The following is a 111,803-nucleotide window of genomic DNA, read 5'->3' as shown; positions in this document are numbered from 1 at the left end:
GCTGGTTCGCGATCCGCCACCGCGAGGACGGCTTCAGCTGGTGGCGCCACGTACTGATCCCGGTCCTGGGAGCGGCGATCGTCGTGGCGGTCATCTGGGAGGCGGCAACCTCCGCCCAGGTGGTGGGCGCGATCTGGCTGGCGGCGGGCCTGGTGGTACTGGCGGTGCAGAGCCGGGGCAGGACCCGACCGGACGTCTAAGGGGAGCCGAGCGGGCGTTCAGGGGAGCCGAGCAGGCGTCCAGCGGAGCCGAGCAGGCGTCCAGGGGCGCGAGGAACGGCGCGCCCAGCCACAGAGGCCCCGCAGCCGAACGCCGGCCGACGAACGGAAACAGCACCCCGGCACCGGGGAAGGCCACAGCCAAGGCGCGGGGCACCACGGCAACGTCCAGGGCCGCGCGGCCAGACTACGCTCGGCACATGGCTCTCAATACCTCCCCCGACGCCCCCCTCCCCGTAGGCGAGGTGTCGCGACTCATCGGCGGGTGGATCGACCGGCTCGGTGCGGTGTGGGTCGAGGGACAGATCACGCAGCTGTCCCGCCGGCCGGGCGCCGGCGTGGTCTTCATGACGCTGCGCGACCCGTCGCACGACATCTCCGTGAGCGTCACCTGCTACCGCCAGGTGTTCGACGCCGTGGCGGACGTCGTGGCCGAGGGCGCCCGGGTCGTCGTGCACGCCAAGCCCGAGTGGTACGCGCCCCGGGGGCAGCTGTCGCTGCGGGCCGCCGAGATAAAGCCGGTCGGCGTCGGCGAGCTGCTCGCGCGGATCGAACAGCTGAAGAAGAGCCTCGCCGGGGAGGGCCTCTTCGCGGCCGAGCGCAAGCGGACACTGCCCTTCCTGCCGCAGCTCATCGGCCTGGTGACGGGCCGCGCGTCGGCCGCCGAGCGCGACGTCCTGGAGAACGCGCGGCACCGCTGGCCCGCCGTCCGCTTCGAGGTGCGCAACGTCCCCGTGCAGGGCGTGCACGCCGTCCCGCAGGTCGTGCAGGCCGTGCAGGACCTGGACGCGATCGACGAGGTCGACGTGATCATCGTGGCGCGGGGCGGCGGCAGCGTGGAGGACCTGCTGCCGTTCTCGGACGAGCAGTTGGTGCGGGCGGTCGCCGCCTGTCGTACGCCGGTCGTCTCCGCGATCGGCCACGAGCCGGACAATCCGCTCCTGGATTACGTGGCGGACCTGCGCGCCTCCACGCCCACCGACGCCGCCAAGAAGGTCGTGCCGGACGTCGGCGAGGAGTACGAGCGCGTGCAGTGGCTCCGCGACCGCGCCCGGCGCAGCATGGACGCCTTCCTCGACCGCGAGACCCGCGGCCTCGGGCACGCGCTGGCCCGCCCCTGCATGGAGCATCCGCACCGCATGGTGGAGGAGCGCGAGGAGCAGGTGGCGGCGCTCGTCGACCGCAGCCGCCGCACGCTCGGGCACCTCCTCGACCGGGCCGGCTCGGAGCTGACGCACACCCACGCGCGCGTGGTGGCCCTCTCGCCCGCCGCGACCCTCCAGCGGGGGTACGCGGTGCTGCAGAAGCCGGACGGCGCGGTCGTCCGCGCATCCGAAGAGGTGACCGAGGGCGAAGAGCTGAGGGCGCGCGTCGCCGAGGGCAGCTTCACGGTACGAGCGGTCGGACCCGCACAGGACACCTAGGCCACACAGGACACGTAGACCGCACAGGACACGTAGACCACACGTGCCGTACAGGCCGTACAAGCCGCACAGGCCATACGAGCCGCACAGGGCCATGCCCGGCGCACAGGCCACACAAGCCGCACTAGCCGCACTAGCCGCACAAAATGACGACAATGCCGAGAATTAGGGTGGGCGCATGACCAGCAAGACGGACGAGGCCACGGGCTCCACGGACGCGCTCGGCTACGAGCAGGCACGGGACGAGCTGATCGAGGTCGTACGCCGCCTGGAGACGGGCGGCACGACCCTGGAGGAGTCGCTCGCGCTGTGGGAGCGCGGCGAGGAGCTGGCGAAGATCTGCCGCCGTTGGCTGGACGGCGCCCGGGCGCGGCTCGACGCGGCCCTGGCGGGCCCGGAGCTGGGCGAGGACGAGGACGACTCCTGAGGCGGTGCCGCGCAGCGCTCGCACGCGGCACCGCCCCTCCCCGACAAAACAGCGCTGACCTGCGGTTTGTGAACCGGATCACGCAGCTCCAGTTTTGATTGAAAGTTGTACATCATCGGCGTACTGTCGTTCTGGCGGGCTCGGAGACGGGCCCGGCAGACACCCCCGTACGCTCAAGAAGGTTGATCCATGTCTCTCGCACTTGACCCCGCCGCCCAGGACCTGCTCTTCCGCGAGGCCCGCACCGCGAACACCTTCACCGACGAGCCGGTCACCGACGAGCAGGTCCAGGCGATCTACGACCTGGTCAAGTACGGCCCGACCGCCTTCAACCAGTCGCCGCTGCGCGTCACCCTGGTCCGCTCCCCCGAGGCCCGCGAGCGCCTGGTCCAGCACATGGCCGAGGGCAACCGCCCGAAGACGGCGACCGCGCCGCTCGTCGCGATCCTCTCCGCCGACAACGAGTTCCACGAGGAGCTCCCGGCGCTGTTCCCGCACTTCCCGCAGGCCAAGGACGCCTTCTTCACCGAGCGCCCGGTCCGCGAGCAGGCCGCCCAGCTGAACGCCTCGCTGCAGGCCGCGTACTTCATCGTCGGCGTGCGCGCCGCCGGTCTCTCCGCGGGCCCGATGACGGGTTACGACCCGGCCGGCCTCCAGAAGGAGTTCCTGGACGACGACCACACCCCGCTGATGGTCGTCAACATCGGCAAGCCGGGCGACGACGCCTGGTTCCCGCGCTCCCCGCGCCTGTCCTACGAGGACGTCGTCACCACGGTCTGACCCGGCCCGCGGTCCGGCCCGGCCGGCCGCGCGGTGCGCGAACGGCGCCCGCGACAGCAACGTGAAAGGGCCCCGGCACTGTCTGTGCCGGGGCCCTTTCACGCGTTGCGAACCGTGGGACCAGAGGATGTCCGCGGGGTCGAAGGACGTCCACGGGGTCGAAGGACGTCCGAGGGGGTCCAAGGACGTCCGAGGGATCACGCCATCTTCAGCGACTCCGCCATCTTCGCCAGCTGCCCGAAGGACGCCGTGCCCGTGACCACCGTCGTCGCACCCTCGCCGCTGATCACCAGGGCGTCGTACTTCGGGCCCTTGTAGCGCTGCCAGGTGCGGCCGTTGATCTCCTCGGCGGCCTCGGTCTTCTTGGCGTCCTGGGTGACCTTCTTGATGAAGGCGCCCGGCTTCGCGGCGGACTGCTCGATCGCGACGTACTGCTCGTCGGGGTCGAGGAAGCCCAGGTGCCAGGTGTCGTCGTCGGCGCCGTTGAACCGCACCGACGTCGGCGTCCACTTCTTGGAGAGGCCCTCGGGTGCCGCCACCGGGTAGGCCGCGGCCCGCCGGGCCGTCAGGAGCTCCACGCGGTAGTCGACCCTCTTGGAGGGGGTCTTGGACTCGTCATGGGGGACGAAGATGTAGATCACGCCCGCGACGAGGGCGATCACCACCAACGACCACAGCATGTTCTTGACGGTCTGAGTGCCTTGTCTTCCTGCCACGCCCCCATGGTCTCAGGCGCCGCGAACGCGCCTTCCCCCGGTCCGGTCCCGGCCGTCCGGGGCGCTCATGCGTGGGGCCCTCTGCTCATTTTGTCGGCCTGCGGATAGAGTCGTTCACAATCCCTCATCCGGCCGCCCTCCCGTGTCCCACCACCGCCCTTCCAAGGACGCCCTACGGGCGCGCCACTTTTTTGTATCAGCAGAAAGGTGCTCTCCGATGACCGAGCATCATCTCCCCTCCGAGCTCGAGGTCTCCCCCGAGGCTCCCGACCGCAACCTCGCCCTGGAGCTCGTCCGGGTCACCGAGGCCGCCGCCATGGCCGCGGGCCGCTGGGTCGGCCGCGGCGACAAGAACGGCGCGGACGGTGCCGCCGTCAGGGCCATGCGGACCCTCGTCTCCACCGTCTCGATGAACGGCGTCGTCGTCATCGGCGAGGGCGAGAAGGACGAAGCCCCGATGCTCTTCAACGGTGAGCGCATCGGCGACAGCACCGGCGCCGAGGTCGACATCGCCGTCGACCCGATCGACGGCACGACCCTCTGTGCGAAGGGCATGCCGAACGCCATCGCCGTACTGGCCGCCGCCGACCGCGGCGCCATGTTCGACCCGTCCGCCGTGTTCTACATGGACAAGCTGGTCACCGGCCCCGAGGCCGCGGACTACGTGGACATCAACGCGCCCGCATCGGTCAACATCCGCCGTGTCGCCAAGGCCAAGAACTCCACGCCCGAGGACGTCACGGTCATGATCCTGGACCGCCCCCGCCACGAGGGCATCGTCAAGGAGATCCGCGAGACCGGCGCCCGCATCAAGTTCATCTCGGACGGCGATGTCGCGGGCTCGGTCATGGCCGTCCGCGAGGGCACCGGCGTCGACCTGCTGATGGGCATCGGCGGCACCCCCGAGGGCATCATCTCGGCCTGCGCGATCAAGTGTCTGGGCGGCGTGATCCAGGGCAAGCTGTGGCCCCAGGACGACGCCGAGCGCCAGCGCGCCATCGACGCGGGCCACGACCTGGACCGCACGCTGTCGACGGACGACCTGGTCAAGGGCGACAACGTGTTCTTCGTCGCGACCGGCATCACCGACGGCGAACTGCTTCAGGGAGTGCGCTACCGCGCGGCCAACGCCTCGACGTCGTCGCTGGTCATGCGCTCCAAGTCGGGCACGATCCGCAAGATCGACTCCGACCACCGGCTCTCGAAGCTGCGCGCGTACAGCGCGGTCGACTTCGACCGCGCCAAGTAGGCACCGGCACCCGGCCACCGGGTCCCGGTCCGCAGGTCCAAGGGGGCGCCCCGTGCGGGGGACGCCCCCTTCGGCGTACTCGATCCCGCATCCGGCCGTGACGTGCCGACGTACCCGGCCTGACCGCTATCCCGCCGCGGCTATCCCCGCCGCGTGGGACGCCTTCTGCAGCTCCAGGTCCCGCCTGCGGCGGCGGGCCAGGACGACGCGGCGCTCGGCTGCGGTGAGGCCGCCCCACACGCCGTACGGCTCGGGCTGCAGGAGCGCGTGCTCGCGGCACTCGACCATGACGGGACAGCGGGCGCAGACGCGCTTGGCCGCCTCCTCGCGGGACAGCCGGGCCGCGGTCGGTTCTTTGGACGGGGCGAAGAACAGGCCGGCCTCGTCGCGACGGCACACGGCTTCGGTGTGCCACGGGGCGTCATCGTCCCGATCTCGCACTGGCACCGGAACTGCGGCGACCTGCAGAGACTGATGCGACGGTTGCAGCACTGGTCTACTCCTGACGACGGCTTCGCGAGCGAGAGACGATGCAGCAGTCTCTACCCGCTGTGTGCACGCCTATGCACTGAGTTCCGATGTACGGAAGTTCATGCTCCCCGCGGGGGCGTGCCCCGGCCTTCGCGCCGCCGTCGCGCGCCGTCAGTGCCCCAGGTGTTTGCGCAGCTGCCGGTGCAGGTCACGGACGATCTTGCCGCGCTGGGGCCGCGCCTCGATGCTGCCCATGACGGCCATGCCGTCCACGTAGACGACGGGGGCGTCCTGGTCCGGGGAGTCGAGCGTGTCCACCTCAAAGCTGCCGAGGACACCGCCGCCGCGGCCGCGCAGCGACACGTTCTCCGGGACGCGGATCTCGACCGAGCCGAAGACCGCGACCGCCTTGATGACCACCTGGCGCTGCTCGAAGATCGCCTCGCTCAGGTCGATCTCGACGCTGCCGAAGACCGCGTACGCGTGGGTGCGGCGGGCCACCCGCCAGCGGCCCCGGCGCGCGGAACTGCTGAGCACCGCCACGAGGTTCTCGTCGGCGACCGGCGGGACGACGCCGGGGGACGGCCGGGAGGGGGCGGGCTCGGGGGCGCCGGCCCTGCCCGGCGCCTGCGTGTGCGCCGCGGGCAAGTCCCGGACCAGCGGCTCCAGTTCGGCCATGGTCTTGGCCCGGTACACCCCGTCGATCCGCTCCGAGTGCTCCTCGGCGGTGAGGCGGCCCTCGGCCAGGGCCTCACGGAGGATGTCCGCGGTGCGGTCCCGGTCGGCGTCGGAGGCACGGAGCGCTGAGGGCTGCTTTTCGAGGTCCACGACAGCAGCGTACCCAGACGCGATAGATCGCGACTACCCCCGCATCGCGACTATCGCGCTTCCCGCCCGCGTGTGATCACGTCTACTGAGCCTTACCTCACAGGATCGGCCCACCGTGCGCGTTCTACGCTGGTTGGCGCGTCGCCAACGGAGGCCGCGCCGCTGTCTGCGAGTGAGGAATGGCCGTAATGCCAGAGTTTGAGTACTCCGATCTGCTCCCGCTGGGAGAGGACACCACCCCGTACCGGCTGGTGACCTCCGAGGGTGTCGCCACCTTCGAGGCCGACGGGCGGACGTTCCTCAAGGTCGACCCGGCGGCGCTGCGCACGCTCGCCGCCGAGGCGATCCACGACATCCAGCACTACCTGCGGCCGGCGCACCTGGCCCAGCTGCGGCGCATCGTCGACGACCCGGAGGCGTCGGGCAACGACAAGTTCGTGGCCCTCGACCTGCTGAAGAACGCGAACATCGCGGCCGCGGGCGTGCTCCCCATGTGCCAGGACACCGGCACCGCCATCGTCATGGGCAAGCGCGGCCAGAACGTCCTCACCGAAGGTGAGGACGAGAAGGCGCTCTCCAAGGGCATCTTCGACGCGTACACGAAGCTGAACCTGCGCTACTCGCAGATGGCCCCGCTGACCATGTGGGAGGAGAAGAACACCGGCTCCAACCTCCCGGCCCAGATCGAGCTGTACGCGACCGACGGCGGCGCCTACAAGTTCCTCTTCATGGCCAAGGGCGGCGGCTCGGCCAACAAGTCGTTCCTCTACCAGGAGACGAAGGCCGTCCTGAACGAGGCCTCCATGATGAAGTTCCTGGAGGAGAAGATCCGCTCGCTGGGCACGGCCGCGTGCCCGCCGTACCACCTGGCGATCGTCGTCGGCGGCACCAGCGCCGAGTTCGCCCTGAAGACCGCGAAGTACGCCTCCGCGCACTACCTGGACGAGCTGCCCGCCGAGGGCTCCCCGACCGGCCACGGCTTCCGGGACAAGGAGCTGGAGGAGAAGGTCTTCGAGCTCACCCAGAAGATCGGGATCGGCGCGCAGTTCGGCGGCAAGTACTTCTGCCACGACGTGCGCGTGGTGCGCCTGCCCCGGCACGGCGCCTCGCTGCCCGTCGCGATCGCTGTCTCCTGCTCGGCCGACCGCCAGGCCACCGCGAAGATCACCGCGGAGGGCGTCTTCCTGGAGCAGCTGGAGACGGACCCGGCGCGCTTCCTGCCGGAGACCGAGGACTCCCACCTGGACGAGTCCGCCGACGTCGTCGAGATCGACCTCAACCAGCCGATGGACGACATCCTCGCCGAGCTCACCAAGCACCCGGTGAAGACCCGTCTCTCGCTGACCGGCCCGCTGGTCGTGGCCCGCGACATCGCGCACGCCAAGATCAAGGAGCGGCTCGACGCGGGCGAGGAGATGCCGCAGTACCTGAAGGATCACCCGGTCTACTACGCGGGCCCGGCGAAGACCCCCGAGGGCTACGCGTCCGGCTCCTTCGGTCCGACCACGGCCGGCCGGATGGACTCCTACGTGGAGCAGTTCCAGGCGGCGGGCGGCTCCAAGGTGATGCTCGCCAAGGGCAACCGCTCCAAGCAGGTCACCGACGCGTGCGACACGCACGGCGGCTTCTACCTCGGCTCGATCGGCGGCCCGGCCGCGCGCCTGGCCCAGGACTGCATCAAGAAGGTCGAGGTCGTCGAGTACGAGGAGCTCGGCATGGAGGCGGTCTGGAAGATCGAGGTCGAGGACTTCCCCGCCTTCATCGTCGTCGACGACAAGGGCAACGACTTCTTCCAGAACCCCGCCCCGGAGCCGACGTTCACGTCCATTCCGGTGCGCGGCCCGGGTCTGGCGTGACGAGCTGCCCGTAACGCGTCATCCGTAGCGCATAACCCGTAGTACGCGAAAGAGCCCTCTCCACGGAGAGGGCTCTTTCCCGTCCGGGGCCACAGGCCCGCCCTTCAGACAGCGGATGCCTCAGGCGAACCGCTGGTTCGCCGCCCCCGCACACTTCTGCAGCCGCACCGGCTCCTTGCCCCCGGCGAGGGTGAGACAGAGCCCGCTGTCCGCGGCGGGGCGCACCGTCCCGGACTGGCGCACGAACTTCTGGTTGGCGCCGCCGTGGCAGTCCCAGAGGATGACGGCGGTGCCTTCCTTGTACGAGCCGTCGGGCACGTCCAGGCAGCGGTCCTGGGTCAGCCCGGTGTGGAGCGACCGCTGTCCCCCGGCCGTGCCGTCGTACCACCAGGTCTGGTTGCGGTTGCCCGTGCAGTCCCAGCCCTGCACCTTGGTGCCGTTGCGGCTCTTGGACGCGTCGACGTCCAGGCAGGTGCCGGTGCCCTCGTTCTTCAGGGGCCGGTACATGTCGTCCCAGCCGCCCGGGTACAGCTTGGGGCTGCCCGTGCTCGCCGGGTCGGCGCAACTGCCCTCACGCTGTCCGGAGTCGTAGATCTGCGTGAGGCAGGACGCGAAGGCGGCGTGGCCGCGGGCGTTGGGGTGGAAGGACTGGCGCACCGAGTTGGAGTCCGGCGGGAACGGGTTGGACAGGTCCACGTAGAGGCCGCGTGCCCAGGTGTTCTCCGTGCAGACCTCGTGGCCGTGGAAGAGGCGGGAGTTGTCGAGGTAGGTCGCGCCCGCGTTCCGCGCGGCCTTGCGCATGCCCGTCTCGAAGGCGGGCACCGCGATGTTGCGGCCCCACTCGGTGTCGGAGTCGTAGCCGAGTCCGCCGCAGGCCAGCTTGCCGGGGAACGTGGGGTTGTCGCGGAAGTCCGGGCCGATCGGGCTCGGGTACCCCATGGCGACGAGCTTGTAGTCGCCCTCCTGGTAGCCCGCGTCCTTCATGACGGTCTTCAGGTCGCGGATGGACTGCTCGACCTTGGGCACGAGCGCGTCGACGCGCGCCTGCCAGCCGTCGTTGTACTTGCCGGCGCACGCGCCCTGGCTGAGCAGGAAGCGGGTCACGCAGTCCGTCATCACCGGGGCGAACTGCAGGTCGTCGTTGGCCCCGATGACGAGCAGGATCGACTTGATCCTGGTGTTGCGCGCCTTGACGGCGAGGTTGTCGCTCTGGACCAGCTCGTCGGCGTACTGCTTCTGACCGCCGATCTTGATGTTGACGGTCTGCGCGCCCGAGCAGGCGACGTTGTACGTCACGTCGGCCGGGATGCCGGTGCGGTGGATCGCGGCGTCCGGCGAGCGGTGGCACCAGTTGTCGGGGCCGTCGGTGCCGGCTTCGTACGTCCCGACGCCCTCGCCGGAGATCTCGCTGTCGCCGAGCGAGATCAGGCCGGTCTTGCGGTCGGCCATCGGGCGCTCGGCGGGGCTGCCGTAGAGCTTGGTGGCCTCGGCGGCCCGGATCTTCTCCAGCTCGGGCGAGAGCGGTGCCGCCTGCGGCGCCGCCCCCTGCCCGTCGTCCGGCGCGGCCTGGGCCGGCGCGGCGGCCGCCGCGCCGAGCACGGCCGTCATCGCGACGGCGGCCGCGAACGAACATCGCAGCCGGCCCCGGCGACTGCTTCTGATGCGCTTCATTGCGCCTCCCCGGTGTGGTGTTACCCAGGGTTTTTACTGGTGGGTAGCACGCTTGGGAATACCTGGAACAAGACAAGTGCTCAACTTTTTACGGGGTTTGGACGGAGAGGTAGGTTCAGGAGCATGACCAGCGACGCCAGCGACGCCAGCGACGACCGCACCGGCGAGTACCGGACCGAGCACGACTCCATGGGCGAGGTACGGGTCCCCGCGCACGCCAAGTGGCGTGCGCAGACCCAGCGCGCGGTGGAGAACTTCCCCGTCTCGGGGCAGGTCCTGGAGCGCGCCCACATCGCCGCCCTCGCCCGGATCAAGGCGGCCGCCGCCAAGGTCAACGCGGAGCTCGGGGTGCTCGACGAGGACGTCGCCGGGGCCATCGCCGACGCCGCCGCCGAGGTCGCCGAGGGACGCTGGGACGAGCACTTCCCCGTCGACGTCTTCCAGACCGGCTCCGGCACCTCGTCCAACATGAACACCAACGAGGTCCTCGCCACCCTCGCCACGGAGCGGCTCGGCCGCGACGTCCACCCCAACGACCACGTGAACGCCTCGCAGTCGTCCAACGACGTCTTCCCCTCCTCGATCCACATCGCCGCGACGGGCGCCGTCACCGGCGACCTGATCCCCGCCCTGGAGCACCTCGCCGCCGCGCTGGAGCGCAAGGCGGAGGAGTTCTCGGACGTCGTGAAGTCCGGGCGCACCCACCTCATGGACGCGACGCCGGTGACCCTCGGCCAGGAGTTCGGCGGGTACGCGGCGCAGGTGCGGTACGGCGTCGAGCGGCTGCGGGCCTCGCTCCCCCGGCTGGCCGAACTGCCGCTCGGCGGCACCGCCGTGGGCACCGGCATCAACACCCCGCCCGGCTTCTCCGCGGCCGTCATCGCCGAGGTCGCGCGGGCTACGGGCCTGCCGCTGACCGAGGCGCGCGACCACTTCGAGGCGCAGGGCGCACGGGACGGCATCGTCGAGACCAGCGGGCAGCTGCGGACGATCGGCGTGGGCCTGACGAAGATCGCGAACGACCTGCGGTGGATGGCGTCGGGGCCGCGCACCGGCCTCTCCGAGATCAGCCTGCCGGACCTGCAGCCCGGCTCCTCGATCATGCCCGGCAAGGTGAACCCGGTCATCCCGGAGGCCGTGCTGATGGTCGCGGCGCAGGTCACGGGGAACGACGCGACGGTCGCAGCGGCGGGCGCGGCCGGCAACTTCGAGCTCAACGTCATGCTGCCGGTCATCGCCAAGAACGTCCTGGAGTCGATCCGGCTGCTGGCCAACGTGTCGCGACTGCTCGCCGACCGGACCATCGACGGGATCACCGCCCACCGCGAGCGGGCCAGGGAGTACGCCGAGTCGTCGCCGTCCGTCGTGACGCCGCTGAACAAGTACATCGGGTACGAGGAGGCGGCGAAGGTCGCGAAGCGGTCGCTGGCGGAACGCAAGACGATCCGCGAGGTCGTCCTCGCGTCCGGCTACGTCGACCGCGGCGACCTCACCCTCGAACAGCTGGACGAGGCACTGGATGTGCTGCGCATGACGCGTCCCTGACGGACTCCGGCCGGGTCGGTGTGAGGGCCGGAGTCGGCGTCTAGTATCTGTCCATGACAGACCTCGACGGGAAGACGACGGCCGGTGGCGGGGCGGTGCGGTGGGCACCCGGGGACCACGTTCTGTGGCGGTACCGGCAGAACTCACGTCAGCGCGTCCACATCTGCCGCCCCGTCACCGTCGTACGGGACGACGACGACCTGCTCGCCGTGTGGCTGGCCCCCGGCACCGAGTGCGTGAAGCCGGTGCTGGCCGACGGCACGTCCGTGCACGACGAGCCGCTCGCCACCCGCTACACCAAACCGCGCACCGTCCGCAGGGACCGCTGGTTCGGCACCGGCGTCCTCAAGCTCGCGGTGCCGGACCAGCCGTGGTCGGTCTGGCTGTTCTGGGAACCGGGCTGGCAGTTCCGGAGCTGGTACGTGAACCTGGAGGAACCGCGCACCCGGTGGGCGGGCGGAGTCGACTCCGAGGATCACTTTCTGGACATCTCCGTGCGCCCGGACCACAGCTGGCGCTGGCACGACGAGGATGAGTTCGCCGAGGCCCTGCGGGCGGGCCTGATGGACGCGGAGAAGGCCGCAGGGGTACGGGCGGCCGGGCGCGCCGCGCTTGACGTGATCGAGGCCTGGGGGGCGCCGTTTTCGGACGGGTGGCAGCACTGGCGTCCCGATCCGTCCTGGGTCGTACCGGCCCTGCCGGATGACTGGGACCGTACGCCCGCGCATGTGTCCTCATGAGACCCTTGATGCGCCCCCGTGGTTCAAACGTAGGATCGTCCTCCGCAAGGGCGCACAGCAGCAACTCCGTGGGCCTGCGCGGTGCCTGACAGGAAGTCATCGAGGGGCGGCAGAACGTGAGCGAGGACCGGACAGGTCAGGCCGAGGCCTTTGACGCCATCGGGCAGCACTACGACGACGCCTTCCCGCACAAGGAGGGCCAGCTCGCCGCGGGCCGCGATCTCATCGCGGCCCTGCCTGCGGGATCCCGCGTCCTGGACGTGGGCTGCGGCACCGGCTTGCCGACCGCACGCCAACTGACCGGATCCGGCCACTCGGTCCTCGGCACGGACCTCTCGACGGGCATGCTGGAGCTGGCGGGAAAGAACGTCCCGGCAGCCGAGTTCCGGCAACTCGACATCGCGGACCTGCGGGCCGAAGGCCCGGGCGGAGTCGGCCGGTTCGACGCCGTCGTGTGCTTCTTCGCCCTCCTGATGCTGCCCAGGGCCGAGATCCCCGAGGCGCTGCGGCGGCTGCACGGGCTGCTGCGTCCCGGCGGCCTGATGGAGCTGTCCATGGTCGAGGCCGATCTGGACGACGCGGCAATTCCGTTCCTGGGGCACACAATCCGGGTATCGGGTTACCTGCGGGACGAACTGCGGCAGGTCGTGCGTGACGCGGGCTTCGAGATCACCGGCGAGGACACGTACTCGTACGCCCCCGCGAGCACCGACGCACCACCCGAGCACCAGATCTTTCTGCACTGCCGACGCGGCTGAGCAACGTGCAACGCTGGACGGCGCGCACGGCGCGCAGCCCCGGACGGACGGATTCGAAACGCGTGACGGAGCACCTCACCCCCCACGAGGGTCGCAAGGCACCCGCTGCCCGGCCGACCGCCCCCGCGGATCCCCGCGGGGCGCTGCTGCGTTCCCCCGAACCCCGGGAGGGGACCGGCGCCGGCTCAAGGGCAGAGACAGCCACGGGCGAAGCACGCCCAAACGCCCCGGTACCGCCGTCGGGCGAGCACTCGCAGCCGTCGGCCGCCGAGCCGGACCCGCACCGGCCGCGCCCGGCGCCCGAGTCCGGCGTGCCGTCGCAGTCCGGGCCCTCGCCGGCGGCCGGTGGACCGGGTTCGCCGGACGGTGAGGAGCGGCGCTCCGGGCAGCCGAGGCCGCCGGGCACGGGTCCGGTGGCGATGCGGCGCGACGGCGACCGGCTGCGCTTCGTGGGCGCGGCGACCCGGCGCATCGCCCGCGGCATCGACCTCGACGAGATCGTGATGGGCCTGTGCCGGGCGACGGTCCCGACGTTCTCCGACGCGATCCTGGTGTACCTGCGCGATCCGCTGCCCGTCGGTGACGAGCGGCCCACCGGTCCGCTGGTGCTGCGGCTGCGCCGCACCGACCGGCTGCGCTCCATCGAGGAGGGCGCGGAGGAGCCGGACACCGAGAGCGGCACGCTGCCCACGCTGCAGGTGGTGCAGCCCGACATCACGGATGTGATGGGCAGTGCCGAGCTGTGCGAGGTGCGGCCCGGCGGCGCGCTCGCCGAAGTCCTGCGCGGGGTGCGTCCGGTCTTCGCGGACTCGGCGGCGGCGCGGGCCGCGCTGCCCGAACTGCTCGGCGAGGGACGCACCCTGCCGGCCGGACAGCGGGCGATCCTCGCGCCGCTGCGGGGCCGCCGCCGGGTGATCGGCGCGGCCGTGTTCCTGCGCCGCCCCGACCGCCACGCGTTCGAGTCCGACGATCTGCTGGTCGCCGCCCAGCTGGCCACGCACAGCGCGCTCGGCATCGACAAGGCCGTCCTGTACGGCCGTGAGGCGTACATCGCCGACGAGCTGCAGCGCACCATGCTGCCCGAGACGCTGCCGCGCCCGACCGGCGTGCGGCTCGCCTCGCGCTACCTCCCGGCGGCCGAGACCGCCCGGGTCGGCGGCGACTGGTACGACGCGATCCCGCTGCCCGGCAGCCGCGTCGCCCTGGTCGTGGGCGACGTCATGGGGCACTCCATGACCTCGGCCGCGATCATGGGCCAGCTGCGGACGACCGCACAGACCCTGGCCGGGCTCGACCTGCCGCCCCAGGAGGTCCTGCACCACCTGGACGAGCAGGCCCAGCGGCTCGGCTCCGACCGCATGGCGACCTGCCTGTACGCGGTGTACGACCCGGTCTCGCACCGCATCACCATCGCCAACGCGGGCCATCCCCCGCCCGTGCTGCTGCACCTGGGCGGCCGGGCGGAGGTCCTGCGGGTGCCGCCGGGCGCGCCCATCGGCGTCGGCGGCGTCGACTTCGAGGCCGTGGAGCTCGACGCTCCCGCGGGCGCGACCCTGCTCCTCTACACGGACGGGCTCGTCGAGTCCCGGCTGCGCGACGTGTGGACCGGCATAGAACAGCTGCGCGAGCGGCTCGCCGCGACCGCCCAGCTGACGGGCCCCGACCACCCGCCGCCCCTGGAGGCGCTCTGCGACGAGGTGCTCGACATGCTCGGGCCCGGCGACCGGGACGACGACATCGCGCTGCTCGCCGCCCGCTTCGACGGAATCGCGCCGAGCGACGTCGCGTACTGGTTCCTCGAACCGGAGAACGCGACGCCGTCACGCGCCCGACGGCTGGCCCGCAGCGCGCTGGTGCGCTGGGGCATGGAGGACCTGACGGATTCGGTGGAGCTCCTCGTCAGCGAGGTCGTGACGAACGCCGTGCGGTACGCGTCGCGGCCGATCACGCTGCGGCTGCTCCGCACCGACGTACTGCGCTGCGAGGTCGGCGACGACGTGCCGCAGCTGCCCCGACTCCGGCAGGCGCGCGCCACCGACGAGGGCGGCCGCGGCCTGTACCTGGTCAACAAGATGGCGCGGCGCTGGGGCGCGACACGGCTGAGCACCGGGAAGGTCGTCTGGTTCGAGCTGAACCGGAACTGAGCGCCCCTTCCCTCGGGCATGCGAAGGCGCCCCGGACCTGTGCGGTCCGGGGCGCCTTCGCATGCGGATCAGTCGGATCAGTTCAGACGGGTCGGACCGGTCCGCGGGCGGGGATCAGTCCCGGCCCAGCAGTCCTTCGTCGGGTTCTTCCGGGAAGCCGGTCGAGTCCGTCGGGTCGGGCCCGGTCGTCGGGGTGTTCGTCGGCGTCTGGGTCGGGGTCTGCGTGGGAGTCTGGCTCGGAGTCTGCGTGGGAGTCTTCGTCGGCGTCTTCGACGGCTCCTTCGTCGGCTCCTTCGTCGGCTCCTTGGTCGGCTCCTTGGTCGGGGTCCGCGTCGGCTCCGCGGGCGGCGCCACGGCCGCGCCCATGTCCGTGTCGAGGTCGAACGAGCTCGGCGAGCCCATGGCGTCGAACGTGTAGCCCGCCCAGATCTCGGCGGGGAAGCCCGAGCCGTTGACGCGCGGGAAGCCGCCCGCCCCCTTCATCGACACCTGCTTGTGCTGCTCGTCGGTGCCCTGGGCGCCCTCGCCGAAGAGGCCGACGGAAGTGACCATCTTCGGGGTGTAGCCGGTGAACCAGGCCGACTTGTTGTCGTCGGACGTACCGGTCTTGCCCGCGACGTCCTGCGCGGGGTTGCGCACCGCGCGGCCGGTGCCGTCGTCGACCACGCCGGTCAGGACCGAGGTGATCGAGTCGGCGGTGCCGCGCTGGACGACCTGGTCGCCGATCGGGTCCGGCAGGTCGACCGTGCGGTCCTTGTGGTCGACGGAGCCGACCAGGGCGGGGGTGACCTTCTTGCCGTGGTTGTCGAGGGTGGCGTAGACGCCGGCCATCTCCAGCGGGCTCGCGCCCATGGAGCCCAGGGTCTGGGCGGGCACGGCGGGCAGACCCTTGACGTCCATGCCGAGCTTGCCGGCGGTCTCCATGACCTTGGGCATGCCCACGTCCACGCCCATCTGCGCGAAGACGGAGTTGACGGACTTGTTCATCGCCTTCTGGACGGTGACGGGTCCATAGCTGACGTCGTCCTCGTTGGGCGGCGCGAAGGCGACGTCGCCGCCCTTGACCGGCCGTTCGCTGGTGCCGTCGTAGACGGTGCCCGCGGTGATCGGCTTGCCCTCCTGCGTCGTGGAGCCGTTCTCCAGGGCCGCGGCGAGGATCAGCGGCTTGAAGGTGGAGGCCGACTGGTAGTCGCGGCGGGTGGCGTTGTTCGTGTAGTGCTTCACGTAGTCCTCGCCGCCGTACATGGCGAGGACCTTGCCGCTCTTGGGGTCGACGGAGGCCGCGCCCGCCTGGACCCGGGCGTCCGCCTTGTTCTTCTTGCGGTCGAGCTTGTCGTTCAGCTTCTTGTCGACGGCCCTCTCGAGCTGCTTCTGCTTCTTGGGGTCGATGTTCAGCGTGACCGTGTAGCCGCCGGCCTCGAACTCGGCCTCGCTGAGGTCGCTGTTGCGCAGGACCTCCCGCTTGGCCTCCTCGACGAGGTAGCCGATCTGGCCCTCGCGGCCGGGCGGCGGCTTGGGGGGTCCCGGCTTGGGGAACTTCATCGCCTCGCGCTTGCCGGAGTCCAGCCAGCCCTCCTCGACCATGTTGTCGAGGACGTAGTTCCAGCGCTGCTTGACGAGCTTCCTGCCGGTCGGCGTCGCGGAGGTCCAGTCGTACTGGCTGGGGGCCTGCAGCAGGGCGGCGAGATAGGCGCCCTGGTCCACGTCCAGCTCCTGGGCGTCGACTCCGTAGTAGGCCTGGGCGGCGGCCTGGATGCCGTAGGCGCCGCGGCCGTAGTAGCTGGTGTTGATGTAGCCCGCGAGGATGTCGTCCTTGCTCTTCTCGCGGTCCACCTTCAGCGAGACGACCAGTTCCTTCAGCTTGCGGCTGACGGTCTGGTCCTGGCTGAGGTAGTAGTTCTTCACGTACTGCTGGGTGATCGTCGAGCCGCCCTGCTTGCCCTTGCCGGTCACCGTGTTGATGAGGCCGCGGGCGGTGCCCTTGAAGTCGATGCCCTCGTCCTTGTAGAAGGACTTGTTCTCGGCGGCGACGAAGGTCTTCTGGACGCCCTTGGGGACCTTGTCCAGGTCGACGATCTCGCGGTTCACGTCACCGGTGCGCGCGATGACGTCGCCGTTGCTGTACTTGTAAACGTTGCTCTGCATCTTCGCGGCGGCGTTGCCCTTGGGGATGTCCACCACGAGGTACAGCACCACGAAGCCGAGCATGCCGAGCAGGCAGAACCCGAAGAACGTCCCGAGGATCTTCTTCCAGGTGAAGAAGCGGCGTATGCCGGTGCGCTTGCCGCCGGACGGGCGCCCACGCGCTGCCCGGCGGGCACCGCGCTTACGCGCTTGTCGTGCTTCGGCTCGGCCCATGACTGAGAGTGCTCCGCTTCCGTCTAGTCCACATGCGTACGTCGAGTCAGCTCATGAAGCTAACACCGCACCCTGGGACAAACTCCTGCCCTTCCGGTCTTTTCCGGACGTGACAATCAGCACCTGCCCCCTAGGAACCGACGATCCCGGGGCCCGGATGGTTGCCCGGCCGCCGCACAAAGGGGCTCCGCCCCCTGCCCCGCACACCGCTCTACACCCTGCGTATACACGGCACGTATACACAGCATGTAGAGTGCTCCGCATGTCCATTGGCCACACCCTTCTGGGTCTTCTGGAGTCCGGCCCCCGGCACGGCTACGACCTCAAGCGCGCCTTCGACGAGAAGTTCGGGCACGACAAGCCCCTGCACTACGGGCAGGTCTACTCGACCATGTCCCGGCTGCTGAAGAACGGGCTCGTCGAGGTCGACGGCATAGAGGCGGGCGGCGGCCCCGAGCGCAAGCGGTACGCGATCACGGATGCCGGCATCACGGACGTGCACCGCTGGCTCGCGACCCCGGAGAAGCCGGAGCCCTACCTCCAGTCGACCCTCTACACCAAGGTCGTCCTCGCGCTGCTCACCGGCCGCGACGCCGCCGAACTCCTCGACGTCCAGCGCGCCGAGCACCTGCGCCTGATGCGCATACTGACCGACCGCAAGCGCAAGGGCGATCTCGCCGACCAGCTCATCTGCGACCACGCGCTCTTCCACCTCGAAGCCGATCTGCGCTGGCTGGAGCTGGCCGCCGCACGTCTCGGCAAGCTCGCCCAGGAGGTGCGCTCCGCATGACCCCCGCTGGTTCCCTTCTCACGGCCGAAGGACTGCGCAAGACCTACGGTCCGACCACCGCGCTCGACGGCGCGGCGTTCTCCATCCACCCCGGCGAGGTCGTCGCCGTCATGGGTCCTTCCGGTTCCGGGAAGTCGACCCTGCTGCACTGCCTCGCCGGGATCGTCAGGCCCGACGAGGGCTCGATCACGTACCAGGGCCGCTCGCTGACCGGCATGTCCGACGCGGAGCTCAGCGCGCTGCGCCGCAGCGAGTTCGGCTTCGTCTTCCAGTTCGGACAGCTCGTCCCCGAGCTCACCTGTGTCGAGAACGTCGCCCTTCCGCTGCGCCTGAACGGCGTCAAGCGCAAGGACGCCGAGGCCACGGCCCGCTCCTGGATGGCCCGCCTGGAGGTCGACGACGTCGCCGGCAAGCGCCCGGGCGAGGTCTCCGGCGGCCAGGGCCAGCGCGTCGCCGTGGCCCGCGCGCTCGCCACGGGACCGCGGGTGATCTTCGCCGACGAGCCGACCGGCGCCCTCGACTCCCTCAACGGCGAGCGCGTCATGGAGCTCCTGACCGACGCGGCCCGCTCGACCAACGCGGCCGTCGTCCTGGTCACCCACGAGACCCGGGTCGCCGCCTACTCCGACCGCGAGATCGTCGTGCGCGACGGCAAGTCCCGCGACATGGAGCGGACCGCATGAGCGATACCCAGGTGCGTCCCGAGCGTCCCGTCGCGGCGCCGCCCGCCACTCCCCCGTCCGCGGCCACCGCCTGGATGCGTGACCTGGGCATGGGCATACGCTTCGCGGCCGGCGGCGGCCGCGAGGGCTGGATCCGCACGATCCTGACCGCCCTCGGCGTCGGCCTCGGCGTCGCGCTGCTGCTCGGCGCCGCCTCGGTGCCGAACCTGCTGCAGAACCGCGACGACCGTCAGTTCGCCCGCACGCCGCACTCCGCGATGGACGGGAAGTCGGTCAAGGAGACCGACACGACGGTGCTGATGCGCAACACCGGCACCACCTTCCGCGGCAAGACCGTGACCGGCGTCTTCATGCGCGCCGACGGCGACCACCCCGTGCTGCCGCCGGGGCTCGACCAGATGCCGGCGGCCGGCGAGATGGTCGTCTCGCCCGCGCTGCGCGACATGCTGGACGACCCGGCGAACAAGCTGCTCAAGGAGCGCTTCCGCGACTTCCGCGTGACCGGCACCATCGGCGAGGCGGGCCTGGTCTCGCCGCTGGAGCTCCAGTACTACCTGGGCAGCGACAAGCTCAGCACGTCGGGCGACAGCTACCGCGTCGAGAGCTTCGGGCAGGACAACTCGCTGCCCCTCGACCCGTTCCTGATGGCGCTCGTCGTCCTGATCTGCGTCGTGCTCCTCACCCCGGTGGCGATCTTCATCGGGACGGCCGTGCGGTTCGGCGGCGACCGCCGCGACCGGCGGCTCGCGGCCCTGCGCCTGGTCGGTGCGGACGCCCGCGCGGTACGCAGGATCGCGGCGGGCGAGGCGCTGTTCGGCGCGCTCCTCGGGCTCGTCGCGGGCGCCGCGTTCTTCCTGCTCCTACGGGAGTTGGTGGGCGTGGTCGACCTGACGAACGTCAGCGCCTTCCCGTCCGACATGGTCCCCTCGCCCGGCCTGGTCGCCCTGGTCGCGGTGGCCGTGCCGCTGTCGGCGGTCCTGGTGACGCTGATCTCGCTGCGCGCGGTCGCCATCGAACCGCTCGGCGTCTTCCGGGGCGCCAAGCAGCGGGCGCGCCGCCTGTGGTGGCGGCTCGTCGTGCCGGTCCTCGGCATCGGCATCCTGCTGTACTCGGGCCGCATCGACCGCTCCGCGGCGAACAGCGCCGTCAACGTGCCCGCGATCGCGGTGGGTTCGGCGCTCTCCCTGATCGGCCTCAGCGCACTGCTGCCCTGGCTGGTGGAGGCCGTCGTGGGACGGCTGCGCGGCGGCCCCGTGCCCTGGCAGCTCGCCGTGCGCAGGCTGCAGCTGACGACGGGCACGGCGTCCCGCGCGGTCAGCGGCATCACCGTGGCGGTGGCCGGCGCGGTGGCGCTGCAGATGATGTTCGCGTCCATGCACGACGACTTCAACCAGATGACCGGGCAGGACACCTCGCGCGCCCAGCTCACGGTCCGCAGCGGGTCCGCCAACGGTGCCCTCGCCCAGCGGATGATCGACGACTTCGCGGCGACCGAGGGCGTCACGAAGGTCATCGGGACCGTGCAGGCGTACGTCACCCGGCCCGGCGGCAAGAAGGTCGACGACATCACGCCGACCACGGAGCTGACCATCGGCACCTGCGCGACCCTGCGCGAGCTCGCGCACCTCGACTCGTGCAAGGACGGCGACACCTTCGTCGCGCACACGGGCAGCCGGCAGATGAACAAGTGGGTGGACACCACCGCGCGCCCCGGCAAGCCGGTGAACATCGGGCCCGACCCCGACTTCGACAAGGGCGCCGAGCCGGTCCTGTGGACACTGCCCAAGAGCACCTCCGTCGTCGATGCCCGGCCCAACCCGTCCGGCAGGAAGATCGACGGCATCTTCGCCACGCCGAGCGCCGTCGACACCAGGAAGCTGGACGACGCGTCGACGATCTCCTGGGTCAAGACCGACCCGAAGGTGGCGGACGCCGAGGAGCACGTGCGCAACACGGCGGCCCGCATCAGTCCGTTCCTCGGGCTGGACACGCTGCAGTCGGTCGACCGCGACAAGCAGTACGCGTCCATCGCGCGCGGCCTGCAGATCGGGGCGAGCGCCACGATGGCACTGATCGCGGCGTCCATGCTGGTCTCGATGATCGAGCAACTGCGGGAGCGCAAGCGGCTGCTGGCCGTCCTCACCGCGTTCGGCACGCGCCGCTCGTCGATGGCGTGGTCACTCCTGTGGCAGACGGCCGTCCCGGTCGCCCTCGGCCTCGCGCTGGCGATCGTCGGCGGTCTCGGCCTCGGCGTGGTCATGACCCGCATGATCGACAAGTCGGTCACCGACTGGTGGTCGTTCCTGCCGCTGACGGCCGCGGGCGCGGCGATGGTCGCGATCGTGACCCTGCTGAGCCTGCCGCCCCTGCGCAGGATGATGCGCCCGGAGGGCCTGCGCACGGAGTGAGCGCCGGGCCGCGAAGGACGGCGGCCGTTGCCGGTGCGGGGTCACACGACCCGCACCGGCAGCGGCCGTACCGCTTCCTTCAGGGCCCCCGCCAGTTCCTCGTACTCGGCTGCCCGCGCGGCGCCGGTGCGCATCACCAGGGCGATCCGCCGGGTCGGCGCCGGGTCGGCGAAGTACCCGGTCAGCAGTTGATTGCTGCGGCTGGTCTCGACGCGTACGGCGGTGCGCGGCAGGAGCGTCACGCCGAGCCCGCCGGCCACCAGCTGCACGAGCGTGGAGAGCCCGGCCGCGGTCGTGGTCACCGGGGCGTCCGCGCGGCCCGCCTCCCGGCAGATGTCCAGGGCCTGGTCGCGCAGGCAGTGGCCCTCGTCCAGGAGCAGCAGGTTCAGCTCCTTGAGCGCCTCGCGCGGGATGCCCTCGCGGCCGCCGAGCCAGTGGTCGAGCGGGGTGACGAGCACGAAGTCCTCGTCGAACAGGGGCAGTTCGCTCATCCCGGGCACGCCGAGCGGCACCGCGAGCAGCAGCAGGTCGAGCCGCCCGGCCGCGAGCCCCTCGAGCAGCGAGGTGGTCTGCTCCTCGTGCACCTGGAGGTCCAGGTCCGGGTACTTCTCGTGGACGAGCGCGATCACCGTCGGCAGCAGGTACGGGGCGACGGTGGGGATGACGCCGAGCCGCAGCGCCCCGGTGAAGGGCGCCTTGACGGCGTCGGCCTCCTCCATGAGCGCCTCGACCTCGCCGAGGACCGCGTTGACCCGCAGGGCGAGGCGTTCGCCGGCGGGTGAGAGCAGCACCTTCCGGGTGGTCCGCTCCAGGAGCTTGACACCCAGTGCCTCCTCGAGCGCGGCCACGGCCCCGGAGAGGGCGGGCTGGCTCATGCCGATCGCCGAGGCGGCGTCCCGGAAGTGCAGGTGGTCGGCCACGGCGGCGAACGCCCGCAGCTGCGCCAGGCTCGGCTGCTTGCCGCTGGGCTGCTTGCCCCTATTTATGGCTCGCACTGATAACCACCTCCGATCAACATGACCCACTCTAGCTATTTCCCTAATCAATGCACCCTGTGCCACCATCGACATCAGTCCAACCCCACAGGAAACTCCCCAAAAGGGATTTTCTTTGCTGCAAGGAGTACGTGTGCTCACTGTCGGTGACAAGTTCCCCGAGTTCGACCTGACCGCCTGCGTCTCGATGGAGAAGGGCAGCGAGTTCGAGCAGATCAACCACAAGACCTACGAGGGCAAGTGGAAGATCGTCTTCGCGTGGCCCAAGGACTTCACCTTCGTGTGCCCCACCGAGATCGCGGCCTTCGGCAAGCTGAACGACGAGTTCGCCGACCGTGACGCCCAGATCCTCGGCTTCTCCGGCGACTCCGAGTTCGTGCACCACGCCTGGCGCAAGGACCACCCGGACCTGACGGACCTGCCCTTCCCGATGCTGGCCGACTCGAAGCACGAGCTCATGCGTGACCTCGGCATCGAGGGCGAGGACGGCTTCGCGCAGCGCGCCGTCTTCATCGTCGACCAGAACAACGAGATCCAGTTCACGATGGTGACCGCCGGTTCCGTGGGCCGTAACCCCAAGGAGGTCCTCCGGGTCCTCGACGCCCTGCAGACCGACGAGCTGTGCCCGTGCAACTGGAGCAAGGGCGACGAGACCCTCGACCCGGTCGCGCTGCTCTCCGGCGAGTGAACGGAGCCTTCTGACATGGCACTCGAAGAACTGAAGTCCGCCGTACCGGACTACGCCAAGGACCTCCGCCTGAACCTGGGCTCGGTCATCGGCAACAGCGACCTGCCGCAGCAGCAGCTGTGGGGCACCGTGCTGGCCTGCGCCATCGCGTCCCGCTCCCCGAAGGTGCTGCGCGAGCTGGAGCCCGAGGCGAAGGCGAACCTCTCCCCCGAGGCGTACACCGCCGCCAAGTCGGCCGCCGCCATCATGGCGATGAACAACGTCTTCTACCGCACGCGCCACCTGCTCTCCGACTCGGAGTACGGGACGATGCGCGCCGGTCTGCGGATGAACGTCATCGGCAACCCGGGCGTCGAGAAGGTCGACTTCGAGCTGTGGTCCCTCGCGGTCTCCGCGATCAACGGCTGCGGCCAGTGCCTGGACTCGCACGAGCAGGTCCTGCGCAAGGCCGGTGTCGACCGCGAGACGATCCAGGAGGCCTTCAAGGTCGCCTCGGTCATCCAGGCGGTCGGCGTCACGCTGGACTCCGAGGCGCATCTCGCGGAGTAGTCCACACCCCCGCACGAAGAAGCGCCGGACGAGCTGGAGAGATCCAGAGCGTCCGGCGCTTTTCGGTGTACGACGACTGCTTCTGCTACTTCTGCGCCGGCTCGCCCGGTTCGGCCGGTTCGGCCCGCTCCACCGGCGCGACGTCCGAGGCCGTGGCGCCCCGCGGCTGCGGCGACTGCTTGAGCGCCGCCTCGCGCGAGTACGCCCGCAGATAGCCGACGACCGTGTTCGTGACGGCGACCAGCGGCACCGCGACGACCGCTCCGCCGATCCCGGCGACGAGACCGCCCGCGGCGACGGAGAGCACCACCGCGAGCGGGTGGACGCGCACCGCGCGCCCGAGGATGAAGGGCTGCAGGATGTGGCCCTCGATCTGCTGCACGGCGAGGACGACCACCAGCGCCATCACCGCGGTGAACACGCCCTGGGTGACCAGCGCGACGACGACCGCCAGCGCGCCCGAGACCACGGCGCCCACCAGCGGGATGAACGCGAACAGGAAGATGAACACGGCGAGCGGCACCGCCATCGGCACGCCGAGGAAGTAGATGCCGAGCCCGATGAAGATGGCGTCGATCAGAGCCACTATCACCGTGCCGCGCACGTACGCGGTGAGCGTGCGCCAGGCCCTGGGGCCCGCGCCCGCGATGCCGGGCCGCGCCTGGGCGGGCACCAGCTTCAGCGTCCACTGCCAGATGCGCTTGCCGTCGTAGAGCAGGAAGAGCGTCGAGAACATCGCGAGCAGGATGCCGGTCATCGTCTCGACGATGACCGTGACGCCTTCGAGGCCCGCGGAGGTGATTTCCTCCGTGTTGGCGCCGACCGCGTCGCGCAGGCTCTTGGCGATCTCGTTGATCTGGTCCTCGGTCACGTGGAAGGGGCTGTTCAGCAGCCACTTGCGCAGGTCCTCGATGCCGTCCTGGACCTGCCGCGACAGTTCGTTGGCGTTGTCCATGACCTGCCACACCACGAACCAGCCGACCAGGCCCATGATGACGAAGCCGAGGATCGCGGTGACGGCGGTCGCCAGCCCTCTCGGCAGACCGAGCTTCTTGAGCCGGGCCACCGTGGGCTGCAGCATCGCGGTGATCAGCAGGGCGGCCACGAAGGCGAGCACCACGAGCTGTACCGCGCTGATGACCTTCATGACGACCCAGAGGGTGCCCGCGAGGACGAGCAGCCGCCAGCCGGCCTCGGCGGCGACCCGCATGCCCCAGGGCACGGCCGCCACGGGGTCGGGCCGTGCCGACACGGCCGGTGCGTACGCGGGCGGCGGCGGTACGTGCTCCGCGGCGCCCGCGTCGTCGTCCGCGGTGCTGTCGGGGGTGTCGCGCGCGGCGTCGTCCCGCGCCCGGTCCCGCAGCGCGTCACGCGACTCGTCGGCGTCCGCCTCGGCTTCCTTGTCGCGGCGCTGCTCGTTCAACCGCTCGCTCATCCCGCTCAGCCCGGCACCGAGCCGACCGAACCACCCTGGCACTCGCGACATGATCCGTCCTCTTCCCCCGCCTTTTCGCACTACTCCCCCCTGGGGCTGTCCGGACCGACCGTACAGGGGAGAGGCCCCTCACCGAAGGACGGTGAGGGGCCTCTCAAGGTTGAGCGCGGTACGGCCTGGCTACGGGCCTAGTACCAGCTGTTCGCCTGCCAGAAGCTCCAGGCTCCGCACGGGCTTCCGTAGCGGTCGTTCATGTAGTTGAGGCCCCACTTTATCTGCGTAGCCGGATTCGTCTGCCAGTCGGCGCCCGCCGAGGCCATCTTGGAACCGGGCAGCGCCTGGACGAGGCCGTAGGCACCCGAAGAGGCGTTGGTCGCCTTGTAGTTCCACGTGGACTCGTGGTTGACGATGTTGCTGAAGCACTGGAACTGATCCCCGGGGATCATCTGTCGTGCCATCGCCTGGACCTGGGAGACCGAGTACGAGCTCTGCGGCGCGAAGCTGGCGGCGTCGCGGCTGGAGGAGCGGCTGGCCTTTGTCTCGGCCTTCTCCTCGCGCTCCTTCTTGGCGGCGGCCTTCTTGGCCGCCTCCGCCTTCTCCGCGGCCTGCTGCTTCTCGATCGCCGAGGCGGCGGCCTGCTTGCGGGCCTCCTCCGCGGCGGTCTTCTTGGCGGCGGTGTCGGCGGCCATGGCCTGCGCGTCGGCCTGCTGCGACAGGGACGCGGTCTGGACCTGGGCCTGCTGTCCCGCGGGGATCTCTGCGAGGAGTGTCGCGTCGCTTGCCGCAGCCTCGAGGTCGTTCGTGTTCGAGGGCTGGGTGTCACCCGAGGCGACACCCACGACAGCGCCGACGGTGGTGACCGCGGTGGCTGACGCCACGGCGAATCCCCGGACCGAAATCCGGCTCACACGGTTTCCTTCCAGCATCGCCCGCATGGGTGACCTCGCGGACGCAATCGTGCCCCTGGCGCTGGCCTCCGCTATCGATCGGTCACGGGAGGCACGGACCCGGTGGACAACTCCCGTGACGGGAGCGTCGCGTGGTGCTCGGGCGGCATGCGACGGTCACTATGAAGTTCTGTGGTGCTCGAGTTGTCGTACCGCTGGGGGTACACGTGTGTCGCATGCGGGGCCTGACAGGACCCAGACTCTGCCCCAGCCGGACACCGCAAGGCAATTCTCCGTTGCGTGGGATAGCTCACACCCCGTTTGCCCCAGGAGTTTTACGGAAAGCGACACGCGCGAAGACGCCGCCCGGCTAGGCTCGCTCGCTTCGCCGGACGGCGCCAACTACCGCTCAACCGCCGCGAACCGACCCCAAGGGGTCAGAACGGCCGGATCCCTCAGAGGTGTCCGTCCTCCAGCATTTCGGTCACCAGTGCCGCAATCTGCGAACGCTCCGAACGGGTGAGCGTGATGTGCGCGAAGAGCGGATGGCCCTTCAGTTTCTCGACCACGGCGACCACTCCGTCGTACCGCCCCACCCGGAGGTTGTCGCGCTGGGCCACGTCGTGGGTCAGTACGACACGGGAGTTCGCCCCGATTCGGGACAGAACGGTCAACAGGACATTCCGCTCCAGCGATTGCGCCTCGTCCACGATCACGAACGCGTCGTGCAGCGAGCGCCCGCGGATGTGGGTGAGCGGAAGCACTTCGAGCATTCCGCGCGCCGTGACCTCCTCGATGACCTCTTTCCCCGCCACCGAGCCGAGCGTGTCGAAGACCGCCTGCGCCCACGGGCCCATCTTCTCGGCCTCGGTGCCGGGCAGATAGCCGAGCTCCTGCCCGCCCACCGCGTACAGCGGCCGGAAGACCATCACCTTCTGGTGCTGACGGCGCTCCAGGACGGCCTCCAGGCCCGCGCAGAGCGCGAGCGCGGACTTGCCGGTGCCCGCGCGGCCACCCATCGAGACGATCCCCACGTCCGGGTCGAGGAGCAGGTCGAGCGCGACCCGCTGCTCGGCGCTGCGGCCCTTGAGGCCGAAGGCCTCCCGGTCGCCGCGCACGAGACGGACGTTGCCCTCGGGCGTGACGCGGCCCAGGGCCTTGCCCTTCTCCGACTGGATGGTGAGGCCCGTGTGCACGGGCAGGTCCGCCGCCTCGGGGACGTACAGGGTGTCCTCCTCAAAGAGGAGGTCCACCTGCTCTCCGGAGAGCGTCAGTTCGGACATGCCGGTCCAGCCGGAGTCCGTGATGGCCAGTTCGGCGCGGTACTCCTCGGCGAGGAGCCCCACCGACGAGGCCTTGATCCTGAGCGGGAGGTCCTTGGACACGACGGTGACGTCGTACCCCTCCGCCTGGAGATTGCGTGCTACGGCGAGAATCCGTGAGTCGTTGTCCCCCAACCGGTAGCCGGCGGGAAGCACGCCGGGATCGGAGTGGTTGAGCTCGACGCGCAGCACACCGCCCAGGTCCCCGATGGGGATCGGGGCGTCCAGGCGGCCGTGCCGGATGCGGAAGTCGTCCAGCAGGCGCAGGGCCTGCCGGGCGAAGTATCCGAGCTCCGGATGGTGCCTCTTGGCCTCCAGTTCCGTCACCACGACGACGGGCAGCACGACTTCGTGCTCGTCGAAGCGGGTCAGGGCATTCGGGTCGGCCAGCAGGACGCTGGTGTCGAGAACATAGGTGCGCCTGTCGGGCATGCGGCGCTTTGTGCTGGTCACCACGGAAGGACGTACCCCCTCGGATGAGGTCGGGGAGCGACGGGAGGGATACCGGGGGCGATCCGGCGGGTGTGAGCCGGACCGGTCACGGGCCGCGATGCGCGGGCCGAGCGCCGGCCCTCCATGTCGCCCGTGCTGCTCACACGGTCGTCCTGGTGCAAAGGGCCTCCCGGGCGGACGGCCCATGCCGTCCGCTGAGATACGACGTCCCTGTCGGACACTGCTCGGACGTCGACCTGGAAGGGGTATTCCCTCGAACATGCGCAGCCATGCCAGGGCATATGACGACGCGTTGGTTAACTCTGGGTTACCCCGACCTCAGGGGCAGGCGGGAGTCATCCGCCGTAACGCCGGTGACGTGCCGCGTAATCACGCAGCGCACGCAGGAAATCGACCTTCCGGAAGGCCGGCCAGAAGACCTCGCAGAAGTAGTACTCGGAGTGAGCGGACTGCCAGAGCATGAACCCGGACAGCCGCTGTTCACCACTCGTACGGATCACCAGATCGGGGTCCGGCTGGCCGCTGGTGTAGAGGTGCTTGGAGATCTGGTCGACGTCGACGCTCTCGGCGACCTGCTCCAGGCCCATGCCGTTCGCCGCCTGCTCCAGGATCAGCGAGCGGACCGCGTCGGCGATCTCCTGGCGGCCGCCGTAGCCGACCGCGACGTTGACCAGTATTCCCGTGTTGTGGCGGGTCGCCTCTTCGGCTTCCTTCATCACCATCTGAGTGTGGCCGGGCAGCAGGTCGAGCGCGCCGACGTGGTGCACGCGCCAGCGGCCGTCGGCGACGAGCGAGCGGACGGTGGCCTCGATGATGCCGAGGAGCGGGTTCAGCTCGTCCTCGGGCCGGTCGAAGTTGTCGGTCGAGAGCATCCACAGCGTGACGACCTCGACGTCCGTCTCGGCGCACCAGCCGAGGAACTCCTCGATCTTGTGTGCGCCCGCCTGGTGGCCCTCTGCGGTGGTCCCGCCCGCGGCCTTCGCCCAGCGCCGGTTGCCGTCGAGGATGACCCCGATGTGCTTGGGCACCTGGTCGTGGTCGAGGCGGCCTTCCACCCGGCGTGCGTAAAGTCCGTACACCAGGTCGCGCAGGTTCACGTGTGTCAGCCTCCAGCAGATGAGGGTCCTCAAGGGGTGCGCCCAGAGCAACCCCGAGGGCGACACCCTACCGCCGCTCCAGTGTCCCTCCACAGTCGGGTGCGAGGGCCCTGAAGTAGCTTCGTACCCATGAACGACACGTCTCTGTATCGCGCGGCACAGGACCGTTACGACTCCATGGAGTACCGGCGCACGGGCCGGAGCGGCCTGAAACTGCCCGCCGTCTCCCTAGGCCTCTGGCACAACTTCGGCGACGACAAGGCCCTCGAAACGCAGCGCGGGATCCTCCGGCGCGCCTTCGACCTGGGCGTCACCCACTTCGACCTGGCGAACAACTACGGGCCCCCGCCCGGTTCGGCGGAGCTCAACTTCGGCAAGATCTTCGCGCAGGACTTCTCCTCGTACCGCGACGAACTCGTCATCTCGACCAAGGCCGGCTACCTGATGAACCCCGGCCCGTACGGCGAGTGGGGCAGCCGCAAGTACCTGCTGTCGTCGCTGGACGCGTCACTCGACCGGATGGGTCTCGACTACGTCGACATCTTCTACTCCCACCGCTTCGACCCGGACACCCCGCTGGAAGAGACCATGGGTGCCCTCGCCTCGGCCGTCCAGCAGGGCAAGGCGCTCTACGTCGGCGTCTCCTCGTACAACAGCGAGCAGACCGCCGAAGCGGCGCGCCTGCTGCGGGAGATGGGCGTGCCCGCGCTCATCCACCAGCCGTCGTACTCGATGATCAACCGCTGGACCGAGGAGGACGGGCTGCTCGACACGCTGGAGCAGGCCGGCATGGGCTGCATCTCCTTCGTGCCGCTCGCCCAGGGTCTGCTCACGAACAAATACCTGAAGGGCATCCCGGAGGGCTCGCGCGCGACGCAGGGCAAGTCGCTCGACCCCGACCTGCTGAGCGACGAGGTCGTCCGCCGCCTCAACGGCCTGAACGACATCGCGACGTCCCGCGGCCAGTCCCTCGCCCAGCTCGCCCTGAACTGGGTACTGCGGGACGAGCGGATGACCTCCGCCCTGATCGGCGCCTCCAGCGTCAAGCAGCTGGAGGAGAACGTGGCGGCGCTGGCGGGCCCGAAGCTGACGGACGCCGAGCTGTCGGCGATCGACACGTTCGCCGTGTCGACGCCGGGCACCAACATCTGGGCCGGCCGGGGCTGACCCGACGGCTGACGCGAAGAGCCCCGGGCGGAACGACGCCGCCGGGGGCTCTTTGCTGTGTGCGGTGCTCGCCACCGTGTGCGGTGCTTCGGAAGGGGTGCGCGGTGCTCCGGACTGTGTGCGGCGCTCCCCACCGTGTGCGGTACTCCGGACTGTGCGCGGTGCACCAATCCGTGTGCGGTGCCTCGGAAGGGGTGCGGTGCTCCGGACTGTGTGCGGTGCTCCAGCCCGTGTGCGGCGCTCCCCACCGTGTGCGGTGCTTCGGAATGGGTGCGGTGCTCCGGACTGTAGGCGGTGCTTCAGTCCGCGTGCGGTGCTCCGCTCCCGTCAGGCGCGGGGCCGTTTGAACCAGGCGCCGGCCGCGCCCTGGGAGAGCAGGATGACCACGGCGATCGCGCCGAGCAGCGGCAGCAGGCCGCCCGGGTTGCCGCCGGCGGCGCCGCCGAGGCCGAACAGGATCTGCACGCTCATCAGGACGATGCAGGTGATCTTGATGCCGTTGCCCACGCTGTTGAAGCGGAAGGCCATGCCGGCCGCGACCAGCAGGCAGATGTTGACGCCGAGGGCCGCTCCGGCCGTCTCCGGGTTGGACACGGCTATCAGGGCGATGCTGCCGAGGATCGTGAGCCCGGCGAGCACCCAGGTGACGATCTGCGCGGCGCGGACGACGCCGGGCATCTGCTGCGGGGGCATCGGGCCGCCTCCGTAGCCGTATCCGTATCCGTATCCCTGCCCGTGGCCGTACCCGGGTCCCGGGTCCTGGGCGGGGCCGTTGTACGTGGGGAGGCCGGTCTGCGGCTGCGGCTGCGGCTGCGGCTGGGGCTCGGGGGCGGGCGGCGGGGGGAAGTGGTTCGACATGTCCCTGACGATAACTGGATGTCGATCTTCCGGGGGCGGTCGGACAGCCGCACGGCCGCCGGGCTGGGACACCGGCTGCCGTGGCCGTGCCACCGGCCGCCCGGGCCCTGGCACAAAAAAATCGGGCCGGTCCGTGGGGGGGAGACGGACCGGCCCGAGGGGGGGTTTCCACCATAACCCTTCGTAAGTGCCGATGGGTGCATCGGCGTGCCACAACTACTCTCCGAAACCGGCCGACGACTGCGGGATCCCTTTCCACCGGCGGAATCCGCGGTTCGAGGGTGGATTTCGGCCGGGCGCGGCAGTACTCCCCAAGGGGGACCCCCCTGAGATTCACGCGCTTGACGCTCCGGGTGTCCGGCCCGCTAACTTCGCGGGCATGGCGACGATGAGGGTCCGCACCCCTTCCGCAGGGGTTCCGCTGGAGGCATCCGCGCCACCCCCCGCGGAGATCGCCTTGGAGATCGCCGATACGGCGCGGGCACGGCGGCGGGGGCTGCTCGGGCGGCCGGGCGTGACGGGTGCGCTGCTGCTGACGCCGGCGAGCGGAGTGCACACGCTGCGGATGCGGTTCGCCATTGATGTGGCGTATCTCGACCGGGAGTTGCGCGTGCTGTCCGTCCGGACGATGACTCCGGGGCGGATCGGGCTGCCCCGGCCGCGGGCCCGGCACGTGCTCGAGGCGGAGGCGGGGGCGATGGCTCGGTGGGGCGTGCGTCCCGGAGCGCTGATCGTCGTACGCCATGACGCGCGCGGCGCCGGGTGAAGGCTCGCGGTGCCGCGCAGCCCCCTCCGCCGCGCGGCACCGCCCGCGCAGTTTGCTCACGCGAATTAGCCTTGGTCTGAACTTACGTGACGTTCAGAGGCGGATCGAGCCAGTATTGATAACGATGCGGAATCAGGGCTTCATTTTTGGGCCGTACATCACCGTATGGGCAGTGGGCGCCTTCTGCCCGAATTGCCAGCCTAGGCGGCGCTATTCGCCTTCTTGTCGGCCGCGTCCTTGTGCGCGATCACCTGCCGCATGTGCTCGTCCCCCCACAACCCCAGCGGCAGCAGGGCCGTGTTGAGGGACTGGCCGAGATCGGTCAGCGAGTACTCGACCTTCGGCGGGACTTCGCGGTAGACCTCGCGGTGCACGATGCCGTCGGACTCCAGCTCGCGCAGCTGCTGGGTCAGCACCTTCTCGCTGACGCCCCCGATGTGCCGCTTGAGCTCGCCGAACCGCAGCGCCTCCCCCGCGTGCAGCGCCCAGAGGATCATGGGCTTCCACTTGCCGCCGACGACGTCCACCGCGACGTCGAGCCCGCAGCTGTACGGTTCCCTGTCCTTCTGCACGGCCAACTCCTCGCGTCCGCAGGTCACTTGTCGTCCGACAGTACCGGCTTGCGCAGGTCGAAGAGGTGCCGCGTGCTGTGGGCCACGAAGGGCCCCTCCGTCCGGATGCGGTCGTGCAGCTCGCGCAGGCGCGGCCGGTACTCCTCGACGCTGAAGCCGGGCACCATCCACACCACCTTCCTCAGGAAGTGGACGACCGCGCCGATGTCGAGGAACTCCATCCGCAGCCGCTCGGCCCGCAGGTCCACCACGTCGAGGCCCGCCGCCTCGGCCTCGGCACGCTCCACGTCGGGGTGGCGGCCGTTCCTGATCTCCGCGGGCTGCGGTCCCAGGAAGTACTCGACGACCTCGAAGACGCTGGCGGGCCCGACGTGCTGGGCGAAGTACGTCCCGCCGGGGCGCAGTACGCGGGCGATCTCGTCGAAGCGGGCCTTCACCGGGTGCCGGCTGGTGACCAGGTCGAACGCGCCGTCCGCGAACGGCAGCGGGGCCGCCTCCGGTGACGCGACGACCGCCACGCCCCGCGGGTGCAGCAGGGCGGTGGCCTTGGCGACGTTCGCGGGCCAGCCCTCCGTGGCGACGGCGAGCGGTGGCAGGACGTCCGCGGAGGCGAGGACCTCGCCTCCGCCGGTCTGGATGTCGAGGCTCGCCGAGGCCCCCGCGAGCCGCCCCGCCATCGCCTCGGCGTACCGCCACGAGGGCCGTGCCTCGGTGGCCCGCCCCTCGAACCACGAGAAGTCCCACCCTTCGGTGGGCGCGGCCTCGGCCTCGGCCACCAGGTCGTCGAAGGTGCGCGGGGTGGGGGCGGCAGGGGTGGTGGGGGTGCCGGGGGCGGTGGGGGTGCCGGGGGTCTCGGGGCTGGGGGTGGTGTCGGGGCTCATGGGGCAATCCTGACATCGGGGACGACGTCGCCACATCCCGGTTTCGCCGGACAGTCCGCCGGACCCCTCAGAGATCGGTCCGGACAAGCTCTTCGAGGCCCGTGCCGGGGGCCGGGCCGACGAGCGCTCGGTGTCGGCCGGAAGGCCGGAAACAGCAGTACGGCTCAACTCGCCCCGTCATGCGGTCCCACGCGGGTTCGCCGAGGGCGCACCCGGCTTCGCTGAGGCTGTACTCGGCTTCGCTGAGGCCGCACTCGGCTTCGCTGAGGCCGCACTCGGGCGCGTCTCCGCTCTTGCTGACGCTGCCACCGCTCACGCGGCGTGGCGGCACCGCGGTGGGGCGCCGTGGTGGGGCGGCGTCCGCTCAGCCGGCCGTTCCCGTCGATCCGCGCGGGAACGAGACCTCGACGCGGCGGTTCTTCTTGCGGCCCTCTTCCGAGCCGTTGTCCGCGATCGGGTAGTCCTCGCTGTAGCCGCGTACGGAGTAGGTGACCTCGGGGCCGAGGTGCGAGGCCAGCTCGTCGTGCACGGCCTCGGCGCGTTCGCGGGAGAGCTTCTTGCCGTGGCCGTAGGAGCCGAGGTTGTCCGTGAACCCGAACACGCGGACGTCCGTCGCCTTCTGTGCCTTCGCCTCCTCGGCGATCGCCTTGATCCGGGCGTTCGCCTCGGGATTCAGCTTTCCGCTGTCCTTGGGGAACAGCACCTCCGCCTGCAGCGCGAACTTCACGTCGGTGTTGGTGTCCTCGCGCCGCTCCTCGCCGCCGAGGTCCTCGACGACGGACTTGATGTCCAGCACCTTGGCGGGCGCGAGCGTGGCCCCGTCGGCGAGCTTCAGCCCCGGACTGTTGGAGTCGACCTCGGGGGGCGGGGAGGTGGTGGTGCTGCCGGGTGGGGCGGTGGGGTCGTCGTCGGCGGCGAGGGCAGGGGGCGCGAAGAGGACGATGGCGGTGAGGGTGGCGGCGGCGAGGGTTGTTCGGGAGCGGGTGCGGGGGGTGCGAGTGAGGGGGATGTGGGTCATGGGGTCACTCGCCCTCGGAGATTTCGATGGGGGCGGGGGGCATCGACCCCACTTGGAAGGTGACCTTGCCGGTTCCGTCGGGTGGCGCCGGGAACTGTGCGAACCAGTTCACCGTTTCACCCTCCTTCACGCGCCCGTCGAACTTGGTGCAGAGGCAACGCCCTGATGTGTCCCGCAACACGAGGTACTTCTTCTTTCCCCCGGTGTCCACGAGGCTGGCCCCTGACAGAGAGCCGCCGTTGGAACGCAGCTCCCGTTCGTCGCTGGCCCAGTCGGCGCCCATCCACGACTGGCTTCCGTTATTTGTCACAGTGCCCGAGACAGTGACAAACCCACCCCCGTCCCTGCGGGCGGACGTGATGGTGACACCGACGTCTCCGTCCTTGGTCTCCGCCAGGACCTCGTCGGCCGAGGGGCTCGCGCTCTCCTCCGGCTTGTCGTCGCCTCCGCCCTTCTCCGCCGATGACGACGAGGACCCGGTCTTGTCGGGCTTGTCGTCATCTCCACCACCACCGCAGCCGGCGACCGTGAGGACCAGCCCAGTAGTGATCGCCACAGCGGTCATCGCCCTGCGAGTCTTCATGGTGCGCCGAATGTTCATCGCTACGGCTTCCTTCCTTCGGGTCAGTCGGCCAGGTGGACAGAGAAGAGAACGGAGGCGTCCGGGAGGTCGTCCAGTTCGAAGTCGTCCGGGTCGATCTCGAAGGATTCGCCGCCGTCGCACGTGAACTCCACGGCCTTCTCCGGGTCGGCCGAAGGATCGAAGTCGCAGCGCGGTTTGATGACGGCCGTGGCATCGGCCTTGGCGTGCTTGGACTCCGTGCCCGGGATGATCGAGTCGCCGACGGTGTACGTGGTCTCGATCTCCGCGCGGAAGCCCGGGTAGCCGTTCACCTCGGCAGGACCGAAGCCGATGACGATCGAGTCGTTGTCGGCGGCCAGCGCGTCCGCCGCGTCCCGAGCCCCGGCACCGGTGAACTTGTCACCCATGAGCCAGTCCAACCAGTCGTCGTCCTTGCCGATGGACAACTCCAGTCCGTCCAGAAGTTCGTCCCTGGCGTCCTGGGTCGCGGCCAATGCCGCGGCGTCGGCAGCCGATTGAGCGCCATTGCGTGCCGACGCAGCCTGGGCGAAGGCGAAGAAGGCGAACGCGACGAAGAGCAGAATCCCCGTCATCCAGATGTAGATGGGGAGAGTCTGCCCTTGATCACTGCGGAGTCCGGAAGTCAGCCACCGACCACGTCGTCGACCGCATCCCCGATGGCCCCGGAGATCGTGCCGTCCAAACCCAACTGATCGATCAGCGTGAAGATCCCCGCAATAAGAATCATCAGCCCCGCATACTCCACAAACCCCGCCCCCGCATCCCGGCCCTCGCCCCGAACCCGGGCCGCCACGGTGACCGTCCAGTCGACCCAGACTTTGAGCACGCGTTCCTTCAGCACGACGGCTCCTTCTCTCCCACCCGATACCGCGCCCTTCGTGGTCAGAGGCAACGTACGCCACAAGGCGTACATCGGCAGCAACTCTGCGCAACGTATGCAGTATCCGGGGTGCCCTGCCCGCAAGTTGGCGGGTTCTCTTCCCCCTCGGTGAGATCACCATGCACGAAGTCCCCTCCCGCGAACCGTGAACTCAGCCCTGACTGTCCCACATCGAGTTGCATCCGCGAAGGCTTTTCGCGGAGTCCGTGTTCCCGGGCGGGGGCCGCGCACGTCAACGCCCCAGAATCGAGCCGAAGTCGGAGCCCGAGCCGAGGAACATGCCCGCCGCGATCAGGATCATCGTGGCGGGGAGCATGAAGACCAGCGTCACCATCGTCGCCTTGGGGATCGTCTTCGCCGCCCTGCGCCGGGAGTTCTGCGCGTCCGTGCGGCGCATGTCCGTGGCGAGCTGGATGAGCGTGTCCGCGATCGGGGAGCCCAGCTCCTCGCCCTGCTGGAGGGCGGAGACGAACTGGGCGACCTGCTCGGAGGCGTTGCGGCGGCGGAGTTCGTCGAAGGCCTGGCGGCGGCTGACGCCCATGTCCATCTGGCGCAGGGTGATGTGGAGTTCGTCCGCCCACGGACCCTCGTAGCGCTCGGCCACCCGGTCCAGTGCCTGGCGGAAGCCGAGGCCCGCCGAGACGACGACGGCGAGGACGTCGAGGAAGTCGGGGAGCGTGCGGTCGATGACCTCGCGGCGCTCGCGGATCGCCTGCCAGATCAGCGCGTCGGCGGCGACCGCCCCGAAGGCCAGGGTGAGCAGGCCGAAGAGCGGCGAGCCGTTGGTGAGGAAGACCAGGCCGAGGACGAGGCCGAAGACGCCGTAGACCGCACGCCGTGCCGCGTACCGGTCGATCGTCAGGCCGCCGGGGTTGCCCGCCATGTCGATCCTGCGGCGCTTTGCGTCGACCCGTTTCGGGCCCATCAGGCGCAGGACGAGGGGGGCGAAGCGCATGCCGAGCCGGTCCACCGCCGAGCCCGCCACCGAGACGCGGGTCGCGCCGATCTCCAGGGCCACGGCCAGGTCGGAGGGCAGTTTGGCGTCCGCGCGGTACATGCGGATGCCCTGGCAGACGCCCGCCACGGCCAGGCCCATCACCGCTGCGAGGACCAGCGCCATCACCGTTCTCCACTCCTTTCGCGGCGCATCCCTAGACCTCGATCTTTCCGAGGCGTCGGATCACGAAGAAGCCGATGCCGTACAGGCCGAGGGAGATGAGGATCAGGGTCTGGCCGAGCGGTGAGCCCGTCACGCGTTCCAGCGCGCCCTCGTTCGAGGAGTTGATGAGGAGCAGGGAGCCGAGGCCGAGCAGTGGGACGGTGAAGGCCGTCGCGTGGACCTCCGACAGCATCGTGCGCACCTCGCGGCGCGTCTCCTTGCGGTCCTCCAGTGTCTGGGTGAGGTTGCGCAGGGAGTTGACCACCGTGCCGCCCGCCTTGTTGGAGAGGACGAGGGTGGTGACGAGGACTATCAGTTCGCGGGAGGGGAGGCGATCGGCCAGTTCGCCGAGGGTGTCGTCGATGGAGCGGCCCATCGTCAACTGGTCGGCGACGTGGGAGAGTTCCTCGCCCGCGGGGGCCTCCAGCTCCTCCGCCGCCATCGCCAGCGAGGTGCGCAGGGCGAGGCCCGCCGCCGTCGCGTTGGCCAGGATGCGCGCCACGTCGGGGAGTTGGTTGATGAAGGCCTCGATGCGTTTCTGGCGCTGCCAGTTGAGGAACGCGACCGCGCCCCACACCGCCACGAGTCCCGCGATCGGGCCGAAGAACGGCGCGAGCGTGGCCGCCGCGATCAGCCAGAGCGCGACGACGACCGCGACGACGTAGGTGAAGAACTCGCCCGGCGTCAGGTCCAGGCCCGTCGCCGACAGGCGCAGGTGCAGTGCCCGGCCCAGGCGCGTGCGGCGCAGCCTGCGGTCCACGGCGCCGAAGCGGCGGGCGCGGCCGGGCGGGCCGCCGTCCCCCGTGCCGGGCCCGAGCGCGAGCCGGTCGACGAGGGCCTGGCGCTGGGCGCGGCCCGACGCGTACGTGTGGACGCCGGCGACCGCGAGCGTGCCCGTCAGGATCGTGGCGCCGAGGGCGAGGAGGGCGGGGTTGTTCATCCGATCGCTTCCCTCGTGTTCAGGACGTCGATGGCCTCCGCCACGCCGAACGCCGGCGGCACCGGCTCGTTCGCGACGTACAGCTTGTCGGCGATCTCGCGCGGCAGCGGCAGGTGCTCGAAGCGGCCGTGCACGACGCGGTCGGCGCCGAGCGGGCGCGGCACGAAGCGGGTGACGGGGACGATGCGGAACTGCTGGCGACCGTGCGAGACGAGCAGCACGATCTCGGCGACCTTGCGGGAGCCGTCGCCGTGCCGGGCGAGCTGGATGACGACGTCGACCGCCGAGTTGATCTGGTCCTTCAGTGCCTCGAAGGGGATCTGGACCTCGGACATGGAGCCGAGGGTCTGCATGCGCATCAGGGCGTCCTCGGCCGTGTTGGCGTGGACGGTGGCCAGGGAGCCGTCGTGGCCCGTCGACATCGCCTGGAGCATGTCGAGGGTCTCGCCGCCGCGAACCTCGCCGACGATGATGCGGTCGGGGCGCATGCGCAGGCTGTTGCGTACGAGGTCGCGGATGGTGATCTGGCCCTTGCCCTCGACGTTCGGGGGGCGCGATTCGAGGCGGATGACGTGTTCCTGCTGGAGCTGGAGCTCCGCGGAGTCCTCGATGGTGATGATGCGTTCGTGGGCGGGGATCAGGCCGGAGAGGGCGTTCAGGAGGGTCGTCTTGCCGGTGCCCGTACCGCCGCTGACGATGAGGTTGAAGCGGGCGCGCACGAACGCGGCGAGCAGCATCAGCATGTGCTCGTCGAGCGAGCCGAGGCCGATGAGTTCGGGGAGCGTGTACGCGCGGGGGAAGCGGCGGATGGTGAGCGTGGCGCCGGTCAGGGCGAGCGGCGGGATGATCACGTTGACACGCTCGCCGGTGGGCAGGCGGGCGTCGACCATGGGGTTGGACTCGTCCACGCGGCGGTTGACCGTGGAGACGATGCGTTCGATGGTCTGCATCAGTTGCTCATTGGAGGCGAAGCGGAGGGGGAGCTGTTCCACGCGGCCCGCACGCTCCACGAAGATCGAGTCGGGGCCGTTGACCATGATCTCCGTGATGGAGGCGTCGGCGAGCAGGGGTTCCAGCACGCCGAGTCCGAGGGCCTCGTCGACGACGCGGCGGATCAGCTGGGCGCGCTCGGAGGTGGAGAGGACGGGGCCCTCGCGGCTGATGATGTGGCCGAGGACGCGCTCCAGGCGGACCCGCCGGTCCGCCGCCGCGAGCGAGGACATCTCGGCGAGGTCGATCTCCTCCAGGAGCTTGGCGCGGTAAACGGCGACGAGGCCGTCGTCACGGCTCGGCTCGGTCTGGTGGGTGGGTGCGACGCGGTCCCGCAGACTCATGTCGTGCTTCAACCTCCTTCGTACGTACGGGAGTCGGCTGTCCGAACGGTTCGGTCGGCGCCCTCCGGGCTCGGGTCGGCGGTCAGTCGGCGACCTCGTCGTTGGGCATGGTGGCCTTCTTGGTGACGCTCCAGTCCGTGTCGACGAAGGGGAGCAGGGTGGGGACCTGCACCTCGACGGTGGCGGTCGTCGTGGCGCCGCCCTGGCTGACGCCCACGAACGCGGTGAGGCCGCCGTCCATGGCCGCCGTGCCGGCCGCCTCGCCGGAGTCGCCCTGCGAGGCGGCGCGGGCCGCCGCGCGGGCGCCCGATCCCGCCTGGTTGGCCGCGTAGCCCACCAGGCCGAGCTGGATCGCGGCGAGGCCGACGAGCAGCAGGACGGGCAGGAAGCCGGCGAACTCCAGCATGGAGACGCCCCGGTCGTCCCGGCGGCGGAGGTGGCCACGCCGCGGCCGGCTGGGTCGCCGCCGGTCCGCCCGTGGCCATCCGTGTGCCGTACGCCCGTGTGCCGTGCGCCCGCCTGCCGTACGCCTGCGTGCCGTGCGCCCGCCTGCCGTACGCCCGCCTGCCGTGAGGAGCCCGGGCCGCCTCACCCGTCCTCCCCCTCCTTGGCCGCCCCCGCCTCCCCGTCCACGTGCCATCCCGCGTCGAAGCCCGGGAAGAACACGGGTACGTCCACCGAGACGTGCGCCTTCCACACCGCGCCCTCGTCCGTGCAGGAGACCGCCGCGTCCTGCCAGGCGTCGGGCAGGTGCTCCTGGGCCGCCGACGAGCAGGCATCGTCCGCGCCCTCCCCCGCCGCGTAGGCCGCCGTGGCGGCCCGGGCCGCCTCGTCCGCCGCGTTGCCCGCGAGGGAGTACGAGTAGCCGTACAGCGCGCACTGCCAGAGGATCGTCATGACGACCAGCAGCAGCGGGAACATCGCGGTGAATTCGAGGGTGACCGCGCCCCGGTCGCCGCTCGCCGCCTTCCTGCGCAGGGCGAGCCCGCCCCGCTTGGCGCCGCCCGACGCCGCCGCGTCGACCAGGCCGAGTTCGCCCGCGAGGCCCCACAGCGCCTGCTTCACCGAGGAGCGGCTGTCGAGGTCCTGCATGCGGCCGGCGTCGACGGCGGCCTGCAGTTCCTTGAATCCCGCGGGGACGGTGGAGCGGGCCGTGCGGGTGCCGGTGACGCGTTCGACGAGGGAGGGCTGGATCTCGGCGCCCTTGCCGTGCCGGTTGACGACGGTGACGGTCTCCTCGGCCTTGCGGATCTGCAGGCGGTCCCAGAGGCGGACCATGCGCTTGGCGGCACGGACGGCGACCACGTCGGGGGTGACGAGCAGGAGTGCCTGGTCGGCGAGTTCGACGGCCGTTGCGCTCGCCGCGGTGACGTAGGCGCCGCAGTCGACGATCACGACGTCGTAGCGGGTGCGCAGGGCGCCGATGATCTGGCGGGCGACGCGGTCGGTGACCTCCTCGCCGCGCTCGCCCTCGCCGGGCGCCAGGAGCAGGCCGATGCCGCTCTCGTGGCTGTAGACGGCGTCCTGGAGGACGCGGGGCGTGATGTCGGTGATGGCGGCGAGGTCGGCGACGGAACGGCGGAACTGCACGTCGAGATAGGAGGCGACGTCCCCCGACTGCAGGTCGAGGTCGAGGAGGGCGACGGCGCGGCCCGACGCGCTCGCGGCCAGCGCGAGCTGGACGGCCGTCACGGTCGTCCCGACGCCCCCCTTGGCGCCGCTCACCGCGACGACGGTGCCCGCGCCGCCCGGTCCTGCCGCGGCCCCGTACAGCTCCAGGCCGCCGCTTCCGTTGCCCAGATGCCTGCGCATGCCGGTGGACCAGCCGGCGGCGGCCTGGACGCGCTCGGCCAGCGCGTCGTAGGCGAGCGGCAGGGCGACGATGCCGCGCGCCCCGGAGTCCATGGCCGCGGTGAGGATGCCGGGGCTGGTGTCGGCGGTGATCAGGACGACGCCGACCGCGGGGAAGCGCAGGACGAGGTCGCGGATCAGGTCCAGGGCGGGGACGGGGCCGATCCGCTCGTGGACGAGGACGACTTCGGGCAGTTCGTCGACGGACTCGGCGGCGAGCCGCGCGAGGGTGTCGAGCAGGGCCGTGGAGTCGGCGACGGGCGGGGCGGGTTCGGTGTCGGGCAGCTGTCCGACGAGCGTGGACAGCGCGCGGGCCGCGTCGACGTCGCCGACGGCGGGGAGGATCCGAGTGGTCATACGTGACCTCCTACTTGTCCTCGTCGAGGGTGTACGTCCGGTCGCGCGGCGGCACGGTCGCGTCGCCGCCCGCACCCACCAGGGCGAGCCGGACGTGCGTGGCGAAGGACTCGGCGTACGCGACGCGCTGGGCGTCGGCGGTACCGAGGGCGAAGGTGATCGGCACGGCCTCGGTGGCGCGGCGGCGCGTGCGGTCGTCCTGGTCCGGTTCGAGCGGGGTCAGCTTGCCGACGTCGAGCACCTTGGCGCCCTCCACGATGACTTTGGACTGGTCCTTCGCCTTGTCGGTCTCGCCCTTGAAGGTGGCGTAGATGTTGACCTTCGCACCGGGCGTGATCTTGCCCGCGACGCCGGTGGCCGCGTCGATCATGATCGCGATCTCCTGCTGTCCCGGGCCGAGTTCGGGCCGCCGCACGATCATGTCGGTCTGCAGCAGCGAGCCTTTGCGCAGCTGGGTGACGGCGATCTTGCCGCGGATCTCGCCGAGGTCGGTGACGGCGTTGTCGGAGAGCCACCGCTCGGGCATCTCGACCTTCTTGAACTGGTCGGCGGTGAGCTCCTTGTAGGGCGCGATGTCGCCCTTGAGCTTGTACGCGGCGACCTCGGGGCCCACCTTCGAGTTCACGTCGCGGATCACCGAGAGGACGCCCGCGAACGCGCCGAACGCGCACAGGACCGACAGGACCAGCAGGATGACGCCGCGGCGCTGGCGTGAGTTCATGGGCCGGACTACCTCGATCGAGTGCGGTTGGCTACGGACGGTGAGCGGGGTGGCGCGCGTGCGGTCGTCGGTCGCGTACGGGGTGCGGGGGCGGGCGGCCCGGTCCTAGGTCGCGCCGCGGGGCGGGGCGGTGGCGGCGCGGGCGGCGAGGGCGCGCACCGGTGGCGAGGGGCGTTCGGCGGGCGGCGGCAGGGGCGCGGCGCAGAACGCGCAGCGGTCGCCGATGAGTTCGAGGCCGCACCAGTGGCAGTCGTCGCGCCGGACGGAGGAGACCAGCTGGTAGAGGACGGAGATGTCCGGGATGGCCGCGGCGAACTCGACGAGCCTGCCGGTGGCCCACCAGCGCTCGGACTCGCCGGACAGCCGGGCCTCGGTGACCTCCTGGCACTTCCAGGCGGGGGCGAGGGTGCCGCTCACCCAGTCGGACGTGAGGCGGCCGGGGGCGTGGAGCATCCGCGTGCCGAACCCCGGGCCCGACAGGCGCGCCCCGTCGCCGCCCGACACCTTCACCAGTTCGGGGCGCGGTGTCGCGAGGACGGCGAACTGAGTCCCCGGGACCCAGGACTTGGCGTGCGACTGGAGGCTGACGGGCACGCGGTCGAGCTTGGCGACGGAGCCGAGCAGAGCGCCCGCGTAGATGTAGTGGGAGAGCAGTCGGGCGGCGGAGGCCAGCACGCCGGGGCTGAAGTCGCAGACCGAGAGCTGCCGCAGCTGCAGGGCGAGGACGGCGAGGCCGAGCGGCGGCAGGTCCGAGCGGACGATGGCGATGCGGTCGCTCTCCAGGACGGAGCGGACGGCGTGCAGGCGGTGCGCGACGGACGCGGGCGCGGAGGCGGGGCACAGCGCGATGACGTACCCGTGGTGCTCGACGAGGGTGTGCATCTCGGTGATCGCCTGGTCCAGCGAGTACGTCCGCGGGGACTGCACGGCGGACTGGAGGACGGCGGCCGAGGGGGTGTGCCGGTCGGGTGAGGGCAGCACGAGGTCGGGGCCGGTGACGGCTATGGCGGTCGGCAACGCGTACACCCCCGGTCCTCGTGCACTCCTGCCTCAGCACCATATCCACGTCATGGTCGCCTCAACACCCAACTTCCCACTGTTCATGTGGAGGTGGGCGATCCCGCCGGGAAGCAAGTGATGCTTGAGCCCTTGACAACTCAATTGGTCTGGACCAGCTTGTACGACCAAGCACACGGCGGTGGCCACCGTTGCGAAGCACCTCTCCCCCCATGTCCGACGCACCTCTCCCCCCACCGGAGGCAGTAGTGGACCGCACACGCAGGAGAAGGACCGGTGCCCTCGCCGGCGCCGTCACCGCACTCGCCCTCACCCTGACCGGCGGCCTCGCCGGCGGCGTCGCCACCGCCGACCCGGGCTCCACCGGCGCGCAGCGCGCGAGCGCCGGAGCCCGCGCCGTGCCCGCGCATGCGGTGACCGGCTACTGGCAGAACTTCGACAACGGCGCCCAGGTGCAGAAGCTGGCCGACGTGCAGGACGAGTACGACATCATCGCGGTGGCCTTCGCCGACGCCACCGGGACGCCGGGCCAGGTGGCCTTCAACCTCGACTCGGCGGGCCTCGGCGGCTACACCGTCGACCAGTTCAAGGCCGACATCAAGGCCAAGCAGGCCGCGGGGAAGTCCGTGGTCATCTCCGTCGGCGGCGAGAAGGGCGCGGTGGCGGTCAATGACGCGGCGTCCGCGGCCGCCTTCGCGGACTCGCTGTACGCGCTCATGCAGGAGTACGGCTTCGACGGCGTCGACATCGACCTGGAGAACGGCCTCAACTCGACGTACATGACGCAGGCCCTCAAGTCGCTGGCGGGCAAGGCGGGTTCCGGACTCGTCCTGACGATGGCCCCGCAGACCATCGACATGCAGTCCCCGTCGAACGAGTACTTCAAGACCGCGCTCGCCGTGAAGGACATCCTCACGGTGGTCAACATGCAGTACTACAACAGCGGTTCGATGATCGGCTGCGACGGCAAGGTCTACAGCCAGGGCACCGTCGACTTCCTCACCGGGCTCGCCTGCATCCAGTTGGAGAACGGCCTCGCGCCCTCGCAGGTCGGCATCGGCGTCCCCGCGTCGTCCAGCGCGGCGGGCGGCGGCTACGTCGCCCCGGACGTCGTGAACGACGCCCTGGACTGTCTGGCCAAGGGCACGGGCTGCGGCTCCTTCAAGCCGTCCAAGACGTACCCGGACATCCGGGGCGCGATGGCCTGGTCCACCAACTGGGACGCGTCCTCGGGCAGCGCCTGGTCCACGTCGGTCGGCGCGCACGTGCACGGCCTGCCGTAACCCCGGCCCGCCCCCCTCAAGGACCGCAGCGCCGCCGCTCCCCCGGCGGCGCTGCGTGCGTCGGGTCACCAGGGCAGGTCGCGCACCTGCTGCACGCACAGGACCAGGAACAGCAGACCGGCTCCGGCCAGCATCACGTTGCTCAGCATGCCGTTGCGCCACTGCCGGGGCGTGCGCGAGGTGTTGAGGAGCCACAGCAGGGTGAGGGCGAGGAAGGGCATGAAGAACGCGCCCAGTACGCCGTAGGCGATGACGAGGCCGAACGGCTCGTCGAGGAAGAGCAGGCCCATCGGCGGGAAAGTCAGCCAGAGCAGGTACGCGCGAAACGGCACCGACTTCTCGCGCTTGCCGGCCGCGACCTCCTCGACCATGTCGCCCCCGGCCACGGAGGCGCCGCGCTCGCGCCGCAGCCGCTCCACGAAGTCCGCGAACATCAGACTCACGCCGTGCCACACGCCCATCAGCGCGCCGAACGAAGTGGCGAAGAAGCCGATCAGGAAGAGGTTCGCGGTGACCGCGCCGAACTTGTCCTCCAGGACCTTGCCGAGGTCGATGAGGCCCCGGTCGCCGGAGGTGAGGGCGACGTTCGTGGAGTGCAGGAGCTCGGCGCCGATGATCATCATCGCGACGACGAAGACACCGGTCGTGATGTACGCGACGCGGTTGTCCAGGCGCATCACCTTGAGCCAGCTGATGTCGGTCCAGCCCTTGGAGTTCACCCAGTACCCGTACGCGGCCATCGTGATGGTGCCGCCGACCCCGCCGATCAGGCCGAGCGTGTAGAGCAGCGAGCCGTCGGGCAGGACGGGCGCGAGGCCCGCGAAGGCGTTGCCGAGGTCGGGGGCGACGCGGATGGCGACGTACACGACGATCAGGAACTTCATGCCGATGACGGCCGTCATGACCTTCTCGAAGACGGCGTACCGGTTGAACCAGACGAAGGCGAGGCCGAGCAGCCCGCAGATGATCGCCCAGGTCTTCAGGCTCGGCCCGTCCGGGAAGAGCGCCACGAGCGGCAACGCGCTGGACGACATGGCCGTCGCGCCGTAGACGAAGCCCCAGATGACCACGTAGATCGCGAAGTAGTAGGTGGTCCACTGGCCGAGGCTGCGCCAGCCCTCGAACAGGGTGCGTCCGGTGGCCAGATGCCATCGGCCCGTCGCCTCGGCGAGGGAGATCTTCACCAGACAGCCGATGATCGCGGCCCACAGCAGGGTGTAGCCGAACTTGCTGCCCGCGATGAGCGTCGCGACGAGGTCACCCGCGCCGACCCCGGTGGCCGCGACGACGATGCCGGGGCCCACGTACTTCCAGCTCGCCTTGCGGAGCGGGGGTTCCGCTTCGCCGGCGGCGGTGCCACTGCCAGTCGTTTCAGCCATGCCGATCAAGAAAGCGCATCACGGCGCGGGACACAAGAGGTTGGCCAAAGACTGCATTGACCGGTGCATGCCACGCCTCGACGATGGGGCCGCGCACCCCGCGACCGCGCACCCCGCGACCGCACCCCGCACGTCACACCCGCACGTCGCACTGAACAGCCCCCCACCCCTGAGGAGACTTCATGCGACTCCGCACACGTGGCAGAAGACCGGCCGCCCTCGCGGCCCTTCTCGCCCTCGCCGTGGCGGCCCCGCTCACCGCCAACGCCGCACCGGGCGGGGCCGGCCAGGCCCCCCGGAGCGCGGCCACGGCGGCCGACGAGGAAACGCGCCAGTACGAGATCCCCCTGGCCGACGACCGCGCGGCGCGCACCGCGCTCGCCCGCACCGGCGTCGCGATCGACGAGGTCGACGCCCGCGCGGTGGTCGTCTCGGCGGACGCCGGACAGGCGGCCGGACTCCGCGAGTCGGGCTACGAGCTCAAGGCGCTCGCCGGCCCCCCGAAGCGGACGAACGGGCAGGCCGTGGAGCCCAAGGACTTCCCGTCCGCCGACGCCAGGTACCACAACTACGCCGAGATGAACGCGGAGATCGACCAGCGCATCGCGGCCCATCCGAACCTGATCAGCAAGAAGGTCATCGGCAAGTCCTACTCGGGCCGGGACATCGTCGCCCTCAAGATCAGCGACAACGTCGCCACCGACGAGGCCGAGCCGGAGGTCCTCTTCACCCACCACCAGCACGCACGTGAGCACCTGACGGTGGAGATGGCCCTCTACCTGCTGCGCGAGCTGGGCGACGACTACGCCACCGACGCGCGGATCAAGAAGCTGGTCGACTCGCGCGAGATCTGGATCGTGCCGGACCTGAACCCGGACGGCGGCGAGTACGACATCGCGACCGGCTCGTACCGCAGCTGGCGCAAGAACCGCCAGCCCAACAGCGGTTCGTCGAGCGTGGGCACCGACCTGAACCGCAACTGGGCCTTCAAGTGGGGCTGCTGCGGCGGCTCGTCGGGCTCCCCCGGCTCGGACACCTACCGCGGCGCGCGCGGCGAGTCGGCCCCCGAGGTCAAGGTCGTCGCGGACTTCGTGCGCGGCCGGGTCATCGGCGGCAAGCAGCAGATCAAGGCGGGCATCGACTTCCACACGTACAGCGAGCTCGTGCTGTGGCCGTACGGCTACACGTACAACGACACCGCCCCCGGCCTCACCCAGGACGACCGCGACGCGCACGCCGCCGTCGGCCGCAAGATGGCCGCGAGCAACGGCTACACGCCCGAGCAGTCCAGTGACCTCTACATCACCGACGGATCGATCGACGACTGGCTGTGGGGCAACCAGAAGATCTTCAGCTACACCTTCGAGATGTACCCGACGTCCGCGGGCGCCGGCGGCTTCTACCCGCCCGACGAGGTGATCGAGCGGGAGACGAACCGCAACCGCGACGCGGTCCTGCAGCTCCTGGAGAACGCGGACTGCATGTACCGGTCGATCGGCAAGGAATCGCAGTACTGCGCGAGCTGACGCCCGCCACGGGGCCCCGGACCTTCTTCCCGTCCGGGGCCCCCGCCGCGGGACGTGCGCGTGAACACCCCCCGGGCGTCCGGCCGCGCTGCCAGAATCTTCCTCCATGGGGACGATCTACGCACTCATGGTGGGCATCAACGACTACCCGGCGCGGACGGCGACGCCGCTCACCGGCTGCGTCAACGACATCGCCGAGGCCCGCAGGCTCCTCACCGAACGCACCGGCGGCACGGCCCGGCTACGGGTCCTGCTGAACGCGGAGGGCACCGTCGCCGCCGTGGTCGACGCCGTCGAGCGGCACTTGGGGGCGGCGGGCCCCGACGACACGGCGCTGCTCTGGTTCTCCGGGCACGGCACACAGTCCCGGGCGACGGGCGCGGACCTGCTCGTGGAGGCCACCGGCCACAACCAGGCCCTCGTCTGCGTGGACGGGCCGCTGCCCGACAAGCGCCTGGGCGCGCTGCTCGACGCGGTCGCCGCGCGCGGCGCGCACACCGCGGCCGTCCTCGACTGCTGCTACTCCGGGGGCGCGACCCGGGACGCGGACCTGACCGCCCGCTGGACGCCACCGGCCCCCGGCTGGGACCTGACCGGGGCGGCGGCGCGGGACGTGGCCGTACCGCAGGGCCCCGCACGCCCCCTGCTGCTCGCCGCGAGCAGGCTCAACCAGCTGTCGTACGAGGGGGACTTCGCGGGCCGCAGGCACGGCGCCTTCACCCACGCGCTGCTCGGCGTCGCACGGGAGGCGGGCCCCGACGCCACCTACCGCGAACTCCTGTCCGCCGCCGACGCCCGCCTCCAGCGCAACGGGGGCGGGCAGCAGCCGGTGCTGTACCCGGCGGAGCCCGGGGGCGTCGCGGACCTGCCGTTCCTGGGCGGCGCCGTGGCGCGCACGCCCAGCCCGTACCTGCTGCGGTACGGCGGGGACGGCTGGGAGGTGGACTGCGGCAGCGGGCACGGGCTGCGGGAGGGGGCCGGGGCCTCGGGCACGGAGTTCACGGTGCTGCCGTCCGCGGGAAACGCGGCGCACGGCACGCACGGCACGCACGGGGTCGACGGAGCGGCCACGCAGGGCGGGAGCGCGGGCGGGTCGCCCAACGGCGCCGCCGGACCCGTCGTGCGGGCCCGGTCCGTGCAGGGCCACCGCACGCTCGTCGATCTCGTCGACTGGCGGCCCGCCGCCGACCGCGTCTACCCGGTGGCGCTCTCGGCGCTCGCCACGCCGCCGGCGACGGTGTCACTCACCGCGGCGGAACACCCGGACGGGGAAGGGGCGTTGCGGGACGTCATCGCCTCGGCCTCCCCGCTGCTCCGCGTCGTCGCCACCCCTCAGGACGCCGCCGACCTGCACTTCCGGGTGGAGGTGCGCGGCGCGTCGGTCCACGTACTGCGCCGCGACGGAGGCCCCTTCGTGGCACCACTGCCGTTCGCGGGCCGGGGGGACGCGGCGCGCGTCGCCGACTGCCTCGTCCACCTCACGCGCTGGCACCAGCTGCGGGACCTCACCGCACGGCCCTCGCCCCTGGACGGCCTGGTGCGCGTGGAGATCAGCCCCTGGGACGCGGCCGGCGGCGAGGCGCTGCTGCCGGACGGCAGCGGGGAGATCGTCTGCCCCTACACGCCGGGCCCCGAGGGGCCGCGTCCCCCGCTGGTCTCCGTCCGGCTGCACAACCGCTCCGCGAGCCGCCCGCTGTGGTGTCTGCTCGTGGATCTGACCGACGGCTACGCCGCCGACTCCGCCCTGTATCCGGGGCACTTCATCGCGCCGGGCGGCACGGGCCACGCGCTGGACGGCGAGCCCGTGCAGCTGTCCCTGCCCCCGGACCGGCCGGTGGTGCCGGGGGCGTCGGTGCGGGACTGGCTCAAGCTCGTCGTGGCCGAGGGGGAGCTGAACACGCTGCCGTTCCAGCTGCCGGAGTGGGATCCGCGGCGCTCCTCCTCCCGGGCCGATCCGCGGCCGGGGCGGGAGGGGGTCCTGCGTCTGCGGCCGCACGTGACACGGAAGTTGGGGCGGGTCGGCGAGGGCGCGCCGGGGCGCTGGGCGACCCGTACGGTCGCGGTGCGGACGGTGGTCCCCAAGTAGCGCCGGCCGACGGCCGCTCAGGGGGCGAGGCGCGCGTGGTACGGCTCGAGGACGGAGTTGAGCCACTGCTCTCCGTCGTCCGTGCCGAAGTCCACCGGGGGCTCGTCGACGACCTCCAGGGCCCGCTGCGGGCACCGGTCGCCGAAGAGGAGCACCGTGCGGTCCTCCGGTTCCCGCTTCGAGCGCCAGACGAAGCCCTGCGCCCACGGGTCGGTGTGGTCACGGATCCAGTGCGCCCAGTCGCGCGTGTACGCGTAGTCGACCGCCTCCGTCTGCACCAGCCAGGTGTCCTGGTGGACGCCCGCCAGGTCCTGCGCGGACATCAGCGACACGACGGTGACGTCGGCGGCCAGCCGCAGCGTGGTCAGGCGCCGCCCGCGCACGCTCACCCGCTGCACGAGGCGCGGGCCGCCCGCCGGGTCGAACGGCAGGGAGCGCAGCATCGTCTCGCAGACCGCGGCGACCGGGCTGAGCCCCGCGTAGAGGTAGCCGTACGGATCGCAGCCCGTGCCGTCGAAGCGGCCGCCGCCGTACAGGCAGTGCGCGGGGCGCGGGTTGAACCCGGCGGCCTCGCGGCGGGCGGAGTGCACGCGGTAGAGGATCGTGCCGCGCGGGAGCGTGACCTTGGCGGGGGTGGCGGTCAGTCTGTCGGGCGGCCGGTAGTTGGGCACGGCTAGTCACCCTCCATCAAGTACCGTGCGGTCTCGGCGAGCCGGCGATCGCTGCCGGTGCCGAGGAGCCGGGCGGGCGGGGTGCCGAGCCAGGCGTTGTCGGACAGCCACCAGTCGGCGGCGCCCCACGGGTCGCGGTCGGCCTCCAGGAGGGTGTTGACCTCCAGGACGACCAGCCAGGGCATCGCGTCCTCGGAGAACTGGAAGCTCGGCAGGCGCGGCAGGCCGCCCACGCCGGTCAGCCGGATCAGCTCGGGCGCGAACGGGTTGCCGCCGTGCCGCAGCACCGCGTCGGCGTCCAGCGCGGGGGCGGCGAGCAGCCGTTCGCGTACGGGGCCGAGCACCGGGCCGACCATGCGGTGCCCGTCGATGAGGAGCACGGCGAGGTCCTCGACGCGGAACCCCTGGTAGCCGGTGGCCCCGACGCCCGCGTCGGGGTCCGCGTCCAGGGCGAGCCGCGCCTCGCTCCCGGTGCCGAACTCCTCCGGCAGCCGCTCCCGCAGGAGCCGGGCCGCCCGGTCGGCCGCCTCGCGCCGGGTGGCGTCGTCGCCGCCCCGGCCGCGCACGACTCCAAGGAGCGCGGCGAGGCGCTCGCGCAGCGGCTGGTCGAGCCGGTCGGCGATGCGGTCCCAGAGCGCGGCGGCGGCCGCGAGCACGGCGTACGGGTTCATGGGTTCCCCCGGTCGGCGAGCCCGGCGAGCAGCCTCTCGATGAGGTCGGCCCGCGCGTGGCGGCGTACGACGAAATGGACGTCCCAGTCGGCGCCGCGGGCGAGTTCCGCCTCCACGGCCGCCCACAGGGCACCGAAGCTCTCCAGCGGCGGGAGGCCGCCGCGGCCCGCGCCGAGCAGCGGCAGACACAGGGAGGTGAGGGGCGGGTCGGCGGCGCGGGACTCCTCCGCGAGCAGCGCGAAGACGCGGGCCACCCCGCGGGTCACGTCGGCGGACTGCACGTCGTAGTCGTTGGTCTCGGGCCGGGGCACGGCGACGGCGACGTGGTAGATCCGCCGGACGCCCTGGCCGGCGAGTGCCCCGGAGGAGGTGGCGACGACGGTGCCCGGCAGGGCCGCCCGGCCCGGAGTTCCGTGCCGGGCGACCCACCCCCGTAGCTCGTCGTGGACGTGGTCCTCGACGACTCCCCCCGCCGGGTCCTTGTGCGCGCCCGCCCTGCGCAGGGTCGCCGAGACCGACGACTTGTAGGCGGCGGGCAGCGCGAAGTACGTGTTGGTGGGCGAGACGACGACGTCGACGTCGCGGAGCAGGTCCACCGAGTGGACGTGCACGGTGACGGTGACGGTGCGGCCGTGCAGGGACAGCCGCAGCTCGCGGTGGACGGTGGGCAGCCTGACGGGGTCGGGGGCGGTGTCCGGGGCCGGGCGTACGGCGAGCCCGACGACCTGCTCGGCGATCTGCCCGAGCACCATCAGCTCGTGGTGCTTGCGGAAGCGTTCGACGCTGACCCCGTACACCTGGGCGGCCCTGCGGCGCCGGTCGGCGGGCGGCCAGTCGCGGGTGCCCTGGGCGAGTCCGAGGGAGTACTCGGCGGCGGTCTGGAGGCTGCCGCCGCCGATCCCGAAGACCGCGGTCCGCAGCAGCCCCTCCACGGTCCCGCCCGACCTGTCGCCCGCGCCGTCCGGGAGTTCTCGGGCGATACGGCTCAGCTCGGGCGTATCGATCTCACGCAGTCTGACGACACCGGCCCGCCGCACCTTCCTCACCTCCTCGAGTACCGATCCGTAGTCGGGCTGGCGAGGAGCGGCTGACATGGCGGCAAGGATCGCACCGGGTCATCCTCATCACAAGCCCGTTCGGGGTCTCTCCCTCCGCCTTCCATTGCACACGGCCACCCGGTCGAACTCGGGTCGCGCACAGGGCAGTTACGGGTCGCGCTCCGCCCCGTACAGCACGCAGGGGCACCCGGTGCCGCTCACCGGGTGCCCCTGCGGACCGAAGGAAGGGGAGCGCGCTACACGAAGAGACTCACCACGGCCGCCACCGCGAACCCGGCCAGCGAGAGCACCGACTCCAGCACGGTCCACGTCTTGAGCGTGTCCCGCTCGCTGATGCCGAAGTACTTCGCGACCATCCAGAAGCCGCCGTCGTTGACGTGCGAGGCGAAGATGGAGCCCGCCGAGATGGCCATGATGACCAGGGCGACGAAGGCCTGGGAGTAGTCGCCCTCGGAGAGGAGGGGGGCCACGATGCCCGCCGTCGTGACGATCGCGACCGTCGCCGAGCCCTGGGCCACGCGCAGGATCAGGGAGAGCAGGTAGGCGAGGACGATGATCGGCAGGCCGACGTCCTGGAAGGTGTCGGAGATGGCCGTGGCCACGCCGCTCGCCTTGAGGACGGCGCCGAAGATCCCGCCGGCGCCGACGACCAGGAGGATGTTGCCGACCGGCTTCAGGGACGAGGTCGACACCGTCTCCAGGGACTTGCGCGACCAGCCGCGCCGGATGCCCAGCAGGTAGTACGCCATGAGCAGGGCGATCGTCAGGGCGACGAAGGGGCTGCCGAAGAACTCGATGACCGAGCGGAACGTCGAGGGGTCGAAGGCGATCGAGGAGAACGTCGCGAGCAGGATCAGGACCAGCGGCGTGCCGATGATCGTGAAGACCGTGCCGAGCGGCACCGGCTTCTCGCTGGGCGTCACGCCCGCCGCGCGCTGCTCGGCGATGACCGCGGCCTTCGCCTCGTCGGCGGCCTCGACCATGTCCTGCGGCACGGGCACGAAGATGCGCTTGCCGATCCACGCGGAGAACACCCAGGCGGCGAGGACCGCGGGGATGCCGCAGACGATGCCCATCAGGATGACCCAGCCGAGGTCCACCTTCAGGAGGCCGGCGGCGGCCACGGGACCCGGGTGCGGGGGCAGGAACGCGTGGGTCATGGAGAGACCCGCGAGCAGGGGCAGGCAGTACAGGAGGATCGACTTGCCGCTGCGCTTGGCGGCGGCGTACACGATCGGCGCGAGGACGAAGATGCCGACGTCGAAGAAGACGGGGACACCGAAGATCAGACCCGTCAGGCCCATCGCGAGGGGCGCGCGCTTCTCACCGAAGAGGCCCAGGAGGCGGGAGGCGAGGACCTCGGCCCCGCCGGACACCTCCAGGATCGCGCCGAGCATCGTGCCGAGGCCGATGATGATCGCCACATGGCCGAGGATGCCGCCCATGCCGGACTCGATGACCGAGACGGCGTCGGACTTCTGGACGGTGCCGAAGAGCTCGGTGACGGAGAGGCCGGCCGACAGGCCGACGACTATGGAGACCGCGAGGAGCGCCACGAAGGGCTGCAGCCTGACCTTGATGATCAGGAAGAGCAGAAGCAGGATGCCGAGCGCGGCGACGGTCAGGAGGCCCGCCGTGCCGTCGATCAGGGTGAGGATGCCGCCGGTGTGGGGTGGCGCCTCGGGGGCGGGCGCGGCCGCGAGCACGGCGGTGTGGAACGGGGACATCGTTGACCTCGTAAGTGCATGGGGCTTTCGGGGCAGGAGGTATCGCGGCGCGGCGCCTCCTGCGGGAGGTGCGCCGCGCCGTGACGACGTACGGCTTGCGGGGGAGAGATCAGGGGACGGGCGGCGTCAGCTCAGGACGGCGAGCGCGTCGATCTCGATGAGCAGGCCCTTGGGCAGGCCCACGTAGACGGTGGTGCGGGCGGAGGCCGGGGCCTTCAGGCCCTGCTCCTCGAAGTACGCGTTGTAGATCTCGTTCATCTCGGCGAAGTGGTCGACGTCCGTGAGGTAGACGCGCATCATCATCACGTCGTCCCAGGTGGCGCCGCCCTCTTCGAGGATCGCCTTGACGTTGGCGAACGTCTGCAGGGTCTGCTCGCGCAGGGTCGGGCCCGCGGGGGTGGGGGCCTTGCCCTCCTCGGCGGGAAGGAAGCCGACCTGCCCGGCGACCTGAAGGATGTTGCCCTTCTTCACGCCGTGGGAGAACTTCGCGGGCGGGGTGGTGTGGGTGGCCGGGGTGAGCGCGGTCTTCTCGGTCATGAACTTGCTTCCTTCAGTGGGGCGTTGCCTGAGTACTCCCGGCTGATGGCTTCCGCCGTGCGGCGGACCAGCGGGAGCAGGGTGAGGAGTTCCTCGGCGGTGACGACGACATTCGGTGCGGAGACCGACATGGCGGCGACGACGCGCCCGTCCGCACCGCGGATGGGGGCCCCGATGCAGTTGATGGACTCCTCGTGGCCACCGAGGTCGGTGGCCCAGCCCTGTTCGCGCACGGCCGCCAGCTCCTTGAGGAACGCGGCGGCGTTCGGCGTCGAACGGGACGTGTAGGTGGGGTAGTCGAGCTTCTCCGCGATGGCGCGGCGCTCGGCCTCCGGGAAGTCGGAGAGCAGCAGCTTGGCGACGGCGGCGACGGTGATCGCCACCGGCTTGCCGATGCGGGAGTACATCCGCACCGGGTAGCGGCTCTCGACCTTGTCGATGTAGAGGACTTCCTGCTCCTCGTAGACGGCGAGGTGGACCGTGTGGCCGCACTTCTCGTTGAGGGCGAGGAGGTGGGGGTGGGCGATCTCGCGCACGTCGAGATTCTCGACGGCCTCCTGGGCGAGCGCGAAGAGGCGCGCCCCGAGCCGGTAGCGCTGGTCGGACTGGCGGAAGACCAGGCCGTGCTCGTGGAGGGTGCGCAGGAGCCGGAGCGCCGTGGACTTGTGGACGCCGAGCCGGTCGGCGACCTGGCCCAGGTCGGCGGGGCCCTCGGCGAGCAGCGGCAGGATCGACAGCGCGCGGTCGACGGTCTGGCTCATGGGGTACGTACCTCCTCCTCGGCCTCGGTGTCCGGGACGTCGAGCGTCCAGCCGGGGCCGAGACGAAGTGTCTCCCAGGCGGTGTCGTCCAGGGCGGCGAGGCGGTCGGCGTGTGCGCGGGCAGGGGGCGTGGCGAGGTCGCCCGGGACGGTGAGCGCGGCCGCGGCCATGAGGTGGCCGTGGCGCAGCCGGTGCGCGACGGGCAGGCCTCGCAGGGTGGCGGAGAGGAAACCGGCGGCGAAGGCGTCGCCGGCGCCGACCGGCGCGACGACGTCCACGCGCAGGGCGGGCTGGAAGACGGGATCTTCGCCGTGGGCGTAGACGGTGGCGCCGCGGCTGCCCTGCTTGACGACGAGCGTGCCGGGCTCGGGCAGGGCGGCCCTGATGGCGTCCGCGCCGCCCCGCACGCCCCAGGCCGCCGCCGCCTCGTCCTCGCCGACGAAGACGAGGTCGGCGCCGCGGGCGAGGTCGAGGAGGACGCCGGGCCCGTCCGCCGCGTCCCTCCACAGCCCCGGGCGGTGGTTGACGTCGAAGGAGACGAGCGGGGAGCGGCCGGCGCGCCGGGTGCAGAGGTGGCGCACGAGGGCCAGGCAGTCGGCGGAGAGGGCGGGCGTGATGCCGGACAGGTGCAGGACGCGGCCGGCGGCGAGGGCGTCCTCGTCCACGGAGCCGCGTGCCATGGCGGAGGCGGCGGAGCCCGCGCGGTAGTAGACGACCTCGTGGGAGTCGGTGTCGCGGTCGTCGGCGGTGCGGAAGTAGATGCCGGTGGGGCGGTGCGGGTCCCGGCCGACGGCGGTGGTGTCCACGCCGTAGCGGGCGATCGTCTCGACCAGGTGGTCGCCGAAGCCGTCGTCGCCGACGCGGCTGACCCAGCGGGCGGTGTGTCCCGCGGCGGCGAGCGCGCAGGCGACGTTCGACTCGGCGCCGCCGATCCCCCGGTCGAAGGAGGGCACGTCGGCGAGGCGTCCTGGGCGTGCGGGCAGGAAGGTGACCATGGATTCGCCGAGTGCCACGACGTCCACTGCTGCCTGTGCGGCCGCCCGTGCGGCTGCCTGTGCGGTCACGATCTTCCAGCCCCTCAACCGACTCTCCGGATCCGTTGACCCGGCGTTGGCTCGGATGTTAGACAGCAGTAAGCGACATACGCAATGACTGTTGCACATGATGCAACGCACTCCTGGAGGAGGCGCCCATGGCCGCCGACAACGCCGTCGAACGTCCCGCCGATTCAGCCGCCGAGCGGCTCGCCGGGCTCGCTCAGGAGCGGGTGGACCACCGCTTCAAGGGTCTGCCCCCGGACGCGGAGGGACTCACCGTCGGCGAGCTCGCGGCCCAGCGCAGGAACCTCTTCACGGGCGGCTTCACCACCCCCGTCCTCGCCCTCTCCGCCGAGCGCCTCGACCACAACCTCGCCCTCATGGAGACGTACTCCGAGCGCCACGGCCTGGCCTTCGCGCCGCACGGCAAGACGTCGATGGCCCCGCAGCTCTTCACCCGCCAGCTGGCACGCGGCGCGTGGGGCGTCACGCTCGCGGTCCCCCACCAAGTGCGCGTGGCACGCGAGTTCGGCGTCCCGCGGATCTTCCTCGCCAACGAACTCGTCGACGCGGCGGCACTGCGCGCGCTCGCCCGCGACCTCGACGCGGACCCCTCCTTCCGCTTCATCTGCTACGTCGACTCCGTACGCGGCGTCGAGCTGATGCACGCCGCGCTCAGCGAGGCCGGCGCGAGCCGACCCGTGGACGTCGTGGTGGAGCTGGCCGCGGGCGACGGCGCGCGCACCGGCGTCCGCACCGAGGCGGAGTGCTTCGAGATCGCCAACACCGTCGCGAGCGCCGACACGCTGCGGCTCGTGGGCATCGCCGGGTACGAGGGCGAGGTGCCGGACGCGTCCACCGAGACGGTCACGGCATGGCTGCGCCGCCTCGTCGCGCTGCTCGTCGAGTTCGACAAGTCCGGCCGGTTCGCGGACCTGCCGGAGGTCGTGGTCAGCGCGGGCGGCAGCGCGTGGTTCGACGCGGTGGCCGCGGTCTTCGCGGAGATCCCCGAACTGTCCCGGCCCGTACTGAAGTTGCTGCGCTCCGGCGCGTACGTCTCGCACGACGACGGCCACTACAAGCACCTGACGCCGTTCAACCGGGTGCCGCAGGAGGGTGCGCTGGAGCCCGCGTTCCGGCTCTGGGCGCAGGTCGTCTCCCGCCCCTCCGGGGAACAGGCCTTCACCAACGCCGGGAAGCGGGACGCGGCCTACGACCTGGACCTGCCCGAGGCGCAGGTCGTACGGCGCGACGGCGTCGAGCGGGACGCGACGGGCGTGACGGTGACCGGGCTCTCCGACCAGCACGGCTGGCTCCGCACCACACCGGAGGCGGACCTCGCGGTCGGCGACTGGCTGGGCATGGGCCTCTCGCACCCGTGCACGGCGTTCGACAAGTGGCAGCTGATTCCGCTGGTCGAGGGGGACGGGACGGTCGTGGACTACATCCGCACGTACTTCTGACCCGGGGGCCTGGGACGGTTCCCCGCACCGCCGCCGCGCGGCGGATCCCTCCCACCCGCCCGCTCACCGCCCGCACCCGGCGACGAGAGCCGCACGGGTGGTGCGGATGAGACACAAGATCCGGCCGGAGGCCGGGTGCACCACACGGCCTGAAGCAAGAAGAAATGAGGCACCCCCATGGACCTGGTGATCCGGGACGCGAGCGTCATAGACGGCACCGGAGGTGCCTCGTACCGCGCGGACGTCGGCGTACACGAGGGCAGAGTCACCGCCATCCACCGGGAGGGCGACCCGGGCCCCCGCCCGACGGGGCAGGCGAACCTGGACGCCCAGGGCCTCGCCCTCGCACCGGGCTTCATCGACATGCACGCGCACAGCGACCTCGCGCTGCTCAGGGACCCGGACCACAGCGCGAAGGCCGCCCAGGGCGTCACCCTGGAGGTCATCGGCCAGGACGGCCTGTCCTACGCCCCCGTGGACGACCGCACGCTCACCCAGGTCCGCCAGGCCATCACCGGCTGGAACGGCGACGGCAGCGACATCGACTTCACGTGGCGCACGGTCGGCGGTTACCTGGACGCGCTCGACAGCGCCCACGGCGGCCACGGCATCGCGGTGAACGCCGCCTACCTCATCCCCCAGGGCACCGTCCGCATGTACGCCCTGGGCTGGGACGACCGGCCGGCCACCGACGCCGAGACCGCCCGCATGAAGCAGCTCGTCGCGGAGGGGATGCGGGAGGGCGCCGTCGGCATGTCGTCGGGGCTCACCTACACGCCGGGCATGTACGCGGACGACTCGGAGCTCACCGAGCTCTGCAAGGTCGTCGCCGCCCACCAGGGCTACTACTGCCCCCACCACCGCAGCTACGGCGCCGGCGCCCTGCAGGCGTACGAGGAGATGGTGAACCTCACGCGCATCGCGAACTGTCCCCTCCACCTCGCCCACGCGACCATGAACTTCGGCGTGAACAAGGGCAAGGCGCCGGACCTGCTGGCCCTCCTCGACGACGCCCTGGCCGGCGGCGCCGACATCACCCTCGACACGTACCCGTACACACCGGGTTGCACGACCCTCGTCGCGATGCTGCCCAGCTGGGCCGGCGAGGGCGGGCCCGACGCGATCCTCGGCCGCCTCAAGGACGAGGAGACGGCGGAGAAGATCCGCCACCACATGGAGGTGATCGGCGCCGACGGCTGCCACGGCGTGCCCATCGAGTGGGACGCGATCGAGGTCTCGGGCGTGAGCGACCCGGGGCTCGCCTCCTGCGTCGGCAAGACCATCGCCCAGTCCGCCGCCCAGCGCGGCGAGGAGCCGTGGATCACGGCGCGCCGGCTCCTGATCAACGACAACCTCGGTTCGACGATCCTCCAGCACGTCGGGCACGAGGAGAACGTCCGGGCGATCATGCGGCACCGTGTGCACACGGGCGGCAGCGACGGCATTCTGCAGGGCTTCAAGCCGCACCCGCGCGCATACGGCACGTTCCCGCAGTACCTCGGGCGCTACGCGCGGGAGCTGGGCATCATGTCGATGGAGGAGACCGTCGCGCACCTCACCTCGCGCCCCGCCGCCCGCCTGCGCCTGGCCGACCGGGGCCTGGTCCGCGAGGGCTACCGCGCCGACCTGGTCCTCTTCGACCCGGAGACGGTCGCGGCGGGCTCCACGTTCGAGGCTCCCCGCACCCTGCCCACCGGCATTCCGCACGTCCTGATCGACGGCCGGTTCGTGATGCGGGACGGCCGGCGCACGGACGTCCTCGCGGGACGCGCCGTGCGCCGGACTCCCTGAACGCGCCTCCTGGTTACCGCTGACCGGCCGGCTGGGGCAGCCTGCACCCCGGCCGGTCCAGGTCGATCCTGCTGTGGCGGGTGACGCAGGGGACGATCCCGTACGTCTCCTGGGCGTAGTTGATGCCCTGGCGGACGGTCACCCTGCCCTTCCGGTCGATCTCACAGGGGTTGTTGACGGTGCAGCGCTCGCCGTCCTCGTTGCCCGTGTTGTTGACCGCGGTGACCCTGCCGGTCTTCCTGTCGATGACGGGCGAGCCCGAGGTGCCGCCGATGGTCTGGCAGTCGGGGGTGTAGCGCACGGAGTCCTTCCAGGTCCACTCCCCCTCCTTCATGCGGTACACGAACCCGTCGATGTTGCAGCTGTAGGTCTTCTTCCAGTAACCGGAGACGACCGTGACGGCGCGCCCCTTCACCGGGTGGTCATCCTCGAGGACCAGCGGCTTGATGCCGTACTTCTTGGTGATGTCCCGGTAGCTGCTGGTGAGTTGGTAGAGGGTGACGTCGGTGTCCGTCATCGTCGCGTACGACACCTTGGACGCCTTGAGCGTGGCGACCTCGTTCGCCTTCGCGTCGAGCAGCTTGAAGGTACGGGTGGACGGCTGGTCGACGATGACCTCACCGGCGCCGGGGAAACCGGTCTCGATGCAGTGGCCGTTGGTGAGGACGAGCGCCGGGTCGTCAGGCCGGGACTTGGGCGTGCGGACGACCGAGCCGGAACAGTTGCTGAGCGCCACCGTGCCCGCGAAGTCGACCGGCTTGGTCTGGCCCGTCGCCTGCCGGGACGGCTGGGCCGGCTCGGTGTTCCCCGCGAGCGCGGGGGTCGCGCCGGCCGCGGCCAGCGCGAGAGCGAGCAGACCGCCCGTGACCGCGCTTCTCATCTTTCCCATTCTGTGGAGCCCCCCTTGTGACGTACGCCTGTCGTGCGGATGTCAGGGGCATTCTTGGGGTCCCTGTGCAGCCGGACAAGGGGTGGGAACTCTTGCATTTCACCCACGCGGCGTGATGCGGACAGAGTTCGCGCCAGGTCGTGAAACGACCGTGAGAATACGGGACTTGGGGTCCCAAGAGTCCTGTTTCCCGCCGCTGATCCGGCCGCCTTCGGGGAAGTGCCTCGCGGGCAGGTGGAGCTCCGTGCCGCCCCGCACGCCCGCCCGGCCGCGCCAGCTCACCGTCAGCGCGCGGTCCGCCGGGTCCCACCGGAAGGCGACCGGATCCCCGGCGATGGCGCGCGGGTAGGGCCGGTCGAGCACGGGCAGCAGCGCGGTCGGCCTCATGTCGGCGTCCCACGGCGACCAGGGGCCGGGGTCGTTGGACCAGTAGGCGAAGCCCGCGCCCATCTCGTCGGCCGTGCGCTGCACCTTCTCCACGTACTTCATGGCACCGGGCAGCCCCACGTCGAGCCCGAACTCGCCGATGACGACGGGCGCCCCGAGCCGCCGCGCGGTCTTCTCCGTCTGCGCGCGCCAGGCCCGCAGGGACGCGTCGACCTGCCCCTTGGTGTCCCCGGTGTAGCCGCCGCCGAGGTCCATCGGCAGGGGGTAGAGGTGGGGCGCGTACGCGATGCGGGCCTCGTCGCCGTCGCCGCGCGGGTCGTCCAGGCGCGGAAGCCCGTTGCCGAAGCCCCAGTTGGAGCCGATCGCGGAGGGTTCGACGAAGAGCCAGTGGTCGCGGTCGACGGTGCGGATGGCGTCGATGCCGTCCTGGTAGAGGCGGGCGAGCGGTCCCGCCTCGAAGGCGGGGCCCTGCACGCTGCCTCCCCACGGCTCGTTCATCAGGTCGTAGCCGATGACGGTGTCGTCGTCGGCGAAGTACCGGGCGACCTCCCGCAGGGCGCCGACGTAGTGCCCGCGCAGATCGCGCCCGCCGCCTTCGACCGTCCCCCAGAAACGGTCGAAGGCGCGGACGGTCCCGGGTTCGGCGTAGCCGAGCTCCCCGGGGTCGGTGGCGGCGGACGTCAGCCCGTCCGTCTCCGTGGCCCAGGCCGGGGCGCCGTTCCCCCCGACCCGCGGCCCGTACAGGTCCTGATGCAGGTCGAGCAGCACGTGGTAGCCGCGCTCGCCGTACCACCGCACGCGCTCGGCGACACGCCGCAGATACGTCCTGTCGTACGCGCCCGGGGCCGGCTCGACGTTGCGCCACTGGAGGAGGAAGCGGACGAAGTTCGTGCCGAGGTCACGGCGTTCGCGGGCGACGTCCTTCTCCTCGATCCACGGCATGCCGTCCGGGGCCGCCTTGGCGCTGCTCGCCGTGGACAGGCCGCGCAGGACCAGCGCGCGCCCCTGCCGGTCGGTGATCCAGCGGTGCCCGCTCGCGGTGTCGGCGCGCCCGGCACCGGCGCCCTCGGGGCCGACGGCGACCAGCAGCGCCGCCGCGACGGCGAGCACGATCCCGCCCACCGCCCAAGTGCGCCGTGCCGGAAGGGAGTTCATGGCGGGGATGGTAGATCGCGGGACCCCCGCGGCAACAGACATGAGCATTGTTCACTTTTTCCGGCCGCACCCCCTGTCCGCGACGGCGGGACCGCCCTACAGTGGCCCGCCATGCGGACGACGATCGACGCGGTGCGGGCGCGCACGGACGCCACGGTGGTGGTGGCCGGCGTCTGTCTGCTGCTGGTCCTGGCACACGGCAGCACCACCCTGCTGACCGCGTTCACCGCGCGGGCGGGCCTGTCGGTCGTACCGAGCGCGCTCGGCGTGCCCTTCGCGCTGCCGGGCCTGCGGGCGACACCGCTCGGCGCGACGGCCTGGTCCTGGCAGCTCTGCGAGAACTTCGCGGCCCTGCTCCTGATCGCGACGGCCGCCGCGCGCATGCGCCGCCACCTGCGCCTGCGCCCCGAAGCGGGCCGCTTGCGCCGCCTGCTGGCGGGCTGGACGGCACTCATCGCGGGCGCGGCACCGGCGGGCGCGTGGCGCGGCATGGTGGCGGCCCGCATGACGGAGGCGGGCACCTGGGGCTGGCTGCTGCTGCCCCTGACCGGGGCGGTGTTCGGCGCGCTGTGGGGCGTGGCCCTGGGCTGGCTGCCGGGAGCGACGGCACTGGCGGCACGGAGACCACCCCGCGCGAAGCCGCACACGAAGGCCCCGCCCGCCGGGGCGGAGCGGGGCCTGTCGGGCGAATCGGGCGGCTGAGGGCGAAGAGGCGCCCCAGGCGCGGCGCCCCACCCGGGGGCGGGCTCGGCGCCATCGAGCGGTGGTGCGACCGGTGAACCGGCCGGACCGCCACTCCTCGCGGCCCTCGTCCTAGACGACGGACGTGGGCCAGGCCGCAGGGGCCGGCTCGGGGGCGGCCGGGGCCGGGGCGGAGCGGCAGGTGAAGCCGAGGCCCGTCAGCGCCCTGGTCACCTCGCGCGCCGAGAAGTCACGGCGGTCCTGCCGTGTGATCACTTCGCCCACCTGCTTGACGGGGTAGTGACGGCGGCCGATGATCACGGACTCGCCCGTGACCGGCTCGGGCTTGACGCCCTTCATGACCTGCTCCACCTCGTTCTTGAACAGGTCGAAGGGGAAGCGGGCGATGACACAGCGCATGGTGCCTCACAGAGGGAGAGGGCCGATGGGTCCAACGGGGCGCGGGGCCGGCGCGGGCCGGCCCCGGGGTCAGGCTGCGTCGGGCCGGGTGCGCGCCGCGTAGGCGCGGCGGGCGCGGCCGTCGCGGGGGCGGCGCCCACGCGCTCCGGAGCCGCCCCGCGAGGAGCCGCCCCGCGAGGAGGGCTCCTTCGGCGGCGCCGGGATGGTCACGGGGATACCCGAGGGGGCCTGCGCGCCGGTGATCCGCGCCAACTCCGCCTCGCCGGAGCGCACTTGAGCGGTGTGCGGCCGGATGCCCGCGGCGATCATCAGTCGGTTCATGTCGCGCCGCTGCGCGGAGGTGACCAGCGTGACGACGCTGCCCGAGCCACCGGCGCGGGCGGTGCGCCCACCGCGGTGCAGGTAGTCCTTGTGGTCGGCGGGCGGGTCGACGTTGACGACGAGGTCGAGGTCGTCGACGTGGATGCCGCGCGCCGCGACGTTCGTGGCGACGAGTGCGGTGACCTGGCCGGACTTGAACTGCGCCAGCGTACGCGTGCGCTGGGGCTGGGACTTGCCGCCGTGCAGCGCCGCCGCCCGCACCCCGCTGCCGAGCAGGTGCGTGGTGAGCCGGTCGACCGCGTGCTTGGTGTCGAGGAAGAGGATCACCCGGCCGTCGCGGGCGGCGATCTCCGTCGTGGTGGCGTACTTGTCGGCGCCGTGCACGTGCAGCACGTGGTGTTCCATCGTGGTGACCGCGCCCGCGGACGGGTCGACGGAGTGGACGACGGGGTCGCTGAGGTAGCGGCGCACCAGGAGGTCGACGTTGCGGTCGAGGGTGGCCGAGAACAGCATCCGCTGGCCGTCGGGCCGCACCTGGTCCAGGAGCTCGGTGACCTGCGGCAGGAAGCCCATGTCGGCCATCTGGTCGGCCTCGTCGAGCACGGTGATCGCGACCTGGTCCAGGCGGCAGTCGCGCCGCTCGATGAGGTCCTTGAGCCGCCCCGGCGTGGCGACGACGACCTCGGCACCGGCGCGCAGGGCACCGGCCTGCCGGCCGATCGACATGCCGCCGACCACCGTGGCGATGCGCAGCCTCAGCGACCTGGCGTACGGGGTGAGGGCGTCCGTCACCTGCTGGGCGAGCTCGCGGGTGGGGACGAGGATGAGGGCCAGCGGGCGGCGCGGCTCGGCGCGCTGTCCGGCGGTGCGGGTGAGCACCGCGAGGCCGAAGGCGAGGGTCTTGCCCGATCCGGTGCGCCCGCGGCCGAGGACGTCACGGCCCGCGAGGGAGTTGGGCAGCGTGGCCGCCTGGATCGGGAAGGGCGCGGTGACGCCGAGGCCGGTGAGGGTCTTGAGCACGCCGTCGGGCAGGCCGAGCGCGGCGAAGTCCTCGACGGGCGGCAGGGCCGGGGTGACGGTGACCGGCAGCGCGAACTCTCCCTGAGGGGCGGCGGGCCTGCGGCCCGTACTCCTGGGGCGTCGAGTATATGTGCGACTTGAGCGGTTCATGGAGAACCTTCCTCGATGCGGCGCGTATCGAGGAATTCTCGCCGGGCACCGACCGGTGCCGAGAATCGCAGGTACGGCCGGAAATGAAAAACAATCCCGGCCACCGGAATGCAATTCCGTCGGGGCCGGCTGAAAAGCGGCGCGCCGTCCGACGGCGCGCGTCGGGGCATGGTCCGCTTCGAACCACCGCGCCCTCGGGGGATGTTCTCCCCGAAAACGCAACGAGCTGGGGCCCGCACCCACGGTGCGGGCCCCAGCTACGAAGTACGCGTCAGCGTCAGGCGGGAACGATGTTCTCGGCCTGCGGGCCCTTCTGGCCCTGCGTGACGTCGAAGGTCACCTTCTGGCCCTCCTGCAGCTCACGGAAGCCCTGGGTGGCGATGTTCGAGTAGTGAGCGAAGACGTCGGCGCCGCCGCCCTCCTGCTCGATGAAGCCGAAGCCCTTTTCCGCGTTGAACCACTTCACGGTGCCAGTAGCCATGTCATATCTCCTTCGGGGCAGTGCCCGGGAGCCCACACTGTGCGGACTCCACGTCGCCGCGATGATTACCCCGTCCGGAAATGACCGGCAATACAAAGTGCCCCTGTCGACACATTAAGTCGACTGGAGCACTCGGAGTCTCTGGGAACCACAACTGCAACTGAATTCGACACTAGCACGCCGTCGACATCCGTGCATGATTTTCCCCGGCGATCTACGTCCGCCGAAAAATAAACCACCCTCGGCACGCCATCTCCACGCGAAACTCTGCATTTGCCGTCACAGATATGCGGCATCGGTCGGCGCGGACCTTCGCGGGCGGCGCGCTCAGGCCCGGCTCGCCGCCCCGGACCCGCCCTTGCCGCGCAGCTCCTCGTTGAGGCGCAGCGCCTCTTCGAGCTGGTCCTCCAGGATCACGATGCGGCAGGCCGCGTCGACCGGGGTTCCCTGGTCGACGAGCTCCCGGGCCCGCGAGGCGATGCGCAGCTGGTAGCGGGAGTAGCGGCGGTGGCCGCCCTCGGAGCGCAGCGGGGTGATCAGCCGGGCGTCGCCGACGGCCCGGAGGAAGGCGGGGGTGGCACCGATCAGCTCGGCGGCCCGGCCCATCGTGTAGGCGGGGTAGTCGTCGTCATCGAGCCGGTCCGGGCCGTGCGAGGAGGTCACCGGGGGAACGCTACCAACGGCACCGGCTCATGTCTGCTTCGGCCGTGACAGGTTTGCCGTACGGCCATACGGGTGGGCGCGTCGGTCCGACCGGGGCCGGCGTGACGTGCGCGTCGGCCCCGGCGGGAATCCCGAGTGGCTCTGCGGTGCTACTTGACCCCGGCCGGCTTGGGCAGCGCGCAGCCCTCGCGGCTCAGGTCGATCTTGTTGCCGGCACCGACGCACGGCACGATCCAGTAGGTCTGCTGGGCGTAGTTGATGCCCTTGCGGACCGTGACCTTGCCGGTCTCGTCGACCTCGCACGGGTTGTTGTCCGTGCAGCGGGCGCCGTCCTCATTGCCGGTGTTGTTGACGGCGACGACCTTGCCGGTCGCGTCGTCGATCACCGGCGAGCCCGAGGTGCCGCCGATCGTCTGGCAGGCGGGGGTGTAGCGGACCGAGTCCTTCCAGGTCCAGCTCCCCTCCTTCAGGCGGTAGGCGAAGCCGTCGACGTTGCACTTGTAGAGCTTCTTCCAGTACCCGGAGGCGACGGTGATCGCCCGGCCCTGCTGGGGCCGCGCGCTGTTCAGCTCCAGCGCCTTGATGCCGTACCGGCTCTCGATGTCGCTGTAGGTGCTGGTGAGTTGGTAGAGCGATATGTCGGTGTCGGTCATCGTGCCGTACGCGATCTTGCTGGCGCGGACGGTGCCCGCGTTGCCGCCCGAGGCGTTGAGCAGCGTGAAGCTCCGGGTCGACGCCTTGTTGACGATCACCTGGCCGGGCGCGGGAAAGCCGCTCTCCAGGCAGTGGCCGTTGGACAGGACCAGCGCGGGGTCGCCGGGCTTGGAGTCGGGTACGCGGACCACGGAACCGGAACAGTTGCTGAGTGCGACGGTCCCGGCGAAATTGACCGCCTGGACCTTCGGCTGGGCAGGGCTCTCGTTGCTGACGGCTGTCGCAGGCGCGGCGGTCGCTCCCAGGATCAGGGCGGCGAAGCACGCACCGACGAGAGGCTTCTTCATGTGGGGGTCCCCTCAGAGTGGCGGTGTGACCGAAGTGACATCGGTTTTGTCATGCGCATTGTTGAGGCCCCCGGGCCCCCGGGACAAGACCGCATACGGACAGAACTGACCGCTGACAGAACACTTTTGGGGCTCATCAGGCCCCACGGCCCTCCCCTGCCCGCCCAGGGAGGACCCCCGCCCCGCCCGCGCCCCGGACGGCGAACCGCAAAAGGAACGGCGCCCCCACCGCCCGACCGCGTACGCTCGCCGACATGCAGGTGATCCAGTCGACGAAGCTCTCCAACGTCTGTTACGAGATCCGGGGCCCGGTGCTCGAGGAGGCGATGCGGCTGGAGGCGGCCGGACACCGCATCCTGAAGCTCAACACCGGCAACCCCGCCGCCTTCGGCTTCGAGTGCCCGCCCGAGATCCTGGAGGACATCCTCCGCAACGTCGGCGACGCGCACGGCTACGGCGACGCGAAGGGCCTGCTCGCGGCCCGTCGCGCGGTCGTGATGCACAACCAGACCCTGGGCATCGAGACCGACGTCGAGCACGTCTACATCGGCAACGGCGTCTCCGAGCTCATCGTGATGGCCATGCAGGGCCTGCTCGACGACGGCGACGAGGTCCTCGTACCGGCGCCCGACTACCCCCTGTGGACCGCGGCCGTGTCGCTGTCCGGCGGCACCGCCGTGCACTACCGGTGTGACGAGCAGGCGGACTGGATGCCGGACCTCGCCGACATCGAGCGCAAGATCACCGACCGCACCAAGGCGCTCGTGATCATCAACCCGAACAACCCGACCGGCGCCGTCTACGACGAGGCGATGCTGCGCGGCCTCACCGACATCGCGCGCCGCCACAACCTCCTGGTCTGCTCGGACGAGATCTACGACAAGATCCTTTACGACGGCGCGACCCACACCCCGACCGCCGCCGTCGCCCCCGACCTGCTGACCCTCACCTTCAACGGCATGTCGAAGGCGTACCGGGTCGCGGGCTACCGCGTCGGCTGGATGTCGATCTCGGGCCCCAAGGCGCACGCCTCCTCGTACATCGAGGGGCTGACGATCCTCGCCAACATGCGCCTGTGCGCGAACATGCCGGGCCAGCACGGCGTCGTCGCGGCGCTGAGCGGGCGGCAGACGATCAACGATCTCGTCCTGCCGGGCGGCCGGCTCCTGGAGCAGCGCGACACGGCGTACGACCTGCTCACGCAGATCCCCGGGGTGACCTGCGTGAAGCCGAAGGGGTCGCTCTATCTCTTCCCCCGGCTCGACCCGAAGGTCTTCAAGATCAAGGACGACCGGCAGATGGTCCTCGACCTGCTGCGGGCCGAGAAGATCATGGTCGTGCACGGCACGGGCTTCAACTGGACCGAGCCCGACCACTTCCGCGTGGTGACGCTGCCGACCGCGACGGACCTCGCGGAGGCGGTCACCCGGATCGGGAACTTCCTGGACGGCTACAGCCAGCCCTGACCTGCACCGATCCCACACCCTTGGGCCTGACTCAACTTTAGACAGAATCTAAGCTAGGATGGCTTTCAAGCAACCGGTTGGAGGCCATCCCATGTACGAGCCGATCCGCACCAAGTCGGTCCACACGATGGCCGACGACCTGAGCTACCCGCACCGCTCCCGCGAGGAGGAGCTGGACATCCAGCTCGCGGGGCACCTCGCCGCACTGCTCGCCGTCACCGACGAACTGCGCGCGCTCGCCCCGTCCGACGAACTGGACACCGCCGCCGAGCGCCTCGCACGCCAGGTCGCGCGAGTGCGCGGCGGCGTGCCTCCCGTGCGCTCCGCCGTCGCGGGCGCCATCCACGAACCCCACCTCACCGCCCTCCACCAGCGCGCCCACGCCCTCGCGGGCCGCGCCCTGGTCGTGGCGGCCTCCCGTGCCGACACCGCGGCGGCGATCCTGGCCGCCGAGCGCATGGACGCCCACGCGGACGCCACGCGCCTGGTCGGCGCCTCCTGAACGGCCCCGGTCCGCGGCCGGCGAGGCCGCGGACCGGGCGCCACCAACGGGGCGACGGCTGGGGGTACCCGTCGCCCGGCCGGTGCTCTGCGCACCCGGACGGCGCTCTTCGAACCGGGCGCCTCATCCGGGTGGCGGTGGGCGGCTAGCCGGTGATCTTCACCGTGGCGGTCGCGGACGAGGACGCGTGCAGGGCGTCACCGCCGTAGCTCACCTCGTAGACCGTCCTGCCCCGCTTGTTCGGCAGGTCCTTGATCCTGAACGTGCCGTCGGCCGCGACCGCCGCCGACGTCAGCTCACCCGTGGCACCGGACTTGTCGGTCCGCGTCACCTTCAGGTCGATCCCGGAGGGCAGCGCGCGCCCCTGACCGGTGAGCCTGCCGGTGATCGCGACGCCGCCCGTGCGGGTCGCCTCGGCGGGCGCGGTCAGTTCGATCGCCGTCGGAGCCTTGGCCACATCGACCGTGACCGTGACGTCCTCGGCGGGCCGGTGCGTGACATCGCCGAGGAACCGCAGCGTGTACGTCGCCGCGCCGACGCGGTCCGGCACGTCCAGGACGGTGAAGGTGCCGTCGGCGGCGACCCTGGCGTCCGCCACCTCCTGGGTGCCGCCGGTGTCCTTGCGGACCGCGGCCACCTTCACGGGCCCCGCGGGCACGGGCCCGTCCAGCTCCAACCGGCCCCGGATGCCGAGCGGTTCACCGACGACGGGCCGCGCGGGCGTCGTACCGAGGGTGCCGGTGAAGCGCGCGTCGTACTGCGCGGCGGGCGGCTTGATGACGTGCAGCCAGTGACCCTCGTGGCCGTCCGAGGTGACCGCGAAGAGCCGTGAACCGTCCCTGGCCCAGGCGAGCCCCTGCGGCGCGACCCGCAGGCCGTCGAGCTCGTCCTCGAAGGCGAACTCCAGGGCGGTGGTGCCCTTGGCCGGGTCGGCGGGCTGGATCAGCAGGTCCGGCGTGCTGCCGGAGGCGACCGCGCCGCGCGCGACGTACTTCCCGTCGCCGCTGAACGCCACCGCCGAAGCGGTCGCGCCCTCCGCCAGCGGCTGGTAGCCGGCCGGGGCGTCCGCGAGGTCTCCCGCGTCGAGCAGCCGGGTGCCGTACGCCGCGTCGGCCACGGCGATCCGCTTGCCGTCGGCGCTCTGGGCGATGTCCTTGAGGTCGAGCGCGCCCTTGCCCTCGGCGTCCGCGAACCGCCGCGAGGGGCCCCGCACCAGGCTGTCGCCGCCCGCGTCGAACGTGGTGAGGAACGCGTCGGTCCCCGCGCCCGCGCCCGCCTGCCCCGTCACGAGCCGGTCCGGCGCGCCGGGTCCGGACTCCAGCCGGAGCCGCCCGCGGGCACCCCAGCCGGTGGGGAGCGGAGCGGGGCTCGCGACCTGGTCCAGCGTGGTGTAGTTGTCGGTGTTGTCGCAGTCCGCGTCGTTGTACGGCGTCTCGGTGAAGTACGTCTTGCCGCCCGCGACGGCCAGCTCACGGCCGCAGTTGACGTCGTAGGACGTGTAGGAGGCGCCGGTCGGGGCCTGCGTCGCCGTGTCGAACGTCAGCATGCGGTTGCTCTGCGACACGTGCAGGGTCGCACCGTCCGCGCTGAGCGCCAGGCCGGACACGGGACCGTCGGTGGGCAGCGAACCCACTTTCTGGCCCTGGAAGTTGTAGACGAGGACCGCGCTCTTGCCGCTGCGCCTGGTGCCGTCGGTGAGGTAGAGCCGCTCGTGCGCGTCGTCGACCACCAGCGCCGCGAACGACGAGATCGGCAGCTTGGCCGTCTCGTCCGACGCGGTCGCCGCGGTCGCGGCGGGCGCCCCCACGCCCACCATGCCTGCCGAGCCGAGCACCACCGCGAGCGCGGCCCCCGTACCCCGTCTCCATCGCTGACTGTTCTTCAACTGTGCCCCCCGTACGTCTATTTGAGGCCCGACGCCGACCGGCCGGCCCTCGTGCGGGGCCATTGAAGCATGTGTGGGGCATGTGAAGGCAAGGTGCACAAGATGCGGATGTACGCGGACGGGCCCCGCACGCCGTCGTGCGGGGCCCGTCCGGGATGCGCGGGATGTCAGCCGAGGCGCTGCACCAGCGCGCGGTACTCGTCCCACAGCTCCTTGGGCGCGTGGTCGCCGAAGGTGTTCAGGTGCTCGGGGACCAGCGAGGCCTCCTCCCGCCAGACCTCCTTGTCGACCGTGAGCAGGAACTCCAGGTCGTCCTTGGCCAGGTCGAGGCCCTCGGTGTCGAGCGAGTCGACCGTCGGCAGGATGCCGATGGGGGTCTCGACACCCTCGGCCCTGCCGTCGAGGCGGTCCACGATCCACTTCAGGACGCGGGAGTTCTCACCGAATCCGGGCCACACGAACTTGCCGTCCGCGTTCTTCCGGAACCAGTTCACGTAGTAGATCTTCGGGAGCTTGGACTGGTCGGGCTTGTCCGCGCCGACCTTGACCCAGTGGGCCATGTAGTCGCCCATGTTGTAGCCGCAGAACGGCAGCATGGCGAACGGGTCGCGGCGCAGCTCGCCGACCTTGCCCTCGGCCGCCGCCGTCTTCTCGCTCGCCACGTTCGCGCCGAGGAAGACGCCGTGCTGCCAGTCGAAGGACTCCGTCACCAGCGGCACGGCCGAGGCGCGGCGGCCGCCGAAGAGGATCGCCGAGATCGGCACGCCCTTGGGGTCCTCCCACTCGGGCGCGATGATCGGGCACTGCGAGGCGGGCGTGGTGAAGCGGGCGTTCGGGTGGGCCGCGGGGACGCCCGACTCCGGGGTCCAGTCGTTGCCCTTCCAGTCGGTGAGGTGGGCGGGAGTCTCCTCCGTCATGCCCTCCCACCAGACGTCGTTGTCGTCGGTGAGCGCGACGTTCGTGAAGACGGAGTTGCCCCACAGGGTCTTCATGGCGTTGGCGTTGGTGTGCTCACCGGTGCCGGGCGCGACGCCGAAGAAGCCGGCCTCGGGGTTGATCGCGTAGAGCCGGCCGTCCTCGCCGAAGCGCATCCAGGCGATGTCGTCGCCGATGGTCTCGACCGTCCAGCCGGAGATCGTGGGCTCCAGCATGGCGAGGTTCGTCTTGCCGCAGGCGCTCGGGAAGGCCGCGGCGACGTACTTCGACTCGCCCTGCGGCGGGGTCAGCTTGAGGATGAGCATGTGCTCGGCGAGCCAGCCCTCGTCGCGGGCCATGACGGAGGCGATGCGCAGGGCGTAGCACTTCTTGCCGAGCAGCGCGTTGCCGCCGTAGCCCGAGCCGTAGGACCAGATCTCGCGGTCCTCGGGGAAGTGCGAGATGTACTTGGTGGTGTTGCAGGGCCACGGCACGTCGGCCTCGCCCTCCTGGAGGGGGGCGCCCAGGGTGTGCACGGCCTTCACGAAGAAGCCGTCCGTGCCGAGCTCGTCCAGGACCGCCTGGCCCATGCGGGTCATGGTGCGCATGGAGACGGCGACGTACGCGGAGTCGGTGATCTCGACGCCGATCGCGGACAGCGGCGAGCCGACCGGGCCCATGCAGAAGGGCACGACGTACATCGTGCGGCCGCGCATCGAGCCGCGGAAGATGCCTTCCTGCCCGTCCTTGCCCTGGAAGATCTCCCGCATCTCGGCGGGGGCCTTCCAGTGGTTGGTCGGGCCCGCGTCCTCCTCCTGCTCGGAGCAGATGAAGGTGCGGTCCTCGACGCGCGCGACGTCGTTCGGGTCGGAGGCCGCGTAGTACGAGTTCGGGCGCTTGACCGGGTCGAGCTTCTTGAACGTGCCCTTGGCGACGAGCTCCTCGCACAGGCGCTCGTACTCGGCCTCGGAGCCGTCGCACCAGACCACACGGTCCGGCTGCGTCAGCTCGGCGATCTCGGTGACCCAGGAGACCAGCTCCTGGTGGTTGGTCGGGGCAGTGCCCACGGACAGGGGAGCCGCGATGTCGCGCGCCACGATTGCTCCTAATCGAGGGGTTTTTGGAATGTATGCCCCGTGGGGGCTGCGACCCGGACGCTTCACGTGTACGAACTTTGGCGCTCATCCGGTGCCGACCGCACTCATTTGATCATCCGACGCGGATGCCCATCTGTCCAGAGGGCCTCACACCTGAGCGGCGTGAGCATCGCCACTTGCACGGGTGTCGGCACTTGTACGGGTACGGGCGCCCACGCACTGGTTCCGCCCCTATGTCGCCCGACTGATACCCGGCTTACGGGCCCGTAGGTACGATGCCGTCCATGACCGCCTCCGTCCCCGAAGCGATCCCGCAATCCGCGGGCGTGCCCTCCCCCGCCGCGTCCCAGGACCCCCTGCCGCTCCCGGCGAAGCCGAAGATGCGCGGCTGGCTGCACGCCGGCATGTTTCCCGCGGTACTGGTGTCCGGCCTGGTGCTCACCGCCCTCGCGGACTCCCCGCGCGGCCGCGTGGCCTGCGGCATCTTCGCCCTCTCGGCCTGTCTGCTGTTCGGCGTGAGCGCGCTCTACCACCGGGGCGACTGGGGGCCCAGAGCCGACCGCGTCCTGCGCAGGCTCGACCACTCCAACATCTTCCTGATCATCGCGGGCACCTACACGCCGCTGACGCTGCTGCTCCTGCCCGAGGCGACGGGACAGTGGCTGCTCTGGGGCATCTGGGGAGCGGCCCTCGCGGGCATCGCCTTCCGGGTCTTCTGGGTCGGCGCCCCGCGCTGGCTCTACACGCCGTGCTACATCGCGATGGGCTGGGCCGCGGTCTTCTTCCTGCCGGACTTCATGCACAAGGGCGGCATCGCGGTCCTCGTCCTGGTGATCGTCGGCGGGCTGCTCTACAGCGCGGGCGGCGTGATCTACGGCATCAAGCGCCCCAACCCCTCCCCCCGCTTCTTCGGTTTCCACGAGGTCTTCCACTCGCTGACGCTCGCGGCCTTCGCCGTGCACTACGTCGGCATCTCCCTGGTGGCCTACCAGCACGGCTGACCCACCCTCCTCCTTTCTCAGTGGCCGCGGCTCCCCAGCCGCGGCCACTCTTTTGCGCGCCCGCCGGACGGCGGACGGGGGCAGATACCGACAGCTACTCCTTTTTGAGGTCTGCTCTCACTTCATTGCTGCTGTCACTCCCTCGCCCGCCGCCGCCCGGCCCCTGACGTGGCCGGACCGGCGGCCGATGCCCGACAATGAACGCCATGACGGCCGCACGGACCCCCACCGCCGAGACCGCCCCCCAGCCGGGGCTGCGCGAACGGAAGAAGCTCAAGACCCGCCTGGCGATCCGCGAGGCGACCTACGAGCTGATCAAGGAGCAGGGGTACGAGGCGACGACGGTCGAGCAGATCGCGGAGGCGGCGGAGGTCTCCCCCTCCACCGTCTTCCGCTACTTCCCGACCAAGGAGGACATCGTCCTCACCGACGAGTTCGACCCCTTCCTGGAGGGCGAGCTGCGCGGGCGGCCCGCCGACGAGCCCATCGTGGAGTCCCTGCGGCACGTGCTGCGGCGGGGACTCCACGATGGGCTCGGCTTCGCGGAGGAGCCCGAGGTCTCGCGGCTGCGGACGAAGCTGATGACCGAGGTGCCCGCCGTGCGCTCGCGGATGCTGGAGAGCATGTCGGTCACCGGCCGCATGCTGTGCCGCGTCATCGCGGAGCGCACCGGCCGCGAGCCCGGCGACCTGGAGGTGCGGACGTTCTCCATGGGGCTGATCGGCGCGCTCACCGAGACCGCCGCGTACTGGGCGGAGCACGACCACGAGGACGACCTCACCGACCTCGTGGACCGGACCCTGTCCATGCTCACCAGCGGTTTCACGGGCGGGAAAATCCCCGGTAACGCCCTCCCCACCGTGCCATCCTGACGGCATGAACGGTCCGGAGATCCTTCTCGGCTTCGCCCCCGAACTGGGGATTTTCGTCTCGCGCGAGCGCAGGGGCGCCCCCACCGGAGCAGTTACCGACGGCGCGTCCACGCTCGGGCACGTCGTCGAGTCGCTCGGCGTCCCGCTGACGGAGGTCGGCGCGCTCGTGGTCGACGGCCGCGAGGTCGCCGCCGGACACGTCCCCGCGGCGGGCGAGAGCGTCACGGTGTGCGCGGTGCCCCGCCCCCAGCCCGTGCCCGGCGCCCCGCTCCGCTTCCTCCTGGACGTCCATCTGGGCACGCTGGCCCGGAGGCTGCGGCTCCTGGGCGTGGACGCGGCGTACGAGAGCACGGACATCGGCGATCCGGCGCTCGCCGCACGCTCGGCGGCCGAGCGGCGCGTCCTGCTGAGCCGAGACCGAGGGCTGCTGCGCCGCCGCGAGCTGTGGGCGGGCGCGTACGTCTACAGCGACCGCCCCGACGACCAACTCCGCGACGTCCTGGGCCGCTTCGCCCCCGCCCTGCATCCGTGGACCCGCTGCGGCGCCTGCAACGGCACGCTGCGCCCCGCCACGAAGGAGGAGGTCGCGGACCGTCTGGAAGGCGGCACGCAAGGCACGTACGACGTGTTCGCCCAGTGCACTCGATGCCCCCGCGTCTTCTGGCGCGGCGCCCACCACGACCGCCTGGAGGCCATCGTGAACCGCGCGGTGGCGGAGTTCGGCACGGCGCCGTCCCCGGCGCCGTAGGGCACCGCGCCGAGGACCGGCCGGGGGCCGTCCGGCGTCGTCCGGCTCGAACGCCCTGGCCACCGCGAGGCTGTCCAGGCTGTCCTCGTACACGTGGTGCTCCGCCGACGACGGCGCGGGTGTCGTGGGACGTGGGGGCGGTGGTCAGGACCGGCCTCTCGGTTCCGGCCCGCGTCCTTCCGGCGCGGGAAGATCACCGGTCTGTCGGCCACGGGCCGGGCGGCGGCCCGGCGGGAAACCTCTCAGGACAGCAGTCCCGCGAGGACCGCCGGATCCGTGGTCGGTGCGTCGCAGACGAAGTCGCGGCAGACGTAGGCCGTCGGGCGGCCCCCGACCTCGGGGCGGTCCGCGAGGAGGGGGAGTTCGGCGGCGTCCGGCGGGCCCGCCGCGACCACCGCGCCCGGCGCCGTGCCGAGCAGCGCCGTGCGGTGCAGGTCGCCGAGGAGGTCCCCGACCACCGCCACCTCGCGGGGGCCGTCCAGCGCCGCCTCGGCGACCGCGAGGCCGTGCCCGATGAAGCGCGGGACGCGCGGGCCCAGCGCCTTGACGATGCCGAGCGCGCGCTCCGCCGCGGTGCGGTGCGGCTCGGCGCCCGTGTGCGCCGCGTAGGACAGGAGGGCGCCCGCGGCCGCCGTCCAGCCGGAGGGCGCCGCGTTGTCCGTGGGGTCCTGCGGGCGCCGGATGAGCTGCTCCGCGTCGGCCGCCGTGTCGTACAGCGCGCCGCTGTCCGCGTCCACGAACTGGGCGAGGACGTGGTCCAGGAGGAAGCCGGCGAACTCCAGCCACACGCCCTCCCCGGTGACCGAGGCCAGCGCGAGGAAGCCCTCGGCCACGTCCGCGTAGTCCTCCAGGACGCCCGCGTTGGCGCCGGCCTGCCCGTCCTTGGAGGTGCGGGTCAGGCGTGCGCGGGTGTCCATGTGGAGCCGTACGAGGAGATCGCCCGCGCCCACGGCGGCCGCGATCAGGTCCGGCCGGTCGAAGTACGCGCCGACCTCCGCGAGCGCGGCGACGGCGAGGCCGTTCCAGGCGGCGACCACCTTGTCGTCCCGGCCGGGAGCGGGTCGCTCGGCGCGGGCGGCGAGGAGCCGCTCACGGACGGAGGAGAGCCGGGCGGCGTCCGCCAACGGCCCCTCCCGCTGTGGCAGTTGCAGTACCGAGGCGCCCTTCTCGAAGGTGCCTTCCTCCGTCACGCCGAAGCAGGCCGTCGCCAGCTCCGCGTCGTCCTCGCCCAGGACGTCCCGCAACTCCTCGGGCGTCCACACGTAGTACGCGCCCTCGACGTGCGCGCCCGTCGCCGGGTCCTCGCTGTCCGCGTCGAGCGCGGAGGCGAAACCGCCCTCGTTGGTGCGCAGTTCGCGGACCATGAAGTCCGCAGTCTCCAGGGCGATGCGGCGCGCGAGCTCCGATCCGGTGGCCCGCCACAAATGGGCGTAGGCACGGCACAGCAGCGCGTTGTCGTACAGCATCTTCTCGAAGTGCGGCACGATCCACTCGCGGTCCACGGAGTAGCGCGCGAAGCCGCCGCCGAGCTGGTCGTAGATGCCGCCGCGCGCCATCCGCTCACAGGTGTCCGCGGCCATCTGCAGCGCGCCCTCGGAGCCGGTGCGGGCGTAGTGCCGCAGCAGGAACTCGATCGCCATGGACGGCGGGAACTTGGGCGCGCCGCCGAAGCCGCCGTGCGCCGCGTCGTAGTCGCGGGTCAGGCCGAGCAGCGCCTGGGCGAGCTCGTCCTCGCCGGGCTTCTCGTCGGAGGTGTGCGTGAGCTGCCGCTCCCCGAGATCCCGCACGATCTTGCCCGCGACCTCGGCGACCTCGCCGCGCCGGTCCGTCCACGCCCGGTGGACGCCGTCGAGGACCTGCGGGAAGGACGGCATGCCGTGGCGGGGCTCCGGCGGGAAGTACGTACCGAAGTAGAAGGGTTCGGCGTCGGCGGTCAGGAAGACGGTCATGGGCCAGCCGCCCTGGCCCGTCGCGGCCTGCACGGCTTCCATGTAGACGGCGTCGACGTCGGGCCGCTCCTCGCGGTCGACCTTGATGTTCACGAACTTCTCGTTCATGACCGCGGCGGTCGCCTCGTCCTCGAAGGACTCGTGCGCCATGACGTGGCACCAATGACTACTGGCAGAAGCATAAGTGGCAGGACGCATAACCCACACTCAAAAGAATGGGTACGTCCCGCCGCTTCGCTTCCGCCATCGCCTCCTCTCCCCATGGCCACCAATCCACTGGGTTGGAGGCGTGCTGGAGGAGATACGGCGACTGGGAGTTGGCCAGTCGATTCATACCGGCATCGTCGCACACCGGGGACCTTCCAGCCCTGCATTTCGAGGCCGGAACGTCCTCTTCAGCGTGGGGACGGAGGCCAAGGCATGACCGACGAGTACCCCTTCGCCGAACCGTTCGGGCCGATCTACGAGCGCCCGCGGCCGGCGGACTGTCCGATCGAGAAGGACTACGGGATCAAGCCCCCGGACCTGCAACTACACGGCGAAGAACCTCCACGAGCACGACGGTCGCTCCACGACCACCGACACGAACACCACCGGGATCCTCCCCGGCCGCGCCTACGCCGCCGTGGGCAAGAAACCAGAAATCACCAACACCAACGGCTATCCGGCCTCCGGCACCGACGGCAAGTGCGTCGCCGCCACCTACAGCGCGGGCGGCTCCATCGGCTATCGGCCCATGCTCGCCGACGACGGCATCCAGCAGGAGATGGGCCGCTGGCGCAGGGAAGCCGACGCGGAGCACACGGCGGTGCCCCCGGCCGTGCGCGACCTCATGGGCGAGATCTACAACAGCTTCTTCAAGGCCGGAAAGACGGGATCCCTCTTCAATACGGCCCCGCCCATCTGGCACGAGTTGAACTTCCAGTCCTGCTCCGACGGCAAGATCCGCAAGCGGAACAGCGAGGACCCAGGGAGCACCATCCTCCGCTCCAGCTTCATGCCCAGCCAGTACCTGTACAGGAACGGCTCGGCCATGGCACAGGATGGCAGTCCCTCCTTCCTGACCGGCCCAATCCACAAGGGCGACTTCAAGGCTTTCAGCCGGGTCGCGACGTCGGACGGGTCCGACATGCCCTACGCCCACTGTGCTCAGACCAGCGGGCACGGCGGAAACCCGTGGGGCATCGACATCCTGGACGGCGCCGGCGCAGACCCAGAAGGCCACACGTGCTTCAAGCTGGAGAAGGGCGATCCGGACTACAGCAGTCCCTGAGCCCTTCCGGCGGCCAGTTCCTGATTCTGAAGAACACCAGCTGACATAGCGGGGGCCGGGCGGACCGGAGAATAGGTCCGCCCGGCCCCCGAGCCGCCCTCACTACATGAAGGCACTCCATGTTCCTGATCCCTCTCGTCGCCTTTCTCCTGTGGATCGGCTGGACCGTTCTGGCCTACCTGAAGGTCCGCAATCCACACGCTGCCGTCGTGCTGTCCGGCGTCGTCTTGCTCGTCAGCATCGCCACAGTGATCCTCGGAGCTGTCTCGGGCGCGGGAAAGACCGCGGCTCTCCTCGTGGGGCCGGGAGCGATCTTGGCTGCGATACGGCTGCGGCAAGGAATGCGGGTCCTGCCCAAGAAGCGCCCGGGATCCTGATACCTGGGGCGGCTGTCACGGAAGTACGACGCCGAACGCCTGCCGCCACGTTCGCCTACGCGGGCATCGACATCGAATCCCAGGGCCTGTTCGCCGACACCCGACGGCGCCGGCACCCCTCTCTCCCCCACCCGGTCCGCCCCGCCCGGCACGCACGGCCGGGGCTGATCCGCCGACTCCCTCGCGTCCGCGCCCCGCACGCAGGACACTTGTCACCGCAGGCACCTGTTGATCTCGGAGGGGGAACCCATATGCGGGACAGCCATCGGGCCGAGGCCGAGCGGCTGTTGGTACGGGCCGTGGAGGAGGAGGTCAGGCGTTCGGGCGGGCGTGTCGACGGGAGCGTACTGCTCTCCCGGTCGCGCGGCGCGCTGGACGCCATGGCGCAGACGGCGGCCGAGGAGTACGGCGCGTACACCGGGGCGCTCGACGCGGCGGAGGCGGGACGGCTCAGCTTCGGGCAGCGCTACGCGCGCGAGGGGGCCGGAACTCCACTGCTGGTGGCGGTCGTTGCCGCGCTCGCGGCCGGCGTGTCCGACCTGTCGTTCGGCACGAGCGTCGGCACGGCCCTCGGCACCGGCGCGGTCGTCGCCGTGGCGGGCGCCGCGGCGACCGTCGTGAAGGTGACGGCCTCCCACGTCCCCGCGGCCAGCCGCCGCGCGGGCGAGCTCAGCAGGCCGGGCGGCCCCGAGCAGCTGCGGCTGCAGTGGCTGACGGCCCTGGAGGTGCGCGGCATCCGCCCCTTCCTCGACCAGCAGCGCGTCCTGGCCGCCTCGACGGGCACGCACACGGCGAAGAAGGCCGCGCCCCAGCTGCGCGGCACGGACAAGAGCGCGGCGGCACGGCGGCGCAACGTACTGCAGCAGTCCTTCACCCAACTCCCGGAGACCGCGGCCCCGTTCGTGGGCCGCAGGGCCGAGCTGGGGCGGATCGCGCAGTGGGTGCACGCGGCGCGCGCCAGCACCGACACCCGGCCCACGGTCGTCATGCTGCACGGCGTGCCGGGCTCGGGCCGCAGCTCGCTGGCGGTGCGGGCGGCACACGACCTGCGGGACCAGTTCCGCGGGGCGTGCGTGGTGGACCTGCGCGGCGACAACCCGCAGGAGAGCCCGCTGTCCACGCGCGACGCCCTGCTGCACCTGCTGAACCGTCTCGGCGCCCCGCGCGAGCAGCTGCTGTTCCGGGAGCGTTCCTCGCAGGACCAGCAGCTCAAGCGGCTCAGCGAGCTCTACCACCAGTATCTGACCGGCCTCCCGGTGACGATCGTGCTGGACGACGCCAGCGATGTCGAGCAGGTCCGCACGCTGATCCCGGAGCGCTCCGACAGCCTCGTCCTGATCACCGCCCGCGAGCCCCTGGAGCTGCCGGATGATCTGCTCGCCTGGGTGCACGCGCTGCCGGTCGACGCGCTGGACGCGGCGGGCGCCGAGGAGCTGCTGCGCGAGTCCGCCGAGGACCTCTCCGGGCCCTACGACGCCGATTCCACCGACGCCGTACGGGAGTTGTGCGGCGGCCTGCCGCTGGCCCTGCACGCGGCGGGTTCCTCGCTCGGCCCGCGGACGCCGCGCCGCCTCGCCGCCGACCTGGCGGCGTACGGCCCCGCCGACAAGGTCGCCCCGGTCGAGCGCGTCCTGTGGCTGCGCTACACCGACCAGTCCGAGCAGGCCCGCCGGCTGCTGCGCCGCCTCGCGCTCGCCGGGCGCGCCTCGCTGGGCGCGGCCGCGGCGGCGGCGCTGCTCGGCACGGACGAGCAGGAGGCGGCCCGCCAGCTGACCGCGCTGTCCCGCGCGGGTCTGGTCGACCTCCCCCGCCCCCGGGACGGCGTGGTCGAGGGCACCGCGTCGCCCGCCAACCGCTACCGCCTGCACGACCTGGTGCGCACCTTCGCCCTGGCCCGCCTCCTGGACGAGGAGGAGCCCGCCGAGCGCTCGGCCGCTCAGGAGCGGCTCATCGCCAGCTACGGCGAGCTCGCCGACACGGTGATCCGCCTGGTCGACGGGAAGACGTCCACGCGCGCCGACCGTTTCGGGCAGCACGGCTTCGCCTCCCTCGACGCGGCGCTGCGCTGGCTGGACGACGAGTCGACGTTCATCACGGCGGCGCTGCGGCACGCGGAGGGCGTCGACCAGCAGGCCGTGCTGAACCTCCTGGGCGCGCTGTGCGACTACTGCCTGCTGCGCGGCGACCTCTACCGCCTGGGCGAGATCAACGAACTGACGCACGCCATCGACCAGGGCCTGCTGGGCCGCAGCGTGCAGTGGCGCACCGGCATCGCGGCCCGTCAGCTCGGCGAGCTGGACCAGTCGCGCACGACGCTGAACTCCGTCGTCGACCTGTACTTCGAGGCCCACCAGGACGCGGCCGCCGCCCGCGCGCTCGGCTCCCTCGGCATCACGCTGCACCACCAGGGCAATCTGAAGGAGGCCGCGGCCCGCCTCACGGAGGCGCTCGACCTCCAGGCCGCCGACGAGCTGGCGGGCGACCGCGCCTGGACGCTGCACGCCCTCGCGGCCGTCGAACGGGACCGCGCCCACCTGGCGCACGCCCTGGAGATGCTGGAGACGGCGCTGGCCCTGCACCGCGACAGCGGCTCGGTGCACGGCGAGGCCTGGACGCACTTCCAGCTCGGCCAGCTCTGCCTGCGCAGGGGCGACGTACCGCGCGCGGAGGGCGAGCTGCGGGACGCCCTCGACCTGTACGGCCGTACCCGCGACCCGCGCGGCGAGGCCTGGGCCCTCACGCAGCTGGCGCGGGCCAGGCTGGTGGACGGCGACCCGTCGCCCGCGGTGGACGGCCTGCGCCAGGCGGTGTCCCGGCACCGCGACAACGACGACGCGCGCGGCGAGGCCTGGTCCCTGTACTACCTCGGCCAGGCCCTGGAGGAGACCGGCAGTCTGGACCAGGCGGTGCGGGAGCTGGAGCGGGCGCGCACGATGTTCTCCCGGATGCGGGACGTGTACGGCCTGGCGTGCGCCCGGCACCACTCCGCGCGCGTGACGCGCGACCAGCGCGCCGCCCAGACGGGCTCGCTGCGCAACTCCGGCTTCGCCCGTCAGCTCCTGGTGGACGCCCGCGCCGACTTCCAGCGCATCGGTGTCGCGCACGGCGAGGCCTGGACGTGCCTGGAGCTGGTGGTCGTGGACGCGGGCAACAATCGCACCCAGCAGGCGCTGGCCCTGTGCGACGAGGCCGTCGAGCTGTTCGCCTCGTACGGCGACCGCCGGGGCGGCGACTGGGCCCGCTTCCTGCGCTGCACGCTGCTGCCGTACGCCTCGCCGGGCGGCTGGGAGATCGGTACGGCGGTCGCCCAGGAGGAGCTGAACCAGCTCGACCGGGCCGGCCACCCGACCCGCGACGGCAAGCTCGCGGAGTACGTCCAGGCGTACGGCCTGCTCCTGGAGCGGGGCGCGGACCTGGAGACGGGATGGCAGGCATGGCGGCTCGGCATGGTGCCGAGCCGGCATGCGCGGGAGGTCATGGGTGTGGACGTCCCGCAACCGAGCTGAACCGCGGGCACGCCGGGGCCCGGCGTCAGCCGTACCGGGCCCCGGCGTCAGCCGCGTCGCCCCGGCGTCAGCCGCGTCGCTCAGGCGTCAGTCGCGTCGGGACTCCGCGTCCGGGGACGACTTCGCGGAGGCCTTCTCGGGCTCCTTGAAGTCGACCTTGCCCATGTGCCGGTTCATCGACTTCATCAGACCCCACACGGCCAGGGCCATCACCGCGAAGACGATGAAGCCCAGGACGCCGGGGGTCACCTTGTCGTCGTCGACCTCCTTGGCAAGAGGGACGAGATGCGTCAGTGCCAGATGTGCGTTCACGCTAGGCATTGTCGCGGATGCCCGCAAAGAGGTCGTCCTCGGGGAGGGAAGTATCGACGAGCGACTTCGCGAGCTCGTACTCCTCCGTGGGCCAGACCTCCTTCTGCAGCTCCATCGGCACGCGGAACCAGCCGCCCTCGGGGTCGATCTGGGTGGCGTGCGCGATCAGCGCCCGGTCGCGGACCTCGTAGAAGTCGGCGCACGGAACGTGCGTGGTCAGCGTGCGCTCGACCCGCTCGAACTCGTCCCAGCGCTTGAGCCAGTCCCCGTACGGCGATTCCATGCCGCGGTCGATCATCGCGTGGTGCAGCGCCTCGGTGCGCGGACGGTTGAAGCCCTGGTTGTAGTAGAGCTTCTGCGGCTGGAAGACCGGGCCGAACTCGCTCTCGGGGTACTTCTCGGGGTCCGCGGCACCTTCGAAGGCCACCATCGTGATCTTGTGGGTCATGATGTGGTCGGGGTGCGGGTAGCCACCGTTCTCGTCGTAGGTCGTGATGACCTGGGGACGGAAGGAACGGATCTGGCGCACCAGCTCGCCGGCCGCCTTGTCGATGTCCTCCAGGGCGAAGCAGCCCTCGGGGAGCGGCGGCAGCGGGTCGCCCTCGGGCAGGCCGGAGTCGACGAAGCCCAGCCACCACTGGCGGACGCCGAGGATCTCGCGGGCCTCGTCCATCTCCTTCTTGCGGACCTCGTGGATGTTCTCCTGGATGTAGGGGTCACCCTGGAGCTTGGGGTTGAGGATGTCTCCGCGCTCCCCGCCCGTGCAGGTCACGACGAGCACGTCCACCCCCTCGGACACGTACTTGGCCATGGTGGCCGCGCCCTTGCTCGACTCGTCGTCGGGGTGGGCGTGAACGGCCATCAGTCGCAGCTGCTCAGTCAAGACTCGTTCCTCAAGTTTTTTGGGGGCGCCCTCGGTCATCCGGCGCAACACGCGGCTTCTATAGTGACGGAACCGGGGGGCGGAAAATTCCGGCATCCCCTGTTCCTGGAGGACGATCATGGCGGCGGTGGGCTCGAAGCTCCCCGAGGGGCTTCCCGAAGGGCGGTACGGCCGCTCGCGCACGGCCGACGAGGCCGCCGACCGCAAGCTGAAGATCGTCGGCTCCGTGCTCGGCGTGATCCTGCTCGGCGTCATCGGCTGGTTCGGGTACGACTACATCAACGGTACGAAGGTCAGCGGCGAGGTCATCAAGTTCGACGTCGTCTCGGACCGTGCCGTCGAGGCCCATCTGGAAGTGCGCAAGGACAGTGACGCGCGGGGCTACTGCACGCTGCGCTCGCAGGCCGAGTCCGGCGACGAGGTCGGCCGCGCGGACTTCCGCTTCGACCAGCGCACGGACCGCGTCGACAAGGTCGTCACCCTGCGTACGACGGGCAAGGCCACGAGCGTCGAGCTGCTCGGCTGCCACTCCGACTGACTCCGGTCACCTTCCCGCACCCCGATGCGCCGGGCTCTACCGCGCTCACCTGCGTTGACGCAAGTCTGATGGCTTATGTCCTCCCCCTCGGGCGCCTGAATTGTTAGGCTCGTGGTTTCGCCCACCCGTGAAGGAACATCCTTCTGGGTAGGGCGATGCTTTGTATTCCCAGTACCTACGAGGAGCACCTGTGACCCAGACCAGCGAGAACGTCACCTGGCTGACCCAGGAGGCGTACAACCAGCTCAAGGCAGAGCTGGAGTACCTGTCTGGTCCTGCGCGCACCGAGATCGCGACCAAGATCGCGGCGGCGCGTGAGGAGGGCGACCTGCGCGAGAACGGCGGGTACCACGCGGCCAAGGAGGAGCAGGGCAAGCAGGAACTCCGGGTCCGCCAGCTGACGCAGCTCCTGGAGACCGCGCGGGTCGGCGAGGCGCCGGCGGACGACGGTGTCGTGGAGCCGGGCATGGTCGTCACCATCGCGTTCGACGGTGACAAGGACGACACCCTGACGTTCCTGCTCGCTTCCCGTGAGTACGCGAGCGCCGACATCGAGACGTACTCGCCGCAGTCCCCGCTGGGCACCGGCGTGCACGGCAAGAAGATCGGCGAGGAGGCGGAGTACGAGCTGCCGAACGGCAAGCTCGCCTCCGTGACGATCCTCGAGGCCAAGCCGTACAAGGCCTAGCCCGCACTTCGGGCTCTGGCTCATGACGAGGCCCCCGGCACCGATGGTGCCGGGGGCCTCGTCGTGTGCGCGGCACGGGAGCGGGTCGTGAAGGCCCTGAGGTCGAGACGTCGTGGCCGGCGCACCGACACCGATTCAAATACCGGTATAGTTTGACCGGTATAGTTGTTGGTTCCGCGAGGAAAGTGGCACATGATCGAGATCCTGAACCCGGCCCTGCTGGCCCGTGCGAAAGTCACCGGCGCCCTGGTCGCGGACATCCTGCAGACACTGAAGGGCCGGAGCACGGTCGGCACGAACCTCCTGGACATCGACCGGTGGGCCAAGGCCATGATCACCGAGGCGGGGGCGCAGTCCTGCTACGTCGACTATGCGCCATCCTTCGGACGCGGCCCCTTCGGCCACTACATCTGCACGGCCGTCAACGATGCCGTGCTCCACGGGCGGCCCCACGACTACGCGCTCGCCGACGGGGATCTGCTCACCCTCGACCTCGCCGTCTCCAAGAACGGGGTCGCGGCGGACGCCGCCATCAGCTTCGTCGTGGGCGAAGCGCGACCCGCTCAGAGCGTCGAGCTGATCGCGACGACCGAACGCGCGCTGGCCGCGGGAATCGCCGCCGCGGGACCCGGAGCCCGTATCGGCGACATCTCGCACGCGATCGGCACGGTCCTCGGCCAGGCGGGATACGAGATCAACACCGAATTCGGCGGGCACGGCATCGGGTCGACGATGCACCAGGACCCGCACGTCGCGAACACGGGGCGGCCCGGCCGTGGCTACAAGCTGCGCCCCGGTCTGCTGCTCGCGCTGGAGCCGTGGGTCATGGCGGACACCGCCAAACTCGTCACCGACGCCGACGGGTGGACGCTCCGCAGCGCGACGGGCTGCCGGACGGCACACAGCGAGCACACGATCGCGATCACCGAGGACGGCGCGGAAATCCTGACGCTGCCGAAGTCGTAGCGGCCGCGACGCCGGCCTGGCCCGGCGGCTCTAACAGCCCTTGCCGTTCCAGGTGAGCGCGAGGCCGTCACTCGACGAACGGACGGCCTGGAGGAAGCCGTACGGACCGACGTGCCGGGCGCTGTCCGGGATGGTCGCGCCGTGCACCTCGGCGAACTCCAGGGCGAGCTGGTAAATGCGCTCCCAGGCCATCTCGTCGGACATGGGCCCGGTGATGATCTGCGCATCCGGGCCCGAGGTGGTACTCACGCCCGTTCCCTGACACGCACGTTGGGACTCACGAGTCGTCTCTCCTCTGGTAGTCGTCGAGGTGCCCGCCGTGCTCATCGACCCACCACGCGATCCGGCAGTCGAGGCACGTGTACCGCCATCGAGGCAGATTCGTCTGGGGATCCCGCGCCTGAGCGGTGATGACGTGGCCGTCATGACACTGGGGGCACTGAACGAGCGGCCTGTTCGGGGGGCGCATGGGGTCAGTGTCCCATCGGCACCGGCGACGCCGGGGACGGTGCCTCAGTGGAGGTCCGGATCCCGCATGCCCCGCTGCCACACCTGCATTTCGCACATGTGGTCAAGTTCCGCGACGCAGGAGTGGCAGCCGTACAGATCCGCCTCGTTGCCTCCATGTGTGCGCGCCGGGCCCAGCCACCACACGTGCACGCCGTCGCGGCGGCAATAGAGCATGCAGAGGCCCACGAGGCGTGTCGGGTCCCGGCTCACCTGGCCGTGGGGCACGCGGTGCGGCGGCCGGTGCGCGGTCATCGGCTTCACCATCACCCACGGTCCGTAGCCCCTCAGTTCGAGCACCTTGCCGGCGAACGGGCTCTTCTGCCGTATGCCGAGGACTTCCCGGTACGCGCCCGCCACGATCACGTAGTCGCCCTGGCGAATGCTGCTCAGAGTGACCGGGACGGGGGCGGTTCCCTCCGGGGCCTGCGCGTCCCGCGCCAGTTCCGCGGGAACGCACGCGTCGGCCTCCGCGAGCCATCGCGAACCGGCCTCGTCCACGAGGTGCAGGGAGCGCCGCTGAGCGCCCAGCACCTTCGCGAAGCGCTTGCGCCGGTGGTCCCAGACGTCGGCGCCCTCTTCGAACTCGGGCCGGCTCACCGGAACGCCCTGCCGAGAGCCCTGGAGATCTGGTGAGCCCCGTGAAGCTCGACCCATCCCAGCACGATGCGGGGTTCCTCCTCGGCCCAGTCGACCCGCAGTTCGTGGGGCTCCACCCCGACGCCCTCGAAGGCCAACCGCAGTACCTCCAGGGCGTCTTGAGCCACGTTCCGCACCGGGCCCTGCGGGATCGCCATCCCGTCTTGGTTCGCCATCAACGTCCTCGGATCTGTGCGTCCTGCGTCACTGTGTGTGCTCCAGCGTGGACTCAGCGCGAGTAGCCTGACCAGGGCTTGATGTCCCAACCTGGAACTTGGGAAATGGAGGCCTCGTGCCCGCCCGATCACGGGAGTTGACGCCAGACAGAAGCGCAAGGCACCTGTTCGGCGCCAAGCTTCGAGCCCACCGCCAACAGGCAGGCATGACCCTGGAGGACCTTGCGTCCGTCGTCAGGTTCGGCAAGAGCTCGCTGGCGCGGTTCGAGGCAGCGGAGTCCATGATCCCGCCCGAACTGCCTGCTCGACTCGACGCGGCGTTCGGGACCGATGGCATTTTCGTGGAGCTGTACCAGTTGGCCCGGAGAGAGATCCACCCGGATCAGTTCCGGCGTCGAATGGACCTTGAAGCGAGAGCCCAACTCATCGAGGAGTACAGCGGGCAAATCGTCCCTGGCTTGGTGCAGACAGAGGACTACGCTCGCGCCCAGTTCGAGACGCACAACCCCAAGGCGGCGCCTGGTGAGATCGACGAGCTGGTCACCGCTCGCATGACCCGGCAAACCCTCCTCCACGGAGCGGATGCGCCCGACCACTCATTGATCCTCGATGAGGCGGTGATCAGGCGGTCGTTCGGCGGCCCTACGGTGATGCGGGAGCAACTGTCGAGGCTCGTCGACATGACCACCACCACCAGCATCATTCAAGTCCTGCCGTTCTCCAGCGGGGCTCACGGTCTCGTGGGGGGCTCGTTGACGTTGATGACCCTGGCGGACGGTACTCAAATCGCCTATGAGGAGAGCATCTCAACCGGAACGCTGCTGGAAGACAAAGCTATCGTCACGGAACGCCAGCGTGCCTACGATCGAATCAGGGCAGATGCTCTGTCGCCCCGCAAGACGGCGACGTTCATAAGGCAGGCAATGGAGGCACTACCGTCATGAGCAAGACCCCAGACCTCGGCTCGACAAGGTGGGTCAAGTCCTCTTACAGCGGCAATGGGGGCGGCAACTGCCTGGAGTGGGCGCCGGCCCGCGCCCACTCCTGCGGGGCCGTCGCTGTCAGGGACAGCAAGGTGCCGAACGGCGATGTCCTGGATGTGTCCGACACCGCCTGGGGCGCGTTCATCGGCGCCGTCCGTGCGCGAGAGGTCTGACCCCGTAGCCCCGCGCAGCCGAACGCCCCCGTCCCCGTGCCCTGGAACAGGGGCGTTCGCGTTGTCGGCCGGCCGGTCCGGCCGGTGAGGACTCGCCTCAGCCCGCCGCCCGCCGGTACTTCCGTACCGCCAGCGTGCGGAACACGATGATGATGACGAGCGACCAGATCAGCGACGCCCAGACCGGGTGTTCCATCGGCCACGCGCCCGTCACCGACTTCGGTACGCCCTCGATCGTGTTGCCGAACAGCTCCCGCGCCGCCGCCACCGTCGCACTGAAGGGGTTCCACTCGGCCACGTACTGGAGGAACTTGGGCATGCCGTTGACCGGGACGAACGCGTTCGAGATGAACGTCAGCGGGAACAGCCAGATCAGGCCGCCCGACGTCGCCGCCTCCGGTGTCCGTACGGAGAGGCCGATCAGCGCGCCGATCCAGGTGAACGCGTAACCCAGCAGCAGGAGCAGGCCGAAACCGGCGAGCACCTTGCCGATGTTCTCGTGCGTGCGCCAGCCGACGATCAGGGCCACGGCCGCGAGGACCGCCAGCGTCACCGCCGTCTGCACCAGGTCGGCGAGCGTCCGCCCGGTGAGCACCGCGCCGCGCGCCATGGGCAGCGAACGGAAGCGGTCGATGAGGCCCTTGTGCATGTCGTCCGCGATGCCCGCGCCCGCTCCCGCGGTGGCGAAGGTGACGGTCTGCGCGAAGATGCCGGCCATCAGGAATTCCTTGTACGCCTCCTTGCTGCCGGAAGCCGCCCCGGGAATGTTGATGGACCCGCCGAAAACGTACGTGAAGAGGACCACGAACATCACCGGCTGGATGATCCCGAAGAGGATCATTTCGGGGATCCGGGTCATGCGGATGAGGTTGCGCTTCGCGACGACCAGCGAGTCCCGGACGGACTGGCCGATGCCGCCGGCGGGCCTGGGCGCGATCGTGCGCACGGCGTCGGAGACGGTGCTCACTTGTCGGCCTCCTTCTCGGACTTCGGGGCGTCGGACTTCGGGTCGCCGGGCTCCGGGGCGCCGGGCTTCGGGACCGCGGACTTCTGGGCCTCGGCCTCGGCGCCCTCCCCGTTGCCCTCGTCCGTCAGTTCGGCCGCGTGGCCGGTGAGGGAGATGAAGACGTCGTCGAGGGTCGGGCGGCGCAGGCCGATGTCGTCGATCTCGATGCCGCGGGCGTCCAGCTCGCGGATGACCTCGGCGAGCAGCTTCGCGCCGCCCGTGACGGGGACGGTCAGCCTGCGGGTGTGCTCCGCGACGGCGACCTCGCCCTTGCCGAAGCCGCGCAGGACCTCGGATGCCGTGGCGATGTGGTCCCGCTCGTGCACCACGACCTCGACGCGCTCGCCGCCGGTCTGCGCCTTGAGCTGGTCGGAGCTGCCGCGGGCGATGACGCGGCCGTGGTCGACGACGCAGATGTCGTGCGCCAGGTGGTCGGCCTCTTCGAGGTACTGGGTGGTCAGGAGCAGGGTCGTGCCGCCGGAGACGAGCTCCTGGATGACCTCCCAGAGCTGCTGGCGGTTGCGCGGGTCGAGGCCGGTGGTCGGCTCGTCCATGAACATCACGGGCGGCGAGACGACGAGCGCCGCGGCGAGGTCGAGACGGCGGCGCATACCGCCCGAGTACGTCTTGGAGGGGCGGTCCGCGGCGTCGGCGAGGTTGAAGCGGTCGAGCAGCTCGCCCGCCCTGGCCTTGGCCTCCTTCGCCCGCATCTGGTAGAGCTGGCCGACCATCTGGAGGTTCTCGCGGCCCGTCAGGTACTCGTCCACCGCGGCGAACTGGCCGGAGAGGCCGATCGAGCGCCGCACTTCGTTGGGATGCTTCAGGACGTCGATGCCCGCGACGACCGCCCTGCCGCTGTCCGGCGTCAGGAGTGTCGTCAGGCAGCGGACCGCCGTGGTCTTCCCCGCGCCGTTCGGCCCGAGGAGGCCGAGCACGGTACCTTCCGGGACATCCAGATCGACGCCGTCCAGAGCCCGTACGTCACCGAACGTCTTCACCAGACCTTCGGCGTAGATGGCGCCTGGCATGTGGGTTCTCCCCTGATATGGGTGACTTCCTACCGAAATCTTAGATTTGCCGGGCCGCGCACGCCCGCCGGCCGAGTGACGCCCCCTTGGCGCCCGAGTGACCGGAGACACACCCTAACGCGATACATCGCGTTCGCTCAGCTGTTTTTCCAAAGACGGTCCGCAAGGACGCGTGGGTCCCCGACCCAGGGCGCCGGGGAGGCCCCGGCGCCTCAGCCGATGACCGTGTAGCCCGCCGCCCGCAGGGCCTCGCCCACCTCCGCGCAGTGCACGGGCCCCTTCGTCTCCAGGTGCAGCTCGACCTCAACCTCCGTCAGCCCGAGGCGCGGATCGGTCCGCACATGGCTCACGTCGAGAACGTTGGCGTCCGCCTCCGACAGCACCCCGAGCATCGTGGCCAGGGCCCCGGGCCGGTCCGTCAGGCGCAGCCGCAGCGAGAGGTAGCGGCCCGCCGCGGACATGCCGTGCCGCAGGATCCGCTGCATCAGGAGCGGATCCACGTTGCCGCCGGACAGGAGCGCCACCACCGGGCCCTCGAACGCCTCGGGGCGGCTCAGGAGCGCCGCCACCGGGCTCGCGCCGGCCGGCTCCACGACCATCTTGGCCCGCTCCAGGCAGAGCAGCAGGGCGCTGGAGAGCTCGTCCTCGGAGACCGTGACGACCTCGTCGACCAGGTCCTCGATCAGCTGGAACGGCACGTCGCCGGGGCGCCCGACCTTGATGCCGTCGGCCATCGTCGCCGGGCTGGGGATCGACACCGGGTGCCCGGCGGCCAGCGAGGGCGGATAGGACGCGGAACCGGCCGCCTGCACGCCCACCACCTTCACGTCCGGCCGCAGCGCCTTGACGGCGACGGCGATGCCCGCCGCGAGGCCGCCGCCTCCCACGCCGACCACCAGCGTGCGCACCTCGGGGCACTGCTCCAGGACCTCCAGGCCCACCGTGCCCTGGCCCGCGATGATGTCCGGGTGGTCGAAGGGGTGGATGAAGACGGCGCCCGTGTCGCGCGCGTACTCCTGCGCGGCGGCCAGCGTCTCGTCCACCACCTGGCCGTGCAGCCGCACCTCCGCCCCGTAGTCCCGCGTCGCGGCGACCTTGGGCAGCGGCGCGCCGGCCGGCATGAAGACCGTGGAGCGCACGCCGAGGAGCGAGGAGGCCAGCGCCACGCCCTGCGCGTGGTTGCCCGCGCTGGCGGCCACGACACCGGCCGCGCGCTCCTCGGGGAGCAGGCCCGCGATCCGTACGTAGGCGCCGCGGAGCTTGAAGGAACCGGTCCGCTGCAGGTTCTCGCACTTGAGGTGCACCGGCCCGCCGACCAGCTGCGACAGGTGCCGGCTGCCCTCCATCGCCGTCATCCTGGCCACTCCGGAGAGCATCTTCTGCGCACCGCGCACGTCGTCGAGGGTGACCGTCGGCAAGGAGTGAGGGGTGCGGTAGCTCATGACGTCGAGTCTGGCAGCCGACGCGCGAGTCCTCCTGGGATGACCAAGGGACGAGACCGTTCTCCCCGTAGGTTTTCGCAGCGCAGGTACGGTACGCCCCTCGGCCGCGTACCCTGGCCCCCAACCCACCGCCCTCGCATGAAGTGAGCCCCCGGCCATGCCCACAACTCCGGACATGACGACCGCCAGTGAACCCGCGCTCCTGGACAGCCTCCAGCACCAGGTCGCGGTCTTCGCACGCCGTGCGGAGCAGACCCGCCTCGGCGGCGTAGGCCAGGTCCGCAACTCCATGGACCGCGCCGCGTATCTGCTGCTCAACCGCCTGGACAAGGAAGGCCCCATGGGCGTCAAGGCGCTCGCCGCGAGCATGGGCATCGACTCGTCGACGGTCACCCGCCAGGTCGCCCCGCTGGTCGACACCGGGCTCGTCAAGCGCACCTCGCACCCCGAGGACGGCCGTGCCGTGGTGCTCCAGCTGTCGCCGCGCGGCCAGGCCAGGCTCGACGAGGTGCGCTCCTCGCGGCGCGAACTGATGGCCGAGCTGACGCAGGACTGGGACCCGGAGGAGCGCGAGAGCTTCTGCGCGCTCCTCACACGCTTCAATTCCGCCCTCTCGGCACGGCAGACGTCCCAGACGGCACCCGCGGGAGAGGTTTCGGCCACTCCGGAGTCTTGACCCCGGCCCCGCGTCTGGCCTCATATGAGACCGGGATCCCCCTTCCTTCCGTCCGGGAGGCGCGGTGCGAGAACGGCAGGCGCTCCAGAACGCCCGCCGTGCCCGGGAGTTCGAGGCGTTCGTCGCGGGCGCGGCAGGGCGGCTCCTGCATGCCGCGACGCTGCTCACCGCTGAGCCCACCGACGACAACCCACGCGCGCGCGTCCTGCTGACCGCGTCCCTCGCACACACGTACGCGGTGTGGGACAGGCTGCGCGGCGAGGACCCGTACGACCGCACCCGCCAGCAGGTCGCCCTCCGTTTCGCCCGCGGCGCCTGGCGCAGGCACCGCGGGCACGGCGGGGTCCTGGCCCGGCTCGGCCCTCAGGAGCGGCTGGTTCTCGTCCTGCGGATGTACGAGGGCGTGGCCGAGGAACAGACGGCCGCGCTGCTCGGCCTGCCCGCCGAACGCGTCGCGACGATGTGCGCCCGCGCGATGGCGACGGTCCTGCACCCGCCGCGCGGCCCCGCGCCGGCCCGGGCACTGAGCGGGGCGGCGCCGTCATGAGCAGGCACGAACGCAAGGAGGAGGCGATCAGGCGCCTCCTGGAGGGCTCCACGCCCCCCGTGCCGCCCGAACTCTGCGCGGACGCGGTACGCCGTGGCAGCCGGGCGCTGCGGCGCCGTACGGCCCTGCGACGGCTGTTCTGGACGCTGCTGTTCGCCGCGGCCGTGGCGTTCGTCGTGTGGGCGTCGGTCACCAGGCCCTGGGTGGAGCCGCCGTCGGACACGACTCCACCCCTGACACGCTGGTAGGGCCCGCGCGGGCCCCGGCGTGGACTAGCCCAGCGCCTGCTGCAGGTCGGCGAGGAGGTCGTCCGCCGACTCGATGCCCACCGAGAGCCGCACGAGGTCCGCGGGGACCTCCAGGGCGGAGCCCACCACCGAGGCGTGCGTCATGCGGCCCGGGTGCTCGATCAGGGACTCGACACCGCCCAGGGACTCGCCCAGCGTGAACAGCTTGGCGCGGTTGCAGACCTCGACGGCCGCCTCCTCGCCGCCCGCGACCTGGAAGGACACCATGCCGCCGAACGACTTCATCTGCTTGGCGGCGATCTCGTGGCCGGGGTGCTCCGGAAGGCCCGGGTAGAGAACGCGCGTCACGCGCGCGTGACGGCTCAGCATCTCGGTGACGCGGGTGGCGTTCTCGCTGTGCCGGTCCATGCGCACCGCGAGAGTCTTGATGCCGCGCAGCACCAGCCAGGCGTCGAAGGGCCCGGCGACGGCACCCATCGCGTTCTGGTGGTACGCCAACTCCTCGCCGAGCTCCGCGTCGTCGACGACGAGGGCGCCGCCGACGACGTCCGAGTGCCCGCCCATGTACTTCGTCATGGAGTGCACGACGACGTCCGCGCCGAGCGCCAGCGGCTGCTGCAGGTAAGGGCTCGCGAAGGTGTTGTCGACGACGAGGCGCACGCCGGCCTCGCGGGCGATCTGCGCGACCGCGGCGATGTCGGTGATGCCGAGCAGCGGGTTGGAGGGGGTCTCCACCCAGATCGCCTTCGTACGGTCGGTCAGCGCGGCCCGCACCGCCTCCGGGTCGGAGGTGTCGGCCACCGACCAGTCCACGCCCCAGCGCGAGACGACCTTGGCGAAGAGCCGGAAGGTGCCGCCGTACGCGTCGTTGGGGATGACCACGTGGTCACCGGGGCTGAGCAGCGTACGGAGGAGGCAGTCCTCGGCCGCCAGTCCCGACGCGAAGGCGAGTCCGCGGCGGCCGCCCTCCAGTGCGGCCAGGTTCTCCTCGAGGGCGGTGCGCGTCGGGTTGGCGCTGCGGCTGTACTCATAACCGCCGCGCAGACCGCCGACGCCGTCCTGCTTGTAGGTCGAGACCTGGTAAATGGGCGGGACGACGGCGCCGGTGAGGGGGTCGGCGGTGTTGCCCGCGTGGATCGCCACGGTCTCGAAGCTCTGCGTGCTGTGCGAGTCACTCATGCGGCCCGAGCGTAGTGCGCGCACGGGTCCTTCCGCCGGGTCGGTCCGGGTACGTCCGGGCAGGTTGGCCAATTGTCGGACGCGTCTGGTTCGCTTGTGTCATGGAGATTCTCTGGTTCCTGTTCGCGGTGATCATGATCGGTGCGGTGCTCGGGCCCGTACTGCTGCGCAGGCGCGGCGGAATCCGGCAGGTCGCCCCGGGCTCCCCGGACGCGGCGGACCCCGAGGACTACGGCTTCCTGCGCCAGGAGGAGCTGGACATCCGCATGCCGGGACCGGACGCGGATCTCCTCGAAGTACTCGACCTCGTCCAGCGCACGCAGGGGTGGCAGGCCGCCTCCCAGCTCCTCGCGGGCACGGAGACGCACGGCGAGCGGCGCTGGCAGCGCGTGCAGGCCTTCGCGGGCGCCGCCTCCCTCGAACTGCAGCAGCGGCCCGGCGGCGTCAGCGACAGCCCCGGTGGACAGTGGCTGCGGGTGTGGCGCGCGGAGGCGCCCAAGGACGCGGGCGGGGCCGCGGTGCACGCGGAGTTCCTCGTGCAGCAGGCGTGGCGCACGGCGGCACAGGGGACGGACGAGTTCCGGATCATCCTCGAAGAGGCCAAGGAGGCGTGCGCGCAGGCCGCGCTGCTCTCCCCCGGCGACCCCGTCCCGTACATCATCGAGCTCTCCATCGCGCGCGGACTCGCCTACCCCCGCGCGGAGTTCGAGCAGCTGTGGCTCAAGATCCTCGACCGTGCGCCCGCCCACATGGGCGCGCACCTCGCGGCGCTGCACTACTGGTGCGAGAAGTGGCACGGCACGCGCGAGGACGCGTACGGCTTCGCGGAGGCCGCCGCGGCCCGCGCGCCCCGCGGCTCCCTGCTCGCGGCGCTCCCCCTCTTCGCCGTGTACGAGCACCTGCCCGAGATCACGCTCGTCCGCGGTTTCTACGAGAGCGAGGTCGTCACCAAGGCCGTCGAGGGCGCCCTCTTCGCGGTGCACTCCGCGCGCGCGGACGACCCGATGCTGGCGCACGCCCGCCACCTCCTGGTCTTCTTCCTGGTCCGCAGCGAGCGGTGGGGCGAGGCCATGAACCAGCTGGTGCACGTGGACGGCCACGTCGGCGCGCTGCCCTGGACCCTCTCCGAGGACCCCGCCGCGGGGTACGCGGTGTACCGCGCGCTGGCCGTCGCCGGGTACGAGGCGAACGGCGGCAGCCCGGCCACGCTGTCCCACTGAGCCCCGCCCAGCCCCTCCCGGGGAGCGCGAGGAATGCGGGGAGCCGCACGCGCGTTCTCCTGAAGGATTCCTGTCACGCCCAAGGAGAGACCCTCATGATCTTCGGCCGCACGCCCGAGCTCCCCACCCCCGAGCAGGCCCTGAAGGGCCGGGCGACCCCGGAATTCGAGGTCCCCTCCCGGCACACGGTCCTCGGCAACGCCCTGCTCGGCCCCTACCCGGAGGGTCTGGAGGTCGCGGACTTCGCGCTGGGCTGCTTCTGGGGCGCCGAGCGCAAGTTCTGGCAGACGGAGGGCGTCTGGACGACGTACGTCGGCTACCAGGGCGGCTTCACCGAGAACCCCTCCTACGAAGAGGTGTGCTCCGGCCTGACGGGCCACACGGAGGCGGTCCGCGTCGTCTTCGACCCGTCCCAGGTCTCGTACGCCTCCCTCCTGAAGCTCTTCTGGGAGTCCCACAACCCGACGCAGGGCTTCCGCCAGGGCAACGACGTCGGTACGCAGTACCGCTCGGCGATCTACACGCACTCCGCCGCCCAGCAGACGACGGCAGAGGAGTCCCTGGCCGCCTATCAGAAGGTCCTGACGGCCGCCAACCACGGCACGATCACGACGACGGTCCTCCCGGCCGCGGACCGCACGTTCTGGCCCGCGGAGGCATACCACCAGCAGTACCTGGACAAGAACCCCGACGGCTACTGCGGCATCGGCGGCACGGGCGTCTCGTGCCCGATCGGAGTGGCCCGGGCCGAGGGCTGAGCCCTCCGGGCACCGCACCGTCGCATACGGCCCGGCGCCCCGGGTCGTGCGCAGGGCGATGAAGGCGACTCTGGCCGCCTCGACGACCTCCGCGGGGGCGATGATCGCCAACTGGTGGCGGATCTCGTAGGCCCCCGGCGCGAGGAAGCGCTCGCGGATCTCGCGCGCGTGCTCGTCACTTCCGGGGCGGCGCCGCCCGGCGCCCGCGCCGCCTCGTGGAACGCCGTGCGGACGCGCGAGAGCGCCGCCGTGTACTCCGCGTACAGCTGTCTCCGCGTCGCCGTGTCGCGCTCCTCGCTCTCGCGTCGCCATCCGGTCCGGTCGGCCAGGAGCGTCGCGCTGACGCCGATTCCCGCGCCCAGCAGCGTGCTTACCGGCGATATCCACTCCACGAGGCGCGACCCCAGTCGCTCCGCACCCGCCCCTCTGCCCTCAGCTCTGCCCTCAGCGAATCTGCCGCAAGCCGAGATCTGTGACAGCCGTCCTTCCTCGCGGCAACAGTGAAGGCAGAGCGCGGCGTTGGGGCCGCGGGAGTTCGAGGAGGCGTGTATGTCCGTACGTGACAGCGGGTGGGAGTCGGCGCGGCCGCGGGGTGAGGACGGGGAGAGCGCGCCCTCGCGGTTCGACGATCATCTCGCCGCTCAACTGCTCAACCAGCGCATCGTGTTCCTCGGGACACAGGTCGACGAGACGTCCGCCAACCGCGTCTGCGCGCAGATGCTGCTGCTGTCGGCCGAGGACCCGAAGACCGACATCAGTCTGTACATCAACAGCCCCGGCGGGTCCGTCACCGCCGGGCTCGCCGTCTACGACACGATGCGGCTCATCCCGAACGACGTCGCCACCCTCGCCATGGGGTTCGCCGCCAGCATGGGGCAGTTCCTGCTGAGCGTGGGCACCCGCGGCAAGCGGTTCGCGCTGCCCAACGCGCGGATCATGATGCACCAGCCCTCCGCCGGCATCGGCGGCAGCACCGCCGACATCGCCATCCAGGCCGAGAACCTGGAGTTCACGAAGCGGACCATCGAGCGGCTCACCGCCGAGCACACCGGGCAGAGCGAGGAGACCGTCTCGCGGGACGGCGACCGCGACCGGTGGTTCACCGCCGAGCAGGCCAAGGAGTACGGGATGGTCGACCGGGTGGTCGAGTCGCTGGAGGACGTGCGGCCCGCCGGGGCCAAGCGCCGTATCGGACTGGGAATCTGAGGGGTTGTCGGACATGAGCCAGTACACGATTCCCAGCGTCGTCGAACGCACCCCGCAGGGCGAGCGGACCTACGACGTCTACAGCCGGCTGCTCGCCGAGCGCATCATCTTCCTCGGGACGGAGATCGACGACGGGGTCGCCAACGTCGTCATCGCGCAACTGCTCCACCTGGAGTCGTCCGCCCCCGAGCGCGAGGTCGCCATCTACATCAACTCGCCGGGAGGTTCCTTCACCTCGCTCATGGCCATCTACGACACCATGAGCTTCGTCTCCGCGCCGATCTCGACGTTCTGCGTCGGCCAGGCCGCCTCCACCGCCGCCGTGCTGCTCGCGGGCGGCGACCCGGGCCGGCGGTTCGTGCTCGACCACGCGCGCGTGCTGCTCGGGCAGCCCGCGAGCCGCGGACAGCAGGGCACGGTCTCCGACCTGAGCCTGCAGGCCAAGGAGATGCTCCGGATCCGCTCGCAGGTCGAGGAGGTGCTGGCCCACCACACGCACCACGACGTCGCCACGCTCCGCGCCGACATGGACCGCGACAAGGTCTTCACCGCGCAGGAGGCCGTCGCGTACGGGCTCGCCGATCAGGTGCTCAGCAGGCGGAACCTGCCCGTCGCCGCCTGACAGCGGCGACGGGCCCGGGCCTCACGCGGCCAGGCGGACCTGCGCCTGGTACGACGGGTGCGACGGGTACGACGGCCTGGCCGGCCTCGCACGGGGGAGGCCGGCCAGCCGGGTCTGCGCCAGGGACAGCAGGTCCGGCAGGCGCAGGCCGAGCGCGCGGGCCGCGGCCGCGAGGACCTCCGAGGAGGCCTCCTTGCGGCCACGCTCCAGCTCGGAGAGGTACGGCATGGAGATCCGGGCGGCCTCGGCCACGTCCTTGAGGGTGCGCTCCTGCGCGAGGCGCTCGCCGCGCAGCACGTCCCCGACGACGTCCCGCCACAGCGGTTCCTTGGCCTCCGTGCCCTCCGCCGGGCGGGCGCCCGGCGGACGCAGAGGGATCACACGGGCTTCGTCCCGCTTCGGATTCGGCGACTTCTGCGGCGCTTGCGCCTCGTGGCTGCTCACTCCCCCAGCGTAGGAGCGCCGACGCCGCCCCGGCAGCACACGGCGTTCCGCCCCGCGCGAAACGTCTCGGCCCTCGCCTACGCCTACGCCCCCGACCGCACCGACGACGCGTCGCGCCCCCAGCTCGCCAGCAGCCGCAGCCCCTGCGCCGACGTCGAGTCCGGCTCCGCGTGGTACATGATCAGCGACTGGTCGCAGTCGTCCGGCAGCCGCAGCGTCTCGTACGACAGGGTCAGTTCGCCGACCAGCGCGTGCCGCATGCGCTTGACGCCGTGGCCCTTCTCCCGTACGTCGTGCGTGGCCCACAGGCCCCTGAACTCCTCGCTCTTCACGGAGAGTTCGCCGACCAGGGAGGACAGCTGCGGGTCGTTCGGATAGCAGCCCGCGTCCATGCGGAGGTAGCTGACGATGTCCGACGCCTTCCGCTCCCAGTCCACGAACAGCTCGCGCGAGCGCGGGTCGAGGAAGCAGATGCGGGCCCAGTTCCGGTCGGCCGGCGCGAGCTCGCCCCAGTCGCCGAAGAGCGCCGCCGCGAGCGCGTTCCAGCCGAGGATGTCGGAGCGCCGCCCCACGACGTACGCGGGCACGCCCTCGATGGAGTCGAGGAGCTGCTGCACCACGGGCCGCAGGTACTGCTGGCGCGCGGCCTTCTTCTTCTTGTGCGCCTTCGGCTTCGCGAGGTGCGTCAGGTGGGCGTGCTCGGCGTCGGTCAGCCTGAGCGCGCGGGCGATGGCGTCGAGCACCTCGCCCGAGACGTTGCGGCCGTTGCCCTGTTCGAGCCGCGTGTAGTACGCCACGGAGACCCCGGCGAGCTGCGCGAGCTCCTCGCGGCGCAGGCCGGGCACCCTGCGGTGCCGTCCGAAGTTCGGCAGGCCGACGTCCTCCGGCTGCAGCCGCGCCCTGCGGGTGCGCAGGAACTCGCTCAGCTCGGCCCGGCTGTCCAGCGGCCGCCCCTCGGGGCCCGCCGGGAGCGCGGGGCCCTGCGTGCGGCCGGCCGGGGCCTCGGGGATCTCGTCCATGTGTTCCAGTATCCCCGGTATCCGGGGTCGTACGACGGTGAGCCTGACCCCGCCAGTGGTAGGCACAGTGGTCGTAGGCAGAACGGGTGTCTGGGTGACACCGCAGGTCAGTGGCACGGTGGAGACCATGACTGAGCAGATCACCACCGTTTCCGCCTACGCCGCTCCCGCCCCCGAGGCGCCCCTGGAGCGGACCACCGTGCCGCGCCGCGCCGTCGGCGAATTCGACGTCCTGATCGACATCAAGTACGCGGGTATCTGCCACTCGGACATCCACCAGGCCCGGGACGGCTGGGGCGAGGGCATCTATCCGATGGTGCCCGGCCACGAGATAGCCGGCGTCGTCGCGGAGGTCGGCCCCGGTGTCACCAAGTTCACCGTGGGTGACCGCGTGGGCGTCGGCTGCATGGTCGACTCCTGCCGCGAGTGCGAGAACTGCAAGGCGGGCCTGGAGCAGTACTGCCTGAAGGGCAACATCCCGACGTACAACGGTCTCGGCAAGGACGGCGAGCCGACCTACGGCGGCTACTCCACGCACATCGTCGTGGACGAGGCGTACACCCTGGGCATCCCCGACGGGATCTCCCTGGACGTGGCCGCGCCGCTGCTGTGCGCCGGCATCACCACGTACTCCCCGCTCGCGCACTGGAACGCGGGCCCGGGCAAGAAGGTCGCCATCGTCGGTCTCGGCGGCCTCGGCCACATGGCCGTCAAGATCGCCCACGCCATGGGCGCCGAGGTGACCGTCCTCTCCCAGTCCCTGCGCAAGAAGGACGACGGCCTGAAGCTGGGCGCCGACCACTACTACGCGACCAGCGACGAGGCCACCTTCGAGGCGCTCGCCGGCAGCTTCGACCTGATCGTCTCGACGGTCTCGGCGCCGCTGCCCCTGGACAAGTACCTGGGCCTGCTGCGCGCGGACGGCGTCTTCGCGAACGTCGGCGCCCCCGAGGAGCCCGTCTCCCTCAACCTGTTCTCCGTGATCGCCGGCCGCAAGACCCTCGCGGGCTCGATGATCGGCGGCATCCAGGAGACCCAGGAGATGCTGGACTTCTGCGCGGAGCACGGGCTCGGCTCCGAGATCGAGCTGATCCGCGCCGACCAGATCAACGAGGCGTACGAGCGGGTCCTCGCCAGCGACGTGCGCTACCGCTTCGTGATCGACACGGCGACGATCTGATCCTGCGGACGCGCGGCGCACGCGTCGCGACCAACCACTGACGACGGCCGGCCGGGGCGACCCGGCCGGCCGTCGTCGTGTGTACGTGGCCGTGGCCGGAACCCGTCTGGGGCCGGGGTCCTAGTCCCCATGACGCACCGGACCGGGCCCGCCGACCGATGGGAGGGCGGGGCGCACCGGCCTACGGTGGACCGTGTCACCGCAGGACTACGGGGGTTCCGACAGACGGTGTTCCGACAGGCGGTGTTCCGGCAGACCGTGTTCCGACAGACCGGGAGGTCCCACACGATGTCCATCGAGCTGAACCACACCATCGTCGCCGCCGAGGACAAGAAGGCGTCCGCCCACTTCCTCGCGGACATCCTGGGCCTGGCGGTGGGTCCGCAGTACGGCCCCTTCTTCCCCGTGGAGATCCCCAACGGCGTGACCCTCGACTTCTACGACGGCGAGATCAGCGGCGACGGCGGCCCGATCGCGCCGCAGCACTACGCCTTCCTGGTCTCCGACGACGAGTTCGACGCGATCTTCGGGCGCATCAAGAGCCGCGGCCTGACCTACTGGGCCGACCCGCACCACCACCGCGTGAACGAGATCAACACGAACGACGGCGGCCGTGGCGTCTACTGGAACGACCCGAACGGCCACAACCTGGAGATCATCACCAAGCCCTACGGCAGCGGCGACTGAGCCTCGCGCGCGCCGGCATCGCGCAGGTCGGCCACCAGCCGGAAGCGCTCCAGGACGAGTTCGGTCGTGTCGTCGACGGTGAAGCCGGGGTCGCCGAGGGCCGCGCGCATCTCGGCGCCGTGCCAGTACTCCTCGTGCCCCGCCCGCCACCGCGCCACGCTCGTGTATCCCTCGCCCTCGTCCACGGCGTGGGCGAGGTCCACGTCGGCGAGCGGCACGACGCGTACCGCCGTCGTCTCGATGACGCCCACGGGCCGGTCGCCGGAGTCGACGACGACCGCGCGCTCCCCCACGACGGGCAGCGCCTCGCCCTCGTCCGCGTAGTCGGCGACGAGTCCCGTCGTCGAGGTCTTGGACCCGTCGAGGATGGCCGCCACGAGCCGGTCGCGCAGCGGTCCCGGGAAGGCGAACTCGGCCTTGGGCAGGGGCTGGGCCTCCCCGGGCGAGGGTTCGGTGCCGGGCAGGGGCTCGGGCTCGTCCGGGATGTTCGTCATGCGGGCACAGTAGCGAGGCGGAGCGCCGGGCGGCCTGCCCTTTTCGCCGACGAGGCACGGGGACGGAAACGGGCCGGCACGCGGGCGGCTGACGTGCCCCTGGCGTGTCCCTGGCGTGTCCCTGGCGTGTCCCGGTTAAGAGGCCGACGCTCCCCAGTCCCACATCGCCTGCAACACAGGCCCCAACTCGCGTCCGCGCGGTGTGAGTTCGTACGTCACCGTGGAGGGCCACCCGGGGGCCCTCGTGCGGTGGACGGCCTCCGCGGTGACGAGTTGCGCGAGGCGTTCCGTCAGCACCTTGTCGGACAACTGCGGCAGCGCGTCGGCCAGTTCGCCGTACGTGGGACGTTCGCGGCGGAGCAGTTCGCGGACGACGAGCGTCGTCCAGCGGCCGCGCAGGGCGGCGAGCGTGATCTCCACCGGGCACGCGGGGTCCGGGGCCGGGACCTCGGCGAGGGCGTCGTCGGGGAGTCCGGGACGTACGCAGCCCGCGCCGTTCGCGCCGCCCGTGCCGCTTACCGTTCGGTGAGTCACGAAGAGGCCTCCTACGGTGCGGCCATGACCACCACGACGATACCGGCCCTGCCCACCCGCCCCGAGGATGTCCCCGCCGCGTTCGCCGCGCGCTTCAACAGCGGTGATCCCGAGGCGGTGCGCGAGATCTACGAGGAGCGGGCCGCCTTCGTGCCCGAGTCGGGGGCCACCGTGCACGGCGCCGCGGACATCGCCGCCGCCAACGCGCCCTTCCTCGCCCTCGGCCTGCCGATCACCGTGCGGCTCCGGCACGCGCACGTCTCGGGGGACATCGCGCTGCTCGTCGTCGACTGGGAGATCGGCGGCGGCGAGGTCCGCTCCACGGCCACGGACGTGGCACGACGCGGCGCCGACGGGTACTGGCGATACGTGATCGACAGTCCCTTCGGCGCCGCGCCGCGCTCACCTCACTAGTCGCGCGTCAGGACGACGGGATCGCCCGCCGTCGTACGCGCCGGCTCACTTGCCGTAGTACGCGTTGTAGATCGACAGCGTCGACTTGTTGCCCTTCTTGTCCGCGATCTTGGCGTGGAACGAGATGCCGTTGTTCTTCGCCGGGTTCTTCACGGAGATCTTTCCGTTGGTGACCTTCGACTTCTCCCAGGTCTGGCCGTAGTCGTAGGAGACGTACACGGAAAGGGACTTGAGGTTGGCGCCGGCCGCCGAGCCGAGGACCGTGACCGGCACGGACTGCTTCTTGCCTGCCTCCGCCCTGCTGCTCAGGTCCACCTCGGGCGCGAACCGCACCGCGGAGACGGGCAGCCGGGCGTTGTCCGCCTTCTTGGAGCGGAAGGAGAAGCTCGCGTCGATGCGCGTGCTGGCCGCGCCCACCTTGACGGAGCGCTTGACGGACGTGGACAGCGTGTACGCCGCGTCGCCGGACGGCACCTTGAACGGCTTGGTGCCGGCCAGCGGGTCGTCGTTCTCGCCGACCTGCGTGCCGTTGCGGGTCAGCTTCGTCTTCACCGACGTGTACTGCGAGTATCCCGAGTGCGTCTTGCCGTCCGCGTAGAGCGGCAGGTAGCCCTCGATCTCGTTGCCGCGCCGGAAGACCCCGTAGTCGCCGCCGATGCGCGGGCCGAAGACGGCCGTGTTGAAGACCTTCTCGTAGGCCTGACCCGCCTTGAAGGTCTGCGGCGTGCCCAGCGAGTAGCTCGTCTCGACGCTCGGCCAGCCGCTCTCGTCCTCGGGACCGTTCTGCTCGAACTCCAGGCCCCACTTCACCTTGTCCGCGGTGGACACGTACACGGTGCGGGTCGCGGGCAGCTTGGTCGGGACGGAGACCGACCAGGTGCCACCGCCCACGGGCAGTTCGGGGGCGGCGCGCAGCGAGCCCTTCTTGCCGCTCGCCGCGGCGCCGAGGCCGGCCTTGACCATGGCCAGTTCGCTGGTCTTGTAGTGCTTGGTGTAGCCGGTGGCGAGCTGCTTCACGGTGCCGCCGGCGAGGGTGTTGTACTCGGTGTTGTCGCCCTTGGTCCAGACGGCCGCCCACTGCTGGGTGAGGTCGACGCCGGTCGGGGCGGGGCCGACGGCGGCGCTGCGGAAGTTCTTGAACTCGTCGAGCAGCCAGCCGTAGCCGATGCTGACGTCCGACGTGTCGACCGTGTAGTCGGGCGCGGCGAGCACGCCGGTCAGACCGGTCGTGGGCACGCTCACGTCGACCGGCTTGGCGCTCCGCGCGTCGACCGTCACCGTGGTGTCCTTGGTGACGTCGAGCTTCGGCTGGGCGAGCCAGTCGACGCCCTTGGAGAGGTCTTCCAGGTCGACCGCGATGTTCGAGTCGAGAACGTAACTGCCCTTGGGAACACGGACCTTGACGGTGCCCGACGGGTCGTAGGGCGTGAAGTCCTCGCCCAGGGCGGCGGCGCTGAGGCCCTGCAGCGAATCGCTGTAGTGCTTCGTCGGCTGTCCGTCACGTCCGATGTGCTTCAGCGTGACGTCGTACGACTCCACCTCGCGGTCGACCGCGGCCGCGGTGCGCACCGACTGGCCGCCGCCGTCCGCCACGACGTACGCGGAGTAGGCGCCGTCGGTGGTGCCGCCGAGCTTGGAGTCGGCGGTCAGGTCGACGGCGGCGGTGCCGCCCGCGGGGACGGTCACCTTCTTGGTGCCGAGGGTGAAGAACCCGGCGGGGGCGGGGCGGCCCTTGGGGTCGGTGGCGGTCACCGTGAGGTTCAGGGTGACGTCGTCCTTGCCGAGGTTCTTGTACGTGACCTTCTTGGTGACGGGCTTGTCGTCGGTGTGGGGCCACTGCTGCGTGCCGAAGCTCACCGACGCGGGGTCGGCGATGACGGTCTGCTTGATGGCCTGGTCGACGGCGATGCGGCCCGAGCCCTGCTGGAAGGGTGTGTACGCGCCAGGCTTGGTGGAGCCGGTCAGGGCGCCCTTGAGCTCGCTGTACTTCCAGTCGGGGTGCTGCTGCTTGAGGAGGGCGGCGGCGCCCGCGACGTGCGGGGTCGCCATCGACGTACCGGAGATCGTCAGATAGCCCTCGGGGTTCTGGCCGACCTCCTTCTCGATGACGGAGCCGGGCGCGGCGGCGGCCGTGATGTCCACGCCGGGCGCGGTCACGTCGGGCTTGATCGCCCCGTCGCCGACGCGGGGCCCCTGGCTGGAGAAGTCCGCGAGCTTGTCGTTGTCGTCGACGGCGCCGACGGTGAGGGCCGCGTCCGCGCTGCCCGGGGAACCGACGGAGCCGGGCGCCCCGTCGTTGCCCGCGGCGATGGCGAAGAGGATGCCCTTCTCCGCGGAGAGCTTGTCGACCTGTGCCTCCAGCGGGTCGACACCGGGGGTGTCGGGGCCGCCGAGGCTGAGGTTGACGACGTCGGCGCCCTCGGCCGCCGCCCAGTCCATGGCGGCGATGATGCCGGAGTCCTCGCCGTAGCCGTCGTCGCCCAGGACCTTGCCGTTGAGGAGCTTGGCGCCGGGCGCGACGCCCTTGAACTTCCCGCCGGACTTGGCACCCGTGCCGGCCGTGATGGACGCGACGTGCGTGCCGTGGCCGTAGCGGTCCTTGGCGTCGGCCGATGCCGTGAAGTTCTTCTCGGCGATCACCTGGTCCTTGAGGTCCGGGTGGGTGGCGTCGACGCCGGTGTCCAGGACCGCGATCTTGACGCCCTTGCCGTCGTACCCGGCCGCCCAGGCCTTGTCGGCGCCGATCTGCTTGACGCTCTTGTCGAGACTGGCCTTGCGGACGCCGTCGAACCAGACGTGGGCGATACCGGAGGCCGCCGTGCGGGCGCCCTCCTTGCCGCTGGTCAGGGCGGTCCACAGGGCGGACGCGTCCTGCTTCGGGGTGGTGATCGCGTCGGCGTTCAGCGCCTTCAGGCTGCGGCGGACCGTGGTGTCACCGGCGGCGCGGACCTCGGACTTGGCGGCGGCCGCGGCCCCCTTGTAGCCCACGATGACCTTGAGGCCGTTCTTCTGGGCCGCGCGGTTGCGCCTGGTGTTCAGCTCCGTGACGTCGAACAGCCGCTGGTCGACCCTGCCGTCGGCTATGAGGCGCCGGGCGTCGGCGGGTATCAGCAGCGTGTGCTTGCCGTTGCGCCGCACCTGGACCGGGATGTGCTCGCGCCCCTTGGCGCGGTCGAGCCCGATCACGCGGCCCTTGGCGTCCAGGACGGCACGGTCGCCGGTGATCAGGGTGACGTGGCTGTTGGCCTCGCCCTTGCTCAGCGCGCCCTGTTCCCCCGCCGTCTGCTTCGCGGGTGCGGGCTCCGCGGCCGCCGGGCTGGTCATGCCCGCCGCGAGGGCCACGGCGACCGCCGCGGCGATGCCGGCCCCGCTCGCTCTCTTCACTTGTCTGTGCAAGTCTCCCCCTGGAGGTTAAGGGGCTCACGCCCCTGGACCTCGAAGTATGCCGAGAGGCGAACACCTGCTCAATAGTGGGACAGAAGTGCCGAGTTGATGCCGGCGCGATTTCATGACGCCTTAACAGCGGTGGTGACCGGATCCGGCCAATCGCCCTTCCTCCGGCACTCCGGCGCTCCATCCCTCCAGCACTACGTGAGTCCGGAATTCTCCGTGACGGTAATACGGCCGTCCCGGACCGTGGCGAGCCGAGGGGCGCCGCGCGCGACGGCACCGTCGTCCGTGGCGAGCACCAGGGTCAGGCCGTGGTCCTTCCAGAGCCCGTCGAGCAGCTCCATGATCTCGTCGCACCCGGACGCGTCCAGATCCGCGGTGGGCTCGTCGGCGAGCAGCACCTTGGGCCGCTTCACCAGGGCGCGGGCGATGGCGACGCGCTGCCGCTGGCCGCCGGTGAGCTGGGCGGGCAGCTGTCCGCGCCGTTCCACGACGCCCACCGAGTCCAGTACCTCGGCGGCGCGTTCGCGGCGGGCGCCGGGGCCGAGCCCCAGCGGGACGAGCGCCGTCTCGACGTTCTCCTGGGCGCTCAGCGCGGGGACGAGGTTGCCGGAGCGGAAGAGGAAACCGATCGACTCGGCGCGTACCAGGGCGCGCCGCGCCTCGGGCAGCGCGGCCAGATCCGTGCCGTCGAGCTCGACGCTGCCGGACGTGGGGCGCTCCAGGCCGCCGAGCAGCTGCAGCAGCGTGGACCTGCCGCCGTCGGCAGGGCCCCGCACGACGAGCCGCTCACCGTCCCCGATGACCAGGTCGACCCCGGCGAGCACGTCGACCGCCTCCTCGCCCCGGCGGTACTGCTTCGTGACACCTCTGAGCCGGTACATACGCGAGAAGCTAGGGGTACGCCGTGATGATCGAGTTAGGCGGCGGTAAGAGGAGCATGAAAAGCCCGCGCCCCTCAGGGGACGCGGGCTTTCTTCCGTACGAGCGGATCAGACTTCCGTACGAGCGGTTTCCGTACGAGTGGCTTCTGTACGAGCGGCTTCCGTACGAGTGGATCAGGCGGCGGAGCCGGCCTTCCACTGCGCCCAGTCCATGTTCCAGCCGTTGAGGCCGTTGTCCGGGGCGACGACCTTGTCACCGGTGTTGCGGACGTCGACGACGTCACCGGTGATGGAGTTCTCGTAGAACCAGGAACCCGGCGTGCTCTTGTCGCCCGCGCCCTTGGCGTCCTGGAGACCGATGCAGCCGTGGCTGGTGTTGGCGCCGCCGAAGATCGAGGGCGAACCCCAGTAGTTGCCGTGGATGAAGGTGCCGGAGTTCGACAGGCGCATGGCGTGCGGCACGTCCTTGATGTCGTACTCGCCCTTGCCGTCGCCGTCCTTGAAGCCGACGGTCGCGCCGTCCATCCGGGTCTCCTTGAACTTCTCGGAGATCACCATCTTGCCGTTGTACGTCTTGTTCTCGGGCGAGCCCGCGGAGATCGGAATGGTCTTCACGACCTTGCCGTCCCGCATGACCTTCATCTGCTTGGTCTTCGCGTCGACGACGGAGACCTGGTTGCGCCCGATCTTGAACTGCACGGTCTTCTGCTGGACGCCGTACACACCGTCGGCGCCCTCGACGCCGTCGAGGTTCAGCTTCAGCGTGACCGTGGAGTTGCCCTTCCAGTAGTCCTCGGGCCGGAAGTCCAGGCGGTTGTTGCCGAACCAGTGGCCGACGATCTCCTGGCCGCCGGTGGAGGAGACCTTCACCGCGTCCTGGACGTCCTTCTTGTTGGTGATCGCCTTGTCGAAGGTGATCGACACGGGCATGCCGACACCGACCGTGGAGCCGTCCTCGGGCGTGAAGTTCCCGATGAAGCTGTTGGCCTTCGACACGGTCGTGAACGTCGAGTTCTCGTGCGCCTTGCGGCCCTCGGAGTCCTTGGCGGTCGCCGAGATCTTGTACTTCGTGGCGCGCTCGAGCTGGCCGCTGGGCTTCCAGCTCTTCTGGTCCGCGGATATCTTCCCGGCGACGGCGGTGCCGGCGTCGGTCGTCATCTTCACGTCCGTGAGCGAGCCCTTGCTGACCGTGACCGCGGCGGCGCTGTTGATGCTTGCGTTGTCGGAGCCGTTCTTCGGCGCGATCTTGATCTGTGCGGCGGACGTCTTCTTGGCCGCCGCCTCGTCGACCTGGTTCTGCGACTCCTTGCCGCCGGATGCCTTGTCGCCGTCGTCGCTGCTGCACGCCGAGAGCACGAGCACGCCGCCCACGAGGGCGGACACGGCCGTGAGGCCCTTGCGCCCACGCCCGAGCCTGCGGCGCCTACTGTCCGTCATCACACGTATCTCCATAGTTGCCGAATCCCCAGAGCATCCCCGAGAGTCCCCGTAGTCCCGCATAACGTCCTGCCCGGTTCGTCCCGTTCCACAACCGCGAAGAGTGTGGGGAACACCACGTCCGCGGTGCTGGAATTGTCTCCCGTCGACCACCGTGCCGTCAGAGACGACAGAACCCCGGGCGACGGTTGCTGCCCGGGGTTCCCGATTCCGGATTCTTCAATCCGGCTACAGCTCGTCGTCCTCGCCATCATCCTCGTCCGGCTCCCAGTCCGGCGAATCGGGGTCGTAGTCGACCGTCTCACTGCTCCACGACGCCTGCGCCAGCTCCGTCCCCGGCACCTGGCTGACCAGGTCGAAGGGGTCCACGAGGTAGGCGATGGCCTCGGCGACGTCCTCCTGGACGGCGGCTTCGGCGTGCACGCGCTCCTCGGCGGGCATCTGCTCGTCCTCGCCGATGCGGCTGAGCGCCGCGCCGGTCAGTTTCTCGGCGTCAGCCACCTCGACGACCATTTCAACCCGCAGGCGTACAAACCGTGATGTCTCGTCTCCAGTCATACGACGGAGCGTACGGCCCCCGCCCCTCGCGACTTTCCCGCGACCCGCACCTTTCATTAGCATCGCCCCACACGGCCAATTCGCCAGCGCCACAAGGGGGATCCGATTCCGTGTCCGCACGCCGATCATTGCTGACCACCGCCGCCGCAGGAGCTCTTCTCGGCGCCCTGTGCTTCGTCCCCTCCGCGAACGCGACCTCCCCCGCGTCGCACGACACCCCCCGGGACGACCGGGCCACCGCCTCGGACGCGCCCCACCACGTGACCACCGCCTCCGCCGAGCGCCTCGCGGAGACGGGCGGCTTCGACACGACTCCGTACGTGATCGGCGGGACGGCCTTCCTCGGCCTCGGCGCGGGCTTCGTGGTCATCTCCGTACGCAGGGAACGCACCGCCTGACGTCCGCGGGCCGCCCGGAACGTCCCTGTGCTCCCCCGGTCCGATCCGCTTCCCCGGTCCGATCCGCTTCCCCGGTCCGATCCGCTTCCCCGGTCCGTTTTCGCATGCGGGCCCACGGACGGGTCCCGGCCCCCTAGCCTGGAGTCGGGCCGTACGACCTCGGCCGCGGCCGCCGCCCGATCCGGGTGGCGACGGCTGCCGGGCGCCCTTCCGGAGGGGATGCGGGAGGTCTCCTCCACCGGAGGGCGGAGCTGGAGCCGCGTTGTCGGCGATGCGGCTCCAGCGTCCCTCGCCGCCCGGCCGGCCCCCAGGGCGGCATCCCCTCAGCGCGCCGGCATCCCCTCGGCCTCAGGCCAGCATCCCGCCGTCCACCCTCAGCACCGTGCCGGTGACGTAGGACGCGCGGTCGCTCAGCAGCCACGCGGCGGCCTGGGCGATCTCCTCCGGATCGGCGGCGCGGCCCAGCGGGGTGCGGGCGTTGAGGTGGTCGATGGTGCCGGGGGACTTCTCGTCCCACTCCAGCAGCATCTCGGTGAGCGTGGTGCCGGGCGCTACGGCGTTGACGCGGATGCCCTCGGGGCCGTACGTGGCGGCGGCCGACGCCGTGAGGCTGTTCAGCGCCGCCTTCGTCGCTCCGTACGCGGGCAGTTGGGGGTTGGCCATCAGGCTGCCGACGCTGGAGGTGTTGACGACGGCGCCGCGCCCCGAGGTGGCGCGGATGGCGGCGATCTCGGCGGTCATGGCCAGCCAGGGCCCCTTGAGGTTGACCGCGCTGACCTGGTCGAAGTCCGCCTCCGACAGCGCGTCGAGGGGGCCGGGCGGCTGGCCCGTGGCGCCGTTGTTGAAGGCCGCGTCGAGCCGGCCGTACAGCTCCACGGCCCGGTCGACGGCGGCGCGGACGCTCGCCGGGTCGGCCAGGTCGCACACCACGTGGTCCGCGGTCCCGCCGGCCGCCCTGATCTCCTCGACGACCGCCTTCAGCTGCGCCTCGGTGCGGGCCGCGAGGACGACCCGAGCGCCCTCCCCGGCGAACAGCCGCGCCGCCGCGGCCCCGATGCCGCGACCGGCCCCGGTGACGAAGGCGACCTTGCCGGCGAGCAGGCCCGTGGCCGAGGCGGACGTGCCCGGTGCGCCGCTCGTACTGCTCGTACTGCTCGTACTGCTCGCGTCGCTCATGCCGCTCGTGCTGCTCGTGCCGTTCGTGCTGTTCGTGCTGCTCGTGCCGTTCATGCTGTTCGTGCTGTTCATGACGACGAGCCTGCGCCCGGCCGCCCCGCTCATCCAGGCACCGGCAGTACCTGGCTGGGCGGCCCGGCGGCCGCGCACACTGGGGAGGTGGATCGACCTGTGCGACAAGAGCGGCCTGTACGGCAAGAGCGGCGCGTACGACAAGAGCTCGGCGCCTTCCTGCGCAGCAGGCGCGAACGGATCACCCCGGCCGACGTGGGGCTGCCCGCCGGGGCGCGCCGTCGCACGCCCGGACTGCGCCGCGAGGAGGTGGCGCAGCTGGCGTACGTCTCGGCGGAGTACTACACGAGGCTGGAACAGGCCCGCGCCACGCACCCCTCGCGCGAGGTGCTGTCCCAACTGGCCCGGGCGCTGCGCCTGTCCGACGCCGAGCGCGACCACCTCCACCACCTCGCGGGCACCCCGCCGGGCCCGCCGCCCGGCCCCTCGCGGGAGGTCCGGCAGAGCATCGTCGACCTGCTGCGACGGCTGCCGGAGGCCGCGGCGATCGTCCTGTCGGCGACGTACGAGGTCATCGCGTGGAACGACCTGGCCGCCGCCCTGATGGAGGACTTCTCCGCGCTGTCGCGCCGGGACCGCAACCTCGTGCGGCGCGCCTTCCTCGGCCCGCACCCGGAAGGCCGGCGCCTGTACGGCATCCTGGACGCGGACGAGTTCGCCAGAACGTCGGCCCTGCACCTGCGCGCCGCCGCGGCACGCTACCCCGGCGACCCGGAGGTGACCGCGCTGATCGAGGAACTGCTCACCGGCAGCGAGGAGTTCGCCCGGCTCTGGGCCGCCCACGACGTGACGGCCCGCGCCACCCTGTGCAAGACGTTCGAGCACCCCGTGGTCGGCCCCATCACCGTCAGCTGCGACGTCCTGGACATCGCCGACCGCGACCAGCACGTCGCCATCTACACCGCCGCCCCCGGCTCGCCGTCGGAGGAGGCCCTGCGCCTCCTGTCGGTCCTCGGCACGCAGCGCATGGACCTGGCCACCCCTTAGGGCCTGTCCCCGGCCAGTCGATCGGGTGACCCTGGCCGTTGCGCAACATGGCAGGCGGGGCCGACGGCTAGGCATGCGGTCATGAGATTCGAGCACCAAAACCAGACGTCAGGAACCCCGCGCGCCCGCCGCCTCCGCCTGATCGGCACCGCGTGTGCCCTGGTGGCGTCGGCGGCGCTGCTGGCCGGCTGCGGGGACGACGGCGACACGTCGTCCGCCACGGCATCGGAGGCGGCGAAGTCCGTTCCGAAGGAGGCCACGCCGTCGAACAGCCCCTCCGGCACCGCGTCCCTGACCCGGGACCAGACGGAGCGCAAGGAACTGCTCGCCGACACCAAGGTCACCTACGACAAGGCCGCCGCCACGGCGGTCGACAAGGTCCCGGACAGCAAGCTGACCGACCTGGAGCTGAAGGGCCGGGACGACGACAACGACGATGACGATGACGATGACGACGCGAGCGGGAGCCCCAGCCCGAGCGGCAGCGCGGGCGCCGAGGGGCCGCAGTGGGTCGCCGAGGTCGCGGAGAAGGACGGCACCGCCCACACCGTCCGCGTCGACGCGGTCTCGGGGAAGGTGATCAGCTCCGCCCCGGACCGCGACCAGGACGCCGACGACAAGCGCGAGACGGCCGACTGGCTCTCCCGCGCCAAGCAGACGCCGGAGCAGGCGGCCAAGGTGGCCACCGACAAGAAGAAGGGCACGGTCACCGCCGTCAGCCTGGACGACACCGACAGCGGCGACCTCGTCTGGTCGGTCGACGTCGTCACCGACGACTGGAACAAGACCGACTTCGACGTCGACGCGGTCAAGGGCACGATCACCCGGGAGCACGTCGACCGCGACTGACCGGGGCACGGCGACACCGGGACACGGAGAAGGGGTGGGGGGGGGGGGGGGGGGGGGGGGGGGGGGGGGGGGGGGGGACCCCCCCAAAAAGAAGGAAAAAAAGGAAGAGGGAAGGAA

General features: G+C 71.1%; 108 protein-coding genes and 1 pseudogene (1 of these 109 running past the window's edge). 49 read left to right on the top strand and 60 right to left on the bottom strand.

The features are described from left to right. The 4 genes from ACZ592_RS07215 to ACZ592_RS07200 all read left to right on the top strand — a co-directional run. Positions 1-200: the 3' portion of an APC family permease gene (locus tag ACZ592_RS07215; protein WP_471580493.1), read on the top strand. The gene continues 1,192 nt to the left of window position 1, outside the view; the window shows 200 of its 1,392 coding nt (coding positions 1,193-1,392); its start codon lies off the left edge, out of view; it ends in the stop codon at positions 198-200. A 218-nt stretch (positions 201-418) separates the two neighbouring features. Beyond that, the gene (xseA, locus tag ACZ592_RS07210; RefSeq protein WP_471580492.1) at positions 419-1,642 is read left to right on the top strand and encodes an exodeoxyribonuclease VII large subunit; all 1,224 of its coding nucleotides are present in this window, start codon (positions 419-421) and stop codon (positions 1,640-1,642) included. Between the two features lie 178 nt (positions 1,643-1,820). After that, entirely contained in the window at positions 1,821-2,069 is a 249-nt protein-coding gene (locus ACZ592_RS07205; protein WP_471580491.1) for an exodeoxyribonuclease VII small subunit, read from the top strand. Between the two features lie 189 nt (positions 2,070-2,258). Next, positions 2,259-2,849 carry a malonic semialdehyde reductase gene (locus ACZ592_RS07200; protein ID WP_471580490.1) on the top strand — a complete coding sequence of 197 codons (591 nt, stop codon included), beginning with the start codon at positions 2,259-2,261 and terminating at the stop codon, positions 2,847-2,849. Positions 2,850-3,046: 197 nt separating this feature from the next. On the opposite strand, the gene ACZ592_RS07195 is transcribed toward ACZ592_RS07200, so the two are convergent. Further along, positions 3,047-3,565, bottom strand: a complete 519-nt coding sequence (locus ACZ592_RS07195; protein ID WP_471580489.1) for a DUF4245 domain-containing protein — start codon at positions 3,563-3,565, stop codon at positions 3,047-3,049. A 217-nt stretch (positions 3,566-3,782) separates the two neighbouring features. On the opposite strand from ACZ592_RS07195, the gene glpX reads away from it, so the two are divergent. After that, positions 3,783-4,814 (top strand): class II fructose-bisphosphatase, encoded by a 1,032-nt coding sequence (gene glpX, locus ACZ592_RS07190; protein WP_471580488.1) that lies wholly within the window; start codon positions 3,783-3,785, stop codon positions 4,812-4,814. A gap of 126 nt (positions 4,815-4,940) precedes the next feature. Here glpX and ACZ592_RS07185 read toward each other — a convergent pair whose 3' ends face one another. Both ACZ592_RS07185 and ACZ592_RS07180 read right to left on the bottom strand, forming a co-directional pair. Further along, positions 4,941-5,306 (bottom strand): WhiB family transcriptional regulator, encoded by a 366-nt coding sequence (locus tag ACZ592_RS07185; protein ID WP_471580487.1) that lies wholly within the window; start codon positions 5,304-5,306, stop codon positions 4,941-4,943. 150 nt (positions 5,307-5,456) lie between these two features. Beyond that, the gene (locus ACZ592_RS07180; RefSeq protein ID WP_471580486.1) at positions 5,457-6,113 is read right to left on the bottom strand and encodes a DUF1707 SHOCT-like domain-containing protein; all 657 of its coding nucleotides are present in this window, start codon (positions 6,111-6,113) and stop codon (positions 5,457-5,459) included. A 188-nt stretch (positions 6,114-6,301) separates the two neighbouring features. Here ACZ592_RS07180 and ACZ592_RS07175 point away from each other — a divergent pair, with 188 nt between their 5' ends. Continuing rightward, on the top strand, positions 6,302-7,969 hold the full coding sequence (locus tag ACZ592_RS07175; protein WP_471580485.1) for a fumarate hydratase: 1,668 nt from the start codon (positions 6,302-6,304) through the stop codon (positions 7,967-7,969). Between the two features lie 120 nt (positions 7,970-8,089). On the opposite strand, the gene ACZ592_RS07170 is transcribed toward ACZ592_RS07175, so the two are convergent. Beyond that, positions 8,090-9,640 carry a ricin-type beta-trefoil lectin domain protein gene (locus ACZ592_RS07170; RefSeq protein WP_471580484.1) on the bottom strand — a complete coding sequence of 517 codons (1,551 nt, stop codon included), beginning with the start codon at positions 9,638-9,640 and terminating at the stop codon, positions 8,090-8,092. A 123-nt stretch (positions 9,641-9,763) separates the two neighbouring features. On the opposite strand from ACZ592_RS07170, the gene ACZ592_RS07165 reads away from it, so the two are divergent. The 4 genes from ACZ592_RS07165 to ACZ592_RS07150 all read left to right on the top strand — a co-directional run bounded on the left by ACZ592_RS07165 (position 9,764) and on the right by ACZ592_RS07150 (position 14,827). After that, positions 9,764-11,185, top strand: coding sequence for a class II fumarate hydratase (locus tag ACZ592_RS07165; protein WP_471580483.1), 1,422 nt, complete (start codon positions 9,764-9,766; stop codon positions 11,183-11,185). A gap of 53 nt (positions 11,186-11,238) precedes the next feature. After that, the gene (gene fomD / locus ACZ592_RS07160; protein ID WP_471580482.1) at positions 11,239-11,925 is read left to right on the top strand and encodes a cytidylyl-2-hydroxypropylphosphonate hydrolase; all 687 of its coding nucleotides are present in this window, start codon (positions 11,239-11,241) and stop codon (positions 11,923-11,925) included. Positions 11,926-12,041: 116 nt separating this feature from the next. Then, on the top strand, positions 12,042-12,683 hold the full coding sequence (locus ACZ592_RS07155; RefSeq protein WP_471580481.1) for a class I SAM-dependent methyltransferase: 642 nt from the start codon (positions 12,042-12,044) through the stop codon (positions 12,681-12,683). Between the two features lie 62 nt (positions 12,684-12,745). Further along, positions 12,746-14,827, top strand: coding sequence for a SpoIIE family protein phosphatase (locus ACZ592_RS07150; protein WP_471580480.1), 2,082 nt, complete (start codon positions 12,746-12,748; stop codon positions 14,825-14,827). Positions 14,828-14,941: 114 nt separating this feature from the next. Here ACZ592_RS07150 and ACZ592_RS07145 read toward each other — a convergent pair whose 3' ends face one another. Beyond that, entirely contained in the window at positions 14,942-17,185 is a 2,244-nt protein-coding gene (locus ACZ592_RS07145) for a transglycosylase domain-containing protein (RefSeq protein WP_471580479.1), read from the bottom strand. Between the two features lie 262 nt (positions 17,186-17,447). On the opposite strand from ACZ592_RS07145, the gene ACZ592_RS07140 reads away from it, so the two are divergent. Genes ACZ592_RS07140 through ACZ592_RS07130 form a run of 3 tightly spaced genes read left to right on the top strand, consistent with a single transcriptional unit; the run spans position 17,448 to position 21,066 of the window. Continuing rightward, the gene (locus ACZ592_RS07140) at positions 17,448-17,975 is read left to right on the top strand and encodes a PadR family transcriptional regulator (protein ID WP_471580478.1); all 528 of its coding nucleotides are present in this window, start codon (positions 17,448-17,450) and stop codon (positions 17,973-17,975) included. Beyond that, entirely contained in the window at positions 17,972-18,658 is a 687-nt protein-coding gene (locus ACZ592_RS07135) for an ABC transporter ATP-binding protein (protein WP_471580477.1), read from the top strand. Before ACZ592_RS07140 ends, ACZ592_RS07135 begins: the two co-directional genes overlap by 4 nt. After that, on the top strand, positions 18,655-21,066 hold the full coding sequence (locus ACZ592_RS07130) for an FtsX-like permease family protein (RefSeq protein ID WP_471580476.1): 2,412 nt from the start codon (positions 18,655-18,657) through the stop codon (positions 21,064-21,066). The genes ACZ592_RS07135 and ACZ592_RS07130 overlap by 4 nt, the downstream gene beginning before the upstream one ends. A gap of 41 nt (positions 21,067-21,107) precedes the next feature. Here the strand turns inward: ACZ592_RS07130 and ACZ592_RS07125 are convergent, their stop codons facing one another. After that, positions 21,108-22,061, bottom strand: coding sequence for a hydrogen peroxide-inducible genes activator (locus ACZ592_RS07125; protein ID WP_471580475.1), 954 nt, complete (start codon positions 22,059-22,061; stop codon positions 21,108-21,110). A gap of 133 nt (positions 22,062-22,194) precedes the next feature. Between ACZ592_RS07125 and ACZ592_RS07120 the strand changes: the two genes are divergently transcribed. Together ACZ592_RS07120 and ACZ592_RS07115 are read left to right on the top strand one after the other, a co-directional pair. After that, the gene (locus ACZ592_RS07120) at positions 22,195-22,749 is read left to right on the top strand and encodes a peroxiredoxin (RefSeq protein ID WP_055551322.1); all 555 of its coding nucleotides are present in this window, start codon (positions 22,195-22,197) and stop codon (positions 22,747-22,749) included. Positions 22,750-22,764: 15 nt separating this feature from the next. Next, positions 22,765-23,298, top strand: a complete 534-nt coding sequence (locus ACZ592_RS07115) for an alkyl hydroperoxide reductase (RefSeq protein ID WP_471580474.1) — start codon at positions 22,765-22,767, stop codon at positions 23,296-23,298. A gap of 85 nt (positions 23,299-23,383) precedes the next feature. On the opposite strand, the gene ACZ592_RS07110 is transcribed toward ACZ592_RS07115, so the two are convergent. From ACZ592_RS07110 to ACZ592_RS07095, 4 genes are all read right to left on the bottom strand, one after another. Then, on the bottom strand, positions 23,384-24,784 hold the full coding sequence (locus tag ACZ592_RS07110; protein WP_471580473.1) for an AI-2E family transporter: 1,401 nt from the start codon (positions 24,782-24,784) through the stop codon (positions 23,384-23,386). A 137-nt stretch (positions 24,785-24,921) separates the two neighbouring features. Further along, on the bottom strand, positions 24,922-25,641 hold the full coding sequence (locus tag ACZ592_RS07105) for an aggregation-promoting factor C-terminal-like domain-containing protein (RefSeq protein WP_471580472.1): 720 nt from the start codon (positions 25,639-25,641) through the stop codon (positions 24,922-24,924). A 434-nt stretch (positions 25,642-26,075) separates the two neighbouring features. Continuing rightward, a complete protein-coding gene (locus tag ACZ592_RS07100) occupies positions 26,076-27,398 on the bottom strand; it encodes a PhoH family protein (protein ID WP_471580471.1) in 1,323 nt (440 codons plus the stop codon). 332 nt (positions 27,399-27,730) lie between these two features. Beyond that, positions 27,731-28,492 carry an isoprenyl transferase gene (locus ACZ592_RS07095; RefSeq protein WP_471580470.1) on the bottom strand — a complete coding sequence of 254 codons (762 nt, stop codon included), beginning with the start codon at positions 28,490-28,492 and terminating at the stop codon, positions 27,731-27,733. 129 nt (positions 28,493-28,621) lie between these two features. Here ACZ592_RS07095 and mgrA point away from each other — a divergent pair, with 129 nt between their 5' ends. Beyond that, entirely contained in the window at positions 28,622-29,659 is a 1,038-nt protein-coding gene (mgrA, locus tag ACZ592_RS07090; RefSeq protein WP_471580469.1) for an L-glyceraldehyde 3-phosphate reductase, read from the top strand. A gap of 327 nt (positions 29,660-29,986) precedes the next feature. On the opposite strand, the gene ACZ592_RS07085 is transcribed toward mgrA, so the two are convergent. Next, on the bottom strand, positions 29,987-30,517 hold the full coding sequence (locus tag ACZ592_RS07085; RefSeq protein ID WP_471580468.1) for a hypothetical protein: 531 nt from the start codon (positions 30,515-30,517) through the stop codon (positions 29,987-29,989). Between the two features lie 388 nt (positions 30,518-30,905). Here ACZ592_RS07085 and ACZ592_RS07080 point away from each other — a divergent pair, with 388 nt between their 5' ends. Further along, positions 30,906-31,283, top strand: a complete 378-nt coding sequence (locus tag ACZ592_RS07080; RefSeq protein ID WP_471580735.1) for a DUF192 domain-containing protein — start codon at positions 30,906-30,908, stop codon at positions 31,281-31,283. 200 nt (positions 31,284-31,483) lie between these two features. Here ACZ592_RS07080 and ACZ592_RS07075 read toward each other — a convergent pair whose 3' ends face one another. The 13 genes from ACZ592_RS07075 to ACZ592_RS07015 all read right to left on the bottom strand — a co-directional run bounded on the left by ACZ592_RS07075 (position 31,484) and on the right by ACZ592_RS07015 (position 42,626). Beyond that, positions 31,484-31,855 (bottom strand): winged helix-turn-helix transcriptional regulator, encoded by a 372-nt coding sequence (locus tag ACZ592_RS07075; protein ID WP_471580467.1) that lies wholly within the window; start codon positions 31,853-31,855, stop codon positions 31,484-31,486. Between the two features lie 23 nt (positions 31,856-31,878). Further along, on the bottom strand, positions 31,879-32,736 hold the full coding sequence (locus ACZ592_RS07070; RefSeq protein WP_471580466.1) for a class I SAM-dependent methyltransferase: 858 nt from the start codon (positions 32,734-32,736) through the stop codon (positions 31,879-31,881). A 364-nt stretch (positions 32,737-33,100) separates the two neighbouring features. Then, positions 33,101-33,754, bottom strand: a complete 654-nt coding sequence (locus ACZ592_RS07065; protein ID WP_471580465.1) for an OmpA family protein — start codon at positions 33,752-33,754, stop codon at positions 33,101-33,103. Positions 33,755-33,758: 4 nt separating this feature from the next. Continuing rightward, on the bottom strand, positions 33,759-34,355 hold the full coding sequence (locus tag ACZ592_RS07060; protein WP_471580464.1) for a hypothetical protein: 597 nt from the start codon (positions 34,353-34,355) through the stop codon (positions 33,759-33,761). Positions 34,356-34,378: 23 nt separating this feature from the next. Next, positions 34,379-34,930: a pilus assembly protein TadG-related protein gene (locus ACZ592_RS07055; protein WP_471580463.1), complete on the bottom strand. Its 552-nt coding sequence runs from the start codon at positions 34,928-34,930 to the stop codon at positions 34,379-34,381. Positions 34,931-34,980: 50 nt separating this feature from the next. After that, positions 34,981-35,184 carry a hypothetical protein gene (locus ACZ592_RS07050; RefSeq protein ID WP_471580734.1) on the bottom strand — a complete coding sequence of 68 codons (204 nt, stop codon included), beginning with the start codon at positions 35,182-35,184 and terminating at the stop codon, positions 34,981-34,983. A 286-nt stretch (positions 35,185-35,470) separates the two neighbouring features. Beyond that, on the bottom strand, positions 35,471-36,358 hold the full coding sequence (locus ACZ592_RS07045; protein WP_471580462.1) for a DUF5936 domain-containing protein: 888 nt from the start codon (positions 36,356-36,358) through the stop codon (positions 35,471-35,473). Between the two features lie 31 nt (positions 36,359-36,389). Next, positions 36,390-37,337 (bottom strand): type II secretion system F family protein, encoded by a 948-nt coding sequence (locus ACZ592_RS07040; RefSeq protein WP_471580461.1) that lies wholly within the window; start codon positions 37,335-37,337, stop codon positions 36,390-36,392. Continuing rightward, positions 37,334-38,671 (bottom strand): CpaF family protein, encoded by a 1,338-nt coding sequence (locus ACZ592_RS07035; protein ID WP_471580460.1) that lies wholly within the window; start codon positions 38,669-38,671, stop codon positions 37,334-37,336. Before ACZ592_RS07035 ends, ACZ592_RS07040 begins: the two co-directional genes overlap by 4 nt. 82 nt (positions 38,672-38,753) lie before the next feature. Further along, positions 38,754-39,077 (bottom strand): TadE/TadG family type IV pilus assembly protein, encoded by a 324-nt coding sequence (locus ACZ592_RS07030; protein ID WP_471580459.1) that lies wholly within the window; start codon positions 39,075-39,077, stop codon positions 38,754-38,756. Positions 39,078-39,259: 182 nt separating this feature from the next. Continuing rightward, positions 39,260-40,879 (bottom strand): AAA family ATPase, encoded by a 1,620-nt coding sequence (locus tag ACZ592_RS07025; RefSeq protein ID WP_471580458.1) that lies wholly within the window; start codon positions 40,877-40,879, stop codon positions 39,260-39,262. 10 nt (positions 40,880-40,889) lie between these two features. Beyond that, a complete protein-coding gene (gene cpaB, locus ACZ592_RS07020; protein WP_471580457.1) occupies positions 40,890-41,600 on the bottom strand; it encodes a Flp pilus assembly protein CpaB in 711 nt (236 codons plus the stop codon). 105 nt (positions 41,601-41,705) lie between these two features. After that, entirely contained in the window at positions 41,706-42,626 is a 921-nt protein-coding gene (locus ACZ592_RS07015; RefSeq protein WP_471580456.1) for a hypothetical protein, read from the bottom strand. A gap of 203 nt (positions 42,627-42,829) precedes the next feature. Between ACZ592_RS07015 and ACZ592_RS07010 the strand changes: the two genes are divergently transcribed. Further along, positions 42,830-43,900, top strand: coding sequence for a chitinase (locus ACZ592_RS07010; RefSeq protein ID WP_471580455.1), 1,071 nt, complete (start codon positions 42,830-42,832; stop codon positions 43,898-43,900). Positions 43,901-43,965: 65 nt separating this feature from the next. Here ACZ592_RS07010 and ACZ592_RS07005 read toward each other — a convergent pair whose 3' ends face one another. Continuing rightward, positions 43,966-45,279, bottom strand: a complete 1,314-nt coding sequence (locus ACZ592_RS07005; RefSeq protein WP_471580454.1) for an Nramp family divalent metal transporter — start codon at positions 45,277-45,279, stop codon at positions 43,966-43,968. Between the two features lie 182 nt (positions 45,280-45,461). On the opposite strand from ACZ592_RS07005, the gene ACZ592_RS07000 reads away from it, so the two are divergent. Both ACZ592_RS07000 and ACZ592_RS06995 read left to right on the top strand, forming a co-directional pair. Then, entirely contained in the window at positions 45,462-46,805 is a 1,344-nt protein-coding gene (locus ACZ592_RS07000) for a M14 family metallopeptidase (RefSeq protein ID WP_471580453.1), read from the top strand. Positions 46,806-46,911: 106 nt separating this feature from the next. Next, on the top strand, positions 46,912-48,891 hold the full coding sequence (locus ACZ592_RS06995; protein WP_471580452.1) for a caspase family protein: 1,980 nt from the start codon (positions 46,912-46,914) through the stop codon (positions 48,889-48,891). Between the two features lie 17 nt (positions 48,892-48,908). Here ACZ592_RS06995 and ACZ592_RS06990 read toward each other — a convergent pair whose 3' ends face one another. From ACZ592_RS06990 to ACZ592_RS06960, 7 genes are all read right to left on the bottom strand, one after another. Then, a complete protein-coding gene (locus ACZ592_RS06990; RefSeq protein ID WP_471580451.1) occupies positions 48,909-49,562 on the bottom strand; it encodes an RES family NAD+ phosphorylase in 654 nt (217 codons plus the stop codon). A 2-nt stretch (positions 49,563-49,564) separates the two neighbouring features. After that, positions 49,565-50,233, bottom strand: a complete 669-nt coding sequence (locus ACZ592_RS06985) for a hypothetical protein (RefSeq protein ID WP_471580450.1) — start codon at positions 50,231-50,233, stop codon at positions 49,565-49,567. Beyond that, a complete protein-coding gene (locus ACZ592_RS06980; protein WP_471580449.1) occupies positions 50,230-51,327 on the bottom strand; it encodes a macro domain-containing protein in 1,098 nt (365 codons plus the stop codon). The genes ACZ592_RS06985 and ACZ592_RS06980 overlap by 4 nt, the downstream gene beginning before the upstream one ends. Before the next feature lie 200 nt (positions 51,328-51,527). Next, on the bottom strand, positions 51,528-53,018 hold the full coding sequence (locus ACZ592_RS06975) for a GntP family permease (protein WP_471580448.1): 1,491 nt from the start codon (positions 53,016-53,018) through the stop codon (positions 51,528-51,530). 126 nt (positions 53,019-53,144) lie between these two features. Beyond that, positions 53,145-53,555, bottom strand: coding sequence for a RidA family protein (locus tag ACZ592_RS06970; protein WP_361055398.1), 411 nt, complete (start codon positions 53,553-53,555; stop codon positions 53,145-53,147). Beyond that, on the bottom strand, positions 53,552-54,316 hold the full coding sequence (locus ACZ592_RS06965) for an IclR family transcriptional regulator (RefSeq protein WP_471580447.1): 765 nt from the start codon (positions 54,314-54,316) through the stop codon (positions 53,552-53,554). The genes ACZ592_RS06970 and ACZ592_RS06965 overlap by 4 nt, the downstream gene beginning before the upstream one ends. Next, the gene (locus ACZ592_RS06960; RefSeq protein ID WP_471580733.1) at positions 54,313-55,311 is read right to left on the bottom strand and encodes a sugar kinase; all 999 of its coding nucleotides are present in this window, start codon (positions 55,309-55,311) and stop codon (positions 54,313-54,315) included. The genes ACZ592_RS06965 and ACZ592_RS06960 overlap by 4 nt, the downstream gene beginning before the upstream one ends. A 197-nt stretch (positions 55,312-55,508) precedes the next feature. Here ACZ592_RS06960 and ACZ592_RS06955 point away from each other — a divergent pair, with 197 nt between their 5' ends. Beyond that, complete coding sequence (locus tag ACZ592_RS06955; RefSeq protein ID WP_471580446.1) at positions 55,509-56,816, top strand: alanine racemase; 1,308 nt, start codon at positions 55,509-55,511, stop codon at positions 56,814-56,816. Between the two features lie 177 nt (positions 56,817-56,993). Then, positions 56,994-58,607 carry an N-acyl-D-amino-acid deacylase family protein gene (locus ACZ592_RS06950; RefSeq protein WP_471580445.1) on the top strand — a complete coding sequence of 538 codons (1,614 nt, stop codon included), beginning with the start codon at positions 56,994-56,996 and terminating at the stop codon, positions 58,605-58,607. Positions 58,608-58,620: 13 nt separating this feature from the next. Here ACZ592_RS06950 and ACZ592_RS06945 read toward each other — a convergent pair whose 3' ends face one another. After that, entirely contained in the window at positions 58,621-59,487 is an 867-nt protein-coding gene (locus ACZ592_RS06945; protein ID WP_471580732.1) for a trypsin-like serine peptidase, read from the bottom strand. 108 nt (positions 59,488-59,595) lie between these two features. Further along, a complete protein-coding gene (locus tag ACZ592_RS06940; protein WP_471580444.1) occupies positions 59,596-61,038 on the bottom strand; it encodes a cellulase family glycosylhydrolase in 1,443 nt (480 codons plus the stop codon). A gap of 111 nt (positions 61,039-61,149) precedes the next feature. Here ACZ592_RS06940 and ACZ592_RS06935 point away from each other — a divergent pair, with 111 nt between their 5' ends. Beyond that, on the top strand, positions 61,150-61,740 hold the full coding sequence (locus ACZ592_RS06935) for a hypothetical protein (RefSeq protein WP_471580443.1): 591 nt from the start codon (positions 61,150-61,152) through the stop codon (positions 61,738-61,740). 111 nt (positions 61,741-61,851) lie between these two features. Here the strand turns inward: ACZ592_RS06935 and ACZ592_RS06930 are convergent, their stop codons facing one another. The 5 genes from ACZ592_RS06930 to ACZ592_RS06910 form a co-directional block, all read right to left on the bottom strand. Next, entirely contained in the window at positions 61,852-62,139 is a 288-nt protein-coding gene (locus tag ACZ592_RS06930; RefSeq protein ID WP_471580442.1) for an SCO5918 family protein, read from the bottom strand. 69 nt (positions 62,140-62,208) lie between these two features. Beyond that, positions 62,209-63,630: a DEAD/DEAH box helicase gene (locus tag ACZ592_RS06925; protein WP_471580441.1), complete on the bottom strand. Its 1,422-nt coding sequence runs from the start codon at positions 63,628-63,630 to the stop codon at positions 62,209-62,211. Positions 63,631-63,907: 277 nt separating this feature from the next. Further along, positions 63,908-64,111, bottom strand: coding sequence for a cold-shock protein (locus ACZ592_RS06920; RefSeq protein WP_030788646.1), 204 nt, complete (start codon positions 64,109-64,111; stop codon positions 63,908-63,910). Between the two features lie 327 nt (positions 64,112-64,438). Continuing rightward, on the bottom strand, positions 64,439-64,717 hold the full coding sequence (locus ACZ592_RS06915) for a MerR family transcriptional regulator (RefSeq protein WP_471580731.1): 279 nt from the start codon (positions 64,715-64,717) through the stop codon (positions 64,439-64,441). A gap of 206 nt (positions 64,718-64,923) precedes the next feature. After that, positions 64,924-65,775: a S1 family peptidase gene (locus ACZ592_RS06910; protein WP_471580440.1), complete on the bottom strand. Its 852-nt coding sequence runs from the start codon at positions 65,773-65,775 to the stop codon at positions 64,924-64,926. A 254-nt stretch (positions 65,776-66,029) separates the two neighbouring features. Between ACZ592_RS06910 and ACZ592_RS06905 the strand changes: the two genes are divergently transcribed. Beyond that, positions 66,030-67,241 (top strand): pyridoxal phosphate-dependent aminotransferase, encoded by a 1,212-nt coding sequence (locus tag ACZ592_RS06905; RefSeq protein ID WP_471580439.1) that lies wholly within the window; start codon positions 66,030-66,032, stop codon positions 67,239-67,241. A gap of 91 nt (positions 67,242-67,332) precedes the next feature. Continuing rightward, positions 67,333-67,743, top strand: coding sequence for an SCO4983 family protein (locus ACZ592_RS06900; protein WP_471580438.1), 411 nt, complete (start codon positions 67,333-67,335; stop codon positions 67,741-67,743). Between the two features lie 145 nt (positions 67,744-67,888). Here the strand turns inward: ACZ592_RS06900 and ACZ592_RS06895 are convergent, their stop codons facing one another. Both ACZ592_RS06895 and ACZ592_RS06890 read right to left on the bottom strand, forming a co-directional pair. Then, positions 67,889-69,628: an Ig-like domain repeat protein gene (locus tag ACZ592_RS06895; RefSeq protein ID WP_471580437.1), complete on the bottom strand. Its 1,740-nt coding sequence runs from the start codon at positions 69,626-69,628 to the stop codon at positions 67,889-67,891. 167 nt (positions 69,629-69,795) lie between these two features. Continuing rightward, positions 69,796-71,640: a phosphoenolpyruvate carboxykinase (GTP) gene (locus ACZ592_RS06890; RefSeq protein ID WP_471580436.1), complete on the bottom strand. Its 1,845-nt coding sequence runs from the start codon at positions 71,638-71,640 to the stop codon at positions 69,796-69,798. Between the two features lie 284 nt (positions 71,641-71,924). Between ACZ592_RS06890 and trhA the strand changes: the two genes are divergently transcribed. The 3 genes from trhA to ACZ592_RS06875 all read left to right on the top strand — a co-directional run bounded on the left by trhA (position 71,925) and on the right by ACZ592_RS06875 (position 74,261). After that, the gene (trhA, locus tag ACZ592_RS06885; RefSeq protein WP_471580435.1) at positions 71,925-72,641 is read left to right on the top strand and encodes a PAQR family membrane homeostasis protein TrhA; all 717 of its coding nucleotides are present in this window, start codon (positions 71,925-71,927) and stop codon (positions 72,639-72,641) included. Between the two features lie 206 nt (positions 72,642-72,847). Next, on the top strand, positions 72,848-73,513 hold the full coding sequence (locus tag ACZ592_RS06880) for a TetR/AcrR family transcriptional regulator (RefSeq protein WP_471580434.1): 666 nt from the start codon (positions 72,848-72,850) through the stop codon (positions 73,511-73,513). Between the two features lie 4 nt (positions 73,514-73,517). Further along, positions 73,518-74,261: a Mut7-C RNAse domain-containing protein gene (locus ACZ592_RS06875; protein WP_471580433.1), complete on the top strand. Its 744-nt coding sequence runs from the start codon at positions 73,518-73,520 to the stop codon at positions 74,259-74,261. 242 nt (positions 74,262-74,503) lie between these two features. On the opposite strand, the pseudogene ACZ592_RS06870 reads toward ACZ592_RS06875, so the two are convergent. Next, positions 74,504-76,544: pseudogene (locus ACZ592_RS06870) on the bottom strand (thioredoxin domain-containing protein). A 291-nt stretch (positions 76,545-76,835) separates the two neighbouring features. On the opposite strand from ACZ592_RS06870, the gene ACZ592_RS06865 reads away from it, so the two are divergent. The 3 genes from ACZ592_RS06865 (at position 76,836) to ACZ592_RS06855 (ending at position 81,366) form a co-directional block, all read left to right on the top strand. Further along, a complete protein-coding gene (locus ACZ592_RS06865) occupies positions 76,836-77,483 on the top strand; it encodes a hypothetical protein (protein WP_471580432.1) in 648 nt (215 codons plus the stop codon). A 119-nt stretch (positions 77,484-77,602) separates the two neighbouring features. Further along, positions 77,603-77,860, top strand: a complete 258-nt coding sequence (locus ACZ592_RS06860; protein ID WP_471580431.1) for a hypothetical protein — start codon at positions 77,603-77,605, stop codon at positions 77,858-77,860. A gap of 251 nt (positions 77,861-78,111) precedes the next feature. Continuing rightward, positions 78,112-81,366 (top strand): tetratricopeptide repeat protein, encoded by a 3,255-nt coding sequence (locus ACZ592_RS06855; RefSeq protein WP_471580430.1) that lies wholly within the window; start codon positions 78,112-78,114, stop codon positions 81,364-81,366. An 87-nt stretch (positions 81,367-81,453) separates the two neighbouring features. On the opposite strand, the gene ACZ592_RS06850 is transcribed toward ACZ592_RS06855, so the two are convergent. Both ACZ592_RS06850 and mca read right to left on the bottom strand, forming a co-directional pair. After that, complete coding sequence (locus tag ACZ592_RS06850) at positions 81,454-81,687, bottom strand: hypothetical protein (protein WP_471580429.1); 234 nt, start codon at positions 81,685-81,687, stop codon at positions 81,454-81,456. Continuing rightward, entirely contained in the window at positions 81,680-82,561 is an 882-nt protein-coding gene (gene mca / locus ACZ592_RS06845; protein ID WP_471580428.1) for a mycothiol conjugate amidase Mca, read from the bottom strand. Before mca ends, ACZ592_RS06850 begins: the two co-directional genes overlap by 8 nt. Positions 82,562-82,679: 118 nt before the next feature. Here mca and ACZ592_RS06840 point away from each other — a divergent pair, with 118 nt between their 5' ends. The 3 genes from ACZ592_RS06840 (at position 82,680) to map (ending at position 84,753) form a co-directional block, all read left to right on the top strand. After that, a complete protein-coding gene (locus tag ACZ592_RS06840) occupies positions 82,680-83,099 on the top strand; it encodes a DUF4307 domain-containing protein (protein ID WP_471580427.1) in 420 nt (139 codons plus the stop codon). A 190-nt stretch (positions 83,100-83,289) separates the two neighbouring features. Beyond that, the gene (gene greA / locus ACZ592_RS06835) at positions 83,290-83,787 is read left to right on the top strand and encodes a transcription elongation factor GreA (protein ID WP_471580426.1); all 498 of its coding nucleotides are present in this window, start codon (positions 83,290-83,292) and stop codon (positions 83,785-83,787) included. Between the two features lie 192 nt (positions 83,788-83,979). After that, the gene (gene map, locus ACZ592_RS06830) at positions 83,980-84,753 is read left to right on the top strand and encodes a type I methionyl aminopeptidase (RefSeq protein WP_471580425.1); all 774 of its coding nucleotides are present in this window, start codon (positions 83,980-83,982) and stop codon (positions 84,751-84,753) included. A 30-nt stretch (positions 84,754-84,783) separates the two neighbouring features. Here the strand turns inward: map and ACZ592_RS06825 are convergent, their stop codons facing one another. From ACZ592_RS06825 to ACZ592_RS06815, 3 genes are all read right to left on the bottom strand, one after another. Further along, positions 84,784-85,002: a hypothetical protein gene (locus tag ACZ592_RS06825; protein ID WP_471580424.1), complete on the bottom strand. Its 219-nt coding sequence runs from the start codon at positions 85,000-85,002 to the stop codon at positions 84,784-84,786. Positions 85,003-85,266: 264 nt separating this feature from the next. Beyond that, the gene (locus ACZ592_RS06820) at positions 85,267-85,860 is read right to left on the bottom strand and encodes a hypothetical protein (RefSeq protein ID WP_471580423.1); all 594 of its coding nucleotides are present in this window, start codon (positions 85,858-85,860) and stop codon (positions 85,267-85,269) included. Further along, positions 85,857-86,075 (bottom strand): hypothetical protein, encoded by a 219-nt coding sequence (locus ACZ592_RS06815; RefSeq protein WP_471580422.1) that lies wholly within the window; start codon positions 86,073-86,075, stop codon positions 85,857-85,859. Before ACZ592_RS06815 ends, ACZ592_RS06820 begins: the two co-directional genes overlap by 4 nt. 116 nt (positions 86,076-86,191) lie before the next feature. On the opposite strand from ACZ592_RS06815, the gene ACZ592_RS06810 reads away from it, so the two are divergent. Together ACZ592_RS06810 and ACZ592_RS06805 are read left to right on the top strand one after the other, a co-directional pair. After that, positions 86,192-87,019, top strand: a complete 828-nt coding sequence (locus ACZ592_RS06810; RefSeq protein WP_471580421.1) for a helix-turn-helix domain-containing protein — start codon at positions 86,192-86,194, stop codon at positions 87,017-87,019. Further along, on the top strand, positions 87,016-87,231 hold the full coding sequence (locus ACZ592_RS06805) for a DUF397 domain-containing protein (RefSeq protein WP_471580420.1): 216 nt from the start codon (positions 87,016-87,018) through the stop codon (positions 87,229-87,231). The genes ACZ592_RS06810 and ACZ592_RS06805 overlap by 4 nt, the downstream gene beginning before the upstream one ends. 97 nt (positions 87,232-87,328) lie before the next feature. On the opposite strand, the gene ACZ592_RS06800 is transcribed toward ACZ592_RS06805, so the two are convergent. From ACZ592_RS06800 to ilvA, 3 genes are all read right to left on the bottom strand, one after another. Beyond that, positions 87,329-88,198: an ABC transporter permease gene (locus tag ACZ592_RS06800; RefSeq protein ID WP_471580419.1), complete on the bottom strand. Its 870-nt coding sequence runs from the start codon at positions 88,196-88,198 to the stop codon at positions 87,329-87,331. Beyond that, positions 88,195-89,265, bottom strand: coding sequence for an ATP-binding cassette domain-containing protein (locus ACZ592_RS06795; RefSeq protein WP_471580418.1), 1,071 nt, complete (start codon positions 89,263-89,265; stop codon positions 88,195-88,197). The genes ACZ592_RS06800 and ACZ592_RS06795 overlap by 4 nt, the downstream gene beginning before the upstream one ends. 212 nt (positions 89,266-89,477) lie before the next feature. After that, the gene (gene ilvA / locus ACZ592_RS06790; RefSeq protein ID WP_471580417.1) at positions 89,478-90,707 is read right to left on the bottom strand and encodes a threonine ammonia-lyase; all 1,230 of its coding nucleotides are present in this window, start codon (positions 90,705-90,707) and stop codon (positions 89,478-89,480) included. 157 nt (positions 90,708-90,864) lie between these two features. Between ilvA and ACZ592_RS06785 the strand changes: the two genes are divergently transcribed. The 3 genes from ACZ592_RS06785 (at position 90,865) to ACZ592_RS06775 (ending at position 92,178) form a co-directional block, all read left to right on the top strand. Beyond that, positions 90,865-91,383: a MarR family winged helix-turn-helix transcriptional regulator gene (locus ACZ592_RS06785; RefSeq protein ID WP_471580416.1), complete on the top strand. Its 519-nt coding sequence runs from the start codon at positions 90,865-90,867 to the stop codon at positions 91,381-91,383. A gap of 64 nt (positions 91,384-91,447) precedes the next feature. Beyond that, positions 91,448-91,930: a sigma factor-like helix-turn-helix DNA-binding protein gene (locus tag ACZ592_RS06780; protein WP_471580415.1), complete on the top strand. Its 483-nt coding sequence runs from the start codon at positions 91,448-91,450 to the stop codon at positions 91,928-91,930. After that, entirely contained in the window at positions 91,927-92,178 is a 252-nt protein-coding gene (locus tag ACZ592_RS06775; protein ID WP_471580414.1) for a hypothetical protein, read from the top strand. The genes ACZ592_RS06780 and ACZ592_RS06775 overlap by 4 nt, the downstream gene beginning before the upstream one ends. A 24-nt stretch (positions 92,179-92,202) precedes the next feature. On the opposite strand, the gene ACZ592_RS06770 is transcribed toward ACZ592_RS06775, so the two are convergent. Next, positions 92,203-93,357 (bottom strand): cystathionine gamma-synthase, encoded by a 1,155-nt coding sequence (locus ACZ592_RS06770; RefSeq protein WP_471580413.1) that lies wholly within the window; start codon positions 93,355-93,357, stop codon positions 92,203-92,205. Between the two features lie 101 nt (positions 93,358-93,458). Here ACZ592_RS06770 and ACZ592_RS06765 point away from each other — a divergent pair, with 101 nt between their 5' ends. The 4 genes from ACZ592_RS06765 (at position 93,459) to ACZ592_RS06750 (ending at position 97,163) form a co-directional block, all read left to right on the top strand. Further along, complete coding sequence (locus ACZ592_RS06765) at positions 93,459-94,577, top strand: hypothetical protein (protein WP_471580412.1); 1,119 nt, start codon at positions 93,459-93,461, stop codon at positions 94,575-94,577. 95 nt (positions 94,578-94,672) lie between these two features. Further along, complete coding sequence (msrA, locus tag ACZ592_RS06760) at positions 94,673-95,335, top strand: peptide-methionine (S)-S-oxide reductase MsrA (RefSeq protein WP_471580411.1); 663 nt, start codon at positions 94,673-94,675, stop codon at positions 95,333-95,335. A gap of 549 nt (positions 95,336-95,884) precedes the next feature. Next, positions 95,885-96,541 (top strand): ClpP family protease, encoded by a 657-nt coding sequence (locus tag ACZ592_RS06755; RefSeq protein ID WP_471580410.1) that lies wholly within the window; start codon positions 95,885-95,887, stop codon positions 96,539-96,541. A gap of 13 nt (positions 96,542-96,554) precedes the next feature. Continuing rightward, a complete protein-coding gene (locus ACZ592_RS06750) occupies positions 96,555-97,163 on the top strand; it encodes a ClpP family protease (protein WP_471580409.1) in 609 nt (202 codons plus the stop codon). 21 nt (positions 97,164-97,184) lie between these two features. Here ACZ592_RS06750 and ACZ592_RS06745 read toward each other — a convergent pair whose 3' ends face one another. Together ACZ592_RS06745 and ACZ592_RS06740 are read right to left on the bottom strand one after the other, a co-directional pair. Further along, complete coding sequence (locus tag ACZ592_RS06745) at positions 97,185-97,607, bottom strand: helix-turn-helix domain-containing protein (RefSeq protein ID WP_471580408.1); 423 nt, start codon at positions 97,605-97,607, stop codon at positions 97,185-97,187. A gap of 83 nt (positions 97,608-97,690) precedes the next feature. Continuing rightward, entirely contained in the window at positions 97,691-98,626 is a 936-nt protein-coding gene (locus ACZ592_RS06740; protein ID WP_471580407.1) for a helix-turn-helix domain-containing protein, read from the bottom strand. 127 nt (positions 98,627-98,753) lie between these two features. Here ACZ592_RS06740 and ACZ592_RS06735 point away from each other — a divergent pair, with 127 nt between their 5' ends. Further along, positions 98,754-99,806: an NAD(P)-dependent alcohol dehydrogenase gene (locus ACZ592_RS06735; protein ID WP_471580406.1), complete on the top strand. Its 1,053-nt coding sequence runs from the start codon at positions 98,754-98,756 to the stop codon at positions 99,804-99,806. Between the two features lie 288 nt (positions 99,807-100,094). Continuing rightward, positions 100,095-100,493, top strand: coding sequence for a VOC family protein (locus ACZ592_RS06730; RefSeq protein WP_471580405.1), 399 nt, complete (start codon positions 100,095-100,097; stop codon positions 100,491-100,493). Here ACZ592_RS06730 and ACZ592_RS06725 read toward each other — a convergent pair. Continuing rightward, the gene (locus tag ACZ592_RS06725) at positions 100,475-100,987 is read right to left on the bottom strand and encodes an ASCH domain-containing protein (RefSeq protein ID WP_471580404.1); all 513 of its coding nucleotides are present in this window, start codon (positions 100,985-100,987) and stop codon (positions 100,475-100,477) included. The two genes, ACZ592_RS06730 and ACZ592_RS06725, sit on opposite strands and share 19 nt — an antisense overlap. Positions 100,988-101,122: 135 nt before the next feature. Then, complete coding sequence (locus ACZ592_RS06720; RefSeq protein WP_471580403.1) at positions 101,123-101,521, bottom strand: winged helix-turn-helix transcriptional regulator; 399 nt, start codon at positions 101,519-101,521, stop codon at positions 101,123-101,125. Between the two features lie 24 nt (positions 101,522-101,545). Here ACZ592_RS06720 and ACZ592_RS06715 point away from each other — a divergent pair, with 24 nt between their 5' ends. Continuing rightward, complete coding sequence (locus ACZ592_RS06715; RefSeq protein ID WP_471580402.1) at positions 101,546-101,935, top strand: YybH family protein; 390 nt, start codon at positions 101,546-101,548, stop codon at positions 101,933-101,935. 45 nt (positions 101,936-101,980) lie between these two features. Here ACZ592_RS06715 and ACZ592_RS06710 read toward each other — a convergent pair whose 3' ends face one another. From ACZ592_RS06710 to ACZ592_RS06695, 4 genes are all read right to left on the bottom strand, one after another. Further along, complete coding sequence (locus ACZ592_RS06710) at positions 101,981-105,319, bottom strand: S8 family peptidase (protein ID WP_471580401.1); 3,339 nt, start codon at positions 105,317-105,319, stop codon at positions 101,981-101,983. A 203-nt stretch (positions 105,320-105,522) separates the two neighbouring features. Then, positions 105,523-106,209: an ABC transporter ATP-binding protein gene (locus ACZ592_RS06705; protein ID WP_471580400.1), complete on the bottom strand. Its 687-nt coding sequence runs from the start codon at positions 106,207-106,209 to the stop codon at positions 105,523-105,525. Positions 106,210-106,383: 174 nt separating this feature from the next. After that, entirely contained in the window at positions 106,384-107,646 is a 1,263-nt protein-coding gene (locus tag ACZ592_RS06700) for a L,D-transpeptidase (protein ID WP_471580399.1), read from the bottom strand. A 228-nt stretch (positions 107,647-107,874) separates the two neighbouring features. Then, complete coding sequence (locus ACZ592_RS06695; protein WP_471580398.1) at positions 107,875-108,147, bottom strand: hypothetical protein; 273 nt, start codon at positions 108,145-108,147, stop codon at positions 107,875-107,877. Positions 108,148-108,314: 167 nt separating this feature from the next. On the opposite strand from ACZ592_RS06695, the gene ACZ592_RS06690 reads away from it, so the two are divergent. Further along, positions 108,315-108,602 (top strand): LPXTG cell wall anchor domain-containing protein, encoded by a 288-nt coding sequence (locus ACZ592_RS06690; RefSeq protein ID WP_471580397.1) that lies wholly within the window; start codon positions 108,315-108,317, stop codon positions 108,600-108,602. A gap of 348 nt (positions 108,603-108,950) precedes the next feature. Here the strand turns inward: ACZ592_RS06690 and ACZ592_RS06685 are convergent, their stop codons facing one another. Then, positions 108,951-109,883, bottom strand: coding sequence for an SDR family NAD(P)-dependent oxidoreductase (locus tag ACZ592_RS06685; protein ID WP_471580396.1), 933 nt, complete (start codon positions 109,881-109,883; stop codon positions 108,951-108,953). A gap of 54 nt (positions 109,884-109,937) precedes the next feature. Here ACZ592_RS06685 and ACZ592_RS06680 point away from each other — a divergent pair, with 54 nt between their 5' ends. Both ACZ592_RS06680 and ACZ592_RS06675 read left to right on the top strand, forming a co-directional pair. Continuing rightward, positions 109,938-110,837, top strand: coding sequence for a helix-turn-helix transcriptional regulator (locus tag ACZ592_RS06680; RefSeq protein WP_471580395.1), 900 nt, complete (start codon positions 109,938-109,940; stop codon positions 110,835-110,837). Between the two features lie 81 nt (positions 110,838-110,918). After that, positions 110,919-111,686 (top strand): PepSY domain-containing protein, encoded by a 768-nt coding sequence (locus ACZ592_RS06675; protein ID WP_471580394.1) that lies wholly within the window; start codon positions 110,919-110,921, stop codon positions 111,684-111,686. Positions 111,687-111,803: the final 117 nt, after the last annotated feature.

This window comes from Streptomyces sp. NPDC040622, from assembly GCF_055593965.1.
Note: the sequence above shows the minus strand (reverse complement) of the source record. Positions and strands in the feature narration are given on the sequence as shown.

What these genes read in the sequence shown, in the direction of transcription:
- ACZ592_RS06930 (WP_471580442.1), bottom strand. Translation starts at nt 62,139, where the DNA reads ATGCGCTGTGTCATCGCCCGCTTCCCCTTCGACCTGTTCAAGAACGAG.
- ACZ592_RS06900 (WP_471580438.1), top strand. Translation starts at nt 67,333, where the DNA reads ATGTACGAGCCGATCCGCACCAAGTCGGTCCACACGATGGCCGACGAC.
- ACZ592_RS06705 (WP_471580400.1), bottom strand. Translation starts at nt 106,209, where the DNA reads ATGTACCGGCTCAGAGGTGTCACGAAGCAGTACCGCCGGGGCGAGGAG.
- mgrA (WP_471580469.1), top strand. Translation starts at nt 28,622, where the DNA reads ATGAACGACACGTCTCTGTATCGCGCGGCACAGGACCGTTACGACTCC.
- ACZ592_RS06775 (WP_471580414.1), top strand. Translation starts at nt 91,927, where the DNA reads ATGAGCAGGCACGAACGCAAGGAGGAGGCGATCAGGCGCCTCCTGGAG.
- ACZ592_RS06755 (WP_471580410.1), top strand. Translation starts at nt 95,885, where the DNA reads ATGTCCGTACGTGACAGCGGGTGGGAGTCGGCGCGGCCGCGGGGTGAG.
- ACZ592_RS06955 (WP_471580446.1), top strand. Translation starts at nt 55,509, where the DNA reads ATGGCCGCCGACAACGCCGTCGAACGTCCCGCCGATTCAGCCGCCGAG.
- ACZ592_RS06750 (WP_471580409.1), top strand. Translation starts at nt 96,555, where the DNA reads ATGAGCCAGTACACGATTCCCAGCGTCGTCGAACGCACCCCGCAGGGC.
- ACZ592_RS07085 (WP_471580468.1), bottom strand. Translation starts at nt 30,517, where the DNA reads ATGTCGAACCACTTCCCCCCGCCGCCCGCCCCCGAGCCCCAGCCGCAG.
- ACZ592_RS06730 (WP_471580405.1), top strand. Translation starts at nt 100,095, where the DNA reads ATGTCCATCGAGCTGAACCACACCATCGTCGCCGCCGAGGACAAGAAG.
- ACZ592_RS06795 (WP_471580418.1), bottom strand. Translation starts at nt 89,265, where the DNA reads ATGCCAGGCGCCATCTACGCCGAAGGTCTGGTGAAGACGTTCGGTGAC.
- ACZ592_RS06925 (WP_471580441.1), bottom strand. Translation starts at nt 63,630, where the DNA reads ATGAACCGCTCAAGTCGCACATATACTCGACGCCCCAGGAGTACGGGC.
- msrA (WP_471580411.1), top strand. Translation starts at nt 94,673, where the DNA reads ATGATCTTCGGCCGCACGCCCGAGCTCCCCACCCCCGAGCAGGCCCTG.
- ACZ592_RS07145 (WP_471580479.1), bottom strand. Translation starts at nt 17,185, where the DNA reads ATGGGCCGAGCCGAAGCACGACAAGCGCGTAAGCGCGGTGCCCGCCGG.
- ACZ592_RS06880 (WP_471580434.1), top strand. Translation starts at nt 72,848, where the DNA reads ATGACGGCCGCACGGACCCCCACCGCCGAGACCGCCCCCCAGCCGGGG.
- ACZ592_RS07070 (WP_471580466.1), bottom strand. Translation starts at nt 32,736, where the DNA reads ATGAGCCCCGACACCACCCCCAGCCCCGAGACCCCCGGCACCCCCACC.
- ACZ592_RS06995 (WP_471580452.1), top strand. Translation starts at nt 46,912, where the DNA reads ATGGGGACGATCTACGCACTCATGGTGGGCATCAACGACTACCCGGCG.
- ACZ592_RS06785 (WP_471580416.1), top strand. Translation starts at nt 90,865, where the DNA reads ATGCCCACAACTCCGGACATGACGACCGCCAGTGAACCCGCGCTCCTG.
- ACZ592_RS06950 (WP_471580445.1), top strand. Translation starts at nt 56,994, where the DNA reads ATGGACCTGGTGATCCGGGACGCGAGCGTCATAGACGGCACCGGAGGT.
- ACZ592_RS06715 (WP_471580402.1), top strand. Translation starts at nt 101,546, where the DNA reads ATGACCACCACGACGATACCGGCCCTGCCCACCCGCCCCGAGGATGTC.
- ACZ592_RS06960 (WP_471580733.1), bottom strand. Translation starts at nt 55,311, where the DNA reads ATGGTCACCTTCCTGCCCGCACGCCCAGGACGCCTCGCCGACGTGCCC.
- ACZ592_RS06965 (WP_471580447.1), bottom strand. Translation starts at nt 54,316, where the DNA reads ATGAGCCAGACCGTCGACCGCGCGCTGTCGATCCTGCCGCTGCTCGCC.
- ACZ592_RS07175 (WP_471580485.1), top strand. Translation starts at nt 6,302, where the DNA reads ATGCCAGAGTTTGAGTACTCCGATCTGCTCCCGCTGGGAGAGGACACC.
- ACZ592_RS06985 (WP_471580450.1), bottom strand. Translation starts at nt 50,233, where the DNA reads ATGAACCCGTACGCCGTGCTCGCGGCCGCCGCCGCGCTCTGGGACCGC.
- ACZ592_RS07170 (WP_471580484.1), bottom strand. Translation starts at nt 9,640, where the DNA reads ATGAAGCGCATCAGAAGCAGTCGCCGGGGCCGGCTGCGATGTTCGTTC.
- ACZ592_RS07000 (WP_471580453.1), top strand. Translation starts at nt 45,462, where the DNA reads ATGCGACTCCGCACACGTGGCAGAAGACCGGCCGCCCTCGCGGCCCTT.
- ACZ592_RS06840 (WP_471580427.1), top strand. Translation starts at nt 82,680, where the DNA reads ATGGCGGCGGTGGGCTCGAAGCTCCCCGAGGGGCTTCCCGAAGGGCGG.
- ACZ592_RS06765 (WP_471580412.1), top strand. Translation starts at nt 93,459, where the DNA reads ATGGAGATTCTCTGGTTCCTGTTCGCGGTGATCATGATCGGTGCGGTG.
- ACZ592_RS07045 (WP_471580462.1), bottom strand. Translation starts at nt 36,358, where the DNA reads ATGGCGCTGGTCCTCGCAGCGGTGATGGGCCTGGCCGTGGCGGGCGTC.
- ACZ592_RS07030 (WP_471580459.1), bottom strand. Translation starts at nt 39,077, where the DNA reads ATGCTGGAGTTCGCCGGCTTCCTGCCCGTCCTGCTGCTCGTCGGCCTC.
- ACZ592_RS06675 (WP_471580394.1), top strand. Translation starts at nt 110,919, where the DNA reads ATGAGATTCGAGCACCAAAACCAGACGTCAGGAACCCCGCGCGCCCGC.
- ACZ592_RS07065 (WP_471580465.1), bottom strand. Translation starts at nt 33,754, where the DNA reads ATGACCCACATCCCCCTCACTCGCACCCCCCGCACCCGCTCCCGAACA.
- ACZ592_RS07200 (WP_471580490.1), top strand. Translation starts at nt 2,259, where the DNA reads ATGTCTCTCGCACTTGACCCCGCCGCCCAGGACCTGCTCTTCCGCGAG.
- ACZ592_RS06855 (WP_471580430.1), top strand. Translation starts at nt 78,112, where the DNA reads ATGCGGGACAGCCATCGGGCCGAGGCCGAGCGGCTGTTGGTACGGGCC.
- ACZ592_RS06875 (WP_471580433.1), top strand. Translation starts at nt 73,518, where the DNA reads ATGAACGGTCCGGAGATCCTTCTCGGCTTCGCCCCCGAACTGGGGATT.
- ACZ592_RS06945 (WP_471580732.1), bottom strand. Translation starts at nt 59,487, where the DNA reads ATGAGAAGCGCGGTCACGGGCGGTCTGCTCGCTCTCGCGCTGGCCGCG.
- ACZ592_RS07010 (WP_471580455.1), top strand. Translation starts at nt 42,830, where the DNA reads ATGTCCGACGCACCTCTCCCCCCACCGGAGGCAGTAGTGGACCGCACA.
- ACZ592_RS07110 (WP_471580473.1), bottom strand. Translation starts at nt 24,784, where the DNA reads ATGTCGCGAGTGCCAGGGTGGTTCGGTCGGCTCGGTGCCGGGCTGAGC.
- fomD (WP_471580482.1), top strand. Translation starts at nt 11,239, where the DNA reads ATGACAGACCTCGACGGGAAGACGACGGCCGGTGGCGGGGCGGTGCGG.
- ilvA (WP_471580417.1), bottom strand. Translation starts at nt 90,707, where the DNA reads ATGAGCTACCGCACCCCTCACTCCTTGCCGACGGTCACCCTCGACGAC.
- ACZ592_RS07025 (WP_471580458.1), bottom strand. Translation starts at nt 40,879, where the DNA reads ATGACCACTCGGATCCTCCCCGCCGTCGGCGACGTCGACGCGGCCCGC.
- ACZ592_RS06975 (WP_471580448.1), bottom strand. Translation starts at nt 53,018, where the DNA reads ATGTCCCCGTTCCACACCGCCGTGCTCGCGGCCGCGCCCGCCCCCGAG.
- ACZ592_RS07140 (WP_471580478.1), top strand. Translation starts at nt 17,448, where the DNA reads ATGTCCATTGGCCACACCCTTCTGGGTCTTCTGGAGTCCGGCCCCCGG.
- ACZ592_RS07115 (WP_471580474.1), top strand. Translation starts at nt 22,765, where the DNA reads ATGGCACTCGAAGAACTGAAGTCCGCCGTACCGGACTACGCCAAGGAC.
- ACZ592_RS06770 (WP_471580413.1), bottom strand. Translation starts at nt 93,357, where the DNA reads ATGAGTGACTCGCACAGCACGCAGAGCTTCGAGACCGTGGCGATCCAC.
- ACZ592_RS06815 (WP_471580422.1), bottom strand. Translation starts at nt 86,075, where the DNA reads ATGGCGAACCAAGACGGGATGGCGATCCCGCAGGGCCCGGTGCGGAAC.
- ACZ592_RS06735 (WP_471580406.1), top strand. Translation starts at nt 98,754, where the DNA reads ATGACTGAGCAGATCACCACCGTTTCCGCCTACGCCGCTCCCGCCCCC.
- ACZ592_RS06860 (WP_471580431.1), top strand. Translation starts at nt 77,603, where the DNA reads ATGTTCCTGATCCCTCTCGTCGCCTTTCTCCTGTGGATCGGCTGGACC.
- trhA (WP_471580435.1), top strand. Translation starts at nt 71,925, where the DNA reads ATGACCGCCTCCGTCCCCGAAGCGATCCCGCAATCCGCGGGCGTGCCC.
- glpX (WP_471580488.1), top strand. Translation starts at nt 3,783, where the DNA reads ATGACCGAGCATCATCTCCCCTCCGAGCTCGAGGTCTCCCCCGAGGCT.
- ACZ592_RS06920 (WP_030788646.1), bottom strand. Translation starts at nt 64,111, where the DNA reads ATGGCTACTGGCACCGTGAAGTGGTTCAACGCGGAAAAGGGCTTCGGC.
- ACZ592_RS06725 (WP_471580404.1), bottom strand. Translation starts at nt 100,987, where the DNA reads ATGACGAACATCCCGGACGAGCCCGAGCCCCTGCCCGGCACCGAACCC.
- ACZ592_RS07040 (WP_471580461.1), bottom strand. Translation starts at nt 37,337, where the DNA reads ATGAACAACCCCGCCCTCCTCGCCCTCGGCGCCACGATCCTGACGGGC.
- ACZ592_RS06970 (WP_361055398.1), bottom strand. Translation starts at nt 53,555, where the DNA reads ATGACCGAGAAGACCGCGCTCACCCCGGCCACCCACACCACCCCGCCC.
- ACZ592_RS06740 (WP_471580407.1), bottom strand. Translation starts at nt 98,626, where the DNA reads ATGGACGAGATCCCCGAGGCCCCGGCCGGCCGCACGCAGGGCCCCGCG.
- ACZ592_RS07055 (WP_471580463.1), bottom strand. Translation starts at nt 34,930, where the DNA reads ATGACGGGGATTCTGCTCTTCGTCGCGTTCGCCTTCTTCGCCTTCGCC.
- ACZ592_RS06850 (WP_471580429.1), bottom strand. Translation starts at nt 81,687, where the DNA reads ATGCCTAGCGTGAACGCACATCTGGCACTGACGCATCTCGTCCCTCTT.
- ACZ592_RS07205 (WP_471580491.1), top strand. Translation starts at nt 1,821, where the DNA reads ATGACCAGCAAGACGGACGAGGCCACGGGCTCCACGGACGCGCTCGGC.
- ACZ592_RS07130 (WP_471580476.1), top strand. Translation starts at nt 18,655, where the DNA reads ATGAGCGATACCCAGGTGCGTCCCGAGCGTCCCGTCGCGGCGCCGCCC.
- ACZ592_RS06685 (WP_471580396.1), bottom strand. Translation starts at nt 109,883, where the DNA reads ATGAGCGGGGCGGCCGGGCGCAGGCTCGTCGTCATGAACAGCACGAAC.
- ACZ592_RS06915 (WP_471580731.1), bottom strand. Translation starts at nt 64,717, where the DNA reads ATGGGCCGGGCCGCCGAGCTGATCGGTGCCACCCCCGCCTTCCTCCGG.
- ACZ592_RS07135 (WP_471580477.1), top strand. Translation starts at nt 17,972, where the DNA reads ATGACCCCCGCTGGTTCCCTTCTCACGGCCGAAGGACTGCGCAAGACC.
- xseA (WP_471580492.1), top strand. Translation starts at nt 419, where the DNA reads ATGGCTCTCAATACCTCCCCCGACGCCCCCCTCCCCGTAGGCGAGGTG.
- ACZ592_RS06940 (WP_471580444.1), bottom strand. Translation starts at nt 61,038, where the DNA reads ATGAACTCCCTTCCGGCACGGCGCACTTGGGCGGTGGGCGGGATCGTG.
- ACZ592_RS06700 (WP_471580399.1), bottom strand. Translation starts at nt 107,646, where the DNA reads ATGACGGACAGTAGGCGCCGCAGGCTCGGGCGTGGGCGCAAGGGCCTC.
- ACZ592_RS07165 (WP_471580483.1), top strand. Translation starts at nt 9,764, where the DNA reads ATGACCAGCGACGCCAGCGACGCCAGCGACGACCGCACCGGCGAGTAC.
- ACZ592_RS07080 (WP_471580735.1), top strand. Translation starts at nt 30,906, where the DNA reads ATGAGGGTCCGCACCCCTTCCGCAGGGGTTCCGCTGGAGGCATCCGCG.
- ACZ592_RS06935 (WP_471580443.1), top strand. Translation starts at nt 61,150, where the DNA reads ATGCGGACGACGATCGACGCGGTGCGGGCGCGCACGGACGCCACGGTG.
- cpaB (WP_471580457.1), bottom strand. Translation starts at nt 41,600, where the DNA reads ATGAACTCACGCCAGCGCCGCGGCGTCATCCTGCTGGTCCTGTCGGTC.
- ACZ592_RS06805 (WP_471580420.1), top strand. Translation starts at nt 87,016, where the DNA reads ATGAGCAAGACCCCAGACCTCGGCTCGACAAGGTGGGTCAAGTCCTCT.
- map (WP_471580425.1), top strand. Translation starts at nt 83,980, where the DNA reads ATGATCGAGATCCTGAACCCGGCCCTGCTGGCCCGTGCGAAAGTCACC.
- ACZ592_RS06905 (WP_471580439.1), top strand. Translation starts at nt 66,030, where the DNA reads ATGCAGGTGATCCAGTCGACGAAGCTCTCCAACGTCTGTTACGAGATC.
- ACZ592_RS06980 (WP_471580449.1), bottom strand. Translation starts at nt 51,327, where the DNA reads ATGTCAGCCGCTCCTCGCCAGCCCGACTACGGATCGGTACTCGAGGAG.
- ACZ592_RS07035 (WP_471580460.1), bottom strand. Translation starts at nt 38,671, where the DNA reads ATGAGTCTGCGGGACCGCGTCGCACCCACCCACCAGACCGAGCCGAGC.
- ACZ592_RS06910 (WP_471580440.1), bottom strand. Translation starts at nt 65,775, where the DNA reads ATGAAGAAGCCTCTCGTCGGTGCGTGCTTCGCCGCCCTGATCCTGGGA.
- ACZ592_RS07060 (WP_471580464.1), bottom strand. Translation starts at nt 34,355, where the DNA reads ATGAACATTCGGCGCACCATGAAGACTCGCAGGGCGATGACCGCTGTG.
- ACZ592_RS07005 (WP_471580454.1), bottom strand. Translation starts at nt 45,279, where the DNA reads ATGGCTGAAACGACTGGCAGTGGCACCGCCGCCGGCGAAGCGGAACCC.